Annotated in this window: 112 protein-coding genes and 1 tRNA gene (1 of these 113 cut by a window edge); 54 read left to right on the plus strand and 59 right to left on the minus strand. The window is 56.0% G+C overall.

The window, feature by feature from the left end; all coding sequences use genetic code 11:
- Positions 1-292: 292 nt before the first annotated feature.
- From yajD to hypA, 7 genes are all read right to left on the minus strand, one after another.
- The gene (gene yajD / locus AAE045_RS17270; protein ID WP_202308346.1) at positions 293-637 is read right to left on the minus strand and encodes an HNH nuclease YajD; all 345 of its coding nucleotides are present in this window, start codon (positions 635-637) and stop codon (positions 293-295) included.
- 51 nt (positions 638-688) lie between these two features.
- Positions 689-2,773 (minus strand): formate hydrogenlyase transcriptional activator FlhA, encoded by a 2,085-nt coding sequence (flhA, locus tag AAE045_RS17275; protein ID WP_455548784.1) that lies wholly within the window; start codon positions 2,771-2,773, stop codon positions 689-691.
- A 170-nt stretch (positions 2,774-2,943) separates the two neighbouring features.
- A complete protein-coding gene (hypE, locus tag AAE045_RS17280) occupies positions 2,944-3,954 on the minus strand; it encodes a hydrogenase expression/formation protein HypE (protein WP_455548785.1) in 1,011 nt (336 codons plus the stop codon).
- Positions 3,955-4,082: 128 nt separating this feature from the next.
- A complete protein-coding gene (gene hypD, locus AAE045_RS17285; protein ID WP_455548786.1) occupies positions 4,083-5,189 on the minus strand; it encodes a hydrogenase formation protein HypD in 1,107 nt (368 codons plus the stop codon).
- On the minus strand, positions 5,189-5,449 hold the full coding sequence (locus tag AAE045_RS17290) for a HypC/HybG/HupF family hydrogenase formation chaperone (protein ID WP_271127554.1): 261 nt from the start codon (positions 5,447-5,449) through the stop codon (positions 5,189-5,191). The genes hypD and AAE045_RS17290 overlap by 1 nt, the downstream gene beginning before the upstream one ends.
- The gene (gene hypB / locus AAE045_RS17295) at positions 5,440-6,303 is read right to left on the minus strand and encodes a hydrogenase nickel incorporation protein HypB (RefSeq protein WP_455548787.1); all 864 of its coding nucleotides are present in this window, start codon (positions 6,301-6,303) and stop codon (positions 5,440-5,442) included. The genes AAE045_RS17290 and hypB overlap by 10 nt, the downstream gene beginning before the upstream one ends.
- The gene (gene hypA, locus AAE045_RS17300; RefSeq protein WP_271132264.1) at positions 6,296-6,655 is read right to left on the minus strand and encodes a hydrogenase maturation nickel metallochaperone HypA; all 360 of its coding nucleotides are present in this window, start codon (positions 6,653-6,655) and stop codon (positions 6,296-6,298) included. The genes hypB and hypA overlap by 8 nt, the downstream gene beginning before the upstream one ends.
- A gap of 270 nt (positions 6,656-6,925) precedes the next feature.
- Here hypA and hycA point away from each other — a divergent pair, with 270 nt between their 5' ends.
- From hycA to AAE045_RS17365, 13 genes are all read left to right on the plus strand, one after another.
- A complete protein-coding gene (gene hycA, locus AAE045_RS17305) occupies positions 6,926-7,381 on the plus strand; it encodes a formate hydrogenlyase regulator HycA (RefSeq protein WP_455548788.1) in 456 nt (151 codons plus the stop codon).
- A gap of 76 nt (positions 7,382-7,457) precedes the next feature.
- Positions 7,458-8,063 carry a 4Fe-4S dicluster domain-containing protein gene (locus AAE045_RS17310; RefSeq protein WP_455548789.1) on the plus strand — a complete coding sequence of 202 codons (606 nt, stop codon included), beginning with the start codon at positions 7,458-7,460 and terminating at the stop codon, positions 8,061-8,063.
- Positions 8,060-9,868, plus strand: coding sequence for a formate hydrogenlyase subunit 3 (gene hycC, locus AAE045_RS17315; RefSeq protein ID WP_455548790.1), 1,809 nt, complete (start codon positions 8,060-8,062; stop codon positions 9,866-9,868). Before AAE045_RS17310 ends, hycC begins: the two co-directional genes overlap by 4 nt.
- Positions 9,869-9,877: 9 nt before the next feature.
- Positions 9,878-10,804, plus strand: a complete 927-nt coding sequence (locus AAE045_RS17320) for a respiratory chain complex I subunit 1 family protein (RefSeq protein ID WP_455548791.1) — start codon at positions 9,878-9,880, stop codon at positions 10,802-10,804.
- Between the two features lie 15 nt (positions 10,805-10,819).
- Positions 10,820-12,529, plus strand: a complete 1,710-nt coding sequence (locus AAE045_RS17325; RefSeq protein WP_455548792.1) for a hydrogenase large subunit — start codon at positions 10,820-10,822, stop codon at positions 12,527-12,529.
- 135 nt (positions 12,530-12,664) lie between these two features.
- On the plus strand, positions 12,665-13,207 hold the full coding sequence (locus tag AAE045_RS17330) for a formate hydrogenlyase complex iron-sulfur subunit (protein ID WP_202305685.1): 543 nt from the start codon (positions 12,665-12,667) through the stop codon (positions 13,205-13,207).
- Positions 13,207-13,971, plus strand: a complete 765-nt coding sequence (locus AAE045_RS17335; RefSeq protein ID WP_455548793.1) for an NADH-quinone oxidoreductase subunit B family protein — start codon at positions 13,207-13,209, stop codon at positions 13,969-13,971. Before AAE045_RS17330 ends, AAE045_RS17335 begins: the two co-directional genes overlap by 1 nt.
- Positions 13,971-14,381, plus strand: coding sequence for a formate hydrogenlyase maturation HycH family protein (locus AAE045_RS17340; RefSeq protein ID WP_202305695.1), 411 nt, complete (start codon positions 13,971-13,973; stop codon positions 14,379-14,381). The genes AAE045_RS17335 and AAE045_RS17340 overlap by 1 nt, the downstream gene beginning before the upstream one ends.
- Positions 14,374-14,847, plus strand: a complete 474-nt coding sequence (hycI, locus tag AAE045_RS17345) for a hydrogenase maturation peptidase HycI (protein WP_455548794.1) — start codon at positions 14,374-14,376, stop codon at positions 14,845-14,847. The genes AAE045_RS17340 and hycI overlap by 8 nt, the downstream gene beginning before the upstream one ends.
- A gap of 252 nt (positions 14,848-15,099) precedes the next feature.
- Positions 15,100-15,645, plus strand: coding sequence for an electron transport protein HydN (hydN, locus tag AAE045_RS17350; protein WP_202305672.1), 546 nt, complete (start codon positions 15,100-15,102; stop codon positions 15,643-15,645).
- A gap of 36 nt (positions 15,646-15,681) precedes the next feature.
- Complete coding sequence (fdhF, locus tag AAE045_RS17355; RefSeq protein ID WP_455548795.1) at positions 15,682-17,838, plus strand: formate dehydrogenase subunit alpha; 2,157 nt, start codon at positions 15,682-15,684, stop codon at positions 17,836-17,838.
- 94 nt (positions 17,839-17,932) lie between these two features.
- Complete coding sequence (gene hypF / locus AAE045_RS17360; protein ID WP_455548796.1) at positions 17,933-20,170, plus strand: carbamoyltransferase HypF; 2,238 nt, start codon at positions 17,933-17,935, stop codon at positions 20,168-20,170.
- A 4-nt stretch (positions 20,171-20,174) separates the two neighbouring features.
- On the plus strand, positions 20,175-21,197 hold the full coding sequence (locus AAE045_RS17365) for a HoxN/HupN/NixA family nickel/cobalt transporter (RefSeq protein WP_455548797.1): 1,023 nt from the start codon (positions 20,175-20,177) through the stop codon (positions 21,195-21,197).
- Positions 21,198-21,409: 212 nt separating this feature from the next.
- Here the strand turns inward: AAE045_RS17365 and avtA are convergent, their stop codons facing one another.
- Both avtA and AAE045_RS17375 read right to left on the minus strand, forming a co-directional pair.
- A complete protein-coding gene (avtA, locus tag AAE045_RS17370; RefSeq protein WP_455548798.1) occupies positions 21,410-22,663 on the minus strand; it encodes a valine--pyruvate transaminase in 1,254 nt (417 codons plus the stop codon).
- Positions 22,664-22,875: 212 nt separating this feature from the next.
- Positions 22,876-24,894 (minus strand): alpha-amylase, encoded by a 2,019-nt coding sequence (locus AAE045_RS17375; protein WP_455548799.1) that lies wholly within the window; start codon positions 24,892-24,894, stop codon positions 22,876-22,878.
- A 313-nt stretch (positions 24,895-25,207) separates the two neighbouring features.
- Here AAE045_RS17375 and AAE045_RS17380 point away from each other — a divergent pair, with 313 nt between their 5' ends.
- Positions 25,208-26,050 (plus strand): protein bax, encoded by an 843-nt coding sequence (locus AAE045_RS17380; RefSeq protein WP_455548800.1) that lies wholly within the window; start codon positions 25,208-25,210, stop codon positions 26,048-26,050.
- A 75-nt stretch (positions 26,051-26,125) separates the two neighbouring features.
- On the opposite strand, the gene xylR is transcribed toward AAE045_RS17380, so the two are convergent.
- The 4 genes from xylR to xylF all read right to left on the minus strand — a co-directional run bounded on the left by xylR (position 26,126) and on the right by xylF (position 31,149).
- Positions 26,126-27,304: a D-xylose utilization transcriptional activator XylR gene (gene xylR, locus AAE045_RS17385; RefSeq protein WP_455548801.1), complete on the minus strand. Its 1,179-nt coding sequence runs from the start codon at positions 27,302-27,304 to the stop codon at positions 26,126-26,128.
- A 94-nt stretch (positions 27,305-27,398) separates the two neighbouring features.
- Entirely contained in the window at positions 27,399-28,580 is a 1,182-nt protein-coding gene (gene xylH, locus AAE045_RS17390) for a xylose ABC transporter permease XylH (RefSeq protein WP_455548802.1), read from the minus strand.
- Positions 28,558-30,099 carry a xylose ABC transporter ATP-binding protein gene (locus tag AAE045_RS17395; protein WP_455548803.1) on the minus strand — a complete coding sequence of 514 codons (1,542 nt, stop codon included), beginning with the start codon at positions 30,097-30,099 and terminating at the stop codon, positions 28,558-28,560. Before AAE045_RS17395 ends, xylH begins: the two co-directional genes overlap by 23 nt.
- Positions 30,100-30,156: 57 nt before the next feature.
- Positions 30,157-31,149, minus strand: a complete 993-nt coding sequence (xylF, locus tag AAE045_RS17400) for a D-xylose ABC transporter substrate-binding protein (RefSeq protein ID WP_455548804.1) — start codon at positions 31,147-31,149, stop codon at positions 30,157-30,159.
- A 378-nt stretch (positions 31,150-31,527) separates the two neighbouring features.
- Here xylF and xylA point away from each other — a divergent pair, with 378 nt between their 5' ends.
- The 4 genes from xylA to AAE045_RS17420 all read left to right on the plus strand — a co-directional run bounded on the left by xylA (position 31,528) and on the right by AAE045_RS17420 (position 36,011).
- Positions 31,528-32,850: a xylose isomerase gene (gene xylA / locus AAE045_RS17405; protein ID WP_202305659.1), complete on the plus strand. Its 1,323-nt coding sequence runs from the start codon at positions 31,528-31,530 to the stop codon at positions 32,848-32,850.
- A gap of 58 nt (positions 32,851-32,908) precedes the next feature.
- A complete protein-coding gene (xylB, locus tag AAE045_RS17410) occupies positions 32,909-34,363 on the plus strand; it encodes a xylulokinase (protein ID WP_455548805.1) in 1,455 nt (484 codons plus the stop codon).
- A 188-nt stretch (positions 34,364-34,551) separates the two neighbouring features.
- Entirely contained in the window at positions 34,552-35,094 is a 543-nt protein-coding gene (locus AAE045_RS17415) for an isochorismatase family protein (protein ID WP_455548806.1), read from the plus strand.
- Positions 35,091-36,011, plus strand: a complete 921-nt coding sequence (locus AAE045_RS17420; RefSeq protein ID WP_455548807.1) for a GlxA family transcriptional regulator — start codon at positions 35,091-35,093, stop codon at positions 36,009-36,011. Before AAE045_RS17415 ends, AAE045_RS17420 begins: the two co-directional genes overlap by 4 nt.
- On the opposite strand, the gene AAE045_RS17425 is transcribed toward AAE045_RS17420, so the two are convergent.
- Positions 36,008-37,003 (minus strand): acyltransferase, encoded by a 996-nt coding sequence (locus AAE045_RS17425; protein WP_455548808.1) that lies wholly within the window; start codon positions 37,001-37,003, stop codon positions 36,008-36,010. The two genes, AAE045_RS17420 and AAE045_RS17425, sit on opposite strands and share 4 nt — an antisense overlap.
- 269 nt (positions 37,004-37,272) lie before the next feature.
- On the opposite strand from AAE045_RS17425, the gene AAE045_RS17430 reads away from it, so the two are divergent.
- From AAE045_RS17430 to AAE045_RS17450, 5 genes are all read left to right on the plus strand, one after another.
- Complete coding sequence (locus AAE045_RS17430; protein WP_455548899.1) at positions 37,273-37,455, plus strand: YsaB family lipoprotein; 183 nt, start codon at positions 37,273-37,275, stop codon at positions 37,453-37,455.
- Positions 37,456-37,573: 118 nt separating this feature from the next.
- Complete coding sequence (gene glyQ, locus AAE045_RS17435; RefSeq protein ID WP_202305652.1) at positions 37,574-38,485, plus strand: glycine--tRNA ligase subunit alpha; 912 nt, start codon at positions 37,574-37,576, stop codon at positions 38,483-38,485.
- 9 nt (positions 38,486-38,494) lie between these two features.
- Positions 38,495-40,564, plus strand: coding sequence for a glycine--tRNA ligase subunit beta (glyS, locus tag AAE045_RS17440; protein WP_455548809.1), 2,070 nt, complete (start codon positions 38,495-38,497; stop codon positions 40,562-40,564).
- Between the two features lie 966 nt (positions 40,565-41,530).
- Positions 41,531-41,950, plus strand: coding sequence for a winged helix-turn-helix domain-containing protein (locus AAE045_RS17445; protein ID WP_455548810.1), 420 nt, complete (start codon positions 41,531-41,533; stop codon positions 41,948-41,950).
- Positions 41,947-42,522: a helix-turn-helix domain-containing protein gene (locus AAE045_RS17450; protein ID WP_455548811.1), complete on the plus strand. Its 576-nt coding sequence runs from the start codon at positions 41,947-41,949 to the stop codon at positions 42,520-42,522. The genes AAE045_RS17445 and AAE045_RS17450 overlap by 4 nt, the downstream gene beginning before the upstream one ends.
- A gap of 92 nt (positions 42,523-42,614) precedes the next feature.
- On the opposite strand, the gene AAE045_RS17455 is transcribed toward AAE045_RS17450, so the two are convergent.
- The 8 genes from AAE045_RS17455 to AAE045_RS17490 all read right to left on the minus strand — a co-directional run bounded on the left by AAE045_RS17455 (position 42,615) and on the right by AAE045_RS17490 (position 51,630).
- Positions 42,615-43,385 carry a LuxR C-terminal-related transcriptional regulator gene (locus AAE045_RS17455; RefSeq protein WP_455548812.1) on the minus strand — a complete coding sequence of 257 codons (771 nt, stop codon included), beginning with the start codon at positions 43,383-43,385 and terminating at the stop codon, positions 42,615-42,617.
- Between the two features lie 506 nt (positions 43,386-43,891).
- Positions 43,892-44,374 carry a hypothetical protein gene (locus AAE045_RS17460; RefSeq protein ID WP_455548813.1) on the minus strand — a complete coding sequence of 161 codons (483 nt, stop codon included), beginning with the start codon at positions 44,372-44,374 and terminating at the stop codon, positions 43,892-43,894.
- A 6-nt stretch (positions 44,375-44,380) separates the two neighbouring features.
- The gene (locus AAE045_RS17465; RefSeq protein ID WP_455548814.1) at positions 44,381-45,157 is read right to left on the minus strand and encodes a winged helix-turn-helix domain-containing protein; all 777 of its coding nucleotides are present in this window, start codon (positions 45,155-45,157) and stop codon (positions 44,381-44,383) included.
- Positions 45,158-45,520: 363 nt separating this feature from the next.
- Positions 45,521-46,807 (minus strand): c-type cytochrome, encoded by a 1,287-nt coding sequence (locus AAE045_RS17470; protein ID WP_455548815.1) that lies wholly within the window; start codon positions 46,805-46,807, stop codon positions 45,521-45,523.
- A gap of 15 nt (positions 46,808-46,822) precedes the next feature.
- A complete protein-coding gene (locus tag AAE045_RS17475; RefSeq protein WP_455548816.1) occupies positions 46,823-48,598 on the minus strand; it encodes a GMC family oxidoreductase in 1,776 nt (591 codons plus the stop codon).
- A gap of 2 nt (positions 48,599-48,600) precedes the next feature.
- Positions 48,601-49,326: a gluconate 2-dehydrogenase subunit 3 family protein gene (locus AAE045_RS17480; protein WP_455548817.1), complete on the minus strand. Its 726-nt coding sequence runs from the start codon at positions 49,324-49,326 to the stop codon at positions 48,601-48,603.
- 376 nt (positions 49,327-49,702) lie between these two features.
- Positions 49,703-49,990, minus strand: a complete 288-nt coding sequence (locus AAE045_RS17485; protein WP_455548818.1) for an HTH-type transcriptional regulator — start codon at positions 49,988-49,990, stop codon at positions 49,703-49,705.
- A gap of 260 nt (positions 49,991-50,250) precedes the next feature.
- Entirely contained in the window at positions 50,251-51,630 is a 1,380-nt protein-coding gene (locus tag AAE045_RS17490) for an aromatic acid/H+ symport family MFS transporter (RefSeq protein WP_455548819.1), read from the minus strand.
- Positions 51,631-52,030: 400 nt separating this feature from the next.
- Between AAE045_RS17490 and AAE045_RS17495 the strand changes: the two genes are divergently transcribed.
- From AAE045_RS17495 to cspE, 4 genes are all read left to right on the plus strand, one after another.
- Positions 52,031-52,741 carry a DUF3053 domain-containing protein gene (locus AAE045_RS17495; protein ID WP_455548820.1) on the plus strand — a complete coding sequence of 237 codons (711 nt, stop codon included), beginning with the start codon at positions 52,031-52,033 and terminating at the stop codon, positions 52,739-52,741.
- A gap of 152 nt (positions 52,742-52,893) precedes the next feature.
- The gene (locus AAE045_RS17500; protein WP_455548821.1) at positions 52,894-53,163 is read left to right on the plus strand and encodes a hypothetical protein; all 270 of its coding nucleotides are present in this window, start codon (positions 52,894-52,896) and stop codon (positions 53,161-53,163) included.
- Between the two features lie 14 nt (positions 53,164-53,177).
- Complete coding sequence (locus AAE045_RS17505; protein WP_455548822.1) at positions 53,178-53,516, plus strand: hypothetical protein; 339 nt, start codon at positions 53,178-53,180, stop codon at positions 53,514-53,516.
- Between the two features lie 246 nt (positions 53,517-53,762).
- Entirely contained in the window at positions 53,763-53,975 is a 213-nt protein-coding gene (cspE, locus tag AAE045_RS17510) for a transcription antiterminator/RNA stability regulator CspE (RefSeq protein WP_121264842.1), read from the plus strand.
- A gap of 81 nt (positions 53,976-54,056) precedes the next feature.
- Here the strand turns inward: cspE and yiiM are convergent, their stop codons facing one another.
- Positions 54,057-54,731 carry a 6-hydroxyaminopurine reductase gene (gene yiiM / locus AAE045_RS17515; protein WP_455548823.1) on the minus strand — a complete coding sequence of 225 codons (675 nt, stop codon included), beginning with the start codon at positions 54,729-54,731 and terminating at the stop codon, positions 54,057-54,059.
- A gap of 309 nt (positions 54,732-55,040) precedes the next feature.
- Here yiiM and AAE045_RS17520 point away from each other — a divergent pair, with 309 nt between their 5' ends.
- From AAE045_RS17520 to AAE045_RS17530, 3 genes are read left to right on the plus strand one after another with little or no spacing between them, the layout of a single operon-like run.
- Positions 55,041-56,018 (plus strand): TRAP transporter substrate-binding protein, encoded by a 978-nt coding sequence (locus AAE045_RS17520; RefSeq protein WP_455548824.1) that lies wholly within the window; start codon positions 55,041-55,043, stop codon positions 56,016-56,018.
- A 19-nt stretch (positions 56,019-56,037) separates the two neighbouring features.
- Positions 56,038-56,544, plus strand: a complete 507-nt coding sequence (locus tag AAE045_RS17525; RefSeq protein ID WP_455548825.1) for a TRAP transporter small permease — start codon at positions 56,038-56,040, stop codon at positions 56,542-56,544.
- Positions 56,537-57,844 carry a TRAP transporter large permease gene (locus tag AAE045_RS17530; RefSeq protein WP_455548826.1) on the plus strand — a complete coding sequence of 436 codons (1,308 nt, stop codon included), beginning with the start codon at positions 56,537-56,539 and terminating at the stop codon, positions 57,842-57,844. The genes AAE045_RS17525 and AAE045_RS17530 overlap by 8 nt, the downstream gene beginning before the upstream one ends.
- Before the next feature lie 107 nt (positions 57,845-57,951).
- On the opposite strand, the gene AAE045_RS17535 is transcribed toward AAE045_RS17530, so the two are convergent.
- Entirely contained in the window at positions 57,952-58,629 is a 678-nt protein-coding gene (locus AAE045_RS17535) for an oligogalacturonate-specific porin KdgM family protein (protein WP_455548827.1), read from the minus strand.
- Between the two features lie 467 nt (positions 58,630-59,096).
- Entirely contained in the window at positions 59,097-59,717 is a 621-nt protein-coding gene (gene sodA / locus AAE045_RS17540; RefSeq protein WP_202305627.1) for a superoxide dismutase [Mn], read from the minus strand.
- A 410-nt stretch (positions 59,718-60,127) separates the two neighbouring features.
- Between sodA and AAE045_RS17545 the strand changes: the two genes are divergently transcribed.
- Entirely contained in the window at positions 60,128-62,008 is a 1,881-nt protein-coding gene (locus AAE045_RS17545; protein WP_455548828.1) for a colicin-like pore-forming protein, read from the plus strand.
- A gap of 11 nt (positions 62,009-62,019) precedes the next feature.
- Here the strand turns inward: AAE045_RS17545 and AAE045_RS17550 are convergent, their stop codons facing one another.
- Positions 62,020-62,361 carry a colicin E1 family microcin immunity protein gene (locus AAE045_RS17550; RefSeq protein WP_455548829.1) on the minus strand — a complete coding sequence of 114 codons (342 nt, stop codon included), beginning with the start codon at positions 62,359-62,361 and terminating at the stop codon, positions 62,020-62,022.
- A gap of 387 nt (positions 62,362-62,748) precedes the next feature.
- On the opposite strand from AAE045_RS17550, the gene rhaT reads away from it, so the two are divergent.
- Positions 62,749-63,783, plus strand: a complete 1,035-nt coding sequence (gene rhaT, locus AAE045_RS17555) for an L-rhamnose/proton symporter RhaT (protein WP_455548830.1) — start codon at positions 62,749-62,751, stop codon at positions 63,781-63,783.
- Here the strand turns inward: rhaT and rhaR are convergent, their stop codons facing one another.
- Both rhaR and rhaS (AAE045_RS17565) read right to left on the minus strand, forming a co-directional pair.
- Entirely contained in the window at positions 63,784-64,617 is an 834-nt protein-coding gene (gene rhaR, locus AAE045_RS17560) for an HTH-type transcriptional activator RhaR (RefSeq protein WP_455548831.1), read from the minus strand.
- Between the two features lie 74 nt (positions 64,618-64,691).
- Positions 64,692-65,528: an HTH-type transcriptional activator RhaS gene (gene rhaS / locus AAE045_RS17565; protein ID WP_202305621.1), complete on the minus strand. Its 837-nt coding sequence runs from the start codon at positions 65,526-65,528 to the stop codon at positions 64,692-64,694.
- A gap of 303 nt (positions 65,529-65,831) precedes the next feature.
- On the opposite strand from rhaS (AAE045_RS17565), the gene rhaB reads away from it, so the two are divergent.
- The 9 genes from rhaB (at position 65,832) to rhaM (ending at position 75,864) form a co-directional block, all read left to right on the plus strand.
- Positions 65,832-67,304 (plus strand): rhamnulokinase, encoded by a 1,473-nt coding sequence (gene rhaB / locus AAE045_RS17570; RefSeq protein ID WP_455548832.1) that lies wholly within the window; start codon positions 65,832-65,834, stop codon positions 67,302-67,304.
- Positions 67,301-68,560 carry an L-rhamnose isomerase gene (locus AAE045_RS17575; RefSeq protein WP_202305617.1) on the plus strand — a complete coding sequence of 420 codons (1,260 nt, stop codon included), beginning with the start codon at positions 67,301-67,303 and terminating at the stop codon, positions 68,558-68,560. Before rhaB ends, AAE045_RS17575 begins: the two co-directional genes overlap by 4 nt.
- Positions 68,561-68,659: 99 nt before the next feature.
- Complete coding sequence (rhaD, locus tag AAE045_RS17580; RefSeq protein ID WP_202305616.1) at positions 68,660-69,484, plus strand: rhamnulose-1-phosphate aldolase; 825 nt, start codon at positions 68,660-68,662, stop codon at positions 69,482-69,484.
- 183 nt (positions 69,485-69,667) lie between these two features.
- Complete coding sequence (rhaS, locus tag AAE045_RS17585; RefSeq protein WP_455548833.1) at positions 69,668-70,660, plus strand: rhamnose ABC transporter substrate-binding protein; 993 nt, start codon at positions 69,668-69,670, stop codon at positions 70,658-70,660.
- A gap of 109 nt (positions 70,661-70,769) precedes the next feature.
- A complete protein-coding gene (locus tag AAE045_RS17590) occupies positions 70,770-72,281 on the plus strand; it encodes a sugar ABC transporter ATP-binding protein (RefSeq protein ID WP_202305614.1) in 1,512 nt (503 codons plus the stop codon).
- A gap of 1 nt (position 72,282) precedes the next feature.
- A complete protein-coding gene (locus AAE045_RS17595) occupies positions 72,283-73,287 on the plus strand; it encodes an ABC transporter permease (RefSeq protein ID WP_455548834.1) in 1,005 nt (334 codons plus the stop codon).
- The gene (locus tag AAE045_RS17600; protein ID WP_455548835.1) at positions 73,284-74,309 is read left to right on the plus strand and encodes an ABC transporter permease; all 1,026 of its coding nucleotides are present in this window, start codon (positions 73,284-73,286) and stop codon (positions 74,307-74,309) included. The genes AAE045_RS17595 and AAE045_RS17600 overlap by 4 nt, the downstream gene beginning before the upstream one ends.
- 95 nt (positions 74,310-74,404) lie before the next feature.
- Positions 74,405-75,553: a lactaldehyde reductase gene (gene fucO / locus AAE045_RS17605; RefSeq protein ID WP_202305611.1), complete on the plus strand. Its 1,149-nt coding sequence runs from the start codon at positions 74,405-74,407 to the stop codon at positions 75,551-75,553.
- Positions 75,550-75,864, plus strand: a complete 315-nt coding sequence (gene rhaM / locus AAE045_RS17610; RefSeq protein ID WP_271127508.1) for an L-rhamnose mutarotase — start codon at positions 75,550-75,552, stop codon at positions 75,862-75,864. The genes fucO and rhaM overlap by 4 nt, the downstream gene beginning before the upstream one ends.
- Positions 75,865-76,031: 167 nt before the next feature.
- Here the strand turns inward: rhaM and AAE045_RS17615 are convergent, their stop codons facing one another.
- The 15 genes from AAE045_RS17615 to fdhD form a co-directional block, all read right to left on the minus strand.
- Complete coding sequence (locus tag AAE045_RS17615; RefSeq protein WP_455548904.1) at positions 76,032-76,181, minus strand: hypothetical protein; 150 nt, start codon at positions 76,179-76,181, stop codon at positions 76,032-76,034.
- Positions 76,153-76,350 carry a RhuM family protein gene (gene rhuM / locus AAE045_RS17620; protein WP_455548836.1) on the minus strand — a complete coding sequence of 66 codons (198 nt, stop codon included), beginning with the start codon at positions 76,348-76,350 and terminating at the stop codon, positions 76,153-76,155. The genes AAE045_RS17615 and rhuM overlap by 29 nt, the downstream gene beginning before the upstream one ends.
- Positions 76,347-76,550 (minus strand): hypothetical protein, encoded by a 204-nt coding sequence (locus tag AAE045_RS17625; protein WP_455548837.1) that lies wholly within the window; start codon positions 76,548-76,550, stop codon positions 76,347-76,349. The genes rhuM and AAE045_RS17625 overlap by 4 nt, the downstream gene beginning before the upstream one ends.
- A 1,013-nt stretch (positions 76,551-77,563) precedes the next feature.
- The gene (locus tag AAE045_RS17630; protein WP_202305607.1) at positions 77,564-78,043 is read right to left on the minus strand and encodes an Hcp family type VI secretion system effector; all 480 of its coding nucleotides are present in this window, start codon (positions 78,041-78,043) and stop codon (positions 77,564-77,566) included.
- A gap of 499 nt (positions 78,044-78,542) precedes the next feature.
- Positions 78,543-79,235 (minus strand): hypothetical protein, encoded by a 693-nt coding sequence (locus AAE045_RS17635; protein ID WP_455548838.1) that lies wholly within the window; start codon positions 79,233-79,235, stop codon positions 78,543-78,545.
- 230 nt (positions 79,236-79,465) lie between these two features.
- Complete coding sequence (locus tag AAE045_RS17640; RefSeq protein ID WP_455548839.1) at positions 79,466-80,332, minus strand: aldo/keto reductase family oxidoreductase; 867 nt, start codon at positions 80,330-80,332, stop codon at positions 79,466-79,468.
- Between the two features lie 105 nt (positions 80,333-80,437).
- Positions 80,438-81,403, minus strand: a complete 966-nt coding sequence (locus tag AAE045_RS17645; RefSeq protein ID WP_455548840.1) for a chemotaxis protein — start codon at positions 81,401-81,403, stop codon at positions 80,438-80,440.
- A 159-nt stretch (positions 81,404-81,562) separates the two neighbouring features.
- On the minus strand, positions 81,563-82,120 hold the full coding sequence (locus AAE045_RS17650) for an AAA family ATPase (RefSeq protein WP_455548841.1): 558 nt from the start codon (positions 82,118-82,120) through the stop codon (positions 81,563-81,565).
- Complete coding sequence (locus AAE045_RS17655; RefSeq protein ID WP_202305601.1) at positions 82,117-82,554, minus strand: PTS sugar transporter subunit IIA; 438 nt, start codon at positions 82,552-82,554, stop codon at positions 82,117-82,119. Before AAE045_RS17655 ends, AAE045_RS17650 begins: the two co-directional genes overlap by 4 nt.
- A gap of 9 nt (positions 82,555-82,563) precedes the next feature.
- Positions 82,564-82,833, minus strand: a complete 270-nt coding sequence (locus AAE045_RS17660; protein WP_455548842.1) for a hypothetical protein — start codon at positions 82,831-82,833, stop codon at positions 82,564-82,566.
- A gap of 69 nt (positions 82,834-82,902) precedes the next feature.
- Positions 82,903-83,745 carry a class II fructose-bisphosphate aldolase gene (locus tag AAE045_RS17665; RefSeq protein ID WP_455548843.1) on the minus strand — a complete coding sequence of 281 codons (843 nt, stop codon included), beginning with the start codon at positions 83,743-83,745 and terminating at the stop codon, positions 82,903-82,905.
- Complete coding sequence (locus AAE045_RS17670; protein ID WP_202305598.1) at positions 83,732-85,099, minus strand: PTS sugar transporter subunit IIC; 1,368 nt, start codon at positions 85,097-85,099, stop codon at positions 83,732-83,734. The genes AAE045_RS17665 and AAE045_RS17670 overlap by 14 nt, the downstream gene beginning before the upstream one ends.
- Positions 85,092-85,406 carry a PTS sugar transporter subunit IIB gene (locus tag AAE045_RS17675; protein WP_159772735.1) on the minus strand — a complete coding sequence of 105 codons (315 nt, stop codon included), beginning with the start codon at positions 85,404-85,406 and terminating at the stop codon, positions 85,092-85,094. The genes AAE045_RS17670 and AAE045_RS17675 overlap by 8 nt, the downstream gene beginning before the upstream one ends.
- 11 nt (positions 85,407-85,417) lie before the next feature.
- Positions 85,418-86,398 (minus strand): 6-phosphofructokinase, encoded by a 981-nt coding sequence (locus AAE045_RS17680; protein ID WP_455548844.1) that lies wholly within the window; start codon positions 86,396-86,398, stop codon positions 85,418-85,420.
- Positions 86,399-86,786: 388 nt separating this feature from the next.
- Positions 86,787-87,611: a formate dehydrogenase accessory sulfurtransferase FdhD gene (fdhD, locus tag AAE045_RS17685; protein ID WP_455548845.1), complete on the minus strand. Its 825-nt coding sequence runs from the start codon at positions 87,609-87,611 to the stop codon at positions 86,787-86,789.
- A gap of 171 nt (positions 87,612-87,782) precedes the next feature.
- Between fdhD and fdnG the strand changes: the two genes are divergently transcribed.
- From fdnG to AAE045_RS17710, 5 genes are all read left to right on the plus strand, one after another.
- Positions 87,783-90,833, plus strand: coding sequence for a formate dehydrogenase-N subunit alpha (gene fdnG, locus AAE045_RS17690; RefSeq protein WP_455548846.1), 3,051 nt, complete (start codon positions 87,783-87,785; stop codon positions 90,831-90,833).
- 12 nt (positions 90,834-90,845) lie between these two features.
- Positions 90,846-91,751 carry a formate dehydrogenase subunit beta gene (gene fdxH / locus AAE045_RS17695; protein ID WP_202305593.1) on the plus strand — a complete coding sequence of 302 codons (906 nt, stop codon included), beginning with the start codon at positions 90,846-90,848 and terminating at the stop codon, positions 91,749-91,751.
- A complete protein-coding gene (gene fdoI / locus AAE045_RS17700) occupies positions 91,748-92,383 on the plus strand; it encodes a formate dehydrogenase cytochrome b556 subunit (protein ID WP_202305592.1) in 636 nt (211 codons plus the stop codon). Before fdxH ends, fdoI begins: the two co-directional genes overlap by 4 nt.
- Positions 92,380-93,309 carry a formate dehydrogenase accessory protein FdhE gene (fdhE, locus tag AAE045_RS17705; RefSeq protein WP_202305591.1) on the plus strand — a complete coding sequence of 310 codons (930 nt, stop codon included), beginning with the start codon at positions 92,380-92,382 and terminating at the stop codon, positions 93,307-93,309. The genes fdoI and fdhE overlap by 4 nt, the downstream gene beginning before the upstream one ends.
- A gap of 100 nt (positions 93,310-93,409) precedes the next feature.
- Positions 93,410-94,330, plus strand: a complete 921-nt coding sequence (locus AAE045_RS17710; protein WP_455548847.1) for an alpha/beta hydrolase — start codon at positions 93,410-93,412, stop codon at positions 94,328-94,330.
- 96 nt (positions 94,331-94,426) lie between these two features.
- Here the strand turns inward: AAE045_RS17710 and AAE045_RS17715 are convergent, their stop codons facing one another.
- A complete protein-coding gene (locus AAE045_RS17715; protein WP_455548848.1) occupies positions 94,427-94,648 on the minus strand; it encodes a YgdI/YgdR family lipoprotein in 222 nt (73 codons plus the stop codon).
- Positions 94,649-94,951: 303 nt separating this feature from the next.
- Between AAE045_RS17715 and AAE045_RS17720 the strand changes: the two genes are divergently transcribed.
- A complete protein-coding gene (locus AAE045_RS17720; RefSeq protein ID WP_455548849.1) occupies positions 94,952-95,293 on the plus strand; it encodes a DUF805 domain-containing protein in 342 nt (113 codons plus the stop codon).
- Positions 95,294-95,347: 54 nt separating this feature from the next.
- On the opposite strand, the gene yicI is transcribed toward AAE045_RS17720, so the two are convergent.
- Together yicI and AAE045_RS17730 are read right to left on the minus strand one after the other, a co-directional pair.
- Positions 95,348-97,672, minus strand: coding sequence for an alpha-xylosidase (gene yicI, locus AAE045_RS17725; RefSeq protein WP_455548850.1), 2,325 nt, complete (start codon positions 97,670-97,672; stop codon positions 95,348-95,350).
- Positions 97,672-99,078, minus strand: coding sequence for an MFS transporter (locus AAE045_RS17730; RefSeq protein WP_455426364.1), 1,407 nt, complete (start codon positions 99,076-99,078; stop codon positions 97,672-97,674). The genes yicI and AAE045_RS17730 overlap by 1 nt, the downstream gene beginning before the upstream one ends.
- A gap of 291 nt (positions 99,079-99,369) precedes the next feature.
- Between AAE045_RS17730 and AAE045_RS17735 the strand changes: the two genes are divergently transcribed.
- Positions 99,370-99,464 (plus strand) — tRNA-Sec (locus tag AAE045_RS17735).
- Between the two features lie 45 nt (positions 99,465-99,509).
- Positions 99,510-100,349, plus strand: coding sequence for a DUF2971 domain-containing protein (locus tag AAE045_RS17740; RefSeq protein WP_455548851.1), 840 nt, complete (start codon positions 99,510-99,512; stop codon positions 100,347-100,349).
- A 14-nt stretch (positions 100,350-100,363) separates the two neighbouring features.
- Here AAE045_RS17740 and AAE045_RS17745 read toward each other — a convergent pair whose 3' ends face one another.
- A complete protein-coding gene (locus AAE045_RS17745) occupies positions 100,364-100,561 on the minus strand; it encodes a toxin-antitoxin system HicB family antitoxin (RefSeq protein WP_455548852.1) in 198 nt (65 codons plus the stop codon).
- A 131-nt stretch (positions 100,562-100,692) separates the two neighbouring features.
- Between AAE045_RS17745 and AAE045_RS17750 the strand changes: the two genes are divergently transcribed.
- Complete coding sequence (locus AAE045_RS17750) at positions 100,693-101,214, plus strand: hypothetical protein (protein ID WP_455548853.1); 522 nt, start codon at positions 100,693-100,695, stop codon at positions 101,212-101,214.
- 78 nt (positions 101,215-101,292) lie between these two features.
- Here AAE045_RS17750 and AAE045_RS17755 read toward each other — a convergent pair whose 3' ends face one another.
- Positions 101,293-101,748 (minus strand): YbjP/YqhG family protein, encoded by a 456-nt coding sequence (locus AAE045_RS17755; protein ID WP_455548854.1) that lies wholly within the window; start codon positions 101,746-101,748, stop codon positions 101,293-101,295.
- On the minus strand, positions 101,748-102,116 hold the full coding sequence (locus tag AAE045_RS17760) for a hypothetical protein (protein WP_202306218.1): 369 nt from the start codon (positions 102,114-102,116) through the stop codon (positions 101,748-101,750). Before AAE045_RS17760 ends, AAE045_RS17755 begins: the two co-directional genes overlap by 1 nt.
- 244 nt (positions 102,117-102,360) lie before the next feature.
- Between AAE045_RS17760 and AAE045_RS17765 the strand changes: the two genes are divergently transcribed.
- Positions 102,361-102,516 carry a toxin-antitoxin system HicB family antitoxin gene (locus tag AAE045_RS17765; protein ID WP_455548900.1) on the plus strand — a complete coding sequence of 52 codons (156 nt, stop codon included), beginning with the start codon at positions 102,361-102,363 and terminating at the stop codon, positions 102,514-102,516.
- 111 nt (positions 102,517-102,627) lie between these two features.
- Here the strand turns inward: AAE045_RS17765 and AAE045_RS17770 are convergent, their stop codons facing one another.
- From AAE045_RS17770 to AAE045_RS17780, 3 genes are all read right to left on the minus strand, one after another.
- Positions 102,628-103,203, minus strand: coding sequence for a PIN domain-containing protein (locus tag AAE045_RS17770; protein ID WP_455548855.1), 576 nt, complete (start codon positions 103,201-103,203; stop codon positions 102,628-102,630).
- Positions 103,203-103,661, minus strand: coding sequence for a helix-turn-helix domain-containing protein (locus tag AAE045_RS17775; protein ID WP_455548856.1), 459 nt, complete (start codon positions 103,659-103,661; stop codon positions 103,203-103,205). The genes AAE045_RS17770 and AAE045_RS17775 overlap by 1 nt, the downstream gene beginning before the upstream one ends.
- A 101-nt stretch (positions 103,662-103,762) precedes the next feature.
- Entirely contained in the window at positions 103,763-104,380 is a 618-nt protein-coding gene (locus tag AAE045_RS17780; RefSeq protein WP_202306222.1) for a hypothetical protein, read from the minus strand.
- Positions 104,381-104,551: 171 nt separating this feature from the next.
- Here AAE045_RS17780 and AAE045_RS17785 point away from each other — a divergent pair, with 171 nt between their 5' ends.
- Positions 104,552-104,848: a hypothetical protein gene (locus AAE045_RS17785; RefSeq protein WP_455548857.1), complete on the plus strand. Its 297-nt coding sequence runs from the start codon at positions 104,552-104,554 to the stop codon at positions 104,846-104,848.
- Between the two features lie 489 nt (positions 104,849-105,337).
- The gene (locus AAE045_RS17790) at positions 105,338-105,427 is read left to right on the plus strand and encodes a type I toxin-antitoxin system toxin TisB (protein WP_271127473.1); all 90 of its coding nucleotides are present in this window, start codon (positions 105,338-105,340) and stop codon (positions 105,425-105,427) included.
- Positions 105,428-105,491: 64 nt separating this feature from the next.
- Here the strand turns inward: AAE045_RS17790 and AAE045_RS17795 are convergent, their stop codons facing one another.
- Entirely contained in the window at positions 105,492-105,839 is a 348-nt protein-coding gene (locus tag AAE045_RS17795) for a DUF6404 family protein (protein WP_455548858.1), read from the minus strand.
- A 255-nt stretch (positions 105,840-106,094) separates the two neighbouring features.
- On the opposite strand from AAE045_RS17795, the gene emrD reads away from it, so the two are divergent.
- A complete protein-coding gene (emrD, locus tag AAE045_RS17800; RefSeq protein ID WP_455548859.1) occupies positions 106,095-107,279 on the plus strand; it encodes a multidrug efflux MFS transporter EmrD in 1,185 nt (394 codons plus the stop codon).
- Positions 107,280-107,357: 78 nt separating this feature from the next.
- On the opposite strand, the gene AAE045_RS17805 is transcribed toward emrD, so the two are convergent.
- The 6 genes from AAE045_RS17805 to AAE045_RS17830 all read right to left on the minus strand — a co-directional run.
- Positions 107,358-108,080: an amino acid ABC transporter ATP-binding protein gene (locus AAE045_RS17805; protein ID WP_202306455.1), complete on the minus strand. Its 723-nt coding sequence runs from the start codon at positions 108,078-108,080 to the stop codon at positions 107,358-107,360.
- Complete coding sequence (locus AAE045_RS17810) at positions 108,067-108,831, minus strand: amino acid ABC transporter permease (RefSeq protein WP_202306228.1); 765 nt, start codon at positions 108,829-108,831, stop codon at positions 108,067-108,069. The genes AAE045_RS17805 and AAE045_RS17810 overlap by 14 nt, the downstream gene beginning before the upstream one ends.
- Positions 108,832-108,874: 43 nt before the next feature.
- The gene (locus AAE045_RS17815; RefSeq protein ID WP_202306230.1) at positions 108,875-109,645 is read right to left on the minus strand and encodes a basic amino acid ABC transporter substrate-binding protein; all 771 of its coding nucleotides are present in this window, start codon (positions 109,643-109,645) and stop codon (positions 108,875-108,877) included.
- A gap of 102 nt (positions 109,646-109,747) precedes the next feature.
- Positions 109,748-110,680, minus strand: a complete 933-nt coding sequence (locus AAE045_RS17820; RefSeq protein WP_455548860.1) for a glycoside hydrolase family 5 protein — start codon at positions 110,678-110,680, stop codon at positions 109,748-109,750.
- A 136-nt stretch (positions 110,681-110,816) separates the two neighbouring features.
- On the minus strand, positions 110,817-112,139 hold the full coding sequence (locus tag AAE045_RS17825) for a 6-phospho-alpha-glucosidase (protein WP_455548861.1): 1,323 nt from the start codon (positions 112,137-112,139) through the stop codon (positions 110,817-110,819).
- Positions 112,136-113,188, minus strand: partial view of an alpha-glucoside-specific PTS transporter subunit IIBC gene (locus tag AAE045_RS17830; RefSeq protein ID WP_271127469.1) — the 3' portion only. The gene runs 570 nt beyond the window's last position; the window shows 1,053 of its 1,623 coding nt (coding positions 571-1,623); its start codon lies beyond the right edge, outside the window; the stop codon is at positions 112,136-112,138. Before AAE045_RS17830 ends, AAE045_RS17825 begins: the two co-directional genes overlap by 4 nt.

The raw sequence follows: 113,188 nt of genomic DNA on the forward strand, positions 1-113,188 counted from the left end.
AATAAACCTATGCCTTAGCCAGAAGTCAGGACATTTGTGTCTTGCAACAAAAAGGCCTTTTCTGCTTTGCGTTGACAGGTAAAGGGATCGAGACAATTTCAATAAATATAGTCACTTAATATAAAGAGAGTCTATATGAAAAAAGTCTTCCTGTTACTGTCCGCCCTGGCTTAGCGATGCGCTGGTCAGTGACTGCGGGAATATGATATTGCGGCGCTGCATAGCCAGTATCGGCGAAGGTTATTAACTCCTCGCGTGGGCCTTGCACCCACGCGTTTTGCTGGCAGGAAACTCACTTCTTATTCAGCATCGCCTTTAAATCGGCAAAAGGATTATAGGTCGCTTCGCCAACGTCCTTCTGGGCGTCTTCCCCGGCCACCACTCTTGAACCGTACTGATCGGCTTCGGTGTATTTCGAGTGCTCGTGATCGTGGCAGTACAGGCACAGCAGCTCCCAGTTGCTGCCGTCTTCCGGGTTGTTGGTGTGGTCGTGGTCCATATGGTGGACGGTCAGCTCGCGCAGGTTGGAGTAAACGAACTCGCGGGAGCAGCGCCCGCAGACCCACGGGAAGAGCTTCAGCGCTTTTTCGCGGTAGCCGCTTTCGAGGCGCGTATAGTTTTTAGGGATAATGGCCATGTCAGCACGTGTCCTGGAATAAAAGTTAGGGTATCTCCCGCCAGTGTCCGGCTAAATGCCCTCTTTATCAATCCCCAGGCGCTTCATGCGGGAAAGAAGCGTGGTGCGTTTCAGGCCTAAACGCTGCGCCGCACCGCGCGGGCCAGCCACCACGCCGTTGGTTTCTTTCAGCACGCGCAGAATGCGCTGCGCCTCATCTTCCCCTTCGCGCACTTCAGCGCTCGCCGCCAGCGGCACGGTTTTCTCTTCCGGCGGACGGTAATCCATTTCCGGCAGGGACAGGTGCAGCACGTTGCCCCGCGTCAGCAGCACGGCGCGCTCAATGACGTTTTCCAGCTCGCGTACGTTGCCCGGCCAGTCCATACGGGAGAGCGCGCGCAGCGTTTCGGCTGGAATGCTGTCGATGCTGCGGTTCATACGGTGGGCGATTTTAAAGGTGAAGGATTTCACCAGCAGCGGGATATCTTCCGGGCGTTCCCGCAGCGGCGGCAGGGTAATCGGGAAGACGTTCAGGCGATAGTAGAGGTCGCTGCGGAACTCGCGGTCCGCCACCATCTCTTTGAGATTGCGGTTGGTGGCGGCAATCAGCCGGACGTCCACCTGCTGGATTTTGTTGCTGCCCAGCCGCTCAAACTCCTGCTCCTGCAACACGCGCAGCAGCTTAGGCTGCAGCTCCAGCGGCATATCGCCCACTTCGTCAAGGAACAGCGAGCTTTTATCCGCCAGCTCAAAGCGCCCGATACGCTGGGTGTTGGCCCCGGTAAACGCGCCGCGCTCGTGGCCGAAGAGATCGCTTTCCAGCAGCCCGGCGGGCATCGCCGCGCAGTTAATTTTCACCATTCGGCGGCCGTTACGGTCGCTCAGGTTATGAATGGCCCGGGCTATCAGCTCTTTACCCGTGCCGGTTTCCCCGAGGATCAGCACCGTGCTGTCGCTTCTGGCGACCATCTCCACCTGCTTGAGCACGTTCGACATCACTTCGCTGCGGCCGATTATCTCGCCGAAGTCGCTGGCAACGTTGTTGATCTGCTCGGTGAGGTAGAGGTTCTCGTCCACCAGGTTCTCTTTTAAACGGTTGATCTCCTGATAGGCCAGCGCGTTATCTACCGCAATGGCGATACGTTCGGCTATCTGGCGCAGCAGCTTGAGGTTCGCCGGGGTGAACACGCCCGCCTCGCACTGCGCAAGCTTAAGCACCCCCAGCATATTATTGCCGAACTTCAGCGGCAGCAGGCACAGCGTCTGGATCTGGTTGCCCCACATCTCGAACAGCATGCGTTCATAGGGGGCCAGCTGGTCGCCCTGATGCAGGTTAAGCAGCAGCATTTCACCGCTTTTAAACACTCTTTCGGTGAGCGTGCCGGTTTCCGCGACGTCGCTCTGGTCGTGGATAGGCGACTGCTCGTCCACGTAATGCGTAGAGTAGATGGTCAGGCGATCTTTGCGGTTGCCGCGCAGCACGATGCTGATCGAATCGATCGAGAAGTAGTAGTGGATCTCCCTGGCGATTTCGCCAATTAGCTCGTCGAGATCTAACTTAGACAGCACGGCGTTGGTCACCGCCACCAGAATGCGGAAGTCGTCGCGCTCCCGGCACAGCAGGTTGTAGTCCTGGTTTGAGCTCAGGCGGGTCTGAATTTGCTCCGCCACCAGGCCGACGATCTGCGCCAGGGTATGCAGGCGCTCCAGCTCTTTGTCCGTCCAGCTGGCATCGCCGTTGCGGATAAACTCGCAGCCGCCGAAGATTCGTCCTTCCGCCGCCAGCGGCAGCAGGCAGTAGCGGCCAAACGGCGCGTACAGGTCAAGCGCCATCACCTGCGGCCAGGTCTCGCTGAACTCTTGCTGAGTACAAATAAGCGCTTCCGGGCGCGACAGCACCCGACGCACCGGGCCGTTCGCCAGCACCATTTCATCTTCGTAGTGCAGCCCGTGGCCCTGCTTGTCCATGCCATAAAACCCCACGCGCTGATGCATCGGGTGGTAAAGCAGCACGTTCACCCGGTCGGCAAGCGCCCCCTGTTTGACCAGCTGCGTCAGACAGTAAGCGAGGGCCGGGAGGTCGGGCTGTTGCAGCAGGGAACGCGTGATGTCGAATAACCCTTGCTGACCGAGATCGCTCATCGGTGTATATGGCATCTTTGTTTATCCAGAAGATGATGGCTGAAAGAAGTTCGTAGGGCGGATAAGCCTGCGCCATCCGCGAAATTAACGGCCCGGTGGATGACGCTTACGCTTATCCACCCTACAGCTGCCGCGTTCGTTGCGGCATTTGTATTATAAATATTGCTTAAGAATACTGGTTTGCGTCAACAAATGCGCGGGAGCGGCTCGGAATGCGGCAGGTCGAGCGTACGCTTTACGCCGTACAAGCCCGCAACGCGAACGCCTTTGCGTTCAACCACCTCACCAATCACCGCTGCATTTTGCCCCAGCGGATTCGCCTGTAAAGCGGCCAGAACGCTTTCTGCGGCGTGTCTCGCAACCGCGATAACAAGCTTGCCTTCATTAGCAAAATTTAACGCATCCAGGCCCAGCAGCTCGCAAACGCCGCGCACCGCCGGGTTCATCGGCAGCTGGCTTTCGGTAATTTCCATCCCGCAGCCGCTGGACGCGGCAAATTCGTGCAGGACGGCATTTACGCCGCCGCGCGTCGCGTCGCGTAAGGCTTTAACGCCTGGTATGTTCACCAGCGGCGCAATCAGCGGCGTCAGCACCGCGCAGTCGCTTTCGAGGTCGCCTTCCAGCCCTAGCGATTCGCGCAGGTTAAGAATAGTCGCTCCGTGGTCGCCCAGCGTTCCGCTGACGATCAGCACGTCACCGGCACTAATCTGCCGGGCGCCCCAGTTCAGACCTGCCGGGATAGCGCCAATCCCAGCCGTATTGATAAAAATCTTATCCGCCGCGCCGCGCTGCACCACTTTCGTGTCGCCGGTGACGACAGCGACACCCGCCGCCTTTGCCGTTGCCGCCATGCTTCCCACGACGCGTTCGAGCGTCTCTACCGGCAGCCCTTCCTCAAGGATAAAGCCGCAGGAGAGCCAGCGCGGCGTGGCGCCGCTGACCGCCACATCGTTCACCGTGCCGCAAACGGCAATTTTGCCGATATCCCCGCCGGGGAAGAACAGCGGATCGATAACGTAGCTGTCGGTGGAGAACGCCAGCCGGTCGCCGCTGGCGGTGAGTTCGGCCAGCGGCAGGCGGGCCTGATCTTCCTGCTCCGCCAGCCACGGGTTGTCAAACGCGCGCATAAAGAGGTCGGCGATGAGCTTTTGCATGGCCAGCCCGCCGCTGCCGTGGGCTAATTCGATGGTTTTCATAACTTTGCCTTTGTCGGATGACGCTTCGCTTATCCGACCTACGTTTGGTTTTAATTCGGGCTTAACTTTGCCTTTGTCGGATGGCGCTTTGCTTATCCGACCTACGTTTGGTGTTCATATTGAATGGGCTACGCGCGATACTGATACCACGCGGCGCAGGCCCCTTCGGAGGAGACCATCAGCGCGCCAAAGGCGTTCTGTGGATTGCAGGCTTCGCCGAACATCGGGCACTGGTGGGGCTTGCAGCGCCCGGTCAGCACGTCGCCGCAGCGCGCTCTCGGGTCGTCGTAGACCTGCTGTGGCGCGGGTCTGAAATGCTCCTCCGCGTCAAACTGCCGATACCCTTCCGTTAGCCGCACGCCGGATTCGCTAATCGTTCCCAGCCCGCGCCATTCCGAATCGCCCTGCACGGCAAACACTTCCGCTATCGCCTTCTGGGCAAGCAAATTCCCCTCGTCCGGCACCACGCGTTTGTACTGGTTGGCAACGCAACTACGCTGCGCGATTTTCTGCTCCACCAGCATCACCACGCCCTGCAATAAATCCAGCGGTTCAAAGCCCGCCACCACCAGCGGACGCTGATACCGCGTGGCGATAAAATCGTAGGCTTCAGTGCCAATCACCATGCTGACGTGGCCCGGCGCCAGAAACGCGTCGATGCCGTTATCCGGCTGTTCGAGCAGGCTGCGCAGGGTCGGGATCAGGGTGATGTGCTGGCAGAAGAAGTAAAAATTGTCGATGCCCTGCGCCTTCGCCTGCTGCAGCAGGATCGCCGAGGCGGGCATGGTGGTTTCAAAGCCCAGGCCGAAGAACACGACTTTGCGATCGGGATTTGCCTTCGCCAGCCCGAGCGCATCCAGCGGCGAGTAGACCACCCGCACATCCGCCCCGCGCGCTTTCGCCTGCATCAGCGAACCGTTTTTACCCGGCACGCGCATCGCATCGCCAAAGGTGCAGAAAATCACTTCTTTATGGCTGGCGATTTCAATACAGGTGTCGATGCGCCCCATCGGCAGCACGCAGACCGGGCAGCCGGGGCCGTGGATAAATTCGATATTTTCCGGCAGCAGCCGATCCAGCCCGAACTTAAAGATGGCGTGGGTATGGCCGCCGCAGACTTCCATAATGCGCAGTGGTCGCTCAGCGGTGTAGGCCAGCAGCGGAGCACGCTCACGCAGTACGTCAATCAGCTGCATCACCTTTTCCGGCGCGCGGTATTCATCGACAAAACGCATCAGCCGCGCTCCTCGCCGAACAGCAGGCCGCCCACGTCCGGCTCGACTTCGTACATGTTTTGCAGCGCATCCAGCGTGTCGCGGGCTTCGGCCTCGTCGATAATGCTCATCGCAAAGCCGACGTGGACCAGCACCCACTGGCCGATCTGCGCGTCGCCCACCAGCATAAGGTTCACGTCGCGCCTGATGCCGCAGACGTCCACTTTTGCGCTGCCATCGGGCAGACGCTCAACAATCTGGCCGGGAATGCCTATGCACATCGCTGCGCCTCCAGCCAGTCCAGCCACGGCTGCATGCCTTCGCCGCTGGTCGCCGAAACCAGCATGATTTCTATGTTCGGGTTTACCTGGCGGGCATAGTCGAGGCACTTCCCGACGTCGAATTGTAAGTACGGCAGCAGGTCGATTTTGTTAAGCAGCATCAGCGAGGCCGCCGCAAACATATGCGGATACTTCAGCGGCTTGTCTTCGCCTTCGGTGACCGACAGCACGGCGACCTTGTGACGCTCGCCAAGGTCGAAGCTCGCCGGGCAGACCAGGTTGCCGACGTTCTCGATAAACAGGATGCCGTTGCGTTCGAGCGGCAGGCGCTGCATGGCGTCGCGGATCATCTGCGCGTCAAGATGGCAGCCTTTGCCGGTGTTCACCTGGATGGCGGGCGTGCCGGTAGCGCGAATGCGGGCCGCGTCGTTCACGGTTTGCTGATCGCCTTCGATGACCGCGCACGGCACGTTGCCATGCAGGCGTTTTAAAGTTTCGGTCAGCAGAGTGGTTTTGCCGGAGCCGGGGCTTGAGACCAGGTTCAGCACCAGCTGCTGCTGCTTCGCAAACTGCTCACGGTTGTAGACGGCAAGCTGGTTGTTTTTATCCAGCACGTTGAGCTCAATTTCCAGCATGCGGCGCTGGGTCATGCCCGGCGCGTGGGTGCCAGCGGCCCCGTGCCCATAGTGCAGATCGCCCTGTTCATCGGCGGTTGGCGCGAACTTCACGCCGGTAATTTGCATGGCCGGACGGGATGCCGGTGCGAACGGCGCGCTGCGAAATCCGGAGTGCGGATTGCGTTCGTCGCCTTCTATATAGAGGTTGCCTTCGGCGCAACCGCAGGTGCTACACATGGTTTGTCTCCTCAACTTCCAGACGCTTGATCTGCACGCCGTCATCCGCCACTACGCGTAGGTTGCTGCCAGCACAAAGCGGGCAGCGCCGCACCAGCGAGGACAAAAGCTGAACGTGCTGCTGACAGTCGTGACACCAGCATTCGGCTTCCTGCTGGTGAATATGCAGCTCGCAGCCTTCGGCCACCGTTTCGCGGGCCACCAGCTCAAAGCAGAACTCGAGCGCGCTTTGCTCCACGCAGGAGAAAGCGCCCACTTCCAGCCAGACGCCGGTGACGCGGGTAACGCCGTGCTGAAGAGCCTGAGCTTCGATGAGTTCTATTGCGCGCTGGCAGAGGGTGATTTCGTGCATGTTGCCTCCGGGGTATCTGGCGGAGGTAATGCAAGGAGAGTGCCAGAATTTTTACCCTCACCCTGGAAGGGAGAAGGGATTACCGCTTTCTCCCTTGCCCCTCTGGGGAGAGGGCCGGGGTGCGGGGAATGTCAACGTCCGTCAAACGTGACGAAATGACATGTCATCGTCGCTCGCATTAACACCATTATCCTTTAAAAACATGTCTTTATAAAACTGGCACGAAACGTGCTCTGTGGGGGTAACAGTAAAAACAGAGTGACTTAAAAAATGAACATTTGGGAACTGAGCGAGAAAGCCGAATACATCGCCGACAAGCACCAGCGCCTGCTTGCGCAGTGGCAGCACTACGGCAACACCCTGATTCAGGGCATCACCCTCTCTAAAGCTAAGCTGCACCACGCCGTGGGCTGCAACCCGGACGACGACGTGCGCTTCTTCCTGTTTGACCACTTCGTCATTCACATCGCGCTGGCCGAAGGCTTCAACAGCCACACCATCGAATACTACGTCGAGAAGCGTGACGGCAGCGACAAGATCCTGATTGCACAGGCCATTCTCGACGACGATGGCCGCGTGGACGGCAGCATCAGCAACCGCAACCGTGAGCAGGTGCTGGAGCATTATCTGGAAAAAATCCGTCCGGTTTACGACAGCCTGTACCGCGCCGTGCATGACGACGCGCCGCTGTCGCTGCTGCCGCTCCAGCAAAAGGCGCTGGCGTGATCTCCGTTGAGTGTCGAAATACTGTCGAAATGGCAGTCGTCGGCACAGTTTCGTCAAAAATGATGAGGAAGAGTGGGTGAATCGTTTTGTCATCGCTGACTCAAAGCTCTGCATCGGCTGCCACACCTGTGAAGCCGCCTGCGCAGAGACGCACCGCCTGCATGGCCTACAGTCCATGCCGCGCCTGAAGGTCATGCGCAACGCCGCCGAATCGGCACCGCAGATGTGTCACCAGTGCGAAGACGCGCCCTGCGCCGGGGTTTGTCCGGCCAACGCCATTACCCGCGTCGAGGGCGCAGTCCAGCTCAATGAAAGCCTGTGCGTCAGCTGCAAGCTCTGCGGCATCGCCTGTCCGTTTGGCGCCATCGAATTTTCCGGCAGCCGCCCGATTCATATCCCGGCCAACGCCAACAGCCCGAAAGCCCCGCCTGCGCCGCCCGCTCCGGCTCGCGTCAGTACGCTGCTCGACTGGGTGCCGGGCGTCCGCGCCATCGCCGTGAAGTGCGATCTGTGCAGCTTCGACGCCGACGGCCCGGCCTGCGTGCGCACCTGCCCGACCAAAGCCCTGCGCGTGGTGGATAACAACGATATTGCCGCCTCCAGCAAGCGTAAACGCGAGCTGGCAATGGGGGCGTCGCTGGGCGATCTGACTCTGTTTACTCAACCCGGGGCGGAAAAATGAGTGCATTACTGTTGATTCACTGGGCGCTGCTGGGCTTTGCGGCGAGCGCCATACTGGCCGCCGTGACCAGCTTCCATAAGCCCTTGAGCGGGTTTATCGCCGGGTTCGGCGGCGCGATTAGCTCGGCGCTGACGCTGGCTGCTGGTTGCCAGGCGCTGACCGGCTTTAGCGGCGAGGCGCAAATCTGGCACTGGCAGCTTCAGCTCAACGCCTTTAACGGCATCTGGCTGCTCACCGTTGGCCTGTCCGGCCTGTTTATCTCGCTGTTTAATATCGACTGGCACCGCCACCGGACCGTGCGCGCCAACGGCTTTCTTCTCAACCTGGTGCTGGCCGCCGCGGTCGCCGCGCTGGTTGCGGATAACTTCGTGATGCTGGTGGCGATGGCGGAAATTGTCGCCCTGGCCGGCTACTTCCTGACCGGCTGCCAGAAATCCGGGCAGCTGTGGTTTGCGCTGGGCCGCCTCGGCACCGTGCTGCTGGCCGTCGCCTGCTGGCTGATGTGGAAACAGTACGGCACGCTGGATTTTGGCGAGCTGCACGGTTTGCTGAACGGCACGCAAATCAGCTCCGTCGTTTGGGTGCTCGCCCTGCTGGGCTTTGGCCTGCTGGCGGGCATTATCCCGCTGCACGGCTGGGTGCCGCAGGCGCACGCCAACGCTTCTGCGCCAGCCGCCGCGCTGTTCTCCGCCGTGGTGCTGAAAATCGGCCTTTACGGCATCATGAGCTTCTCGCTTATCAGCAACACCCTGCCGCTGTGGTGGGGCGTGGTGGTGGTTGTGCTCGGCATGATCACCGCTTTCATCGGCGGCCTGTACGCGCTGATGGAGCACAATATCAACCGCCTGCTGGCTTACCACACGCTGGAAAATATCGGCATTATTCTGCTCGGCCTCGGCTGCGGCCTGATGGGGCTGGCGCTGCATAACCCGGCTATCGCCGCGCTCGGCTTCATCGGCGGGCTGTACCACCTAATCAACCACAGCCTGTTCAAAACGACGCTGTTCTTGGGCGCGGGCGCGGTCTGGTTCCGCACCGGGCATCTGGATATCGAAAAGCTCGGCGGGATTGGCAGGCGCATGCCGCTGATTTCCATCGCCATGCTGGTTGGCCTGATGGCGATGGCCGCCCTGCCGCCGCTGAACGGCTTTGCCGGTGAGTGGCTGATTTACCAGTCGTTCTTCAGGCTGGGCACCCTGCCGCTGTTTATCACCCGCTTTATCGGGCCGCTGCTGGCCGTAGGGCTGGCGATTACCGGCGCGCTGGCGGTGATGTGCATGGCGAAGGTCTATGGCGTCACTTTCCTGGGCGCGCCGCGTACTCCGGAAGCGGAAAACGCAACCTCCGCGCCGTGGCTGATGAACCTCAGCGTTGCCGCGCTGGCGCTGTGCTGCGTGGCCGGAGGCGTGGCCGCACCCTGGTTTATCCCGCTGCTGCAACATGCTATTCCGCTGCCTCTGCAAACGGCGAATACCACCGTTTCACAGCCGATGATCACGCTGCTGCTGATTGCCTGCCCGCTGCTGCCGTTCATTCTGATGGTGGTGTTTCGCGGCGACCGCCTGCCAAACCGTTCTCGCGGCACGGCCTGGGTCTGCGGCTACGACCACGAACAGGCAATGGTCATCACCGCCGGCGGTTTTGCACAGCCGGTGAAAGCCGCCTTTGCCCCGCTTATCAGGCTGCGCAAAACGCTGAACCCGGTGAAATGGCTGCCCGGCTGGCAGTGCGACCGCCTCGCCAGAACGTTCCGCAACCTGGCCTTTATCGAGCTGGCCGTGCTGCTGGTTGCGGCTGTCGCTTAAGGAGCTGAGATGAATACCTTTTTCTTTCCGTTAGTTCAGGCGCTGGTGCTGTTTGCCATTGCGCCGCTGCTGTCCGGCATCACCCGCGTCACCCGCGCCCGCATGCATAACCGCCGTGGGCCAGGGGTGTTTCAGGAATACCGCGATCTCTTCAAGCTGTTCAGCCGCCAGAGCGTGGCCCCCGCCGCATCCGGCTGGGTGTTCCGCCTGATGCCGTTTGTGATGGTGGGCGTGATGCTGACCATCGCCACCGCGCTGCCGGTGGTGACCGTCTGGTCGCCGCTGCCCGCGCTGGGCGATCTCATTACGCTTATCTACCTGTTCGCCATCGCCCGCTTCTTCTTCGCCATTGCCGGGCTGGATACCGGCAGCCCGTTCACCGCCATCGGCGCGAGCCGTGAGGCGATGCTGGGCGTGCTGGTCGAGCCGATTCTGCTGCTCGGCCTGTGGGTCGCGGCACAGGTGGCAGGCAGCACCCACATCAGCAATATCACCTCGACGATTTACCACTGGCCCGTCGCGCAAAGCCTGACGCTGGTGCTGGCCTTTGCCGCCTGCGCCTTCGCCACCTTTATCGAAATGGGCAAGCTGCCGTTCGACCTGGCCGAAGCGGAGCAGGAGCTGCAGGAAGGCCCGCTGACCGAATACAGCGGCGCCGGTTTTGCGGTGCTGAAGTGGGGCATCTCCCTCAAGCAGCTCGTGGTGCTGCAAATGTTTGTCGGCGTGTTCCTGCCGTGGGGCCAGATGACCACCTTTAGCTGGATTGACCTGATTATCGCCCTGCTGCTAGCGGCGCTGAAGCTGTTCGCGGGCGTAATGATTATCGCGCTGTTCGAAAACAGCATGGCGCGCCTGCGCATGCTGGAAACCTCGCGCATTACCTGGGCCGGTTTTGGCTTTGCCTTTTTAGCCTTCGTCTCCTTGCTGGCGGCGTGATTAAGAGAATCTCACATGTCTGAAGAAAAGATTGGCCAACATTATCTCGCCGCGCTGCACAAGCAGTTCCCCCATGCGGTTATCGACGAGGCGTGGCAGACCAAAGATCAAATCACCGTAAACGTGAAGCTGAATATGCTGCCGGAAGTGGTGGAGTGGCTCTATTACAACCAGGGCGGCTGGCTCTCCGTGCTGTTCGGCAACGACGAACGCCAGCTGTGCGGCAGCTACGCGGTTTACTACGTGCTGTCGATGGAATCCGGCGTGAAGTGCTGGATCACCGTGCGCGTGGAGGTGGATGCCGATAAGCCGGAATTCCCGTCCGTAACGCCGCGCGTGCCTGCCGCCGTATGGGGCGAGCGCGAAGTGCGTGATATGTACGGCCTGCAGCCTGTGGGCCTGCCGGACGAGCGCCGTCTGGTGCTGCCGGACGACTGGCCGGACGATCTCTATCCGCTGCGCAAAGACAGCATGGACTACCGCCAGCGCCCGGCCCCGACCACGGACCAGGAAACCTACGAGTTCATCAACGAGCTGGGCAGCAAAAAGAACAACGTGGTGCCGATTGGCCCGCTGCACGTCACTTCTGACGAACCGGGCCACTTCCGCCTGTTCGTCGACGGCGAGAACATCATCGACGCCGATTACCGCCTGTTCTACGTCCACCGCGGCATGGAAAAGCTGGCGGAAACCCGCATGGGCTACAACGAAGTCACCTTCCTGTCCGACCGCGTGTGCGGCATCTGCGGCTTCGCCCACAGCACGGCGTACACCACGTCGGTAGAAAACGCGATGGGCATCGTGGTGCCGGAGCGCGCCCAGATGATCCGCGCCATTCTGCTGGAGGTGGAGCGTCTGCACAGCCACCTGCTGAACCTCGGCCTCGCCTGCCACTTCGTCGGCTTCGACTCCGGCTTTATGCAGTTCTTCCGCGTGCGCGAGATGTCGATGAAGATGGCGGAGATCCTCACCGGCGCGCGTAAAACCTACGGCCTGAACCTGATCGGCGGGATTCGCCGCGATCTGCTCAAGGACGACATGATCCAGACCCGCCAGCTCGCCCAGCAGATGCGCCGGGAAGTGAAAGACCTGGTGGATATTCTGCTCAGCACGCCAAACATCGAGCAGCGTACCGTAGGCATTGGCCGCCTCGACCCACAGATCGCCCGAGACTTCAGCAACGTAGGTCCGATGGTGCGCGCCAGCGGCCACGCCCGCGACACCCGCGCCGACCACCCGTTTGTGGGCTACGGCCTGCTGCCGATGGAAGTGCACAGCCTGGACGGCTGCGACGTGCTGTCGCGCCTGAAAGTCCGCATCAACGAGGTTTACACCGCGCTGAACATGATCGACTTCGGGCTGGATAACCTGCCGGGCGGCCCGCTTGCCGTAGAGGGCTTCACGTATATTCCGAACCGCTTTGCGCTGGGCTTCTCCGAGGCGCCGCGCGGCGACGATATCCACTGGAGCATGACCGGCGACAACCAGAAGCTCTACCGCTGGCGCTGCCGTGCGGCGACCTACGCCAACTGGCCAACCCTGCGCTACATGCTGCGCGGCAATACCGTTTCGGACGCGCCGCTGATCATCGGCAGCCTCGATCCTTGCTACTCCTGCACCGACCGCATGACGGTGGTGGACGTGCGCAAGCGCAAAACCCAGGTGGTGCCGTACAAAGAGCTGGAGCGCTACAGCATTGAACGCACCAATTCGCCGCTGAAATGATTTTGCTGCCTTCTTTCCCATTTTTGTCGGGTGGCGCGGTGCTTACCCGACCTACAAAACAGCCGGAACGTAGGTCGGATAAGCGTTGCGCCATCCGACACGACAAAAGGTGGAAGGCACAACCAAGGAACGTCCATGTTTAAGTTCATCAAAAAAGCCATTAAGGGCGGCGTGGCCACCGAGTCTTACCCGCTGCAGCCGATAGCCGTGGATGCGAATTTTCGCGGCAAGCCGGAGCACAACCCGCAGCAGTGCATCGGCTGCGCGGCGTGCGTTAACGCCTGCCCGTCCAACGCCCTGAGCGTGGAAACCGATCTGGTTAACGGACAGCTGGCCTGGCGCTTCAACCTCGGGCGCTGCATCTTCTGCGCACGCTGCGAAGAGGTCTGCCCAACCGCCGCCATCACCCTTTCCCAGCAGTACGAGCTGGCGGTGTGGAACAAAGCCGATTTCCTGCAGCAGGCGCGCTTCGACATCTGCAACTGCCGGGAATGCGGCAGGCCGTACGCGGTGCAAAAAGAGATTGATTACGCCATCGCGCTGCTTAAGCACAACGGTGACGAACGTGCCGAAGCGCACCGCGCCTCGTTTGAAACCTGCCCGGAGTGCAAGCGCCAGCAAAGCCTGACGTCGGCAGACCAGATTAACTTTAGCCGCCAGATGAGAGAGGCCAGCTAATGAGCAATTTATTAGGCCCACGCGACCACAACGGCATGCCGGTGCCGATGACGGTGGACGAATCCATCGCCAGCATGAAGGCGTCGCTGCTGAAAAACATCAGGCGTTCCGCGTATGTTTATCGCGTGGACTGCGGCGGCTGCAACGGCTGCGAAATTGAAATTTTCGCGACGCTTTCGCCGCTTTTCGACGCAGAACGTTTCGGAATCAAAGTGGTTCCGTCACCTCGCCACGCGGATATTCTGCTGTTCACCGGGGCCGTGACCCGCGCCATGCGCTCCCCTGCGCTGCGCGCCTGGGAATCCGCGCCTGACCCGAAAATCTGCATCTCTTACGGCGCCTGCGGCAACAGCGGCGGCATCTTCCACGACCTGTACTGCGTCTGGGGCGGCACCGACAAAATCGTGCCGGTGGACGTTTATATTCCGGGCTGCCCACCGACGCCTGCCGCAACGCTGTACGGTTTTGCGATGGCGCTCGGCCTGCTGGAGCAGAAAATCCACGCCCGCGACGCCAGCGAGCTCGACGCGCAGCCCGCGCAGATCCTGCATCCGGATATGGTGCAGCCGCTGCGCGTGCGCATCGACCGCGAAGCTCGCCGCCTGGCGGGCTACCGCTATGGCCGCCAGATTGCCGACAGCTATATGAACAACCTCACCGCAGGCGGCGACGCCGTGCAGCAGTGGCTGGCGAAAGAGGCCGACCCGCGCCTCAACGAAATTGTCGCCAATCTGGAAAGCCTGGTGCAGCAGGAGCGCGCGTGATGAGCGAATCGGTGGTGTTCTGTCAGCTCAGCCGCAAGTTTGTCGATGAGAACGACAACACTCCGGCCGACGCGCAGCAGGTGGTCTATTACAGCCTGGCCATTGGCCACCATCTGGGCGTAATCGACTGCCTGAAAGAGAACCTGGTCTGTCCGTTTGACGACTACCGGGCGTGGATTGCCACGCTCGAAGAGGGCGGCGAAGCGCGGCGGAAAATGGAAGGCGTGCCGCGCTATGGCGAAATCGTTATCGATCAAAGCCACGTCGTTTTACTTGCCAGAGCCTTAGACGCGGCGAAGCCCACCCAGACCCCGGCGCAGCAGCGCTGGAGCCAGGCGCTGCTCGATATGCTGCAGGCCATTCAACTTGAACCCGCCATCTACCTGATGGTCCGGAGGCGTTATGACTAATGTTTTACTTTGTGTCGGCAACAGCATGATGGGCGACGACGGCGCGGGCCCGCTGCTGGCGGAGCTGTGCCTGGCTACGCCGCAGGGCGACTGGGTGGTTATCGACGGCGGCACCGCGCCGGAAAATGACGTGGTGGCAATCCGGGAGCTGCGCCCGCAGCGCCTGCTGATCGTCGACGCCACGGACATGGGGCTGAATCCCGGAGAAATCCGCCTCGTCAACCCGGACGATATCGCCGAGATGTTCATGATGACCACCCACAACATGCCGCTGAACTACCTGGTCGATCAGCTGAAGGATGACATCGGCGAGGTGATCTTCCTGGGCATTCAGCCGGATATCGTCGGCTTCTACTACCCGATGACCGACGCGGTAAAAGAGGCCGTGAACACGGTCTACCAGCGCCTGGCAAACTGGCAGGGAGAAGGCGGATTCGAAAGGCTGGAAGTCCCGGTATTCGTTTAATTTTTTGTGGCTAGCCGGTGGATGACGCTTCGCTTATCCACCCTACGATCCGCACGAGTTGTGCGTCGGATAAACGAAGCGTCATCCGGCAACCACTCCCTGTCATTTCCGCAAAATGACATCGTCATAAGTGTCGATGTCACTGTCTTCTTTTCCCCATCCCAATAAAAATCTTTAAATAACAGTCAATTAAAACCTGGCACGCTTTATGTATAGCAAAGCCCACGATAACTCACCCACCCGGGGGCTTTGATGAACCGTTTCATCATTACCGATTCGAGCAAATGTATTGGCTGCCGCACCTGCGAAGTGGCCTGCGTCGTGTCCCACCAGCAGGATCAGGATTGCGCGACCATAACGCCACAGGCCTTCCTGCCGCGCATTCACGTCATTAAGGGCGTGAACGTTTCTACCGCCATGATGTGCCGCCAGTGTGAAGACGCGCCCTGCGCCAACGTCTGTCCTAACGGGGCCATCAGCCGCGAGCACGGTTTTGTGAACGTGATGCAGGAACGCTGCATCGGCTGCAAAACCTGCGTGGTCGCCTGCCCCTATGGCGCGATGGAGGTCGTCGTGCGTCCGGTTGTCCGCAACAGCGGCGCGGGCCTGAACGTGATGGCCGAAAAGGCCGAGGCCAACAAGTGCGACCTTTGCCACCACCAGGAAACCGGCCCGGCCTGTATTGCGGCCTGTCCGACCAACGCCATTATCTGCGTTGACCGCAACAAGCTTGAGCAGATGAGCGCTGAAAAGCGTCGTCGCGCCGCGCTTGATGCCAGCACATCCCTGCTTTTCTAAACTCGTGAATTTCAACTTTTAACAGGTCTGTTACTGATGAAAAAAATTACCAGCGTCTGCCCATACTGCGGCGCGGGCTGCAAGCTCAAGCTCGTTGTCAATAAAAACAAAATTGTCCGCGCCGAGGCCGCCCCAGGCGTCACCAACCAGAACGAACTCTGCCTGAAGGGCTATTACGGCTGGGATTTCCTGAATGACACTAAGCTGCTGACTCCGCGCCTGACCCAGCCGATGATCCGCTACGAAAAAGGCGGCAAGCTTCAGCCGGTAAGCTGGGAGGAGGCGATTAGCTACACCGCTAAACGCCTGAAGGCCATCAAAGAGCAGTACGGCCCGCGCGCCATCATGACCACCGGGTCGTCTCGCGGGACGGGCAACGAAACCAACTATGTGATGCAGAAATTCGCTCGCGGCGTGCTGAAAACCAATAACGTGGACTGCTGCGCGCGCGTCTGCCACGGGCCATCCGTAGCGGGTTTGCAGGTGACGCTGGGCAACGGCGCGATGAGCAACTCCATCGGCGACATCGAAAAATCGAAATGCCTGCTGGTGTTTGGCTACAACTGTGCCGATTCACACCCGATCGTGGCGCGAAGAGTCATTAAAGCGAAGGAAAACGGCGCGAAGATTATCGTCTGCGATCCGCGTCGTATCGAAACCGCCCGCATAGCCGATCAGCACCTCCAGCTGAAAAACGGCTGCAATATGGCGCTGGTTAACGCCTTTGCCCACGTGCTGCTGGAGGAGAATCTTTACGATAAAGAGTACGTGGCGAAGCATACCGAAGGGCTGGATGCCTACCGGGAAATCGTTAAAGGCTACGCGCCTGAAGACGTCGAGCATCTGACCGGCGTGCCCGCGCAGCAGGTGCGGCAGGCAATGCGCACCTTCGCCGCCGCGCCTTCCGCCACCATCATGTGGGGCATGGGCGTCACGCAGTTTGGCCAGGCGGTGGACGTGGTAAAAGGGCTGTCCAGCCTCGCGCTGCTGACCGGCAACCTGGGCCGTGAAAACGTCGGCGTCGGCCCGGTTCGCGGGCAGAACAACGTGCAGGGCGCGTGCGATATGGGCGTGCTGCCCAACCAGTTCCCCGGCTATCAGGACGTGGAGGACCCGCAGGTAAGAGCAAAATTCGCCGATGCCTGGGGCGTTAACGCGGACGATATGGACGATAAGGTCGGCGTACGCATCACCGAGGTGCCGCACCTGGCGCTGGAGGGCAAAATCAAAGCCTATTACATCATGGGTGAAGATCCGCTCCAGACGGAAGCGGACCTCGGCCTGGTGCGCAGCGGCTTCGAGGCGCTCGACTTCGTGGTGGTGCAGGACATCTTTATGACCAAAACCGCCGAAGTCGCCGACGTACTGCTGCCCGCCACCTCCTGGGGCGAGCACGGCGGCGTCTTTACCTGCGCCGACCGCGGCTTCCAGCGCTTTGAGAAGGCCATCGAGCCGAAATACAACGTTAAGCGCGACTGGGAAATCATCAGCCTGATCGCCAGCGAAATGGGCTACCCGATGCATTACGACAGCAACCAGCAGATCTGGGACGAGATGCGCGAGCTGTGCCCGCTGTTCTACGGCGTCACCTACGAAAAAATGGGCGACATGGGCCACGTGCAGTGGCCGTGCCCGACGCTCGACCATCCCGGCACGCCTTATCTCTATAAAGACAGCAGGTTCGACACCCCAACCGGCAAAGGCCAGCTGTTTGCCGCGCCTTGGCGCGCGCCTGCGGAAGTGCCGGATGCGGACTATCCGCTGGTGCTCTGTACCGTACGCGAAGTGGGCCATTACTCCTGCCGTTCCATGACCGGCAACTGCGCCGCCCTGCAAACCCTGGCGGACGAGCCCGGCTTCGTGCAGATGCACCCGGAAGACGCGACACGGCTGGGCATTAAAAACCAGCAGCTGGTGTGGGTCAGCTCGCGCCGCGGCAAAGTTATCAGCCGGGCGGACGTCAGCGAGCGCATCAACAAAGGCTCGGTGTATATGACCTACCAGTGGTGGATCGGCGCCTGCAACGAGCTGACGCAGGACAACCTGGATCCGGTATCCAAAACGCCGGAAACCAAATACTGCGCGGTAAACGTCAGCGGCATTGCCGACCAGCAGTGGGCAGAAAGCTACGCGCAGACGACCTACAGCGAGATGAAGGCGCGGCTGCGGCAGGCGGTGGAAGCCAGCGCTTAAAACGGTGGATGACGCTTCGCTTATCCCTCCTACAACCCGTAGGTCGGATAAGCGCCAGCGCCATCCGGCAATTTTTTAATTTGTGGAAGAGATTTTGGAATTTAACGGCGTAATCCTGCGTATTCGCGGCAAAGTCCAGGGCGTTGGCTTCCGGCCCTTCGTCTGGCAGCTTGCCCAGCGGCTTAACCTCTGCGGCGACGTCTGTAATGACGGTGCCGGGGTAGTCGTACGCCTGGCCACGGGTGTCGACGAGTTTATTGCCGGGCTGCACGCCCACTGCCCGCCGCTGGCCCGCATCGACGCCGTCGAACAAAGCGCAATGGTCTGGGATACGCTGCCTGCGGGTTTCACCATCCGCCAGAGCGACGGCTGCGCGATGGACACGCAGATTGTGCCGGACGCGGCGACCTGCCCGGAATGCCTGCGCGAGCTTAACGATCCGGCGGAGCGTCGATACCGCTATCCGTTTATTAACTGCACCCACTGCGGCCCGCGTTTCACCATTATCCACGGCATGCCTTATGACCGCCCGAAAACGGTGATGGCAGGCTTCCCGCTCTGTCCGGAGTGCGAAAAAGAGTACCGGGATCCGGCGGACCGCCGCTTCCACGCCCAGCCCGTTGCCTGCCCCGACTGCGGGCCGCAGATTAGCTGGCAGGCCGGTAAGCTGCATCTGGAGCGCGAGCCTGCGCTGCTCGCCGCCGTTATGGCGCTGAAGGCCGGAAAAATTGTCGCTATCAAGGGCCTCGGCGGCTTTCATCTGGCGGTAGACGCCCGCAACGATGCCGCCGTGGCACGCCTGCGCGAGCGCAAACGCCGTCCGGGTAAACCGCTGGCGGTGATAGTGCCGCAGGCAACGCCGTTACCTGACGAAGTCCGCTCGCAGCTCGACACGCCCGCGGCCCCGATTGTCCTGATGGACAAAACCCTGCTGCGCGGCCTGAGCGACGGCATCGCCCCGCACCTCACGGAAATCGGCGTGATGCTGCCGTCCAGCCCGCTACAGCACCTGCTGATGCAGGACTTCGGCGCGCCGCTGGTGATGACCTCCGGCAATCTGAACGGCAAGCCTCCCGCCCTGACCAACGAACAGGCGCTCTGCGATCTCGCCGGGATAGCCGACGGCTGGCTGCTGCACAATCGCGATATCGTGCAGCGCATGGATGATTCCGTTATCCGGGCCAGCGGAGAGATGCTGCGCCGCGCCCGTGGCTTCGTGCCGGACGCCCTGCCGCTGCCGCCTGGCTTTATTGATCTGCCGCCGATTCTGGCCACGGGCGCGGACATGAAAAATACCTTCTGCCTGCTGCGTGGAAATCAGGCCGTGCTTAGCCAGCATCTGGGAGATTTGTCGGAGGAAGGCGTTGAGGAGCAGTGGCTGCGGGCGCGTAAGCTGATGTGCGAGGCCTACGACTTTACGCCGCAGCATATCGCAACCGACGCCCACCCCGGCTACCGCAGCGCCCTGCTGGGACGCGAAATGGGGCTGCCCGTCAGTGAAGTCCTGCATCATCACGCCCACGCCGCTGCCTGCCTTGCGGAGCACGCGTGGCCGCTGGACGGCGGCGAGGTAATTGCCCTGACGCTCGACGGCATCGGCTTCGGCGAAAATAACGAGCTGTGGGGCGGCGAATGCCTGCGGGTCAGCTATCAGCGCTGTGAGCGCCTGGGCGGGCTGCCAGCGGTGGCGCTGCCGGGCGGCGATCTTGCCGCGCATCAGCCGTGGCGCAACCTCCTCGCCCATTGTCTGGCCTATGTGCCGGACTGGCGACAGCGTTCCGAAACCGCCGCCGTTCGTCAGCAGGCGTGGCAGCCGCTCTCCAGAGCGGTTGGACGCAGAATCAACTCGCCGCTGGCCTCTTCGGCGGGACGGCTGTTCGATGCCGCCGCCTGCGCGCTGAACTGTGCGCCGGAGGTGCAAAGCTATGAAGGGGAAGCGGCCTGCCGTTTTGAAGCCCTGGCGGCTCAAAGCCTCTCCTGCACGCATCCGGTCACTCTGCCGCTGAAGGACGGCCAGCCCGACCTGCGGACTTTCTGGCGGCAGTGGCTGGCCTGGCATGAACCTGCCCCGGCCCGCGCCTGGGCATTCCACGATGCGCTGGCTAAAGGCTTTGCCGATCTGGCGAGGCTGCACGCGGAGCGGCTGCGTATCACGACGATTGTTTTCAGCGGTGGCGTCCTGCATAACCGCCTGATGCGCGAGCGGTTTGCGCACCATCTCGCAGATTTCACTCTGCTTTTCCCGACACGGTTGCCCGCGGGCGACGGTGCCCTTTCTCTGGGGCAGGCTGTTGTTGTGGCCTCCCGTCTGTTAACTGCATCAAAAGGATAACAAGATGTTTGTACGAGTTTTGCGAGACAACCCACGAGCCGCCGTCCTGCTGGCGGGGCTGGTCGTCGCTAACCTTGCCGCCTGGGCCTGGGCGCTGGTTTCGTTTCATCACAGCACGGCGCTGATGGCGGCAAGCCTGCTTGCCTGGTGCTACGGCCTGCGCCACGCCGTGGACGCAGACCATATCGCGGCGATTGATAACGTGACCCGCAAAATGATGCAGCAGGGAAAACGCCCGTTTGGCATCGGGGCCTGGTTCTCGCTGGGCCACTCGAGCATCGTGATTCTGGCCTCCATCGCCATAGCCGCCACCGCCGCGGCGTTCCAGAGCAGGATGGGCTGGTTCCATGACGTGGGCGGCGTGATTGGCACGGCGGTCTCCGCCTGCTTCCTGCTGGCGATGGCGCTGGTGAACCTGGTTATTTTACGCGGCGTCTGGCGCAGCTTCCGCCAGCTGAAAAACGGCGAGCCGCAGACGGTGGACGCGACCGATTTTAACGGCGGCGGCGTCATGAGCTGGCTGTTCCGCTCCATTTTCCGCCTGATCGGCAAAAGCTGGCATATGTATTTTGTCGGCTTCCTGTTTGGCTTAGGCTTTGATACCGCAACGGAAATTGGCGTGCTGGGCATCTCCGCCGCCAGCGCGTCGAGCGGTATGTCCATCTGGTCGATTCTGGTCTTCCCGGCGCTGTTTGCCAGCGGCATGGCGCTGGTCGATACGCTCGATAACGTGATTATGGTTGGCGCCTACGGCTGGGCGTTTAACAAACCGCAGCGCAAGCTCTACTACAACATGACCATCACCGGCACTTCGGTGGTCGTGGCACTGTTTATCGGCGGCCTGGAGGCGCTGGGGCTGCTGGCGGATAAGTTCGATCTGAATACGGGTGCCTGGCAGTGGGTCATCGCCCTGAACGAAAACCTCGGCAACGCGGGCTTTGTGGTCGTCGGGCTGTTTATCGCCTGCTGGGGAATTTCGATGCTCAACTACCGCTGGAAGGGGTACGACTCTTTGGTCGTGCGCTAAAACTTTGGTGGATGACGCTGGCGCTTATCCACCCTACAAATGCTTTGGTTGTGCGCTAAATCTTTGGTGGATGGCGCTGGCGCTTATCCACCCTAAAACCAGACGCGGAGTTTGTAGGTCGAATAAGTGCAGCGTCATCCACCCTACAAGCCAGACGCGGAGTTTGTAGGTCGGATAAGCGCAGCGTCATCCGACACCGCGTCGTTTAACTTTTATTTTGCTTCGGCCCAGGCTCGCTCTATCTCTTCGGCCAGGATCTTCACGCCCGCTTCGATTTTCTCCGGCTCCGGCACGTAGTTCATGCGCATACACTGATGCGTGTGCGGCCACGGCTTGTCCAGGCCCGGGAAGAAATAATCTCCCGGCACCATCAGCACGCCGCGTTTTTTCAGGCGCTGATAAAGCAGTTCGGTGGTGATCGGCAGGTCTTTAAACCACAGCCAGAGGAATATTGCGCCCTCCGGCTTGTGGATCAGGCAGCGATCTTCTGACAAATAGCGGCGAATAACCCCGATTGTCTGCTGAACGCGCTCGTAATAGAACGGTTTGATTACCGTTTCAGACAGATGCAGCAGGTCGTTACGCTTGATCATCTCAGCGGCCATGGCTGGCCCGATCCCGCCGGGGGCAAGGCTGATAATGCCGTTCATGTTTTTAATGGCGGAGATGATTTTGTCGTTGGCGATGATGATTCCGCAGCGGCTGCCCGGCAGGCCCAGCTTCGAGAGGCTCATGCACAGCACGATGTTCGGATTCCACAGCGGACGCGCTTCGCTAAAGATAATGCCCGGGAACGGCACGCCGTAGGCGTTATCGATAACCAGCGGGATACCGTGCTGGTGCGCCAGCACGTCGAGCTTCATCAGCTCTTCGTCAGTAATGACGTTACCCGTTGGGTTGGTCGGCCGCGAAACGCAAATCATGCCGGTATCTTCGCCGATTTGCAGGTGTTCGAAGTCGACGTGGTATTTAAACTGGCCGTCCGGCAGCAGTTCTATGTTTGGGCGGGTAGAGACAAACAGCTCTTCTTCGAGGCCCGCATCGGCATAGCCGATGTATTCCGGCGCCAGCGGGAAAAGCACTTTTTTAGTGCTGCCGTCCGCGTGGCGACCGGCAAACAGATTAAATAAGTAGAAAAATGCGCTCTGACTGCCGTTTGTCAGTGCAATATTCTGCGGCTCGATATCCCAGCCTAATTCGTTACGCAGCATGCCGGCCAGCGCGTCCAGCAGCTCACTTTTCCCCTGCGGACCGTCGTAATTACAGAGCGCATCGGTCATTTTCCCGCTCGCCAGCATTTCGGCCAGCAGATTCTGAAAATAATCGTTCATCGCGGGGATCTGCGCCGGGTTACCGCCGCCGAGCATGATCGCGCCGGGCGTCCGTAAACCGTCGTTGAGGTCCTCCATCAGGCGCGTAATGCCTGAATGGCGGGTAAATTTGTCGCCGAAAAGTGAAAACGTCATAACGTGGGTCTGTCGCTTGCTGTCAGAAAGAGGCTAACCATAACGCCGCAGATGCCATGGTGCAAACGCATTAAGGATAGCCCGGCCCTGGCAATATGCTGCCCTTACGCAGATGGATAGCATTTAATGCTGTGGTGAAGATCGCGCCGGATGACGCTTTGCTTATCCGGCCTACGGGTGTGGTTTGCCGGATGGCGCTTTGCTTATCCGGCCTACTGGTTCCCGGCCCAGACCACCATCACCCTGTCATCTGCCGTCCGGCGGCTGAATCCGTATCCTTCTTGCATGCTTAAGGTTGTTTGCTTTCCTGCACCAATAGCTGGGTGGCGCGCGCGGAACTGGCTGATTTTCTGCCAGTGCGCCAGGGTGGCGGCGTTTTGACCCCAGTTCATCCCGGAGCGCGTTCCCTGCAGCGGGTCGGAGCCGGTCGGGCCGAACGGGCGCTCCGTCTCATCGCCGTAGAAGATCTGCACCGCGCCCGGGGCCAGCAATAATAATTCGGCGGCGCGCTGACCGCCTTCGCGGAACAGACGGGTATCGTGCGAGGATAAGTAGCTCAGCACGTTAAAGCTCTGCAACTTTTCCGCCATCTGCTGCCAGGTCAGATCCATATTCGCCAGGCAGTCCGTCGCTTTTGCCGCCTGCTCCTGGTAGTCAAAATTGATCATCGCGTCGAAGCCGCTGCTGTAGTAGTCGCTCTTCATGACCCCGTGTCCCCAGGCCTCCCCGGTCATCCAGAATGGCGTATCGTCCATTTTCTTGTCAGGGTTAGCCTTCTTCCACGCCGCCAGCGCTTCCTCGGACTGCGCTTTGAGCTGCTTCCATGCCGCTTTCTCTACGTGCTTAGCCGTATCGACACGGAAACCGTCAATACCGTATTCCCGCACCCACTGGCTTAACCAATGGGTCATATAATCACGCACCCTGTACCCGGCGATCTCTTTCGCGTTGGTATCCGGCTTGTGGCGGTAAAATACCGGCAGCCCGGCTACCCCGGTGGATTCAGTTTTCAGGTCGGGCAGGAACGCCAGCGACATGGTGAGATCGTCAAAGCCGGGGTTGTCGTAGTCGCCGATATCGGTGCGGATCCAGTTTTTGCCCCACCAGCTGTCCCAGGCGGCCTTGTCGCTGAAGTTGATGTAATCGTTAAATGTGTGCCAGCTCTGCCCCGGGCCTGGCTTCCAGTCAGTCCACCGCTTGCCGAGCGTTTTGGTCACCTCGTCGCCCTTGAGGTACAGCGCGCCAAACTGATATTCCTGCATATCCGCGAGCGTCGCGTAGCCGGTATGGTTCATGACGATATCGAACAGGATGCGGATGCCGCGCCTGTGCGCCTCGTCCACCAGCCTGCGCAGATCGTCCTCGCTGCCCATGTTGGCGTCGAGCTTCGTCCAGTCCATGGTGTAGTAGCCGTGATAGGCGTAGTGCGGGAAGTCCCCTTTGGTGCCGCCGCCCACCCAGCCGTGGATCTGCTCCAGCGGCGAGCTTATCCACAGCGCGTTAACGCCGAGGTTTTGCAGATAGTCCAGCCTGCTGGTCAGCCCCGCCAGATCGCCGCCGTGGAAGGTGGCAATCTCTTGCATACCGTCTTTATGGCGGCCATAGCTGTTGTCGTTGGCGGGGTTGCCGTTCTCAAAGCGGTCGGTCAGCACGAAGTAAACTGTCGCGTTGTGCCAGCTGAACGCGGCGGTTTTCTGCGGAGCGGCGCTTTCCAGCAGCAGCAGGCCGTTGCTGTTCGCCGCAGGCATCAGCGTAATTTTCCCATCTTTGACCGTTGCGGTCTGTCCGCTGTAGAAGTCCCGCACTTCGCTGGCTTCCGGAAAGGTTTTGCTCACGTCCACCGTAAGCGGTTTGCCGTCCCATTTCGGGCACTGGCGGGTGACATCAACCGGCGCGGCGGTGGCTGCGCTTTTCACGCTCAGCATCAGCGTAGGCGTGCCGCTGCGGGTGTCGATTTGCACCTGATACTCGCCGTCGCGGAACAATTTCCACTCCGGCGGCGCGCCTTCACAGGGCTTCAGAGACAGCATCTGGTTGAGTTTTATGGTTTCGGCGGGCTGCCAGCACGTCTGGTCAAGTTTCAGATTCAAAGGCAGCGTACCCTTCGCGAGCTTTGACTGGCTGACAAACAGGCCGGGGCTTTGTTCATCAAACGCCGAAAGACCCGTTGCCGACCAGTTTGCCAGCGCCAGACCAGGGAACAGTAAAAGCAACAGAGGAATTTTTTTCATTATTTTTGCCCTTGAGCGTCTTTTAAACAGTCTGGCATTGTTTTTAAAAAGGATATTCATCCTTTGGCCGGGATGAGAGGGAGGAGAACGCCGGGTGAGTGATGGCGATAACATTTTGCTGAAATATGCGATAACTCCCGCAAATAACGCTACTTTTCGCCGTCATAAGAAGTTCGTACGTGACATCGTTTCAGATTCGTACTATTTCTTTTGATGCCCTGGCAGGTTATTTTTGCTAATATTCGCGTTTAATTTGTTCGAATCCTTTGACAATTAAGGCACCAGACACGCAGCGATCCGCCCAGGAGATCTAATGATATCAACCCCAATCCGACGATTTGGGGCTGCGATACTCATGCTACTCACCTTCAGTTTTTCAGCTGGGGTTATAGCAAGTAGCCATGAGCCAAAATCGCATAAAGCCCATTCTACAAAGAGCAGTAAAGTAGTTAGCAGCAAGACGGCAAGTAATAAGTTGGCAAGTAGTAAGAAAGAGTATTCTCGCAATAGTGAACTGGCATCTCTCCCTGATTTGCGAAAATACCCTTCCGGAACACCCAGGAAAAAGGCGTTTCTCCGGACGGTCATGCCATACATTACCAGTCAAAATGCAGCAATCACCGCTGACCGTAACTGGCTGGTTTCCAAGCAGTACGAGCAGCGCTGGTCGCCATCCGAGCGCACGCGCCTGAAAGGCATCACCAAACGCTATAAAATCGCGTGGAACGGCAACACCAACCGTGTGCCGTGGAATACGCTGATGGAAAAAGTCGACATCATTCCTACCAAAATGGTGGCGACCATGGCGGCGGCAGAGAGCGGCTGGGGCACCTCTAAGCTTGCCCGTAACAACAACAACCTGTTCGGCATGAAGTGCAGCAAACGCCACTGCAACAGCGGTTCTGGCAAGGTGAAAGGTTACCAGCACTTCGATTCAGTACAGGAAGGCGTGACCGCTTACGTGGAAAACCTGAATACGCACCCGGCCTACAAGTCATTCCGTAAATCTCGTGCGCAGCTGCGTAAAGCGGATCAGGAAGTGACGGCCAGCAATATGATTCATAAGCTGAAAGGGTATTCCACCCGCGGCAGCAGCTATAATAATTTCCTGTTTGCGATGTATCAGAGCAACCAGCGTTTAATGGTCGCCAACTAATTTGTTAATTCATCGTTAACTGATTGTATTTAATTAAACGCCTTCTTCGGAAGGCGTTTTTTTATGTTTATAACCCTAAACTAAAATCTCGCTAAAACGTTCCCGATGCTCTTTTGGCGTCGCGTCATACTCTTTTTTAAAGACCGAATAGAAATATTGCAGCGACGGATAGCCGCACATCTGTGAAATTTCGTTTATCGACAAGGAAGTAGAAATCAGTAAGCTGCGCGCCTTTTCTAATTTCTCTGCGTGAATGACCGCATGAATCGTTTCCCCCACCTCTTCTTTAAAACGCTTCTCCAGATTCGATCGTGAAATGCCCACCGCATCCAGCACCTGCTCAACCTTAATGCCTTTGCAGGCGTGGTTACGGATGTAGTGCATCGCCTGAATGACCGCCGGGTCGTGCAGCGAACGGTAGTCGGTCGAGCGGCGTTCCACCACGCGCACCGGCGGCACCAGCACGCGCTGAAGCTGAAGCTCTTCGTTATCCAGCAGGCGATGCAGCAGTTTGGCAGCCTGATAGCCCATCTGCCTCGTCCCCTGCGCCACGGACGACAGGGCGACCCTGGAGAGATAGCGCGTCAGCTCTTCGTTATCAATGCCAATCACGCAGAGCTTCTCCGGCACCGGAATATGCAGATGTTCACAGACCTGCAGCAGATGGCGGGCGCGGGCGTCCGTCACGGCGATGATGCCCGTCTGCGGCGGCAGGGTCTGCACCCAGTCCGCCAGGCGATTCTGCGCGTGCTGCCAGTTCTCCGGCGCGGTTTCTATGCCCTGGTAAACCACGCCGCGGTACTTCTCTTCCGCCACCAGCTGGCGAAACGCATGTTCCCGCTCCACCGCCCAGCGCTTGTTGCTGGAGCCGGGCAGCCCGTAGAACGCAAAGCGGTTCACGCCCTTTTCCTTCAGATGCAAAAAGGCGCTCTGCACCAGCGCGAAGTTGTCGGTCGCGATGTAGTGCACCGGCGGATAGTTTTCCGCCAGGTGATAGGAGCCGCCGACGCCCACAATCGGCACATCCGCCCCCTGAAGTAAGCTTTCGATCTCCTCGTCGTCAAAATCCGCAATTACGCCGTCGCCTAAACATTCCCTGATGTTGTCGATACGCGCGCGAAAATCCTCTTCGATAAAGATGTCCCATTCTGATTGAGACGCCTGCAAATATTCACCCACGCCCTCTACCACCTGACGGTCGTAGGCTTTGTTGGCATTGAATAACAACGTAATGCGATGACGCTTCTCAAACATGCTAAAGATTCCTGAAATTACCCGGTATTTGAATACCATAGCAAGGGACAAAACCGGGGTTTCGTTCCCCGGCATTGTGATCGCCTGCACATTCTCACGCCCGGCGCTTGGTGGCGGAATCCATCCACACCGCCAGCAGTAAAATGGCCCCCTTAACGATGTACTGCCAGAAGGTCGGCACGTCCATCATACTCATGCCGTTATCCAGCGAAGCCATAATAAAGGCCCCCATGACGGCCCCGGCGACGCTGCCGATGCCCCCGGCAAGGCTGGTGCCGCCGATGACGCAGGCGGCGATGGCATCCAGTTCGGCGATATTCCCGGCAGAAGGCGAACCGGCCCCCAGGCGCGAGCTGAGGATCAGCCCGGCGATGGCCACCATCAGGCCGTTGATCGCGAACACCGCCAGCTTGGTGCGCTCGACGTTAATCCCGGAAAGCCGCGCCGCTTCGATGTTGCCGCCAATGGCATAGATGCGGCGGCCAAAGGCGGTGCGGGTAGCCATAAACATCCCCGCCAGCAGCAGCAGGGTTAAAATGAGCACCGGCGTGGGGACGCCACGGTAGTCGTTGAGCAGCCATATCGCCCCCAGCACAATCACAGCCGTGATGGCCTGCCGCCCCACGACGCCGGTGGAGGCTGGCGTGACCAGCCCCAGCGCCTGACGGCGCATTCGCAGCCGCCACTGCCAGCCGACAAAAGCCACCAGCGCCAGCACGCCTGCGCCAAAGCCGATGCCGTCCGGCAGGTAGCTCTGGCCGATTTGCGACATGGCCGCGCTCGTCGGCGAAACCGTGGTGCCGTTGGTAATGCCGATTAATACGCCGCGAAACGCCAGCATGCCCGCAAGAGTGACGATAAACGACGGCACCTTGCGATAGGCAACCCACCAGCCGTTCCACGCCCCCAGCACCAGGCCGAGCGCGAGCGTAACCACAATGGTTAACGGCAGCGGCCAGCCCAGCCAGACGTCAAAGATTGCCGCCACGCCCCCCAGCAGCCCCATCATCGAGCCGACGGAGAGATCGATTTCCGCCGAGATAATCACGAACACCATGCCCACCGCCAGAATGCCGGTAATAGCCGTCTGGCGCAGCAGGTTAGAGACGTTACGCGCGCTCAGATAGGCGCCGTCGGTGGTCCAGGTAAAGAACAGCACGATGGCCACAATCGCGGCAATCATCACAAACACCTGCAGGTTCATCGCCTTCAGGCCGGCAAACGGGGTCGCCAGCGGGGCCGCCAGTTTGATTTCAGACGGGTTGCTTTTCGACATGGTGGTCACTCCTCAGTGCGGCTTCCATAACCTGTTCCTGGGTCAGGTTGCTGTTGATCAAATCGGCTTTGATACGTCCCTCGTGCATCACCAGCACCCGGTCGCTCAGCCCCAGCACCTCGGGCAGCTCAGAGGAGATGACAATCACCGCTATGCCCTGCTGCACGAGCTGGTTTATCAGCTTGTAGATTTCGTATTTGGCCCCGATATCAATGCCGCGCGTGGGCTCGTCGAGGATAAGAATGCGCGGGTTGAGCAGCAGGCAGCGGGCGAGAATGGCCTTTTGCTGGTTGCCGCCGCTCAGGCGACCGATGGCCAGCTCCGGCGAGGAGGTTTTCACCTTCAGCCGCTGAATAGACTGCAGGATGCAGTTTTGTTCGGCGGCGTCGTCCAGGCTTGATAACGCGCCGGAAAACTGCCCCAGCGAGGCCAGCGTGATGTTCTGCCCCACCGCCATCACCGGCACGATGCCGTCTCTTTTGCGGTCTTCCGGCACCATGGCGATACCGTGTGCGATAGCCTGCTGGCAGCGGCTGATTTTTACCGGCCTGTTGTCGATGTAGATCTGCCCCTCCGACCTGCCCGGCCAGACGCCGAACAGGCACTGGACCGCCTCGGTGCGCCCTGCCCCGACCAGCCCGGCAATGCCCAGAATCTCCCCTTTACGCAGGGAAAACGACACGTCGTTCACCCGTTTGATCTGCCGGTTAACCGGGTGCCAGGCGGTGAGATGTTCAACGCGCAGGATCTCCTCGCCGGTCTGGTGCGGCTCGCTGGGATAGAGGGCCGTCAGCTCACGGCCCACCATCATGGTAATAATGTCATCCTCGCTCATCTGGGCCGCATCCCGCGTGCCGATCGGCTGCCCGTCGCGGATCACGCAGATGGTGTCGGAGATCGCTTTCACCTCGTTGAGCTTGTGGGAGATGTAGATACAGGCGATGCCGTGATCCTGAAGATCGCGAATAATCCTCAGTAAAATGGCCGTTTCCTGTTCGGTGAGCGAGGCCGTTGGCTCATCCAGAATCAGCAGCCGCACCTGTTTATTCAGCGCCTTGGCGATTTCCACCAGTTGCTGCTGCCCGAGCCCCAGCTCGCCCACTCGCGTGTCAGGGGAAATATTCAGGCTCACCTGCGCAAGCAGCTTCTGGCAGCGCAGGGTCATGCTTTCGTAGTCCAGCACGCCAAAGCGGGTGATTTCAGCGCCGAGAAAAATGTTCTCAAGGATAGTGAGGTGCTTCACCAGCGCCAGCTCCTGGTGGATGATGGCGATACCCTTGCGTTCGGTATCGCGAATGTGGGCGGCCTGGAGCTTTTCTCCCGCAAACCAGATTTCACCCTCGTAGCTGCCGTAGGGGTAAATGCCGCACAGCACTTTCATCAGCGTGGATTTCCCGGAGCCGTTCTCTCCGCACAGGGACATCACTTCCCCGGCGTTGAGCGACAGGCTGACGTTATCCACCGCCTTCACCACGCCAAAAGCCTTGGTGATATTTTTCATTTCCAGCAAGTAAGGCATAACCCTTCCCCCGTCTGGCTAAAGGTTGCCGCCCGCAGCGTGCCGCGGGCGAAAAGGTTACAGCTCGCTCTTCTTGTGGAAGCCGTCCGCCACCACGGTGCTGTCGATATTGGCCTTATCGACTTCGACTGGCGTTAACAGGCGGGAAGGGACATCTTTCAGGCCGTTATTAAGCTTGGCGTCCGAAGCCGGGGTTTTACCATCGCCCAGCTCAACGGCAATTTCCGCTGCGGTATTCGCCAGTTTGGTGATCGGTTTATAAACCGTCATGGTTTGCGTACCCGCCATAATGCGCTTCACCCCCGCCAGATCCGCATCCTGACCGGAAATAGCCACTTTGCCCGCCAGCCCTTGCGCGCTAAGAGCCTGAATAGCCCCGCCTGCGGTGGCGTCGTTTGAGGCGACGACGGCATCAATTTTGTTGTTGTTCGCCGTCAGGGCGTTTTCCATAATTTTCAGCGCGTTTTCCGGCAGCCAGCCGTCCGCCCACTGATCGCCCACCACTTTTATTTTCCCGCTATCAATATAGGGTTTTAAGACTTTCATCTGCCCGGCGCGGAAAAGTTTGGCGTTATTATCAACCGGCGAGCCGCCCATTAAGAAATAATTACCGGAAGGCACTTTATCAACAATGCTTTGCGCCTGAAGCTCGCCGACTTTCTCATTGTCAAAAGAGATGTAATAGTCAATATCCGCATTATTAATCATGCGATCGTAAGCTAATACTTTTATGCCTTCACGTTTCGCCTCGGCGACCACGTTACTTAATACCTGTCCGTTGTAAGGAATAATGACCAGCACATCCACGCCGCGGTTGATCATGTTTTCAATTTGCGACATCTGGGTCTCTTCGTTGCCGTTGGCAGACTGGACAAACACCTTCGCCCCCAGCGATTCCGCTTTCTTCACGAAGATATCGCGGTCTTTCTGCCAGCGCTCAAGGCGCAGGTCATCAATGGCCATACCGATTTTAACTTCTTTGGCGATGCCGCTCACGCTGGTGAGTACCAGCGATGCACATAGTGTCAGTAAGAGGTTCTTAATCTTCATATTATTGTTACCTGTAGGGTGGTGATTATTCGGATTAAAGAAGGATGAACGGGTGCAGACGCAGGGAATTGTTGACGCTGTTTGAATAATCATCAATTACAGATTTTTATTTTCCCATTACGCTTTTTGGTTTAATTGTCAATTTATGATGGGGATCTTCTTTTAAATTAGCCCGCTCATTGTTTCTCATAATTTATGGAATAGGCCTCGAATGATTTCGCAGATTATTTTTCAGCGTTTTTTGCGAGGTGGCGCACGTTTGGGTATTCTCTAAAGCGCAGTGTGAAATAACGTAATTGAGCATCCGCCGCGGAAAATCCAGGATAAACGGACATTCCATTCGCCCGGTCGCTCGTTTTCCTGATTACGGAGTTCATTATGCAAGCCTATTTCGACCAGTTAGATAAAGTTCGCTTTGAAGGCCCTAAATCCACCAATCCGCTGGCGTTCCGCCACTACAACCCTGATGAGCTGGTGCTGGGCAAGCGCATGGAGGAGCATCTGCGCTTCGCCGCCTGCTACTGGCACACCTTCTGCTGGAACGGGGCAGATATGTTCGGCGTTGGCGCGTTCGAGCGCCCGTGGCAGCAGGCCGGTGACGCGCTGGCGCTGGCAAAACGTAAGGCCGACGTCGCCTTCGAATTTTTCCACAAGCTGAACGTGCCCTACTACTGCTTCCACGATGTCGACGTCTCGCCGGAAGGGGCCTCCTTAAAAGAGTATCTGAACAACTTCGCGCAGATGACTGAACTGCTGGCGCAAAAGCAGCAGGAGACGGGCGTTAAGCTGCTGTGGGGCACGGCAAACTGCTTCACCAACCCGCGCTACGGCGCAGGGGCCGCCACCAACCCGGACCCGGAAGTGTTCTCCTGGGCGGCCTCTCAGGTTGTGGCAGCCATGAACGCTACGCACCAGCTGGGCGGTGAAAACTACGTGCTGTGGGGCGGGCGTGAAGGCTACGAATCCCTGCTGAACACCGACCTGCGCCAGGAGCGTGAGCAAATCGGCCGCTTCATGCAGATGGTGGTTGAGCACAAACATAAAATCGGCTTCCGCGGCACGCTGCTCATCGAGCCAAAACCGCAGGAGCCGACCAAGCACCAGTATGACTACGACGTCGCCACGGTTTACGGCTTCCTGAAGCAGTTCGGCCTGGAAAAAGAGATCAAGGTAAACATCGAAGCTAACCACGCCACGCTTGCGGGCCACTCTTTCCACCATGAAATCGCCAGCGCCATCGCTCTGGGCATCTTCGGCTCCGTGGATGCCAACCGCGGCGACCCGCAGCTGGGCTGGGATACCGACCAGTTCCCGAACAGCGTGGAAGAAAATGCTTTGGTGATGTACGAAATCCTCAAGGCGGGCGGCTTTGCCACCGGCGGGCTGAACTTCGACGCCAAGGTTCGTCGTCAGAGCACCGACAAATACGATCTGTTCTACGGCCATATCGGTGCCATGGACGTCATGGCGCTGTCGCTGAAAATCGCGGCCCGCATGATAGAAGACGGCGAGCTGGATAAACGCGTGGCAAAACGCTACGCGGGCTGGAATGGTGAACTGGGCCAGCAAATTCTGAAGGGACAGATGTCGCTGGCGCAGATTGCGCAGTACGCTGAGCAGCACAACCTGGCACCGCAGCACCAGAGCGGCCATCAGGAGCTGCTGGAAAACCTGGTTAATCACTATCTGTTCGATAAGTAAGTTTATCCACCCCGTCTGCGCCACGAGCACCGTGGCGCTGCAATAAGGAACTGCCACTATGTACATCGGAATCGACCTTGGTACCTCGGGCGTAAAAGCGATTTTGCTCGGCGAGAACGGCGAGGTGCTGGCATCCCGCACGGAGCCTTTGAGCGTCTCTCGTCCGCATCCCCTGTGGTCGGAACAGGATCCTGAGTCCTGGTGGCAGGCAACGGACCGGGCGATGAAAGCGCTCGGTGAGCAGCACTCTTTGCAGGGCGTAAAAGCCATGGGCCTTGCCGGGCAGATGCATGGCGCCACATTACTGGACAGCAAACAACAGGTTTTACGCCCCGCGATTTTATGGAACGACGGCCGCAGCGGCGAAGAGTGCGCGCTGCTGGAAGCCAACGTTGAAGGCTCCCGCGAGCTCACCGGCAACCTGATGATGCCGGGCTTCACCGCGCCAAAACTGCTGTGGGTGGAACGCCACGAGCCGGAAATTTTCTCGCAAATTAACAAAGTCCTGCTGCCAAAGGATTATCTGCGCCTGCGCATGACGGGCGAGTTCGCAAGCGACATGTCCGACGCGGCGGGTACGATGTGGCTGGACGTGGCAAAGCGCGACTGGAGCGACACGATGCTCGATGCCTGTCGCCTTAGCCGCCAGCATATGCCGCAGCTTTTCGAAGGCAGCGAGATTACCGGCGTGCTGAAGGCAGACGTTGCCGGAGCCTGGAAGATGCCCGCCGTGCCGGTAGTGGCGGGCGGCGGCGATAACGCGGCGGGTGCCGTCGGCGTGGGCATGGTCGATGCGGGCCAGGCCATGCTGTCGCTGGGGACGTCCGGCGTTTACTTTGCGGTCAGCGACGGCTTCCGCAGCAAACCGGAAAGCGCGGTTCACAGTTTCTGCCACGCCTTGCCAAACCGCTGGCACCTGATGTCGGTCATGCTCAGCGCGGCCTCCTGTCTGGACTGGGCAGCCAGATTAACCGGGCTGGGCAGCGTTCCCGCTTTGCTTGCCGCGGCGGAACAGGCCAATGAGGATGCTGGCGTGGTGTGGTTCCTGCCGTACCTCTCCGGGGAACGCACCCCGCACAACAACCCGCAGGCGAAGGGCGTGTTCTTTGGCCTGAGCCATCAGCACGGCCCGGCGGAGTTAGCCCGCGCGGTGCTTGAAGGCGTGGGCTATGCGCTGGCAGACGGTATGGACGTGGTGCACTCCTGCGGCATTACGCCGAAGAGCATAACGCTTATCGGCGGTGGCGCGCGCAGCCCCTACTGGCGGCAAATGCTGGCGGATATCAGCGGGCAAACGCTGGATTACCGCACCGGCGGCGACGTCGGTCCGGCGCTGGGCGCAGCGCGGCTGGCACAGATTGCGATGTCACCGGGGCAGCCGCTGCAATCGTTGCTGCCGCAGCTTCCGCTGGAGCAGCAGCACCAGCCGGATATGGCGCGCCACCAGAAATATGCCGGGCGTCGCCAGGTGTTTAACCAGATTTATCAGCAGCTGCTGCCGCTGATGTCCTGAGTTGTTTCACACGGTGGATAGCGCCTGCGCTTATCCACCCGTTTGCAGGTCGGCTAAGCGCAGCGTCATCCGACCTGAATCCGACGAATACAAGTCCCAAACCACCCTTATCCTGTCCGTTTTTGGTATTAGCAGCCGCCTCATCCCTTGCCACAATGGCTTCATACCCACCGATGAGGAGTCCGAAAATGTCCCGTTCCGCTTTGATCAACATTGATACCCAGCAGTCCTTTTTTCATCGCGACTACTGGCAGGAAGATGACGTTCCCGCCTTTCAGCAGGCGATAACCCGGCTGATTGCGGGCTGCCAGGACCTGCGCCTGCCGGTGGTGGATATCTTTCACGTTGATGACCAGGGGCCTTTCTCGCTGGCTTCCGGCCACGTTCAGGCGATGCCTTTTTTACACCATACGGCTGACGTGACCTTCCAGAAGCACGTGCATAACGCCTTCACGGATACCGGCCTCGACCACTGGCTGCGCACAAGGGATATCAGTCACCTGATTATCTGCGGCATTCGCACCGAGCAGTGCTGTGAAACCACCACCCGCGTTGCGTCAGATCTCGGCTACCGGGTTTCTTTTGTCAGCGAGGCGATGCTCACCTTCCCGATGCGCTGGAAAGGCGTTACGCTGGATGCCGCGACCCTGCGCCACCGTACCGAAACGGTGCTGGCGGGGCGCTTTGCCGAAGTTCAAACCGTCGCCGAGTGCCTGGAGTCTTTATCGTGAGTAATGGGGTCTGGTTCGTGGTGCTGCCCGGTGTTTTATCGCTGGATCTGACCGGCCCGGCGGAGACGCTGGTGCTGGCGGGGGATGCGTTCCACCTGCGCTTCATCGGCCCGGACCCGCAGGTCGCCACCTCTATCGGCCTTAACTTCGGCGGCATTGAACCGCTGCCGGAGAGCCTGCCCCCCGGCAGCCTGCTGGTGCTGCCGGGCGTCAGCGATTCTAATCATTTTTTCGATACCCCGCAGGCGGAAGCCGTGCGCCGCTGGCTCACCCGCCTGCAGCCGCAGATCCACAGCCAGCAGATCAACCTGATGTGCGTCTGCTCCGGTGCGCTGCTCGCCGCCAGGGCCGGGCTGCTCACCGGCATACAGTGCACCACCCATCATGACGTGCTGGCAAGACTGCGCGCCGCAGCGCCTGCCGCCCAGGTTAAGGACAACCGGATTTTCATTGAGGACAGGGGCATCTGGACGAGCGCCGGGATCACCTCCGGTATCGACCTGTCGCTGCACCTGATTAACCGTTACTGCGGGCCAAAAGCGGCGCTCGACGTCGCCCGGGAGATGGTGGTCTGGTTCCGCCGCTCGGGGGACGACCCGCAGCTTTCACCGTGGCTGCGCTACCGTAACCATATTCATCCCGCGGTGCATCGCGCTCAGGATTTGCTGTCGGCCTCGCCGGAGTCAGCCTGGGGGGTGGAGGAGATTGCCGGGCGGGTTCACGTCAGTTCGCGGCATTTATCGCGGCTTTTCCAGCAGCATCTGGGGATATCGGTACGGGATTATCTGGAGCAGCTGCGGCTGGCGGTCGCCGAGCAGCGTTTGCTACAGGGGCAGCGTCTGGAGCAGGCGGCGGTGGCGGCAGGGTTTTCTTCTCCCCGCCAGCTCCACCGCGCCCGCGCCCGCAATATCGTTTAGCTCACCAGCCTTCTGGTATCGAGACGCTGTAGTCCCATTGAAAGCAGCAGGCTGCCCGCGAGCGTGGCCCCGAAGATCCACAGAATATCCAGCACCGGCCAGGCCGTAACCTGGTAGCCGTGGGTGCGCAGGAAGTGGATGATCAGCGCGTGGAAGCCGTATATTCCCAGCGAATAGCGTGAAATCAGCGCAAGTCCGGGCACAGCTCCGGCATTAAGACAGTTTTTAACCACCACGAACAGGCTGACCGCCGCGATAAACACCAGCGGGCCGCAGTAGACGTAGAAGGTGTCGGCGAAATTGCCGTTTATTTCCAGCTGCTTATGTGTCCCCAGTGAAATGGACATCACGCACAGCGCGAACAATCCCGCTGCCAGCCCGCTAATCCAGCCTTTTTGCGTATCCAGCATCCCCACCGCCCGGCCAAGCAGACCGTAAAGTACGTAATAGAAGGTATCGCCGCGAATGTAGAGGTTGATGGGCAGCCACTTCATGTTGCCAATCGTCTGCGGCACGGTGTTCGGGTTGGCGATTACGCCCAGCAAAACCATCAGCCCCAGCACGACCATCGCGCTGGTCTTTTTCACCTGGATTAGCGGTGAAAGCAGGTAAATGACGATTATCGCGAAGAAGAACCACAGGTGGTAGAAGACCGGTTTCTGGAACAGATAGCGTAGCGAAAGCCCGACGCTGATCGGCGTGAAGAGCTTCATGTAGATGAGCGCAATCACGCTGTAAAACAGCAGGCACAGGCCAATACGCACAAAGTGGCGCTGCTGCGCGCTGCGCTCACCGAAAAACAGGTAGCCGGAAATCATAAAGAACAGCGGCACGCTGACGCGCGAGGCGGAGTTCAGCACGTTCGATAAATCCCAACTAAATGGAGTGACCACGTTCGCATTGGTAATGTACCAGCTGGTGGTGTGAATCATCACCACCATCATGCAGGCGATGCCGCGAAGATTATCAATCCAGTTAATTTTTTGCTGCATTCGTTCCTCTGTACCATCATTAAATGGTTTTTTCTGAGTTTAGTCTCGCTGCCTTGCCAACTGCTGGCCAGGTTTGCAGAATGCAGGCTGGCAATAAATAGTCAATAACAACAATAAGTTTAACGTACTGATAGTGAATGATGATGCCTGAAAATAAAAATAGCTGCCGGGCCGCCGCCCTGATGGTGCTGCTGCTCAGCGCCTGTAGCACGAAAGAAAGCCATCAATATGCCCAGAAAGCCCATCAGCCCGTTGTGCAAAGCAGCGCGATGGTGGATACCTGCAGGCAGGAAGCGGCGTACCGCTACAATACGCGCGAACAGCGGATCAGCCTGCGGAATATCAGGCAGTATCAGGGAAGCTATGAGATAAAAGGCAGTACCGTTCGTCAGGAAGCCTTTACCTGCTCTTTTGATGAAAATGGTCAATTCTTACACCTTTCGACGGCATAAAGCCGCAACCGTTGGCAAACAGCCCCGATTTGCGCGCGTATTCAGGCTGTATATCTTGCGGTCAACGGGTATACTGGCCGCTTCACTTTAAACCCACTCGAACGCGTGCGAAATCAACATGCAAAAGTTTGATACCAAGACCTTTCAAGGCCTGATCCTGACCTTACAGGATTACTGGGCCCGCCAGGGCTGCACCATTGTTCAACCTTTGGACATGGAAGTTGGCGCCGGCACCTCTCACCCTATGACCTGCCTGCGGGCTTTAGGTCCTGAGCCGATGGCGACTGCTTATGTGCAGCCATCACGTCGTCCAACCGACGGCCGCTACGGTGAGAACCCGAACCGCTTACAGCACTATTATCAGTTCCAGGTGGTGATTAAGCCGTCTCCGGACAATATTCAGGAGCTGTACCTCGGTTCTCTTAAAGAGCTGGGTATGGACCCAACCATCCACGATATTCGCTTCGTTGAAGACAACTGGGAAAACCCGACGCTGGGTGCCTGGGGTCTGGGCTGGGAAGTGTGGCTCAACGGCATGGAAGTGACGCAGTTCACCTACTTCCAGCAGGTTGGCGGCCTGGAGTGTAAGCCGGTTACCGGCGAAATCACCTACGGCTTAGAGCGTCTGGCCATGTACATCCAGGGCGTGGACAGCGTTTACGATCTGGTCTGGAGCGACGGCCCGCTGGGTAAAACCACCTACGGCGACGTGTTCCACCAGAACGAAGTTGAGCAATCAACCTATAACTTCGAACACGCCGACGTGGATTTCCTGTTCTCCTGCTTCGAGCAGTATGAGAAAGAAGCCCAGCACCTGCTGGCGCTGGAAAACCCGCTGCCGCTGCCTGCTTACGAACGCATTCTGAAAGCCGCTCACAGCTTTAACCTGCTGGATGCGCGTAAAGCCATCTCGGTAACCGAGCGTCAGCGCTACATTCTGCGTATTCGTACGCTGACCAAAGCCGTGGCCGAAGCCTACTACGCTTCCCGTGAAGCGCTTGGCTTCCCGATGTGCAATAAGAAAAACTAAGAGGCAGGCATGTCTGAAAAAACTTTTCTGGTGGAGATCGGCACTGAAGAGCTGCCACCAAAAGCCCTGCGCAGCCTGGCGGAATCCTTTGCTGCGAACGTAACGGCGGAGCTGGATGCGGCTAACGTCGCCCACGGCGAAGTGAAATGGTTTGCGGCTCCGCGTCGTCTGGCGCTGAAAATCGCTAACCTGGCCGCTTCCCAGCCGGATCGCGAAGTTGAAAAGCGTGGCCCGGCCATTTCCGCTGCGTTTGATGCCGAAGGCAAGCCGAGCAAGGCCGCTGAAGGCTGGGCTCGCGGCTGCGGCATCACCGTCGATCGGGCCGAGCGTCTGGCAACGGACAAAGGCGAATGGCTGATGTACCGCGCGCACGTCAAAGGCGAAAGCGTTCAGGCGCTGCTGCCGGCGATGATTACCACCGCGCTGGGCAAGCTGCCCATTCCAAAACTGATGCGTTGGGGCGATAACACGACTCAGTTCGTGCGTCCGGTTCACACCGTGACCCTGCTGCTGGGCGAAGAAGTTATCCCGGCAACTATCCTCGGCATCGCATCCGATCGCGTAATTCGCGGCCACCGCTTTATGGGCGAGCCTGAATTCACCATCGATAACGCTGACCAGTATCCGCAGATCCTGCTGGAGCGCGGCAAAGTCATCGCCGACTACGAACAGCGTAAAGCGGTTATCAAACAGGGTGCTGAAGAAGCGGCACGCAAAATCGGTGGCAATGCCGATCTGAGCGAAAGCCTGCTGGAAGAAGTGACCTCGCTGGTCGAATGGCCTGTTGTGCTGACGGCAAAATTTGAAGAGAAATTCCTCGCCGTGCCTGCGGAAGCGCTGGTTCACACCATGAAGGGTGACCAGAAGTACTTCCCGGTATACGCCAACGACGGCAAGCTGCTGCCAAACTTTATCTTCGTGGCCAACATCGAGTCGAAAGACCCGGTGCAGATTATCTCTGGTAACGAGAAGGTTGTGCGCCCACGCCTGGCGGATGCGGAGTTCTTCTTTAATTCCGACCGTAAGAAGCGTCTGGAAGATAACCTGCCGCGTCTGGAAACCGTTCTGTTCCAGAAAGAGCTCGGTACGCTGCGCGACAAGACCAACCGCATCGAAGCCCTTTCCGGCTGGATTGCCGGACAGATTGGCGCTGACGTGAACCACGCAACCCGCGCGGGCCTGCTGTCCAAGTGCGACCTGATGACCAATATGGTCTTCGAGTTCACCGACACTCAGGGCGTGATGGGCATGCACTACGCGCGTCACGACGGCGAAGCGGAAGACGTAGCCGTTGCGCTGAACGAACAGTATCAGCCGCGCTTCGCGGGTGACGAGCTGCCGTCCAACCTGGTTGCCTGCGCCGTGGCTATCGCCGATAAGATGGACACCCTCGCGGGTATCTTCGGCATCGGTCAGCATCCGAAAGGCGACAAAGACCCGTTTGCTCTGCGTCGTGCCGCCCTCGGCGTGCTGCGCATCATCGTTGAGAAGAACCTGCCGCTGGATCTGCAGACCCTGACCGAAGAGGCCGTGCGCCTGTACGGCAGCAAGCTGACCAACGAGAAGGTGGTAGATGAGGTTATCGACTTTATGCTGGGCCGTTTCCGCGCCTGGTATCAGGAAGAGGGCCACAGCGTGGATACCATCCAGGCCGTGCTGGCCCGTCGTCCAACCAAACCAGCCGATTTCGATGCCCGCATGAAGGCCGTCTCCCACTTCCGTACTCTGGAAGCAGCAGCAGCCCTGGCAGCCGCCAACAAGCGTGTGTCCAACATCCTGGCGAAGTCCGACGAACAGCTGAACGACATGGTTCACGCCTCCGTCCTGAAAGAAGCCGAAGAGATCCGCCTGGCCACCAACCTGGTTGTGCTGCGCGATAAGCTGCAGCCATTCTTCGCAGAAGGCCGCTATCAGGAAGCCCTGGAAGAGCTGGCCAACCTACGCGAGCCGGTTGATGAGTTCTTCGAGAAGGTCATGGTTAACGCAGAAGATAAAGACCTGCGTATCAACCGCCTGACCCTGCTCTCCAAGCTGCGCGAGCTTTTCCTGCAGGTAGCGGATATTTCCCTGCTGCAGTAGCTTAAGCCAGCTGATTAAAAACCCGCTCCGGCGGGTTTTTTTATGCCTGTCCGGTTGTGCTTTATAGAGCAGGGAACGCCCGACGCGTAGAGCCGCAAATTATGGGCTCCCCGCCGGCATTAAAAATATAATAAAAAAATAATTTTTTATTAAAGGCCTGCCAGACGCCGCCAGACGGGCCAGGCCTTCAACATGACGCTCGCTTTTGAATATTTTTATGTCGTCAGACAAGCTTTGGGATGGATTATTATTTTTTATTATCAACGAGCGGAACCGTTTTAAGAAAGATCAGGAAAAATCAGGGCTTCTGATTAAGGCCGTTTAACAGCGAGGTATCGACCGTCTGCCGCCGCCCGGCAAAAGCACCGTGGGAGGTAAAAACAGCATCGCCGCCAATTTTTTAAGTTAATGAATTATAAGATTAATTTATCGATACTTACATTACGGCAGCATAAATTTCCCGCTATCTCATTTATCCTGGAATTGTCCGAAATTTTAATCAACGGCTGATTACATCACTTTAACTTTCTCTCCTGGCGCCCCTGCCCTATCCTTCATCCATCGTCAGCCTGACGGGCCTGTCGCTATTTTAATTCGTATATCGTCTTTGCCTCTCACCTGTTAAACAAATGTTAAGAAAACAGGCCGATCATTTATAAGCAGTTTATAAAACCGGATAAGCGACAAAATAAGGCATGGAAAATTTGATGATTTCAGTCACGATGCAATAAACTGAAATGCAAGCAAATCAGCAAACACTAACGCCACAATTTTATAATTTCATGGTGTTTTAAACCAACTATATATAACTTTCTGGTTGTTAAAACCACAAAAGCAAGTTCAGGTTATTACGTTGCCCGGAAGCCATCTTACAACATAGAATAGTCCTTTAAATTTCAGGGATGAATAGCTTCATGGACATGTTTCTGGCCAGGGCATTCAGAATATGCCGACAGGAGCAAAAGTATGGAGGAAGGCATACTATTTGGTTACTGTATTAACGATGTTGTCCTCATTGATATTTCCCGACAGCGGATTTTTCGCCTTGATGGTCGTAGCAGTAAAATACCCTGTGTCCCCGTACGCGATACGATGATGCGGCTGCTGTTATATATGCTGACCTCCACGCAAGGGCATATCCTCACTAATAATGAAATATTATTGCATGTCTGGGATCGTCATCAGTTAAGTTCGTCAAGCCAGCGGCTTTGGCAGGTAATGAAAGCCCTGAAGAAAAAGCTTGATGCGTTGGGCGTTCCAGATGAATTTATTATGCGAATTGAGCCACACGGATATTACGTTAACCAGTCAATAGTCTCGCCGCTATATTTACGGCGCAACAGCATTAACACAGAACTATTTCAGGGAAGCGGCAGCGAAATATGATCACTCTTTTTTCGGATGACAGCTATTTTTCTCTAGGCACGGAGGCGGGCCTTTCGTCGTTGGGTTATAATGTTCGTGTAATTGACCCAATGACGACCGGCATTAATGAAAGTGACATCACCTTTTCAGAGAATGATATTGCTTTGGTTTCAGTCAGCGATACGAAGGCCGCTGAGAATGTCCTGCAAAAGGTTTTGAAATGCCGCATCAGCTGCATTTACTTTATCGATGCGGCGGTAGGCAGATATAACCACCTGATGTGGGCATACGGCATTATCCCTAAGAATATTGCGTTGCACCATCTGCCCAGAATGATTAAAACACTGCATGTCAGCGAGGCCTCCTGGCTCAGGGGGCTTACGCTGCGGGAGATGCAGGTGATGAACGGCCTGCTGGACGGCAAGAATAACTATGTCATCTCCTGCGAGATGAAAATATCAGAGAAGACCGTCAGCGCACATAAAAATAATGCGCTGCAAAAATTAGGGCTGACAAAGCTGAACTCCCGGGCCATAGAGATTTATGGCCAGTATCGGATGGTGCTACGCCACCGGCTATTCGGCTCGCAATAACCAGCGAGCAGCGTTCCCCGGTAATTCGGTAACCGTTCCGCCTGGTAACTATTACTCCGACAGTTCGCCGGTGGCAGTGAAACTGATGCCTGCTAATCCTGCATTGCAGTATGGCTGCCATTTACTTTGCCGGACGAAAAAATAATCTGAGCGACATTGACCTGTGGTCCTGAAGTCATGAACTCATCTCCGACCTCCTCCCGCGAGGTCGGCATTATTTCCGGCCCCAGATTTGAGATTAAATACCGGGTAACCGCCACAAACTGGCTGTAATGCTCAATACCCAGCTTCTTCATTGCGCTATTTTTATGGTAGGCGATGGTTTTTAAGTTGCGCACCATTTTTGAAGCAACTTCCCTCAGCGAATATCCCTGAGCTAAATAATAGATAATCAGCTTCTCGCTGCGTGACAGCTTACAAATATCATTTGCTACCGCAATACTTCTCTCACTTCCGATATGACATGATGCATCCGGTTCAGTAAGAGCATTAAACTGCGTTTGCCACTCCTTTAGCGGCATTTTGATATTAAAGATTTTTTTTACGGCCATGCGTCTCAGCTCGATATTCAGATACTTCACGTCCTGTTCCAGGATGGCAAAAACACTTAATTCCGGATGGGTTTCATGCAGTAAGTGCAGCAAGCTCATTCCCCCGGAGAGGGTTTCAGGGTGGAAGGGTAAATAAACTATCAGCAAATCTACCGGCTGGTGGCAGAGGTTTTGCTGACACTGTGCATAACTGTCGGACTGCCACGCAATCGAGAAAGTTTCCCTGCCGATGAGCGACTGCAGGGCAGCCTGCACCATGCTGCAGGATGACACTATCGCCACGGGTGAACGGCCCCTGGTCATATTTTTCATTAGTTAAGTCCCTTTACTGACAGACTGCACCCGCGCGTTCGCAATGCACTCTGGCTGGCTTTTGCCGGACGGCGGCGTCAGGCTTTTTCACAAAGCGACCGCCAGTTTCGCTGACTCCATGCGAAGGTTCAGACAGGCTTGCTGCCCGCAAAAATAGCCAGTGCGCAGAGAGGTAAGCGTCTTCTTAATTCTCTGCGTAGAGGCGACCAGGGTTAGAGTATCCGGGTTATTCTATGGGAGAAGTCCCCCTCCGACAATGCAACAGCCTGCAGCTGCAATGCAGAATATAAAATCTTAATCTCTAATAAAGTAAGATAATCAGGCTACTTATTAACTTACAAGCAGCATGCAATACTAATAATTGATGGCTGAACTTAGCGTTTGTGCCTGACAGCGCTGCATCAGCATATTAAAAGCTAAATTATTCCTGAAACTGGATGAATTAACTGGGAATTTACTACAGCCGTCTCTGCCCCTCTGCTCCGCTGAAGAAACCTGGGCGCAGGTCAGCCGTGTCTGTCGGTAAGACGGCAATAAAAAATCGGCAAATAAGAGTTGCTGACGATAAAGGCGGACGGCGAAACGCGGTACAGCGTGATATGGCCATTTTTTTTCGCACTCGTCATATATTCCGGGAAGAGGGGTTTGAGCGCCGCTTCGTCAACTTCGTTGCCCGCCAGGGCCGAGGGCGACTGCTGGATGATGGAGTACTCGTTGCCTTTACGGGTGAATGAAAACTGATAATAAACCCGCACTTTTTGTTTTGCGCCGGAGGCGGTCGTCAGCTCGCCGTCCAGAAAGCTGCTGCCCTGCTGGCCCGAAAAGTTAAGGTATATCCGATTTCTGATGGTGGACCGGTCGTTCACGCCGGTGAACTCGCCCTGGCAGGAAAAATGGGTGCTCTTGTACTGATGCAGCGAAAGTAAGCCGATATATATCCCCAACAGCAAATTGAAAATGATAATCGCGATTAGAGCCTTTTTCCTCATCAGTAGCTATCCTTTTATAAATGTATATATGCTGCAATCAGACGAACCATCTGTGATGGCCTTATTGCACGCCAGAACCGAACTCGCAGCGCTATATTCATTCAGCGTAATATATAAATAGGGCTTAACGCGGCACTGGGCCTCGAGATTTTGGCTAACGGCATTAATATCAAACGGGACGCTGGTTTTATTAATATAATAATGGCAGCCATTTCTGGTAGCCAGCCAGCTGAATTCATTTTTATACTTTGTAGGGGATATTTCGAAGCCAAATTTATTGCCCATCGTGAAAATGATGCCCAGCAGGGCAATAGCAAACAGAAACGGCAGGACGAAAATCAGGTTTTCACCAAGGAAACGCTCAAGCTTTTTCAACGCGGGCGTGCAGAAAGCATCGGCTCTGGCTGTAGGGGGTTCAATAAGGCCTTGTTCACCCACCGTCACCAGCTCAACGTTCAGGCTTTCGTTAAGCTGGAAGCCCTGTCTTGGCACGGTAACGACTACCCCTTCGGTGGCCATATCCAGGGTACGGAAATGCTTCCGCAGCAGGGCGATATTTTGATATAACGCATTTACCGTTACTTTGTTTCCCTGGTCACCCCATACGTAGCTGTAAAAATCCCGCTGCATCACAACCTGCGGCCTTTGCTCTAAAAGCAGCTGCAGACAGCGGCTCGTCGGCACATTCAGGGCAAGCGTCTGGAGAAAGGGGGTTCTGACAATGAGCTTATTTGAGTCCGGCCAGAATTCAATTCTGTCATTCAAAAGATAATAGTGCTGCATGACTTAATGTGCTGCGAATAAAACATCGGAAGAGTACATCATGATTAGGGCTAAACTTCCAACTTATTGTCGTTTTAAAATATTACGATTCGAAATAAAACGGTTATTGGTTCTTATTCACCAGCGCGCGCAGCGGCAAGTAGACCTGGATTGTTCTGAAAGCTTATGAAATACAATATCTTTTCCGGCCAGTTATTATGTGAAATATAAAGCCAATTTACTTACATAAAAGTAACAGTCAAATATGTATGTTTAATATTTGCAGGCGTCATCTCCGTCATTCCCCTTTTTTGCTGTCGCAACGACAAGGGTCGGCACCCTCTTTCTGAACAGAAGGGTGCCGACCCGGCTACTTAAAAATCATTACTGTGCTTTAGTGACGCCTTTATCCTCAACCTTCGGCAGATTTTTGCGGATGTCTTTGACCTGCCCGGCGGTGACCGCTGGCGCATTGTTGCCCCAGCCGCTGCGCACGAAGGTCAGCAGATTCGCCATCTGTTGGTCATCCAGACGCCAGGCGAAATCAGGCATTGCCAGACCCGTGGTCGCGTCTTTGGTGACCGGCGTAGTGCCGCCACGCAGCACTACGCTTATCAGCGATGACGGATCGTTGCTCAGCACCACGGAGTTATGCGCCAGCGCAGGGTAGGTTTTGGCATAGCCCTGACCGTCGATACGGTGGCAGGCGGCGCAGTTATCCATATACTCCTGCGCGCCGGGCCTGCTCATATCCCCTTTCGTCAGGGCAGCTGCGGTCGCGGTGTCTGCCTTCGGCGCTACGGCTTTCGGATCCGAGGACTTAAGCGACTTGAGATAAACCGCTATCGCTTTCAGATCCCCTTCGCTCAGATGCTGGGTGCTGTCCACCACCACGTCGCTCATCGACCCAAAGGCCGCGCTGCTGTCGGTATGCCCGGTTTTCAGAAACTGAACGATCTCCTGTTCGGACCATTTGCCCAGCCCTTCCCGGGCGTTGCCGGTCAGATCCGGCGCGTGCCAGTCCTCCAGCGTGCCGCCCGTCAGCCAGGCGTCATCATGCTGATCGAGCGCTTTTTCCTGGAAGCCAATGCCGCGAGGGGTGTGGCAGGAGCCGCAGTGCCCCAGCCCCTGCACCAGATAAGCCCCGCGGTTCCACTGTTCGCTCTGCCCTTTGTCGGGCTGGAATACGTTGTCATCGTGAAACACCATATTCCACATCGACAGCGGCCAGCGCATGCTCAGCGGCCAGGGAATATCCGTGTCTTTATTCGCCTGGTTTACCGGCTTCACCTGATGCATGAAGTAGTCATACAGCGAATGCATATCCGCATCGGATATTTTAGAGAAAGAGGTGTAGGGCATTGCCGGATACAGGTTATGCCCGTCTTTTGCCACGCCGCCGCGCACCGCTTTCACAAAATCATCGTAGCTGTATTCGCCGGTGCCGGTCTGTTTGTCCGGGGTGATATTCGTCGAGTAAACGGCCCCTACCGGAGTGGACATTTTCAGTCCGCCAGCAAAAGGTTTCCCGCTGGCCGCCGTGTGGCAGGCGATACAGTCCCCGGCCGCCGCCAGCTCTTGCCCGCTGGTTGTCGGTTCGCTGTGCGCCGCCGCGCTGCAAAGCGTGGCAAGCGCCAGCAGGGAGAGCCGTGTTTTCCATTGAAGTTTCATTTGCATCCCTCCCTGTCAGGCCTGAACCAGCGGCCCAGGATTAGCTAAATACTGCGTGCGAATCGCGTTAGCGGCAAACAGCGCGGTGGCACCGACAATCCCCGTTGGGTTGTAGGCCAGGTTTTGCGGGAAGCAGCAGGCGCCCAGAACAAAGACGTTCGGCACGTCCCAGCTCTGCAAATATTTGTTCACCACGCTGGTTTTTGGGTTATCGCCCATCACCGCACCGCCCGTGGTGTGCGTGGACTGATAGGGCCGCACGTCGTAGTGCGCGTCCTTGCCCATAAAGCCCATTCGGTAGTGGGGAGGGTTAATTTTTTTGACGATCTCTTCCGCTTTGCTGCCGGTGAAGTGGGTCATTTTCAGCTCGTTTGGCTGCCAGTCGAAGGTCATGCGCAGCAGAGGCTGACCGTGCAGATCCTGGTAGGTGGGATCGAGGTCCAGGTAGCACTGCTTGTACGGCATTACGGAGCCGGAAGCTCCCACGCTCATGGTGTGCAGGTAGCTCTCCTTGATTGCTTTTTTCCAGCCGGAGCCCCACTGCGGCGCCTCTTTCGGGATATTCATCTGCTGAATCGGGCGTCCGCCCGTCGTGGTCGCGGAAATGGTTGAGCCGCCGATAAAGCCAAGCTGCGAATGATCGAAGTTTTCCGCGTTGAACTCGTCGATATACATACCAGTTGTGCCGGTAGCGGCAAACGGGTTGAAGTAGGTGTCTTTATCAAAATAGAGAGAGATACCGCCGTTCATCTGGTAGGCATAGTTGCGCCCCACCACGCCTTCACCGCTGACCGGATCGTAAGGCTTACCGATTTTAGACAGCAGCAGCAGGCGCACGTTGTGCAGCTGGAAGGCGCTCAGCACGACCAGGCCTGCCGGCTGTTCGACTTCCTGCCCGTTGGCATCGATATAGGTCACGCCGGTGGCTTTGGTGCCCGTAGAGTCGGTGTTAACGCGCAGAACATGCGACTGGGTGCGCAACTCGAAATTATCGTGTCGCTTAAGAGCGGGAATGACGCAGGACTGCGGCGACGCTTTGGATGAGTTAAAGCAGCCGAAGCGTTCGCAGAAGCCGCAGTAGTTACAGACCCCAAGCTGCACGCCGTAAGGGTTGGTCCAGGGTTCGCTACAGTTAGCGGCAGGCACCGGGAAGGGGTGATAGCCCAGCTCTTTCGCCGCCTTGCTGAACAGCATACCGGCGTACTGCTGCTTCAGCGCTTTGGTGGGATAGGGATTCTGGCGCTCGGCTTCAAAGGGGTTTCCCCCCTCAAGCTTTTTGCCCTGCACGTTGCCCGCCTGGCCCGCCGTGCCGCAGATTTTCTCGAACTTATCGAAGTAAGGCTCCATCTCTTCGTAGCTGAACGGGTAGTCCTGCACCGTCATGTCCGCCGGAATAAAATCCGCACCGTATTTTTCGATTACCGTGCTGCGCATTTTGAGGTCGGCCTCCAGCGGACGCCACAGCATGCCGTTCCAGTGCACGCCCGCACCGCCCACGCCGTTGCCGGGCAGGAACGAACCAAAACGGCGATACGGCAGCGCGGTTTGCGACTGGGTATGGCGAACGGTGACCGTCTCTTTGGACGCGTCCTGGAACAGCTTCAGGCGGATGCCGTAGGTCAGCTCATCGGCAATACGAGGATAGGCAAAATCGGGATAGGTATCGCGAGCTTCGCCGCGCTCCAGCGCAAGGATTTTCAGGCCGGTGTCGGCCAGCTCCATCGCCATCAGCGATCCGGTCCAGCCGAAACCAACGATCACAACATCAACGGGGTCTTTTTTAATCGCCACGGTTATACGCTCCTCTTCCCTGAAATACTGACCGGCCCAAGCGGATACGGTTTATCAGGATTATCCATGACCTGCTGGTAGTCGGCGCGAGCGCCAGGGAAACCAATCATTTTCCACGATGCCAGCGTCTGGTTGCCGCCGTGCATCGGGTCGGCAAGATAGCCCTCTTTGGTGTTCTCCAGCATCTGGGTGAAGAACAGGCCGCCCGGCACTTCGTCAAAGCTCAGCTTGCCGCCATCGAGCTGATGCAGGATGTCGTCCTGCTGCTGATGGCTAAGCTCGGCGAAGCTTTTCTGGTACGTTTTTTTGCACCAGGCGTTGACCGCCCTGATGCCGCGCCGCCAGGTTTCCCGTGGAACCAGGCTCGACTGATAGCCAAGCTCAGGTTCGGCGCTGGCGAAAGGCCCGTGCATGTACCACAGGTGGCCGTAGCCGTAGGGGAGCTCCATCTGTTTATCGATGTAGACCGGCACGCCTTCGCTCACCGCGCCGGGGCCGTGTTCATCTTCCGGAATCAGGCGGTCGGTCGCGGCGAGGACGAAGGCCCACTCTTCGTTATTAAAGAAAGTGGGTACGTAGTGAGCGCTTACGCCTTCGGTCTTCGCGGCTGCGGCAACGCTGCTCTGCGAAACCAGGCTGCTACCGACCGCCGCCAGCGGGATCAGGGAGAGGGTTTGTTGTAAAAAACGACGTCTGGAGGGGAGTTCCTCGTTGTCATGCTTGCTCATAAAACTTTCCTGTCGGCTGGTACCAAATGGGTAACCCTAATTAGTTACCCGGCTAATAATTATCTTGTTATACAAGAGAAATTAGCCTTTTTTGGGACGAAAGCAATGCAGAAAAGTGCGGATTAAAAAGCGGATGGGAGAACGTTATCGGTAACATTCAGGCAACAAAACAGACCTAAAAACATGATTTATATATAATATATCCCGAAGGCGAACTGTAAATATATGTTGATATTTTGTAAATTAAATACGTCTAAAATTGATCTGGATCAGGGCGGGGATGGCGTTGCGGGGGAGCAAAAACGACAAACCCCGCATCACTTAGCGGGGTTTCGGGTAAGGCAAGCCGGGTAAAACTCAGGTACAAATTACAAACTTATTCCATCAACTGCTTGCTGAGCGTTGGGTTCGCCTGAATCAGGCGCATCAACTTCAGCTCGGTACTGGAGGGTCTGATTCGTTTTGATTCCCACTCCTGCACCATCGTCACGCTGACACCCATCACGCGAGCAAAATCGTCTATTTTAAGACCGGTACTTTTGCGCAGCTGCTCGAATTCAGAAAAAGCGTTGGGCTTCTGTCTGGCGGAAATCATTGGATCGTTTTTAAAGACTATCTGCTCAAGGCTGCTGAGCAGTTCAAACATTGGATCTTTATATTCCATTGACAACTCCTCATAAATCACACATTGACCTCGTGAAGGGTAAGAAGCCTTTTAAGCGTAGCCTGAAAAAAAGCGTGCTGATGATTCAGAGGGAAACTATTTTTGCGTGTGGCGCTGATTATGCGCTTCAGCTGCAAGGTTAAGCGGCGTAAGAGGTTGAAAAGCAGGCCCACAGCGGGCCTTAGTATAAATTTGTAAATGGTTATGCAATTCGCGTTCCGCGCTGGGCTTAAGCCAGACGCGGGACGCGGCGTCAGCCGTTATGCTTTTTGCGTGATGTCATTCAGTTCGCGACCGTCGTCCTCTTTCACGATCGGGGTACGCGAACCGGCCCATGATTTTACCAGCAGCGCGGCGGCTGACAGCACTGCCGGGATAGCCAGCAGCATAAAGATGGTCTTAAACGACAGCTCCGCCTGCATCAAAAATGCCCCGCTGAAGGCACCGAGAATCCCCCCAAAGCGCCCAAGCCCCAGCATCCAGGCTACGCCGGTTGCGCGCCCCTGCGTCGGGTAGAAGCCGGCCGCCAGCGCAGGCATCGAAGATTGTGCGCCGTTCATGATGGTCCCGGCGATAAACACCATCACGCCCATCAGCACCAGGCTGGATGTCGAGAAGCCCACCAGGCAGACGAACAGCCCTGTAAGCAGATAGCCCACCGCCACAACCTTATTCGGATTCAGCTTATCCATCAGCGCGCCGATAATCAGCACCCCGATCCCACCGCCCAGCGGGAACAGCGCGGTAATGATCGACGCCTGGCTAAGGGTCGCGCCCGTTTCGCGGATCAGCAGCGGCAGCCAGCTGGTCAGGAGGTAGAAAATCAGCAGGCCCATGAAGTAGGTCAGGCACAGCATCAGCGTCCCCACCAGATAACGCGGCGAGAAAATAACCCCCAGCGCGGTTTTATCTTTAATATGCCCTCCCACTTCGTTAAGCACGAAATGGGTATTGTTACCCGCCGGAAGGGGCGCAATGCGTTTGAGAATAGCGGCGATATCCTGCTGCGGTTTCTTTTTCACCACCATGTAGCGCGCGGACTCTGGCAGCCAGAAAATCAGCACCACGGAGAGGATAAGCGGCATCACGCCGCCCAGAATCAGCACGCTTTGCCAGCCGAGGTGCGGGATCATCCACGCGGAGATAAAGCCCCCCATGGAAGAGCCAATCGGGAAGCCGACAAACATCAGGTTAACGAGCAGCGCCCGCTTACGTTCGGGAGCATATTCGGACATCAGCGTCGCCGCGTTGGGCATTGCCGCACCAAGGCCCAGCCCGGTGAGAAAACGCAGCAGCGCGAGCATCGTCAGATTAGTGGCAAAGGCGGTCAGCAGGCTGAAGCCGCCGAAAACCACAATCGACAGCACCAGCACCTTTTTACGCCCGATGCGGTCGGCCATCGGCCCGGCGGTCAGCGCCCCCACGGCCAGCCCGACCAGCGCGGCGCTCATCACCGGACCAAGATCGGACTTTTGCACGCCCCACTCCTGCACCAGATCGGAGGCAATAAAGCCAATAATCGCGGTGTCGAAGCCGTCCAGCGCTACGGTAATAAAGCACAGAACAAGAATCAGCCACTGGTACTTCGAGAAGCGGCTTTGGTTGATAAACGTCTGAATATCTGTTGTTGAATTTGTCATAAGTCATGCCCTGGCGGATAACAGAGATGTTCGATTATCGAACAATAATTCGTTAATCGTTCGTTAAATCAAACCATCAAGCAGGCCTGCCGACAACCGTCAGCCGGGTCTTAGTGTGCGATTATCGTCCGGCATACCGCCAGGCTAAGTCACTGATTAAAATTAATTCTTAAATATTAACGGGCTGTGGTTAATCGTCCGACGAAGGGCGCACTTTGAATTTGTGAGAGGGTTAACAATTGAGCAACATACATATTAGGAATTTCTCATTGTAAACAGGGATTTTGTCTGAAGAGATTGTTGTGAAAGGGTATCTTGCGGACACGGCATGGACTATCCTTAGCACCATTATCGGGTACGCATTTGCGCATTTGTATTGTTTGGGTGAAGGAGTAGAAAAATGGCGACAGGTAAATCCTGCTCTCGCTGGATTGCGTCGTTCGCGGCGTTAGTGATGGTGATCGGCCTGAGCGGTTGCTTTGATAAAGAAGGCGATCAGCGTAAGGCATTTATCGATTTTCTGCAGAATACGGTGATGCGCAGCGGTGAACGTCTGCCGACGCTGACCGCGGATCAGAAAAAACAGTTTGGCCCGCTGGTCTCTGACTACGCCATTCTTTACGGCTTCTCACAGCAGATTAGCCAGGCAATGGACGAAGGCATGAAGCCGGTCGTCGACAGCGTGAACAGCATTCGCGTACCGCAGGACTACATGACCCAGCGTGACGCACTGCGCCAGGCTAACGGTTCCCTGAACGTGCTCGGCCAGCAGGTGCAGAACGCTAAAATGCAGGCGGATGGCGCTCACTCGGCGCTGAAACAGCCTGATGAACTGAAAACCGTTTATGACCAGGTTTATCAGAAGGTTGTCACCACACCGGCAAACGCCATGGCGCCGCTGATCCCGGCAGCCCAGACCTTTACCCAGCAGCTGGTACAGGTCGGTGATTTCATTCAGCAGCAGGGTACCCAGGTCGGCTTCACCGCCGGTGGCATCCAGTTCCCGACCTCCCAGCAGGCCAGCCAGTACAACTCGTTGATCGGCCCGCTGGCATCGCAGCATCAGGCATTTATGCAGGCTTATTCAAGCGCGCAAAATAGCATGCAGTGATGTCAATTCCCCGCCTTCGGGCGGGGAGTTACCCTTATCGAAATTCAGAATTTCCCCCTCTTCTTTCAACGTGTATAAATTTGCCCTAAATTTGACTCCCCCTCCTGCTGTTCATAAACTCTCCAGTACCACGAATTAATGAGACGGCCATCATGTCAAACACCATGTCGCAAAAAGCGGCCCGGGAAGGGTTAGGCAACCCTGAACTTTTTGAGGGCGGCGTTTATGTCACCAAAAATGGTGTCGCGGAGCTGTTCGTTCAGACAGCCCGGGAGCGCCAGGTTGAGGAAGCCGAGCGGTCGCGTGAACGCCAGAATAACGCTTTGCTGAAGCTCATCATGAAAGCTAAGCAGGAAGCGGAAGAAGGCAATACGATGTCCCCTGAAGATGCTTTACAGCGGCTTCGCGCTGCCAGAGAGTGAAAGGAGAAAATGACGTGAAGGATCATGCCATTACGTTAACGGACACGGCGTTCAAAAGCCTGCAGGACATCGAATTCTTTAAATCACAGTTTATTGGCCCTGACGCCGCGGCGATTTTTATCGATTCCCTTCTCAGTCGTTCAATCTCTGCAATTTCGGACGATCCACAGCGGTACAGATTTAACGGTTTTCTGGCAGATAAAGGCATTCGAATTCGCGAATGGCTGGACGTAGATAAAGAATACCGATGCTTTTATCATTACAGTAAGTCCAATAAAATCAGCATATTACTTTATGCGAGTATGAAAGAAGATTTCGAATCTGCTTTGTATCGCCATAGCGTGATTTACTAAGGCAAAATCGCCCCCGCTTAGCCCTCCCGCCCTCCAGCCCTGTGGACGGCTGAAATAGTACTTGTCAGCGGCTGGTTAAATGTGCGTTAATGCCTTCATCGGTTTGACGTACAGACCTTTCAAGCAAAGCAGTCCTCCAGAAGTTATCGTAGATACCTTTCAAAGTGAGTTTCTCCTTACCGCTTCAAAAATCTGTAAAGCATACCAATACGCCGTAAGGCAAACTCTATTTAAAAGGTAATATCAATGTCTGCTAAAATGACTGGTCTGGTTAAGTGGTTCAACTCTGACAAAGGCTTCGGCTTCATCACTCCTGACGATGGCTCTAAAGATGTGTTCGTACACTTCTCTGCTATCCAGAACGATGGCTACAAGTCCCTGGACGAAGGCCAGAAAGTATCTTTCACCATCGAAAGTGGTGCTAAAGGTCCAGCAGCTGGTAACGTAACCAGCCTGTAATTGCTACTTAAGCAATAAAAATTCTAAAACCCGCCTTCTGGCGGGTTTTTTCGTTTCTGGGACTGGCGTTTTCGCTAAGCGCTACTTGCCCACCAACCGCCGCGAGTTATCCTCAATCCTTCCGGAAAGACGTCGCTTCTGCATGGTGCGCGTCCAGCTTGTTGAAAGCCCGGCCGCCGACAGCAGGCGATGAAACTGTTCGTCATCAAAAGGCATGTGCCAGGCGATAGCAATGGCCTCGGCAACGCTCACGTCGCTTACGCGGGAAACCAGCTCAAGCGGAGACTCCGTGGATGTCCTGCCCGCCATCACCACCCGATACAGCCAGCCGCAATAGCCTGAAGCCTGCATTCGCGATGCCATATCGCTGACGCCAAAATGATAATTCAGCTTAAAGCAGGGCGAGCGTGGCTGCGTCACCTGGATCAGCGCGTCGCCCCAGCGGTAAATATCCCCGATAAAAACGTCCTGCTCCGTCATTCCTGCGGTTGAGAAGTTCTCGCCAAATGCCGGTGCCGTAAACAGCTCTGCCTGCTCGGGAAACTCCTGCGCCCAGTGGGCATAGTGCTCGCGGGGATAGTGGCACAGCGCGCGGTCAGGGCCGCCGTGGATAACTTTTTCAGCCTGCTGATCGCCCTCCAGCCCCAGCTCGGTCAGTTTTAGTTCACCGTCGACCTGATATTTGCCGATAGCGCTCGGCCTGCTGCCTTCATATTCACGAATTTTGCCGATATAAACCTGTAGCGGATAGTGCATCTGCTCCTCCTTGAATGCCGATAGCGGTCATAGCAGTGTGATAGCTCAGGCTCGCCTCAAGCCGGGAAATATGCAACCTCTTTTAAACTATCAAGCAGTGATTCAGTGCTATTTAACCATAACTAAAAGCCCACCCTGCGCAATAAACAGCCTTACCGAACCTGGGTGAAAGAGTATTGAATTTGTGAACCGGCATTTTGAAATGTTGTTATCACTGCCACCTTTGCCTTTGCGGTGGCAAAAGCTCAAAGGTTTATCGGGCCCATCTGCCGTAGCTTCCTCGTGAAACTAACTCATGATGAGGCCCGTATGAAAATAATAAGGACAGTCCTACTTTTTTTGTTTTCGTTTACCTTTCTTCCCCCGACTACCTCCGCAGCCACCGTTTTACGTCTCGCCTACGCCGAAAACAGCCAGCCGGTTAAAGACGCGCTGCGCTTTTTAGGCAGCCAGATTGAAGCAAATACCGCCGGGGAGGTGAAGGTGGTCTATTTCCCGGACGGACAGCTCGGCGGCGAGCGCGAGCTGGTTGAGCTCACGCAGGCGGGCGTGGTGGACATCACCAAAGTCTCGTCTGGCCTAATGGAGAGCTTCTCGCCGCTGTACGGCGTGTTTTCCCTGCCCTATCTCTTTGCCAATAAAGAAGAGTATTACCGGGTGATGGATAACGAGAAGGTGATGGGGCCGGTTTATCAGTCCACCGCCGCGCAGGGGTTTGTCGGCGTCGGCTGGTACGATTCTGGCGCGCGCAGCTTTTATATGAGCAAAGCCCCCGTTCGCCGCATCGAGGATTTGCAGGGCAAGAAAATCCGTGTGATGCAGAGCGAGACGGCAATCCGCACGCTGAAGCTGCTCGGCGCTTCCCCCATCGCCATGAGCCAGGCCGAGGTTTATACCTCTCTGCAGCAGGGCATTCTTGACGGCGCGGAAAATAATGAGTTTGCGCTCACCATCGCCCGTCACGGCGAGGTCGCCCACTTTTACACCTACGATATGCACACCCGCATTCCCGACATTTTGCTGATGAGCTCGCTGGCCGTCGAAAAGCTCACGCCCGGCCAGCAAAAAGCGGTCGACGAGGCGGTCAAAGCCTCCATCGAATTTGAAAAGGCCGCCTGGGATGCCGAAATAGAGAAAACGAAGCGGGAGGCGGTCGACAAATTTAACGTCGAGTTTTTCGACATCGACAAAAGGCCGTTCCAGCAGGCCGTGCAGCCCATTTATGCAGAACTGAAAAACTCGCCGCAGCTGGACGCGCTGTATCAAACCATTCAGGCCGCAAAGTAAATTCATCAGGGATAAAACCATGGACAAGATACGAAAAGGACTCGACAGGCTGCTGGAAGTGGCCTGCTGCTTATTACTGACGATGATGGTGGTCGTCTCCTGCTGGCAGGTTGTCAGCCGCTATGTGGTGGGGGTACCCAGCACCGTTACCGAAGAGCTGCTGCGCTTCTCGCTGGTCTGGCTCTCCATGCTGGGCATGGCCTACGTCGCCGGAAAACAGCAGCACATCAGCCTGACTATTCTGGTCGATAAAGTTCCGCCCAGCGTGCGGGCATGGTGGACAGTTTGCCTGCAGCTGGTGTTTATCGCCTTCTCGGCTTGGGTGCTGATCATCGGCGGCCTAAAGATATCCTCGATATCTATGCTGCAAATCTCCCCCGCGCTGGGCATTCCGATGGGGAAAATCTATTACGCCCTGCCCGTCTCCGGCGTGCTAATTATCGGCTACGGCGCGCTCAACATAATGCAAACCCTGCGTTCCCTCTCATCCCCGGCGGCGCTTACCGTGGAGAATCACCATGATTGATCCAGTCTTAGCTTCCTGCATGCTGATTGCGGTTTTTGTTATCCTGCTGGCGATGAGCGCCCCGATTGGCCTGTGCATTGTTATCGCCTCATGCAGCACCATGATGCTGGTGCTGCCCTTTGAAATTTCAATGTTTGCCACGGCCCAGAAGATGTTTTCAAGCCTGGACAGCTTCGCCCTGCTGGCGGTGCCGTTCTTCGTGCTCTCCGGGGTGATGATGAACAGCGGCGGCATTGCTGGCCGGCTGGTCAACTTCGCGAAACTGTTTACCGGGCGCCTGCCGGGCTCGCTTTCCTACACCAATATCATCGGCAATATGATGTTTGGGGCGATTTCCGGCTCGGCCATCGCCGCGTCCACCTCCATCGGAGGCGTAATGGTGCCGATGAGCGCCAAAGAGGGCTACAGCCGCAGCTTTGCCTCTGCGGTCAATATCGCCTCCGCGCCGACCGGGATGCTCATCCCACCGACCACCGCCTTTATCCTCTATGCCTTAGCCAGCGGCGGCACCTCTATCGCCGCGCTTTTTGCCGGCGGCATGGTAGCGGGTACGCTCTGGGGCCTGGGCTGCATGGCGGTGACCTGGGTGGTGGCAAAACGCCATAACTACCGGGTCTTTTTCGCCCTGCAAAAAGGCGTCGCGCTGAAGGTAACGGCTGAAGCGGTGCCCAGCCTGCTGCTGATCGTGATTATTGTCGGCGGTATAGTGCAGGGGATCTTCACCGCTATCGAGGCCTCGGCCATTGCGGTGATCTATACGCTTTTTCTCACGATGGTGTTCTACAGGACCCTGAAATTCAGAGATATGCCCGCCATCCTTATCCAGACGGTGATCATGACTGGCGTCATTATGTTTCTGCTGGCCACCTCGTCCGCCATGTCATTTTCGATGGCGATCACGAATATTCCCGGCGCGCTGAGCAATATGATTCTCGGCATATCGGAGAATAAAATGGTGATCCTGCTGGTCATTACCGCCTTCCTGTTAATCATCGGCGCGTTTATGGATATTGGCCCGGCCATCCTCATCTTCACGCCGATATTATTGCCTATCATGACAAAGCTGGGTGTCGATCCCGTTCACTTCGGCATTATTATGATTTACAACCTGGCTATCGGCACCATTACCCCACCGGTGGGCAGCGGGTTATATGTTGGTGCCAGCGTGGGTAAGGTAAAAGTCGAGGAAGTGATCAAACCGCTTATGCCATTTTATGCGGCGATTATCGGCGTATTATTGCTGATCACCTTTGTTCCTGACATTCCTCTTTTCCTGCCTCGCCTGTTAGGCGTGATGTAAGCAAAAAAATCCGGTTGTTTTACAACAACCGGATAATTTTTCAAGGATTACGAATATTACTGCCAGTTATTCAACGGTGGGGTTACAGCTCTTTTTACCCTGCGGGATTAAAACGTATAGCCAAGCCCAACGCGGAAGCGAGTCTGGCGATCGTCACTGCCGCTGTTAACGGCGACGTTGCCAACTTCAACAAACGGCGACCAGGCGTCAATTAAATAAGCGGTTCTGAAATTGTACTCATAGTTATCTTTTCCGCCGTCGTAGAGATTATATTTATCGGCCTTCTTGTAAATACCCTCAACTGACCAGTCAAAATTACGCCATTTATAACCTGCCCAGACGTCCATGCGATTAATGGTGTCATCTTCGCGGGTATCCGTTTCTGACGAGCGGCGGATATACTCGAAGCGATAGCGCGCCCCTACCCACCATGCATCGCTCAGCGTCCAGTGCGCCCGCAGATAGGGCTTATAGACCGAGTAGCCGCTGCCCGTTTCCAGCACCGCACCCGGCTGCCAGGCGACGTCGCCCACCTTAAACTGATAGCTGGCCGTATATTCGTTGCCCTGGGTTTCCAGATCGTTAAAGGCTTTATTGGTATCATCACCGCCGGACTTTGAAATGGCCTCAATCGCAAAGCCAAAGCCGCTGGCAAAACGATGTGAAATATAAGCTCGGTCATAGTTCGCTTTACTGTCATCCAGATATTCATGACGCACATCGACATACACTGCGTGAGCGCTGGTTACCGCAAGAGGTAATAAAAGAAAAAGACACTTTTTCATAATAATTTCCATATTAGATAAATTGGCAATGAGCAAAATTGAGGTCCCTCACCGCTAAAATATCCGTACAGAAACGCCATTTCAATATGGTGACTGAACTTAAATGAAAAGTTGAACGCCGATCAAAAAGCCGTTAAAAATCTCCGGCATTAATATTTTTCAAATGAATGACTGCTTACTATAAATAGAGTATTTATATATAAATATGACTATGCGACACCTTAACAGCCTGAATTAAAAGGTTTTAATAAAACCATAAACGAAGATGAGTTGATATCAGCCAAAACGTCGCAATACTTAAATTCAACGATTATTTATTATTATGTGAAAGTTAAGGCGTCATTCTTTGTAATATTGCCACCGTTCGTCTTTGACTGTCTTTAGTATTAAGGTATTTTGCTTATTAACAGAAACAAAAAAGCCTTCACGACATTACGTGAAGGCTTAATAATCAGTTTAAGGCAGAATTACTTTTTAGCAGCGAAACGCGCGGCTGCTTCGTCCCAGTTCACCACGTTCCAGAACGCTTTGATGTAGTCAGGACGTTTGTTCTGATACTTCAGGTAGTAAGCGTGTTCCCACACGTCCAGGCCCACGATTGGGAAGCCGGATGCGCCGGAAACGGCTTCGCCCATCAGCGGGCTGTCCTGGTTTGCGGTAGACACCACGGCCAGCTTGTCACCTTTCAGTACCAGCCACGCCCAGCCGGAGCCGAAACGGGTAGCAGCTGCTTTTTCAAACTCTTCTTTGAATTTGTCCACGCTGCCGAAATCGCGCTCGATAGCCGCTTTCAGGTCGCCCTGCAGGGTGGTACCGGTTTTCAGGCCTTTCCAGAAGAAGCTGTGGTTAGCGTGGCCGCCCGCGTTGTTACGCAGCGGGGTTTTCTTGTCGGCTGGCAGCTGGTCAAGCTTAGCGATCAGCTCTTCAACCGGCAGGCTTGCGAATTCTGGCAGGGACTCCAGCGCTGCGTTAGCGTTGTTCACGTACGCCTGGTGGTGTTTGCTGTGATGGATTTCCATCGTTTCTTTATCGAAGTGTGGTTCCAGGGCGTCGTAAGCGTAAGGCAGGGATGGCAGTGTATAACTCATGTTCATCTTCTCCACTAGTGTTTGGCGGCGCAGATGCTGTTAACGCCGCGTAATCAGTTGGTTCATTATAGTTAATTAAATGATATTGAAAATGTTTATCAATGCCGTGGTTTTAATATGGTTATAACTTTTCGTCATGAGGGTGAAAAACAGAGGCTTGTCAGGGTGATAGCAGATGGGCCGCCTGCGCATTCGTTCCCGCCAGTTAACCCCTCACAATGTTAGCTTTTCCAGGTGCCACATCGCCGCTTTTCATCGAGAAAAGTCACTTTGTGATCGGCGTGGAACATTGAATAAGAATCAATATCATTTACTTGACAGTTTTGCATAATTTTAATTATCGTCTTGTGGCTGTACGCATAACCAGTAAACACATGCTTTTAAAGGATTCATTTTAAAAAGGAGAAGTTATGTCTAAGCCAGTTCGAATTTCAAATCCCGGCGCAGAATCACTTGGTTTCTTACCTAATGGCGAAGAAGTTATGGCCATATACATTGACGCGCGCCCACCTACCATCGAAATTTTTAATCATCGCGCACCAGCCTGGAGCTCATTTGGCAATAAAACATCCTGGGGTAGCAGTGATTGGGTTGATGACTCCCCTACAAGGCAAGACAAAATTGAACGCGACCAGGAAATAACTACTATTAAAACGGATATTGATGCACAGTTAAAAAATATTCTTCTTAGAAGTGAAACCACAAAGCAACATTTAGCCAGGGCTATAACTAATAAGGCCAATGCCGAGAAAATGTTTCGTGAGGCTCATATCAATAGAGTGGCTAAAAATGAATTATTAGGTCACCAGATCAAAGTAGCACTTGCTGATCTGAATGAGTATGCACTAAAAACAGAATTAGCTGGATACGTTGCATTTAACATTCATGGGGAAGCCCAGAAAATTTTTGCAGATGCTGATTCACTAAGAATAAACTCTCGTGAATCAAAGGAATTGATTAACAAAGCGAAAAATAAAGAAAAAGAAGCAAAAAATGCAGATGCGATCGCTTCAAGCATGTCAGCCGAATACGAAAATAGAAAAGCAGGCTTTGATAAACTTTTATCGAATATCGAAACTGAAGGCGATTCTAATCTGGCCCTGCTTACAACTCAGCATTATCGATTAACTGAAAAATTGGCACGAAACGAAGAAGCAATTCATAAAGCGAATATGAAACTATCTAATACAGTAAATGATCTTCTTCAATCTAAAAATCAGTTACGCAACGCAGAGAAAAATTTAAGTAATCTTCAAAGCACCATAGAAGGAAGAACGATTGTCTCACCAGAGAAAAACCCGATCAAAATTTCTTCGAAGCACAAAGTATTCGTTAAAGATCCAATGTTCTCAGGAAGAATTGATATAGTCACCGAAGCAGAAATTAATAAACGTTTTAATCTTGACTATCTTCTTTCGCATTCTGCTCTCGACTATAAAATAAATATCCTGAACGATCGTGATGCAGTAAAAAGCGATGATTACGAGGGAGACAGAGCAATTTATAAGTTGGAAGTCGCCGAGTGGGAAAAATTACGCACCAGACTTTTAACCGCTCGCAATCAAATTAACACTGCGCAAAATGTTGTTAATGCAGCCAAAGGCAAAGTTCAGCAGAAATCTTCAGAAAATGATATTGCACATCATGAAATTAATAGAATCAATGAAGAAATCATTCAAACACGTAAAAATCTTAAAGAAATAGACGATAAAATTAGTTTAGAAAAACTTAAAAACGAAGACATAATACAAATTAAAGACGCGATGAAAATATCTTCTGATTTTTTCAAGGAAATATATTCAAATTATGGCGACTTACAGAGCAAGATTGCTCAAGAGCTTGCAGCATCTGCAAAAGGAAAGAAAATCCGTAATTTTCATGATGCAATTAAGTCATTTGAGAAATTTAAATCTAACTTAAATAAGAAATACAGTATATCTGATCGCAAAGCTATTTCTAATGCTCTTGAGTCCGTCAAGAGAAGTGAATTATCCAGAAATGTAACTATGTTTAGCAAAAGCTTTGGGTTAACGAGTACCGCTATAGATTTTTATGACATAACAATGGAGATGAAAACTGCAATTGAAACCGATAATTGGCGTCCTTTCTTTGTGAAGATTGAGTCTCAGCTAGCAAATATCGCTGCTGGCAGGCTAACCGCATGGGTGTTCTCCCTGCTTCTGGGTACGCCGCTTGGGATCCTGGGTTTTGCCGTGATTATGGCAGCAGTTAGTGCACTGGTTAACGATAAGCTGCTCCAAAAAATTAATAGTACTATCGGGCTGAATTAACTAGCCAGACTCTAGCCTGCATGACTGAATCTCTTGATTAAGCTGTAGATGAGATAGATGGCTGAAAACAAGATCGCGAAGGTAAAACACACAAGGTAGTACATTGCATAAAGCCCGCTCTTGGCTGCTGTTTCTTTGAATAATCCCCGTTTCCAGAATTCTTTATGCGTAAAGGTTAAAGCAAGGCTTTCCAACAACAAGCGGGAAAAAGGGAACAGGAACATATTGATGATTGAAAAAAAAGCAATAGTTTCAACCGTCGGTGACCCGCCCCCGCTTGACCAGGCGAATATGAAAATAGCTGTCAACAATGCAGCTAATAAGAGGTTTTTGAAATAATAAAGCTTTGTCATATTCGCCTTCCTTCCCTGTTGCTTTCTCCCTTTGCCTCTGATGAACATTAAAAAGCTCAGAAGCGAGAATGATAATCACTCAATCACCTAACCTACATTTTTTCCTAAACAATAGTAAGCAATTTTTGCGTAGCCCAGCACGCGGATCTGTCCCTGCGTTTAGACGAAATGATCTGGTGCCACTGCGCTTTCTCGCTCTATTGCAGAAACACGTCATGATATAAGCAAACTGTGACCCCCATCCCCGTTACCCCCTGAATTTTGCCAGCTTTGCTCCCCGCGCGGCAGCCTTTAGAAGGTTAGCCTGGCGCTCACTCTTTAGACTGAATGCCACTGGGGTAGCGAGCGGTAGCCCCTGCGTTTTCCAGTTAAAACAGAGGGATAATAATGAGTAACGCGATCGCAATGGGGATACTCTGGCATCTGGTCGGCGCGGCAAGCGCGGCCTGCTTTTATGCCCCTTTCAAGAAAGTACAGCGCTGGTCCTGGGAGACCATGTGGGCGGTGGGCGGCTTCGTGTCGTGGATTGTTTTACCCTGGGCCGTCAGCGCAACCCTGCTGCCGGATTTCTGGTCGTACTATGGCTCCTTCGGGGCTTCAACGCTGCTGCCGGTGTTCCTGTTTGGCGCAATGTGGGGCATCGGCAACATTAACTACGGCCTGACGATGCGCTACCTGGGGATGTCGATGGGCATTGGCATTGCGATTGGCATAACGCTTATCGTCGGTACCCTGATGACGCCAATTATTGCCGGAAAATTCGACGTGCTGGTTGGCACACCGGGTGGACGTATGACGCTGCTGGGCGTGCTGGTTGCGGTTATCGGCGTGGCGATTGTCACCCGCGCAGGCCAGCTAAAAGAGCGCCAGATGGGTATTAAAGCCGAAGAATTTAACCTCAAAAAAGGGCTGGTGCTGGCCGTCATGTGCGGCATTTTCTCCGCGGGCATGTCCTTTGCGATGGACGCCGCAAAACCGATGCATGAAGCCGCCGCCGCGCTGGGCGTTGACCCGCTCTACGTTGCGCTGCCGAGCTATGTGGTAATTATGGGAGGCGGAGCGGTTATTAACCTCGGCTTCTGCTTCATACGTCTGGCAAAAGTGAAGCATCTGTCGATAAAAGCCGACTTCTCTATCGCCAGACCGCTAATTATCGCCAACGTGCTGTTCGCCGCCCTCGGCGGGCTGATGTGGTACCTGCAGTTCTTCTTCTATGCATGGGGACACGCCAAAATTCCGGCGCAGTATGACTATATGAGCTGGATGCTGCACATGAGCTTCTACGTGCTTTGCGGCGGGCTGGTTGGTCTTATCATGAAAGAGTGGAAATCCGCAGGCCGCCGTCCGGTGGGCGTGCTGAGCGTAGGCTGCGTGGTGATTATCCTGGCTGCCAACATCGTTGGCCTCGGCATGGCAAACTGATCACACGGCTGCGGTATACCGTTGGCGCCACATCCGTGGCGTCAATCCTGTCTCTTTAGTGAACACCACCGAAAAGTAGTTACTGTCCTCAAAGCCGCAGCGCGTGGCGATATCGCCGATCAGCATCTCGCTGTGGCGCAGTAAATCCTGCGCCTGGCAGATCCGTAGCTGACGCAAATACTGGCTGACCGACATGCCAGTTTGCTGGCGAAAGAGCTGCCGCAGATTGCGCTCCGTCACCTGCTGCTGCTGGCAAAACTGCTGTAAATCGAACGGCGTTTCCAGGCTTTTTCCCAGCGCGCCCATCAGCAGATCCAGCGTTTCACCGCTGTCCGGTCCCGCTGCGTCCTGCGGCTGATAGCGGTGCCTGCGCAGCATGATGCAAAGCTGCAAAAACAGGCTTTCCGTCAGCCAAAGGGACAGCGCATCCGGCTTCGGGCTTTCATGCTCCAGCTGGGCGATAAGCGGCCGGGCCTGGGCCATACCCTGGCTGCTGAGCCGCCAGCGCACGTCGTTGCTGTGCAGCAGTTCTCCCCAGTCGACGTTAAGCTTCAGCCGTTCAGGGCAGTAGATAATGTTATGCAGGACCAGATCGTTGACCGACTCGTAGCTGTGCCGGTCCTCGGCGCGGATGTAAAACAGGTCACCGCAGGTGATGCGATAGGAGCGATCGTTAAGGATATGCAGCCCGTTTCCGCGCCACACCAGCACCAGCTCGCAAAAATCATGGGTATGCTCCGCGAAGACGTTTTGCGGATAGCGGTCCGCCACCGCCACGGGCTGGGCGGGGGATGTAAAAAAATCGGCTTTCTTAAGCATTAAATGACCAGCCACCGCGCACCCTCAAAACCAGAACAATCAGAAATTATTGGATTTTTCGGCGTAAAAAACGGTGACTGTCTTCGCGATTACTGAAGTTGGGTATCCCGCCCCTGGCGAATTTCGCGTGGGGACCAGGCGAACTCGCGTTTGAACAGGGTTGAGAAGTGGTTGCTGTCGCCGAAGCCGCACTGGAAGGCGATATCCGTGACGCTCTCTTCGCCGTGGCGCAGCAGGTGACGCGCTTTCATCAGGCGTAAACGGTTCAGGTAGCGCTGCGGCGTCATGCCGGTTTGCTGTTTCAGCTGGCGGTGCAGCGTGCGCAGGGAAAGGGTGAACTGCGAGGCGAGCTGCTCCCAGCATACCTCTTCGGCAAAATGCTCTTCCAGCCACGCCATCAGCTGATTGAGCCGCCCTTCGGAGTTTGTCGCACCTTCCGCCATGCTGCCCTTACGCAGCAGCACCAGCAGCTGCATAAAGAGGATTTCCCGGTTGGCGACGGCGTGGGTATCCGCGCTTTCCCCTATATTTTCAAACTGTTCGATAAGCCCACGCACCTGCTGCAAAACGGGCTGATTCACGCGCCAGTGGGACGGATAGAGGCCATCCTGTTCCTGCGGCAGCAGCTTATCCAGCCCGGAAAGAAAGCAAAACGCATCCGGCGCGCGGTAAAGAATGTTGGTCAGGCAGAGGTTTTCCGTGTGCTCGTAAAGATGGCGGTCGTGATCGCGCACGAAGCAGACCGATCCGCCGCTCAGCGTGTAGGGCTGGCCGTTGAAGACGTGCGTCCCGGTGCCGTGCTCGACAATCACAATTTCGCAGAAGTCGTGGTGGTGTTCCGGAAACGCAGCCTGCGGCAAACGCGGCTCAATCGCCACCGACGCGGCACCTGAAGGGAAGAAGTCAAAGCCATGCAGTATTGTCATTCTCACGCCCACCACGCTGATAAACCGATGCCTGATAGTAGATAACCCTTCTCATCAGCACCTTAAATTTTCGACGCGAAATCCGCTAAAAGCTGCACGTTTTTTAAGAAACGACGGGAAAGATCGGGAAGTGTGGATAGCGTCACAGGCCGCATGAGAGCGGTGCAAGCGCGATTCTGTGACATCACTCACGTTCATCTTTGCATCTTTGCCAGCGGGCCATTCGCGCTGTCAGTAATGAGAAGGTGGGCGCGGGCGTTCCTTTCTAAAGTGGGGGCAACTCTTTTGTAAGGACCCCCGACCATGACTGTACGCCATAGCGTTGCGGTTGACCTGGGCGCTTCAAGCGGCCGCGTCATGCTGGCCCGCTTCGAAAGCGGCACCCGCCACATCTGCCTGCGAGAAATTCACCGTTTCAGCAACTGTCTGAAACAGGTAGAGGAAACCACCGCCTGGGATTTGGACGCGCTGGAAGGCGAGATCCGCACCGGCCTGCAAAAGGCGTGCGACGAAGGCATTCGCATCGACAGCATCGGCATCGACACCTGGGGCGTGGATTTCGTGCTGATTGACCGCGACGGCAACCGCGTCGGCCTGCCCGTCTCTTACCGCGACAGCCGCACCGACGGCGTGATGGACAGGGCGCTGGGCGAATTAGGCCGCGAAGAGATCTATCGCCGCACCGGCATCCAGTTTCTGCCCTTCAATACCCTTTACCAGCTGCGCGCTCTTAGCGAACGGCAGCCGGAGCTGCTCGATAAGGTCGAACACGCGCTGCTGATCCCCGACTACTTCTGCTACCGCCTGACCGGCGCGCTGAACTGGGAGTACACCAACGCCACCACCACTCAGCTGGTGAACATCAACAGCGACAGCTGGGATGAAACCCTGCTCGCCTGGGCCGGCGTTCCGCAAAAATGGTTCGGCACCCCGACCCATCCCGGCAACGTTATCGGCCAGTGGATCTGCCGCGAAGGCAATAAAATCCCGGTCGTCTCCGTTGCCACGCACGACACCGCCAGCGCGGTCATCGGCGCGCCGCTGAAAGACAAAGACGCGGCCTATCTCTCTTCCGGCACCTGGTCGCTGATGGGCATGGAGAGCAAAACGCCGTACGCCACGCCGAAGGCGCTGGCCGCTAACATCACCAACGAAGGCGGAGCGGAAGGCCGCTACCGCGTGCTGAAAAATATTATGGGGCTGTGGCTGCTCCAGCGCGTGACCCGCGAGCTGAAAATAACCGACCTGCCGGACCTGATTGCCCGCGCCCAGCTTATCCCGGCCTGTAAGTTCGTAATTAACCCGAACGACGACCGCTTCATCAACCCGGAAAGCATGAGCCGCGAAATCCAGGCCGCCTGCCGGGAGAGCCACCAGCCGGTGCCGCTCGACAACAGCGAGCTGGCGCGCTGCATTTTCGACAGCCTGGCGCTGCTGTACGCGCAAATTCTCAAAGAGCTGGCCGATCTGCGCGGCCGCCCGGTGAGCTGCCTGCACATCGTCGGCGGCGGCAGCCAGAACGCCCTGCTCAACCAGCTCTGTGCCGACGCCTGCGGCGTGCCGGTGCTCGCCGGGCCGGTAGAGGCCTCCACCCTCGGCAACGTCGGCTGTCAGCTGATGGCGCTGGACGAAATTACCGACGTCGATGACTTCCGCAAAGTCGTCGCCGCTAACTACGAACTCACCCCCTTTTCCCCTCAAACAGACAGCGAAATTGCCCGCTACGTGGCGCAGTTTCAGCACAACCGTCAAACCTGTAAGGAGTTTTGCGCATGACCACCACTATCGATCGGGCCTGGGAACTGGCTAAGCAGCGCTTTGCCGCCGTGGGCGTAGATGTTGAAGCCGCGCTGCATCAGCTCGACCGCCTGCCGGTTTCAATGCACTGCTGGCAGGGCGACGACGTTGCCGGATTTGAAAACCCGGAGGGCACGCTGAGCGGCGGTATCCAGGCCACCGGTAACTATCCGGGCAAGGCGCGCAACGCGGCTGAACTGCGTGCCGATCTGGAGCAGGCGCTGAGTCTGATCCCAGGGCCGAAGCGCCTGAACCTGCACGCGATCTACCTGGAATCCGACACCCCGGTTTCCCGCGACAAAATCAAACCAGAACACTTTAAAAACTGGGTGGAATGGGCAAAAGCCAACAGGCTGGGGCTGGATTTCAACCCGTCCTGCTTCTCCCACCCGCTGAGCGCGGACGGCTTCACCCTCTCCCACGCCGACGACAATATCCGCCAGTTCTGGATTGACCACGTGAAGGCCAGCCGCAAAGTCTCCGCTTACTTTGGCGAACAGCTCGGCACGCCGTCGGTGATGAACATCTGGATCCCGGACGGCATGAAAGACATCACCGTTGACCGCCTGGCCCCGCGCCAGCGCCTGCTGGAAGCCCTTGATGAAGTCATCAGCGAGAAGCTGAACCCGGCGCACCACATCGACGCGGTAGAGAGCAAATTGTTCGGCATCGGTGCGGAAAGCTACACCGTCGGCTCCAACGAGTTTTACTTCGGCTACGCCACCAGCCGCCAGACCGCGCTGTGCCTGGATGCTGGCCACTTCCACCCGACCGAAGTTATCTCCGACAAGATCTCCAGCGCCATGCTCTACGTGCCGCGCCTGCTGCTGCACGTCAGCCGTCCTGTGCGCTGGGACAGCGACCACGTGGTGCTGCTGGATGACGAAACCCAGGCCATCGCCAGCGAAATCATCCGCCACGACCTGTTCGACCGGGTGCATATCGGCCTCGATTTCTTCGACGCGTCCATCAACCGCATCGCGGCGTGGGTTATCGGCACCCGCAACATGAAGAAGGCCCTGCTGCGCGCGCTGCTGGAGCCAACCGAAACCCTGCGCCAGCTTGAAAAAGAGGGCGACTACACCGCGCGTCTGGCGCTGCTGGAAGAGCAGAAGTGCCTGCCGTGGCAGGCGGTCTGGGAGATGTACTGCCAGCGCAACGACACGCCAGCGGACGCGCAGTGGCTGAACACGGTTCGCCATTACGAAAAAGAGACGCTGAGCAAGCGCGCTTAAGAGAGTCGGTGGATGGCGCTGCGCTTATCCACCTTGTAACTAATTATCGTAGGGCGGATAAGCGTCAGCGTCATCCGCCAGTTCAGACAGGAAAATACTATGCAGAACATCCTTAACGCCTGGTTTGTTGAAGGCATGATCAAAGCGACCAGCGACGCCTGGCTGAAGGGCTGGGACGAGCGCAACGGCGGCAACATCACCATGCGTCTTGACGAGGCGGACATTGCACCGTTCACGGACGACTTCCACGCCGCACCGCGCTACATCAAGCTGAGCCAGCAGATGCCGGATCTTGCCAACACACCGTTTATCGTCACCGGCTCCGGCAAGTTCTTCCGCAACGTGCAGCTCGACCCGGCGGCAAATATCGGCGTGGTAAAAGTGGACAACAAGGGCACCGGCTACCACATTTTGTGGGGGCTGGAAAACGAAGCGGTGCCGACCTCGGAGCTGGCGTCGCACTTCCAGTCGCACTGCGTGCGCAAGAAGGTTACCGATGGAAAAGATCGCGTGATCATGCACTGCCACGCCACCAACCTGATTGCCCTGACCTACGTGCTGGAAAACGACACCGACGTCATCACCCGTAAGCTGTGGGAAGGCAGCACCGAATGTCTGGTGGTCTTCCCGGACGGCGTGGGTATTCTGCCGTGGATGGTGCCGGGCACCGACGAGATCGGCGACGCCACCGCGGGCCAGATGCAGAAACACTCGCTGGTGCTGTGGCCGTTCCACGGCGTTTTCGGCAGCGGCCCGACGTTCGACGAGGCCTTTGGGCTGATCGACACCGCCGAGAAGTCGGCAGAGGTGCTGGTGAAAGTGATTTCGATGGGCGGCATGAAACAGACCATCTCTCGCGATGAGCTTATCGCACTAGGTAAACGTTTTGGCGTCACGCCGCTGGCAAGTGCTTTAGAGCTTTAAGTCTGTAAACGGTGGATGGCGCTGCGCTTATCCACCCTACAAAAATGAACACTGGATGACGCTGCGCTTATTCACCCTGCATTTTCTTTGTAGGTCGGATAAGCGCAGCGTCATCCGACAAAAAGTACCGTGAATAAAAATAAAAAACACCTGCAAACTGTCCCTACCCGTGGAGTATAAGCTATGAAAATTAAAGCAATAGTAGGCTGTACACTCACCGTTGCCGCACTGGCGTTGTCCGGTTCTGCCCTTGCCGAAGTGAAGATCGCGCTGGTTGCGAAATCCCTCGGCAACGGTTTCTTTGAAGCAGCGAACGTGGGGGCGCAGGAGGCCGCCAAAGAGCTGGGGGATGTGAAGGTCATTTACACCGGCCCGACGACCACTACCGCAGAAGCACAGATTGAAGTACTCAACGGCCTGATCGCTCAGGGCGTTGACGCCATCGCCATTTCCGCCAACGATCCGGACGCCCTTGTCCCGGTGCTGAAAAAAGCCATGCAGCGCGGCATCAAAGTCGTCTCCTGGGATTCCGGGGTGGCGAAAGAGGGCCGTCAGATCCACCTTAATCCCTCCAATAACGCGCTGATTGGCGAAACCAACGTCAGGCTCGCCGCCGATGCGCTGAAGGCGATGAACATTGAAAAAGGCGACGTGGCGGTATTAAGCGCGACGCCGACCTCCACCAACCAGAACATCTGGATTGCGGAGATGAAAAAGGTGCTGCCGAAGTATCCGTCCGTCAACCTGGTGACCGTGGCCTACGGCGACGACCTGTCTGACAAGAGCTACCGCGAAACCGTCGGCCTGCTGAAATCTTATCCTGATCTGAAAGTCATCGTTTCCCCGTCTTCGGTGGGCATCGTTGCCGCCGCGCAGGCGGTGAAGGACCAGGGAAAAATCGGCAAGGTTTACGTAACCGGCCTCGGCCTGCCGTCTGAAATGGCGGGCGCGGTGAAATCCGGCGCGTCAAAAAGCTTCGCCATCTGGAACCCTATCGACCTGGGCTACGCGGCGACCTACCTGGCGGATGACTTAGTCAAAGGCAGCGCCACCAAAACCGAAGCCAGCATGGGCAAGCTGGGCAAAGTTAAGCTCGACGCCGACGGCAGCGGCGCGATGGCCGAACCCTTTGTTTACGACGCCAGCAACATCGATAAATTCTCCAAAATCTTCTGATTGTGTTCGGCGGGTAGCCCTTCGCTTACCCGCCCTGCACGGCTCAATGTAGGGTGGATAAGCGCCAGCGCCATCCACCATTTTGTGCATTCTGGATGGGGAATTTACGATGACAGTTACCACACCGCTGCTGTCACTCAGGGGGATAACCAAACTGTTCCCCGGCGTGCGCGCCCTTGAAAACGTTCATCTCGACCTGTGGCCGGGCAAAGTCACCGCGCTTATCGGTGAGAACGGCGCGGGCAAATCAACCCTGGTCAAAGTGATGACCGGAATTTACCAGCCCGAAGAGGGCGAGCTGCTCTATAAAGCGATCCCGATTACGCTGCCCAACCCGGAGTCGGCGCACAAGGTCGGCATCACCGCGATCCATCAGGAAACCGTGCTCTTCGACGAGCTGACGGTCACCGAAAACATTTTTGTCGGCCACTATCTGTATCGCGGCCTGTTTAAGAAGCTCGACTGGCCCGCCATGCACCGGCAGGCGCGGGATCTCCTCGCCCGCCTTGAAGTGCAGATAGACCCCCGCGCCACGCTGAAAACCCTGAGCATCGCCCAGCGCCATATGGTGGCGATTGCCCGCGCGCTGTCGTTCGACGCCCAGGTGGTGATTCTGGATGAGCCAACCGCCGCCCTTTCGCAGCATGAAATCGTTGAGTTCTACCAGATCGTCGGACGCCTGAAGCGCGAAGGCAAAGCCATCCTGTTTATCTCGCACAAGTTCGACGAAATTTTTGCGATTGCCGACCACTACACCATCCTGCGCGACGGCGTATATATCGGCTCCGGGCAAATCAGCGACATCAGCGAAGAGCGCATGGTGACGATGATGGTCGGGCGTGAGATCAGCCACGCGTACCCGAAAACGTCCTGCGAGCCGGGCGAAACGGTGCTGGAGGTGAAAGATCTCTGTCACCCAACGGAGTTCGCGCACATCAATTTCACCCTGCGCAAAGGCGAGATCCTCGGTTTCTACGGCCTGGTCGGCGCCGGGCGTACGGAGCTGATGCAGGCGCTGTCCGGCGTGTCACGCCCGAGCCACGGCGAAATCCGCCTCAACGGGCAGCCGAGGCAGTTCAGCCAGCCCGCGGACGCCATCAGGGCCGGAATTGTCTGCGTGCCGGAAGAGCGCCAGAAGCAGGGGGCGATTATCGGGCTGCCCATCAGCCAGAACATCAGCCTGCCGCAGCTTTCCCGCCTCAACCCGAACGGCGTGCTCAACGACGCCCGGGAATGGGCGCTGGCGGATGAATATGCGAAGCGGCTCCAGGTCAAAGCCTCAAGCTGGCGGCAGCCGGTCGAAACCCTGTCCGGCGGCAACCAGCAGAAGGTGGTGATCGGCAAATGGCTGGCGACCAGACCTGCGGTCATCATTCTGGACGAGCCAACCAAGGGCATTGATATCGGCTCGAAGGCGGCGGTGCACCAGTTTATGTCCGAGCTGGTCGGCCAGGGGCTGGCGGTGATCATGGTGTCGTCGGAGCTGCCGGAGGTGATGGGCATGGCCGACCGGATTATCGTCATGCACGAAGGGCTGATGGTGGCGGAGTACAGGGCCGGTGAGGCGAGCGCGGAGACTATCGTCAGCGCCGCCAGCGGCGTGGGCGAGGAGGCGGCATAACATGTGGCAGACCCTGCTTAAACATCGTGAGGCCCTGCTCGCCGGGGTCATCGTGCTGATGGTGCTGGCGATTGGCAGCCGCGCGCCGTCGTTCCTCGCGCCGTCCAACCTGGTGGAGATGTTCAACGACACGTCCATTCTGATTATTCTCGCGCTCGGCCAGATGATGGTGCTGCTCACCAGGGGCATCGACCTGTCGATGGCGGCCAACCTGGCGCTGACCGGCATGTGCGTCGCCCTGCTCAACTTCCATCATCCTGAGATCCCCGTCGCCGTGCTGCTGGTTATCGCCACCCTGCTCGGCCTGCTGATGGGCATCATCAACGGGCTGCTGGTCTGGAAGCTCGGCATCCCGGCGATTGTCGTGACGCTCGGCACCATGAGCATCTTCCGGGGGATTATCTTCCTGTTGACCAACGGCGGCTGGATAAACGCCCACCAGATGAGCGCCGGTTTCCTGGCGCTGCCGCGCACCGCCGTGCTGGGGATGCCGCTGCTGAGCTGGTGCGCCGTGGCGGCCCTGCTGCTGGTCGGTTACTTCCTGCGCTACAGCCGCACCGGGCGCGCGATGTACACCGCCGGAGGCAACGCCACCGCCGCGTACTACACGGGCATCAACGCCGGAAAAATGCAGTTCATCAGCTTCAGCCTGAGCGGCGCGCTGGCGGGATTCTGCGGCTATCTGTGGATTTCGCGCTTTGCCGTTGCGTATGTTGACGTGGCTAACGGTTTTGAACTGCAAATCGTAGCAGCCTGCGTGATTGGCGGCATCAGCACCATGGGCGGCACTGGCCGCGTGCTGGGCTGCCTGTTCGGCGCACTGTTCCTCGGCGTGATCAACAACGCGCTGCCGGTGATCGGCGTCTCGCCGTTCTGGCAGATGGCGATTTCCGGGGCGGTAATTGTGATTGCGGTGCTGCTCAACGAGCGCGGCAACAAGCGTAAAGGCAGGCTGATTCTGCGCGACGTCGCGCTTTCCCGACAAAAAGAGGCGGTGAAACCATGAATAAAACGCTGATCTCTGAGCAGGCGGCCCCCGTCGCCCGTCCCGACTCGCGCCTTAAAAAGCTGCTGTGCTGGGAAACGTTCCTGCTGGCGGTGACGCTGGCGGTATTTGTGGCGAACGCGCTGGCTTCTCCCTATTTCCTGAACGTCTGGAACCTGTCGGACGCCACCTTCAACTTCACCGAGAAAGCGATCATCGTGCTGCCGATGGCCATGCTGATTATCGCCCGGGAGATTGACCTGTCCGTCGCTTCCACTATTGCGCTCAGCTCCACGGCAATGGGCTTCTGCGCCCAGGCGGGCATGGATACGCCGCTGCTGGTCTGCGTAGGGCTGGGCGTCGGGCTGCTTTGCGGCCTGTTCAACGGCTGGCTGGTGACGCGCTTTAACCTGTCGTCCATCGTCATCACCATCGGCACCATGAGCCTGTACCGCGGCATCACCTACATTCTGCTCGGCGACCAGGCGCTGAACACCTGGCCTGAGAGCTTCGCATGGTTCGGGCAGGGCTACGTGTGGGGCGCGCTGTCGTTTGAGTTCACGCTGTTTATCGTGCTGGCGGGCGCGTTCGCTTTCCTGCTGCACAAAACCAACTTTGGCCGCCGCACTTACGCCATCGGCAATAACCCGACCGGCGCGTGGTATTCCGGCATCAACGTCAAACGGCACAACATGATCCTCTTCGTGCTGGTCGGCGTGATGGCCGGGCTTGCGGCGGTGCTGCTGACCTCAAGGTTAGGCAGCACCAGGCCAACGATTGCCATGGGCTGGGAGCTTGCCGTGGTGACCATGGCGGTGCTGGGCGGCGTCAATATTCTTGGCGGCTCCGGCAGCATCACCGGGGTGGTTATCGCCGCCTTCCTGATGGGGCTGGTGACCTTCGGCCTGAGCCTGCTCAACGTGCCGGGCATCGTGATGTCGATTATCGTCGGCCTGATGCTGATCGTGGTGATTTCCCTGCCGATTCTTACCCGGCGCTTCATACAACGTAGGGTGGATAAGCGCAGCGTCATCCACCACTAAATTTTCGGCGGGTGACGCATTGCTTACCCGTCCTACGCTTACCCTGGAGGGGAGCGAACAAGAATTCAAAAACTGCAATATTAAGGAAAATAACAATGAGCTTTATGTTGGCCTTACCAAAAATCAGCCTTCACGGCGCGGGCGCAATCGGCGATATGGTTAAGCTGGTTGCGGGTAAAAACTGGGGCAAAGCGCTGGTCGTCACCGACGGTCAGCTGGTGAAAATGGGGCTGCTCGACAGCCTGTTCACCGCGCTGGACGCTCATCAGCTCTCTTACGAGCTGTTTGACGAGGTCTTTCCGAACCCGACCGAGGAGCTGGTGCAGAAGGGGTTTGCCGCGTACCGGGCGGCAGACTGTGACTACATCATCGCCTTCGGCGGCGGCAGCCCAATCGACACGGCCAAAGCGGTGAAGATCCTGACCGCCAACCCCGGCCCGTCTACCGCTTATTCCGGCGTAGGCAAAGTGGTTAACGCGGGCGTGCCGCTGGTGGCGATTAACACCACGGCAGGAACGGCGGCGGAGATGACCAGCAACGCGGTGATCATCGACTCGCAGCGCCAGGTGAAAGAGGTCATTATCGACTCAAACATCATCCCCGATATCGCCGTGGACGACGCGAGCGTGATGCTGGATATTCCGGCCAGCGTCACCGCCGCAACGGGCATGGATGCATTAACCCACGCGGTTGAAGCCTATGTTTCGGTCGGCGCGCACCCGCTCACCGACGCCAACGCGCTGGAGGCAATTCGATTAATCAGCACCTGGCTGCCGAAGGCCGTGGATGACGGACATAACCTTGAAGCGCGCGAGATGATGGCTTACGGGCAGTACCTGGCGGGGATGGCGTTCAACAGCGCGGGCCTTGGCCTGGTGCACGCGCTGGCGCATCAGCCCGGCGCCACGCACAACCTGCCCCACGGCGTCTGCAACGCCATCCTGCTGCCGATTATCGAAGCCTTTAACCGCCCGCAGGCCGTTGCGCGCTTTGCGCAGGTCGCCTCAGCCATGGGCGTGAACATCCACGGGATGAATGAGGATCAGGCAAGCCACAAAGCGATCGAGGCGATCCGCGCCCTTTCCGCCCGCGTCGGTATTCCGTCCGGCTTCAGCCAGCTCGGCGTGAAGTCGTCGGACATTGAAGGCTGGTTAGATAAAGCCCTCGCCGACCCGTGCGCGCCGTGTAACCCACGCACCGCCACCCGTGAAGAGGTGCGCGAGCTCTATCTGGAGGCTTTATGATACGCAAAGCATTTGTGATGCAGGTAAACCCCGATGCCCATGAAGAATATCAGCGCCGCCATACGCCGATTTGGCCGGAGCTGGAGGCGGTACTTAAACAGCACGGTGCTCATCACTACGCTATTTATCTTGATGCCGAACGCCATCTGCTTTTTGCAACGGTAGAGATAGAGTCGGAAGCCCGCTGGAACGCCGTCGCCCAGACCGAAGTCTGCCAGCGCTGGTGGCAGCACATGAGCGAAATTATGCCGAGCAACCCGGACAACAGCCCGGTGAGCGCGGAATTAAAAGAAGTGTTTTATTTAGAGTAATGATTTGAACCTGTAGGCCGGATAAGCCCTGGCGCTATCCGGCAAATCGCTGTAAACGGTGGATGGCGCTGTCGCTTATCCACCCTACGCCTTCCACCTCAGTTGTAGGCCGGATAAGCCTTAGCGTCATCCGGCAAATCGATGTAATCGGTGGATGGTTTTATTGGCTATCCGCTTTTGTTGGCATTTCTTTTTTTGCTCAAACGTTTTTCCAGTTGCTCTAACTGCTGCAGTTCGGCTTTGTCCGCTTCCAGGGCATCGGACGCTTTTCGGTTACTGTTAAACTCTTCATTTGGGGTCTTTAAGGCGCTCGTCATCCATAGCGAAGCCTTTAAACATATACTCATTCAGAATACGGGTCGCCCACTGACGGAACTGGGTTGCGCGCGGAGAGCGAACCCGATAACCAACAGCAATAATCAAAGGCAATGAATAATGCGCGATTTTACGCTGAACTTCACGCCCTCCCTCACTTTGAACTGTCAAGTAATCCTTGATAGTTGCCTCGCTGTTAGCTCCCCTTCGGAAAAAATGTTCTTCACATGCAGACTAATATTCTGTTTAGTCGTTTGATAAAGCTCAGCTATTTCCAGCTGCGTAAGCCAAATCTGTCCGCCAAACTCACGTAAAACGAACTGGACCTTTCCATCTTCCGTGGTGTAAAGAATGAGATCGTTGTCAGACATTTTGGCCATCCTTGATTAGCGGAAAAGGGAGGTGAAGATTACGGCTATTTTTTGTTGTTGTGCAATCGCTGGCAAGACTGGCGGCAGATTTTTTTGTGAATTGCGCAAAGGTACGAAAAGAATAGTTGCATTGGAGGTAACTACAGGACAGATCCTCCCCCCTTAAGAACTTGTAGGCCGGATAAGCCCTGGCGCCATCCGGCAAATCGGTGTAATCGGTGGATGACGCTATCGCTTATCCACCCTACTTTCCTTTTACATCCGCCGACAATCGGTGAGCCGTTTTCATCTTCAAGCCATAAATGTGCGGGAGTCGACATTTAATATCCTTATTAAGGAGAGTGTAAGAGTAGGTTTTTGACTATTGGGTTATTACCACTTCACATAACGGGCATATATAAGCGCTACGAATATGAAGAACAGACCTATAGGCCAGACTGGACTGTCAGGAAAGAAATACCCCTGCACTAATGCAAATATGATTGTGATCGCAGAAGGAACATAGGGCGAAATCATGGATCTAAAAAGTCGTCTGAAAAACCTTTTTATAATATTCATCATGGCTATCGAATCACATTGGTGATACTAACTGTCCATCATCCTTTAAGCGAACCCTGCATACAAAATCGTTACCACTTCACGTAACGGGCAAAGATATAAATAACGAATATCGAAAACAAACCAACGGGTCAAATGGGACTCTTCGGGAAAAAATATTGTTGTAGAACAGCGAAAACGATCACGCACAGCGGTGGGCCATAAAGCGAAAATAATTGCTGTCAAAGCCACAGCGCCATTTTTTTAATGTATATCATCCCTGGCTACCTTATCATCCTGTCATCTGATGCCGTTTGGGCTTCAAATGCGCCAGCACGTTGAAATACAGGTTCAATCAGAATTGTAGGCCGGATAAGCCTTAGCGCCATCCGGCAAATCTGGTGTAACCGGTGGATGACGCTGTCGCTTATCCACCCTACGATTCGGACAAGTTGTAGGCCGGATAAGCCTTAGCGTCAGCTGGTGCAGCGATCGTTCCACGTGTCGCGATAAATAATGTTGCCTTCCGTATACTTCCAGGAGATCGCCTCGTAGCGTAACTCGAGCGTTTCCAGGTGAGTGCTGCTCAGGCCGTTGGGGGAAAGATACGGCGAAACCGTCGTCAGCTTGACGTTTTCCAGGATGATATTGAAATATTCAGACTCCACGCCAGCTTCAACGATGCGGTACATTTTAATAATGGCTTTTTTCAGCCTGCGGCCTTCACAGACGGCGCGATATAGCACGGGGGTGGTCTGGTCGAATTCTTTTACTATCACGACAGGCCGGTGAACGCGCGTACCGGTGAGTTTGCCCCAGTTCGGGTCAACGGGAATGGTCACCCCATGGGAAAATGATTTTAATTCGATGGAGCCTGAACGCAGCGGCATTAAGCATCCGCCGACAATGGGTGAACCGTTTTCATCTTCAAGCCATAAATGTGCGGGAGTCGACATATAATATCCTTATTAATGAGAGCGTAAGAGTAGGTTTTTGACTATTGGGTTATTACCACTTCACATAACGACCAAAGATAACCAGCATAAATACAAGGAAAACGGGTACAGGCCATAAAGGACCATTGGGGTAAAATTGTACCAGGGTTACTGCAAACAAAAGTGTTAACAATGCAGGTGCATACATAGAAAATAATGATTTCAAGATTCGTTTTAAAATTCTTTGTATAATATTCATCATAGTTATCGAATCATCCTGCAATATTGGCTGTCCATAATATTTTGAGCGAGCCTTACATACAAAATCGTTACCACTTCACGTAACGAACAAAGATATACACCATGAATATAAAGAACACGCCTACGGGCCAGATTGGGCCATCAGGAAAAAATTGCACCAACACGACTGCAAACACGAGTGTTAGCACTGCAGGGCAGTAGGGATAAATAAGTGATTTAAACAGTCGCCTGAAAAACCTTTTAATAATATTCATCATGGTTATCGAATCATCCTGGTAATGATATCTGCAATGTCGCTGTCCGATGCCCATTGCACCTTAAGCGCACCAGATCGCTCAAACACTGGCTCGACCAGGAAGTACATCATTTCAAGCTCTTGGGCATACAAAGCAGCATAGTAGGAAGGAGAAATATAATTAAGGCGATTTGCGCTATCGGCCGCTTTCTGAACTACACCATATAAACCAGCTGCAGATACCACCGTATTCGCAGTGCGTCCCGCTAAGGAGCTAATCTTAAGGCTTAGATTCATACCAACTGCGATCGAGGTGGCCACTGCCAACACGAAACCGTGCCTGGTGAGAGAGTTGGCCGCAATATGCACATTCACCGCCATCAGCATCTGTTTGATATGCTCTAATTGATCGGATGTTTTATATCGGAATAATTCTTCAAAATAGATCTTAAGCATGTCATAAACCACACCGCCATGTTGAAACAGGTGACCGACGCCCTTAGCAAATCGGATATCCTCCGTTTTCTGCTGCTGGCAGACATCATAGTATTCATCCGTAAAGCAGGAGGTGTAATACAGGGCTCGTTTTGCACCCGATCCTATAATATCAATTTGATTTGCTATCGCTTTTCCTACGCCTGTTAAAGCGTGGTCGAGCTTCAGGGCGAGGATATTGTTAGCCTGTAAATAGCTTATGACGTCGTTTTTATAATACATAGCTGCTCCCTGCTATTTATTAACTTCCGACAAATGTAAGCGATTTATGCGGGAGGGTAAATAACCGATTTAAAATACGTTTTACGGTTACAAATAATATGTTCTCGTAATAAAACTATGGCGGCGCACCCCACAATTCTAATTAATTGTAGGCCGGATAAGCCCTGGCGCCATCCGGCAAATAAGGTGTAAGCGGTGGAATGCGCTGCCGCGTATCCACCTTACTTTTCCTATCCAGCAATTCCTTCGAGCTTCGCCATCACTTCCGAAGACAGTTTCATCTCCGCGACGGCCAGGTTTTCATGCAGGTGGGCAACCGACGAGGTGCCGGGGATCAGCAGAATGTTAGGGGAACGCTGCAGCAGCCAGGCCAGCGCCAGCTGCATTGGGGTGACGTTAAGCTCTTTGGCAACGTCCGACAGAATCGACGACTGCAAAGGTGAGAAGCCACCCAGCGGGAAGTACGGCACGTAGGCGATGCCGTCTTTTGCAAGGTCATCAATCAGCGCGTCATCGTTACGGTTCGCCAGGTTATAGAGGTTCTGCACGCAGACGATTGGGCAAATTTTGCGGCCTTCGGCGATCTGCGTTGGCGTCACGTGGCTCAGGCCGATGTGGCGCACCAGGCCCTGCTGCTGCAGTTTTGCCAGCGCTTCCAGCGGTTCCGCAATGGAACCTTCCGCCGGTTTGTGCGGGTCGAACATCGCGCGCAGGTTCACTACGTCGATTTGCTCAAGGCCAAGGTTACGCAGGTTGTCATGCACCGCGCTGGTCAGCGCTTCGGCAGAGAAAGCGGGCAGCCAGTCGCCTTTGTCGCTGCGGCGCGCACCAATTTTGGTCACGATAACCAGGTTGTCCGGGTAAGGTGCCAGCGCTTCGCGGATCAGCTTGTTGGTGACGTGCGGACCGTAAAAATCGCTGGTATCAATGTGGTTCACGCCCGCCTCAACGGCCGCTCTTAATACCGCCAGCGCTCCGTCATGATCGCGCGCAGGGCCAAACACGCCGGGGCCGGCAAGCTGCATTGCGCCGTAGCCGAGACGGTGAACTTTGCGATCGCCAAGGGTGAACGAACCTGATTTTTCGATGGAAGCCATGATGTCTCTCTTATGGGTAGGGATGATTAACAATGCACCCGAGCCGGAGAAAAAACCATAGTTGTTAATGCCCTTTCCGGGAAGAGAGGGCATTCAGAAAAAGACTTACAGCGCCGCATCCTCCAGCGCTTTATGGATCACCGCCGAAAGCTCCTGCACGTCAAACTTCGCGACGTAGCCGTTGGCCCCGACTTTCCGCACATGATCTTCGTTGGCGCTGCCGGAAAGCGACGAGTGGATGATGACCGGAATGCTTTTCAGAACGGCATCCGTTTTAATATTTCTCGTCAGGGTAAAACCGTCCATTTCCGGCATTTCGATGTCGGTGAGCACCATGCCAATCCTGTCGGTGACCGGCACGCCGTCCGCTTTCGCCGCCGCCGCGATCGCCTGAATATTTTCCCAGGCGGTAAGGCCCGTAGGGTGCATGATCGCCGGAATGCCCATGCCTTTCAGCCCCTGCTCCAGCATGGAGCGGGCTACCTTTGAATCTTCCGCCACAATCGCCACCGCCCCGGGCTTCAGGGTGTAGGTTTTCTCTTCTATCGCGGACACATCAACGTTACGGCCGGACGGCAGGATGTCATACAGGATCTGTTCAACGTCCAGCACCAGCGCCAGCTCGCCCTTGTAATCTTCGCCGTCCAGCGAGGCGATGCTGGTGATATTGCGGCTGCTGACGCCCGCTTCGGCAGCGTGAACCTGGCTCCAGTCCAGGCGAATAATGTTTTCAACTGATTCCACGGCGAACGCCTGCGTGCTGCGGGCGTACTCGGTGATCAGCAGCAGGTTGAGGCCGGTTTCGGCCACGCAGCCGGTGACGGCGGGCAGATCGATAACCGGGATGATCTGGTCGCGGATATTGGCCATGCCCATCAGCGGTGACGCCATGCCCGCGGCCCGGTTAATCTTCGGCATCGGCACTATCTCGCGCAGCTTGAAGACGTTGATGCCGTACAGCTCAGATTTATCGGCGTGCTGCCCTTTGCCCAGGCGGAACAGCAGCAACTCGAATTTGTTGGATAACGCAAGGTTAGCCCTTTCATCAATATCTTTTTGAAAACTATCCACTTTTACCTCGAATAATCGCCCGACGGAGGGGCATCACGCTGCGTTTCAACGTCCTGGTTAAGTTATCGGCAGAAAGGAAAAAAAGTGGAGTGATATTGGCTTATTGATGGTATTAGCGGGGCGCTGCGGCCCTCCGCGCAAATGAGAGGGCCGTTTCGCTTAGTTCTCCAGCTCCTTTCCCAGCCAGGCAACCAGCGCCGCGCTGTCTATCGGCTTCCCCTGATCCACGCTATAGACCGGCCCCAGCGCCATAGGCCGTGCGCTGTCGGCCAGCCGCAGCAGCTCCGGCAAATACTCTTCACCGGGGTGGCCGTTACGCCTGACGTCCAGCCTTTGCGCATAGCGCGCCGCCGCAAGATTACCGGGAATGCTGTTCCAGACTTCCAGCACGCGGGTAATACCCGCCTGCTCAAGATAGCGGACGAGCGACGCCTTCGGCTGGAAGCCAAACCAGGCGTCGATCAGAAACACGCACTGCCGGGGGCTGTCCGCCACTATCGACCAGATAACCTCGTAGGCCGCGCAGCCCAGCCGCCGGTTGAACGGCCTGTCGATCTCATCAAACTGCGCCATAAACGGCTCTTTGATCCCGTCGATGGTCAAAACCGGCAAAGCAAAGTGTTCTGACAGCAGACGCGCAACGGTGCTTTTCCCGGATGCGGGAACGCCGTTCACAAGTACCACCGTTTTGCCCTGTGTTCGCGTAGTCTGGCTCATAATATTGCGATCGCCTCCTCTTTGTTCTTTGCCTGACGCAGCTTCGTCATCACGTCGTCATCGCCCAGCAGGTTCACAATGGCGCGAATGCCTTCCTCTATATGGCCATTACTGTCCCTCGCGGCAAACATGATGACGATATCGGCCCTGTCGCTGTCGGCAAAGGCGATCGGCTCCGCCAGCAGCAGCAGGCTGAAGCAGTTCTTCAGCACCCCGCACTCCGGCCTGGCATGGGGCATGGCGACCCCTTCCTCAAAGACGTAATAGGCACCGTGCTCCAGCGTATTAGCGATTACCGCCTGGTGATAGGACGGCAAAATATAGCCGTTCTCAACCAGTGGACGTGCCGCCATTTCAATAACTTTTTGCCAGTCCTTTTCACGTACGCCGACCTGGATTGCCTGCGCCTCGATCAATAACTCCTTAATAGCCATAGTGGCTCCTTAAATAGTTCTGCGGATGATATTGCGCAGCTCGTCTATTTTGACAAATAAAGGATCAATATGCTGACGGTGCGTTTTACTCTTCGCAAAGACCTGTAACGCCTGGTTATAGCGCAGCATTAATGTTTTTTGCGCTTCGCTATTCAGGGGATCTGCCGATAATGTATTTTCCAGAGCCGTTAATTCAGCCGCAAGCTGCGCCGCCTGAATATCATATTTTTCCGTATCTGTATTATCCGGCTTAAACAGTCTTTTTAATGATTCAAACATAGCTATCTCCCGCCCCGATGATTGCCGGGCAACCAGGGTTACAGTGAAGAGTAAAGATTAACGCGGTCGTTATTTAAATAATGCGATCTTTTCGATTAATACCGCAGCCACCGCGTCGTTAGCCGGAATCAAAAATTTGCGCACGCTGTCGTTCACTTTGCCTTTGCCGAACGTCTGCTGGCAGTGACCGACCCACTGAACGTTCATCTCTGTGCCGACGTTCACTTTGTCGATTCCCCCCGCCACGGCGCGGCGCATGTCCTCATCGCTGACCCCCGTCCCGCCGTGCAGTACCAGCGGGGTTCTGGTGACTTCGCTGATGTCCGCCAGGCGCTGATGCTGGATTTTGGCCTTGCCGGTGTACAGGCCGTGCACGGTGCCCACGGAGACCGCCAGCATATCGACCTTCGTTTCATCAACAAAGTGCCGGGCATCTTCCGTGGTGGTAAAACAAATATCTTCCGCCGCCACTGCCTTACCGTCTTCCGAACCGCCAATTGCGCCTAATTCTGCTTCAACAGACACATTGCGCGGGCGGGCAATTTCGATAACTTTTCGCGTATTGGCGATATTCTCTGCCATGTCCAGATGCGAGCCGTCATACATCACCGAGCTGAACCCGGCGTCGATGGCCGTTTTAATAGATTCAATATCCGAACAGTGATCCAGATGCAGGCAGGTCGGAATATGCTGGCTTTCCGCTAAAGAACAAACTGAATCGACCAGCAAACGATAGCCTAAATATTCCGCCGTGCCGGTTGAGATCTGAATCATTAATGGGCTGTTCGTCGCCTTTGCCGCTTTAAAAAAGGCGGGCAGCATTTCCAGACAATGTAAATTGAAGGAACCAACCGCTTTAAAACCGCGTGCTTTTGCCACCTGCAATAAATCAGGGAAGTTATACAGACTCATGTGCTTTTTCCTCTTGAGGTTTGGTTGATTTGCCATTCACGAACCAGGCGATGAGCGCCACGAACAGAATAAACAGGCCGACAAACGTCCAGTTATTCTGGAAGACGTGCCCCAGAATCAGGCCGCTGCTGATCACGTCGGAGTCGCTGAAGGTCACGCCGGTAAAGCCGTAGCTTTCCAGCATCGGCACCAGAATGGCCGGCAGGAAGGTGATGAACAGGCCGTGCACCACGCCGCCGATCACCGCGCCGCGCCTGCCGCCCATCGCGTTACCGAAGATGCCAGCCGTGCCGCCCGCAAAGAAGTTGGTCAGCAGACCGGGCAGGATCATCGCCAGGCCAAACATCGGGAAGACAATCATGCCGATGATGGAGCCCGCCGTGGTGGCCAGGAAGCCGACGATGACCGCGTTCGGGGCATACGGGAAAAGAACCGGGCAGTCCAGCGCGGGTTTAGCGTCGGGCACAATGCGCATCGCAATGCCGCGAAACGCGGGAACCAGTTCGTTAAGCAGCAGGCGCACGCCGCTGTAAAGCACGAACACCCCGGCAACAAACTGAATCGACTGCATAAATGCGAACATCAGGTAGTTCACGCCGTTGGAATACTGGCTGATGTACTCCGGCCCGGCCGCCAGCGCGGGGATGAGATACATCGGGATCATCACCACGGCCATAGAGAGATAGGTGTCCTGCAGGAATTTGAAGTTATCCGGCAGCACCAGGTCTTCGGTGGATTTCGACCCTTTGCCCACCACCTTCGCCACCGCCGCCTGCACCAGGTAGCCAATGGTGCAGAAGTGGCCGAGGGCAACGTCGTCAGAGCCCGTAATGCGGCGAACCACAGGCTGAGCAAGCGCGGGCATCAGCACCGCCATAATCCCGCCGAAAATCCCGCCGGTCAGGATCAGCGGCGCCCCTGTCAGCCCCGATTTGTAGCCGATAACCGCGCCGATGGTTGCCATCCACAGCAGCGCCTGGCCGGTAAGAAAGATGTATTTAAACGGCGTGATACGGGCAATGATGATGTTGACGATGAAAATCACCATCAGCGTGAGCGCCACTTCGGAACCCAGCTCGCGGTTTGCCAGCCCCGCAATTGCCGCCACGTCGGTGATGTAGCCCTTCATGCCGAAGCCGTGGGTGAAGATATCGTTCAGGAAGGTCAGGGTATCAACGATAATATTGATGCCCGCCATCATGATTAAAAAGCCGAGCAGCGTTTTAAACGTGCCTTCCGCCACTTTGCCCTTCGATTTCTTCTGCAGCAAAAGACCGAGCATGGCGATAAAGGCGATCAGAATCGATGCCTGTCCCAGCAGGTCCTTAACAATAAAGTTAATGATGCTATTCATTTTCGAGTACCTTCACATTGCGTTCTTTTAAAAAGGCGACAATTTTCTGCTCGATTTCGTCTTTGTCCGTTAAGCGGTGCAGCACGATAACGCGTTTAATTTCCTCTTCGCTGGCGTCCGCCGTTAAAATATCGGCGAAGGTTTTTTGCGTGAGAATAATATCGGATTTAAAGGCCCCCGCTTCGGAGACGGTGGTGTGTTCAATCTCGGCAGGGATTTCTAATTTTTTAAGCACCGCCTTCGCCGTCATTTCAATGGCGAAACTGGAACCTAAACCGCAGCCACATACGCATAGAATTTTAAGCATTGATTCACTCCTCAAATAATATCGAGTTGCCTGGCTAATTTATAATGGTGCCCTTCGGTGTCGACGAGGCGCTTTTGCATACTGATTAAATCAATTGGGATCGGTTTATTACTCGAATTAATAATGACTGCTTTATTTCTCATGCCTGACCGGATACAGCGCACGACCTCTCCGGCCATAATAGTGCCCTGATAAATCTCTTCGCAGGTCGGGTCACCGTTACGCAGGCTGTAGCCGATTATCGACTTACGGATGCGCACGCCGATTTTCGGTTCAAGCTGCTTAATCATGGTATCAATCGCCCCCTGAAAGCCGGGGGAGTACTCTTTGGTGTAGCCTTCAGAGCAGAGGATCACGACGCTGTTTTGCGATTCAAGCCTGGCGGTAATTTTCCCGGCCAGCTCGCTCAGCGTCTGCTGGCATTCAGGGATCAGCGCGAAATCAGCGTTGCTTTTAATCGCCGACTGCAGCGTCAGCTCGCCGCAGTAGCCGCCCAGAAGCTCGACCATAAATACGCGTCCCGGCAGCGCCCGCCCGGTATTACGCAGCTTGGCGACCTCTTTAATAATCTGTTCGCAGGCGGTAGAAAAACCAATCGTGTAATCGCTGCCGTAAACGTCATTATCGATGGTCATGCCGACGCCGAAGCAGTTCACACCGTACTCGCTAAGGTGATGAAGAAACTGTAGCGAGCCGTCGCCGCCTGCCATAATAAGCACATCAATATGCAGGGCTTTAAGCTGCTTCGCGATGGTTTCATATTCCGGGGCCGTCAATTTACGGCTGGTTCTTCCCGAAGACATAATCGGAATGGCGGCGATGGAAAAGTCCACTAAATCACGCGGGGAAATAGCCTGATGTTTATTTTGCAACAGGCCGGGAATACCCCCATTGAATAAAATGATTTCTGCCCGGGCTAATCTGGAGATCTGGAATACAAAGTTATTTATTCCTGTTACATCCCCGCCGCTAATTACCATGCCGATTCTCATGACCCTTACCCCGTTTAATTTCCCTGCAATCATTTTTCCTTTTAAACAAGCCCTCGATTTGCAATGAGTGTCACAAAAATGCGATTCATCTGGCGGCCATGAATATTGACAGAGGGGTTTAAAGGTCATTTATTGTGATGAATATCACGTTGTAAAAAACAGCGGACCGACGCTAATATCGTGAAAAAATATTATATTTCAATGAGGTGAGTAGATTTCAGAAAGGGATTTAATGAATGGCAAAATTCATGGGATAACGGATAAAAAGCAGATATCAAAACTGTGACTATCCACGCATTTTTATGCGGGAAATCGGAGAAGGAAAAGCCGGAATCGGGTTTCTTAAAGCATCCAGCCAGCATCTGAAAGATGCTGGCGATTCTCAACGTTAGCGCAGCCGCTCAGGGTGCGTATAAACCGTCGCACGGCCAGGCTTGCTGAAGCCCACCAGCGTCAAATTGCAGCGTTGGGCCACTTCGACGGCGAGCGTGGTGGCGGCTGAAACCGCGAAGAGGATCTCGACCCCGCACTGGGCGGATTTTTGTACCATCTCGTAGCTTGCACGGCTGGAGACTAACGCCGCGCCGCTGCGCCAGTTCTGGCGGGCGCGAGTGCCGAGCAGCTTGTCGAGCGCCACGTGGCGGCCAATATCTTCTTTGCCATCCTGAATTTCACCCTGCTCGTTGAGCCACAGCGCCACGTGCGTGCAGCCCGTCAGCTCGCCGATGGGCTGGTACTCGCGCATTTTACCCAGCGCCGCGTCCAGCAGGTTCAGACTGAACGTCTGGGTAAAGGGCAGTGGGATAATCGGGCGGCCTATATCATTAAGCTGTTCCACGCCACAGACGCCGCAGCCGGTACGCCCGGCAAGGGATCGGCGGCGCTCTTTGAGGCCCATAAAGCGGCGGCTGGAGAGTTCGATTTGTACTTCGATGCCGCTGCAGCCCGGCACGGTGTCGATGCCAAAAATTTCCGAAGGGGATTCAATAATGCCCTCGGAGAGAGAGAAGCCCAGCGCAAACTGCTCCAGGTCTTTCGGCGAGGCCATCATTACCACGTGAGAAATGCCGTTGTAGACCAGCGCGACGGGCACCTCCTCGGCAATCCAGTCGCTTTTGGCAACCTCGAGCGAGCCCCGCGTCCACAGATCCACCGCGCTTAATCCTGCGATTTCTGTCACATTTTTTTCGTGATTTACGTCAGTTTTATTCACTTTCTATTAACCGGATGAGAACAGCCTTAATACCAATGTGGTATTCTGGACATACTACCCCTTCAGGAAGAAGGGTAATAACCAGTTTAGCGGTTCCGATTGTGAACCTTTGCGGCTTACACCGCAAAAATAAACCTATAAGTCATGTGAAAAATGTCGAAAGGAGTATCCATGCAGGTCAGCAGAAGGCAGTTCTTTAAGATCTGTGCTGGCGGTATGGCAGGCACCACGGCAGCGGCGCTGGGCTTTGCCCCGGGCGTTGCGCTTGCGGAAACCCGGCAGTACAAGCTGCTGCGCACCCGCGAAACCCGTAATACCTGCACATACTGTTCCGTTGGTTGTGGGCTATTAATGTACAGCCTGGGCGACGGGGCAAAAAATGCCAAAGCATCCATCTTCCATATTGAAGGCGACCCGGATCACCCGGTCAACCGCGGTGCGCTCTGCCCGAAAGGCGCAGGCCTGGTGGATTTCATCCACAGCGAAAGCCGCCTCAAGTTCCCCTCTTACCGCGCGCCCGGCTCGGATAAATGGCAGCAAATCAGCTGGAAAACGGCCTTCGACCGCATCGCGAAGCTGATGAAAGAAGACCGCGACGCCAACTTTATTGAGCAGAACGACCAGGGCGCCACCGTCAACCGCTGGCTCTCTACCGGCATGCTGTGCGCATCCGCCTCCAGTAACGAAACCGGCTATTTAACCCAGAAATTTACCCGCGCCCTCGGCATGCTTGCCGTGGATAACCAGGCGCGCGTCTGACACGGACCAACGGTAGCAAGTCTTGCTCCAACATTTGGTCGCGGTGCGATGACCAACCACTGGGTTGATATTAAAAACGCCGATCTCGTGATTGTGATGGGTGGCAACGCCGCAGAAGCGCACCCGGTCGGGTTCCGCTGGGCGATGGAAGCCAAAATTCACAACGGCGCGAAGCTGCTCGTTATCGATCCGCGCTTCACGCGAACCGCTTCGGTGGCGGATTTCTATACCCCGATTCGTTCCGGTACCGACATTGCCTTCCTGTCCGGCGTGCTGCTGTACCTGATCGCCAATAATAAATTCAACCGCGAGTACGTTGAGGCCTACACCAACGCCAACCTGATTGTGCGTGAGGATTACAGCTTCGACGACGGCCTGTTCTCCGGCTACGACGTGGAAAACCGCAAATACGACAAAACCAGCTGGAACTACGAGCTGGATGAGAAAGGCTTCGCTAAGCGCGACCTGACGCTCAGCCATCCCCGCTGCGTGTGGAACCTGCTCAAAGAGCACGTCTCGCGCTATACGCCGGACGTGGTGTCGAACATCTGCGGCACGCCGAAAGACGACTTCATCAAGGTGTGCGAATACATTGCCGCCACCAGCGTGAAGAACAAAACGGCGTCGTTCCTCTATGCGCTGGGCTGGACGCAGCACTCCGTGGGCGCGCAGAACATCCGCACCATGGCGATGATCCAGCTGCTGCTCGGCAACATGGGTATGGCGGGCGGCGGCGTGAACGCCCTGCGCGGCCACTCCAACATCCAGGGGCTGACCGACCTGGGCCTGCTGTCACAGAGCCTGCCGGGCTACATGACGCTGCCGAACGAAAAGCAGCCCGACCTGCAGACCTACCTTGCCGCCAACACGCCGAAGCCGCTGCTGGAAGGCCAGGTGAACTACTGGGGCAACTACCCGAAATTCTTCGTCTCGATGATGAAGGCCTTCTTCGGCGACAGGGCCACGGCGGAAAACAGCTGGGGCTACGACTGGCTGCCGAAGTGGGATAAGGGCTACGACGTGCTGCAGTACTTCGAGATGATGAACCAGGGCAAGGTCAACGGCTATCTGTGCCAGGGCTTTAACCCGGTGGCGTCCTTCCCGAACAAAAACAAGGTGATTGCGTCCCTGTCGAAGCTGAAGTTCCTCGTCACCATCGACCCGCTGAACACCGAAACCTCCAACTTCTGGCAGAACCACGGCGAGATGAACGACGTCGATCCGTCGAAAATCCAGACCGAGGTGTTCCGCCTGCCGTCTACCTGCTTCGCCGAAGAGAACGGCTCCATCGTCAACTCCGGCCGCTGGCTGCAGTGGCACTGGAAGGGCGCGGACGCGCCGGGGGAAGCGCTGAACGACGGCGAAATCCTCGCGGGGATCTTCACCCGCCTGCGCCACATGTACCTGCGCGACGGCGGCAAGCTGCCGGAGCCGGTGGTCAACATGAGCTGGAACTACCTGACGCCGGACAACCCGGCGCCGGAAGAAGTGGCCATGGAGAGCAACGGCAAGGCGCTGCAGGATGTTGTCGACCCGGCAACGGGCGCGGTGCTGGTGAAAAAAGGCCAGCAGCTCAGCTCGTTCGCCCAGCTGCGCGACGACGGCACAACGTCCAGCGGCTGCTGGATTTTCGCCGGGAGCTGGACGCCGGAGGGCAACCAGATGGCGCGCCGCGACAACGCCGATCCGTCCGGCCTGGGCAACACCCTGGCGTGGGCCTGGGCGTGGCCGCTCAACCGCCGCATTCTTTATAACCGCGCCTCCGCAGATCCGCAGGGCAAACCCTGGGATGAAAAACGCCGCCTGATCTCCTGGGACGGCGCGAAGTGGGGCGGCGCGGACATTGCCGACTACAGCACCGCCGCGCCGGGCACGGACGTCGGGCCGTTTATCATGCAGCCGGAGGGCTTAGGGCGCCTGTTTGCCATCGACAAAATGGCGGAAGGGCCGTTCCCCGAGCACTACGAGCCGTTTGAAACGCCGCTGGGCACCAACCCGCTGCACCCGAACGTCGTCTCTAACCCGGCCGCCCGCGTGTTCAAGGGCGACCTGGAAACGATGGGCAAGCATGATAAGTTCCCGTACGTCGGCACCACCTATCGCCTGACGGAACACTTCCACTACTGGACCAAGCACGCGCTGCTGAACGCCATCGCGCAGCCGGAGCAGTTTATCGAGATTGGCGAGAAGCTCGCGAACAAGCTCGGGATTGTTCAGGGCGATACGGTGAAGGTCTCCTCCAACCGCGGCTATATCAAGGCCAAAGCGGTGGTGACCAAGCGTATCCGCACGCTGGATGTGAACGGACAGAAGGTGGACACCATCGGCATCCCAATTCACTGGGGTTACGAAGGCGTGGCGAAAAAAGGCTTCCTCGCCAACACGCTGACGCCGTTTGTCGGTGATGCCAACACGCAAACGCCAGAGTTTAAGGCGTTCCTGGTCAACGTGGAAAAGGTGTAACGGAGACGAACTATGGCTTATCAATCTCAGGACATTATCCGTCGTTCCGCCACCAACGGCTTCACGCCCGCGCCCCAGGCGCGGGATCACCAGCAGGAGGTGGCGAAGCTCATCGACGTCACCACCTGCATCGGCTGCAAGGCCTGCCAGGTGGCGTGTTCGGAGTGGAACGACATCCGCGATGAGGTGGGGCACAACGTCGGGGTGTATGACAACCCGGCGGATCTGACCGCCAAATCCTGGACCGTAATGCGCTTCTCGGAAGTGGAGCAAAACGACAAGCTGGAGTGGCTTATCCGCAAGGACGGCTGCATGCACTGCGCGGATCCCGGCTGCCTGAAGGCGTGCCCGTCGGAAGGGGCGATCATCCAGTATGCCAACGGCATCGTCGACTTCCAGTCTGAGCAGTGCATCGGCTGCGGCTACTGCATTGCAGGCTGCCCGTTCGACGTGCCGCGCCTGAACCCGGAGGACAACCGCGTCTACAAATGCACCCTGTGCGTGGACCGCGTTGTCGTCGGCCAGGAGCCTGCGTGCGTGAAAACCTGCCCGACCGGCGCGATTCATTTCGGTTCGAAAGACGACATGAAAGTGCTGGCCGGCGAGCGGGTCGCGGAGCTGAAAACCCGTGGCTACGACAACGCCGGGCTGTACGATCCGGCGGGGGTTGGCGGCACCCACGTGATGTACGTGCTGCATCATGCGGACAAGCCGACGCTCTACCACGGCCTGCCGGAGGATCCGTCCATCAGCCCAACGGTGAAATTCTGGAAAGGCGTCTGGAAGCCGCTGGCCGCCATCGGCTTTGCGGCGACCTTTGCCGCCAGCGTGTTCCACTATGTGGGGGTCGGCCCGAACCGTGCCGAAATCGATGATGACAACCTGCATCATGACGATGACGAGGTGCGCAAGCCATGAAAAAACAAGTGACTATCCAGCGCTACAGCGCCCCTGAGCGTATTAACCACTGGGTCACCGCCTTCTGCTTCGTGCTGGCGGCGGTGAGCGGGCTGGGGTTCTTCTTCCCCTCCTTCAACTGGCTGATGCACATTCTGGGCACGCCGCAGCTGGCGCGCATCCTGCACCCGTTCGTGGGCGTGGTGATGTTTGCCTCGTTTATCATCATGTTTTTCCGCTACTGGCACCACAATCTAATCAATCGGGATGATATCTTTTGGGCGAAGAATATTCGTAAGATCGTCGTCAACGAGGAGGTGGGCGACACCGGGCGGTATAATTTCGGCCAGAAATGCGTGTTCTGGGCGGCGATTATCCTGCTGGTGCTGCTGCTGGCGAGCGGCGTGGTTATCTGGCGTCCTTACTTCGCGCCCGCTTTCTCCATCCCGGTGATTCGCGCCGCCCTGATGGTGCATTCATTTGCCGCAGTAGCGTTAATTGTGGTTATTATGGTGCACATCTACGCCGCACTTTGGGTGAAAGGCACGATTACCGCGATGGTCGAAGGCTGGGTCACCACGACCTGGGCCAGAAAACACCATCCGAAATGGTACCGTGAAGTTCGCGAGAAACAGGAAAAACGATCGGAATGAGTATTCGCATAGTCCCGCAAGATCAGCTGGATAAGAGCGAGAAACGTACGGCGGAAGTGATTCCGCCGTTATTGTTCCCCAGGCTGAAAAATCTCTACAACCGCCGCGCAGAACGCCTGCGCGAGCTGGCGACCAATAATCCGCTGGGTGATTTCCTGCGCTTTGCCGCGCTTATCGCCCACGCGCAGGAAGTGGTGCTGTACGACCACCCGCTGCAGATGGATTTAACCGCGCTGATCCAAAAATCAGCCGAGACGGGCAAGCCGCCGCTGGATATTCACGTCCTGCCGCGCGACCCGCACTGGCAGCTGCTGCTGAATTCGTTAATCGCCGAGCTGAAGCCGGAGATGGACGGCCAGGCGCTGGCGGTGATCGAAAATCTGGAGAAGGCTTCATCGCAGGAGCTGGAAGAGATGGCGACGTCGCTGTTCAACGCCGACTTTGCGCAGGTTTCCAGCGATAAGGCCCCGTTTATCTGGGCGGCGCTGTCGCTCTACTGGGCGCAGATGGCAACCCTCATCCCCGGCAAAGCGAAAGCGGAATACGGCGAACAGCGCCAGTTTTGCCCGGTTTGCGGCTCCATGCCGGTGTCGAGCGTGGTGCAGATCGGCACCACCAGCGGCCTGCGCTACCTGCACTGCAACCTGTGCGAAACCGAGTGGCACGTGGTGCGCGTGAAATGCAGCAACTGCGAGCAGACCCGCGATTTGAACTACTGGTCGCTGGACAGCGAACAGTCGGCCATCAAAGCGGAAAGCTGCGGCGACTGCGGCACCTACCTGAAGCTGCTGTATCAGGAAAAAGATGCCAAAGTGGAGGCCGTGGCGGACGACCTGGCCTCGCTGGTGCTGGACGCGCGCATGGAGCAGGAAGGCTTCGCCCGCAGCAGCATCAACCCTTTCCTGTTCCCGGGGGAAGGCGAGTAAGTTCGTGGGCGGATGAGCGTCGTGCCATCCGCCAGATCAGGTTTAAAACGGTGGATGACGCGTGCGTTTATCCACCCTACCCGCCAGTCAGGATCGCCTTATGTCTTTAGAACCCGCCATCGAGGCGCTGGTTGATGAGTTTATCGCCGCCGGTCGCCCCTCTTCACGCCAGCAAACTATCGCCGAACGCCGCGCCGGGTATCTCGCCAGCACGGCCTTAGCCGGTGAAACGGAAACCCGCGTAGACGTTAAAGACATCAGGCTTGATGGCATGACGCTACGCGTATTCTCCCCGCTTAACGCGTCCGGCGAGCTTCCCGCGGTTGTCTATTACCACGGCGGATGCTTCGTCAGCGGCAGCTTTGCCACCCATGACAACCAGCTGCGCCAGCTTTGCTATTACAGCGGCTGCCGGGTGATTGCCGTACAGTATCGCCTGGCGCCGGAGCACAGGTATCCGGCAGCGCATGATGACGCCGAGCGTGCGGCGAATGCCGTCTGGAACAATGCAGCGCTTCTGGAAGTGAACCGCGAAGGCATTTCGCTTGCGGGCGACAGCGCCGGGGGCCATATCGCCCTGGTCACCGCGCTGCGGCTGAAGGGCACCGGGAAATGGCAGCCCGCGCGGCTGGTGCTGATATACCCGATGCTGGACGCCACGGCGGAGTCCGTCAGCTATCAGGAAAATGGCTACGACTACATCATCACCCGCGATACGCTGCTTTCGGGCTACGAAGCCTATATGGCGGATCTCGAGCCAATGGATGCGGAAGCCAGTCCGCTGTACCGCGAAGATTTCAGCGGCCTGCCGCCGGTGCATATTATTACGGCCGAGTACGATCCGCTGCGCAACGAAGGCGAAGTGCTGCATGAATGCCTGATGGAGCACGGCGTGGAATCCACCTGTCAGCGCTATCTCGGCGTGATCCACGGTTTCTTCCAGCTCGGTGGAATAAGCCCGGCGGCGCGAAGCGCGATGCAGGATATTGCGTGGCGGGTGAAATGCCAGATGAAGGGCTGAAAAGCGATAGCGTCATTCAGCAGTGGCGTACGTTTTGCCGGATGACGCTGCGCTTATCCGGCCTACGAAAGAAGTGCGTCGTAAGCCAAAATGGTCTTAATCTTTTTTAATCATCTGCGAGATCTGGTCGTTGTTGATCTCGTGCTCGATGCCCTGCTGGTCGGTATAGCGGGTCAGGCCGGTGTCTTTGTCCACTTCCGGCTTGCCGTGGGTGACGATCATTTCGCCGGTTTTGGTAGACACGACATAGTCGCTGGAACAGGCGGTAACGGACAGCGCAACGCCAGCCAGCAGCGCGACAGAAAGCAGTTTTTTCATAACGATAAATCCCCTTTAAAAGATTGCGGGATTATACGCCTTTAAAGCACAACCGGGTATGAACGTGTGTTGCGAGAGGTGAGTAAGTACGCAAAATATAAAATTTTATAAACGCCATATTCTGATCCCCAGCAGAGATATAAATTCTACTGATAAAAATATAATTTATCGTACTCAGAATCTTAAAACCGGTCCTGTACGGACAAAATTATAATATAGTACAAAATATAAGATAACGCGTCAGACACGCCAACAAGTAACCCAATAGTCAACCTATATTATCTCGAAGGGAATGCAAAAAACATGGAATGTTATATTAATTGCTTAGTTAATTTCTTTAATGGAAAAGGCCGGGCCAGACGGAAAGAATACTGGATATTCAGCTTAGTTAACTACCTGATTTTTATCATGCTGTTTTTATTGATTGAAGATAAAGCCATAGCCTTGATCTTTAATACCATCATGTTCATCCCCTCTATAACCGTATCTTGCCGACGTATGCATGATACTGACCGTTCGGCCTGGTGGATGTTAATCGGCATAATTCCGATCCTTGGAACGATTATATTAATAATCTTCTTCTGCCTTTCTGGCACTCGCGGAAGAAACCGTTACGGGAATGATCCCAAACTCGAATATCGCTAAAAGACAGCGGTTGATTTAGCCCCCTCACCTGGTGAGTGAAGGGGCTATAAAGAGCTACAGTTCGATCACCATCCGCGAACCGGCAGAATCCGGCGTAATGACCACGCCCTGCTCGCCCGTCTGGCTCTTGCCCTGCTGTACGCCCTGCACTTTGCCGATGTTACGCAGGCACAGCGTCCACGCTTTTGCCTGGCCTTCGCCCTGCACCGTCAGCGCGTTACCTTCGCGTTTCACCCGCAGCGTGAAGATGACTTTGCCGTCCGCCGCCGGAACTTCGCACAGCGCCTCACGGCCATCTTCCAGGCTAAACAGCTGGAAGGCGGTGCCTTCGTGCCAGGCGTAGTCCGGCTTCTGGTCGTTGTTGCCCAGCGCCAGCAGCGTGTTGTCGCGCACGTAGACCGGCAGGCTCTGGAAGCCGTGCTGCTCTTTGTGCCAGCGGCTGCCCTGCGCCTCGACGTTGCTGAACAGGTGCGTCCAGCGCCCTTCCGGCAGGTAGAACTGCACGTCCCCCGCCTCGCTGAATACCGGCGCCACCATCACCGACTCGCCCAGCATGTACTGGCGGTCCAGATAGTCGCAGCCCGGATCGTCCGGGAACTCCAGCATCATCGCACGCATCATCGGCGTACCTGTTTCAGCAGCGTGGGCCGCCTGACGGTACAGATACGGCATCATGCGGGACTTCCACTGCGTGAAGTGACGCACCACGTCGCAGGCTTCATCGTCGTACGCCCACGGCACGCGGTAGGATTTGCTGCCGTGCAGGCGGCTGTGGCTGGAAAGCAGCCCGAACGCGCACCAGCGCTTGTAGACGTGGGCGGGCGCGGTGTTTTCGAAGCCGCCGATGTCGTGGCTCCAGAACCCGAAGCCGGACATGCCGAGCGACAGCCCGCCGCGCAGGCTTTCCGCCATGGATTCATAGTTGGCGTAGCAGTCGCCCCCCCAGTGAACCGGGAACTGCTGCGCGCCCACGGAGGCCGAGCGGGCAAATAATACGGCCTCTTCTTCACCCAGCTCCTGCTTCAGTACGTTCCACACCAGTTCGTTGTAGATGAACGCATAATGGTTGTGCATTTTCTGCGGATCGCTGCCGTCGTGCCACACCACGTCCGTCGGGATGCGCTCGCCGAAGTCGGTTTTAAAGCAGTCCACGCCCATGCGCACAAGGCGCTTCAGGTGCCCGGCATACCACTCGCAGGCCTGCGGGTTGGTGAAGTCGACAATCGCCTGCCCCGGCTGCCATTTATCCCACTGCCACACCGCGCCGTTCGGACGTTTCAGCAGGTAGCCTTTCTCCATCCCTTCGCGGAACAGCGGCGATTTCTGGCCGATGTAGGGGTTTATCCACACGCAGATTTTCAGGCCGCGCGCCTTCAGGCGTTTGAGCATTCCCTCCGGGTCCGGGAAGGTCACCGGGTCCCACTCGAAGTCGCACCACTGGAAGGCCTTCATCCAGAAGCAGTCGAAGTGGAAGACGTGCAGCGGCAGGTTGCGCTCCGCCATGCCGTCGATGAAGCTGTTGACCGTCGCCTCGTCGTAGTTGGTGGTGAACGAGGTGGTGAGCCACAGGCCGAACGACCAGGCCGGCGGCAGCGCCGGACGGCCGGTGAAGCGGGTGTAGCGGTCCAGCACCGCTTTCGGCGTCGGGCCGTCGATCACGAAATATTCGAGATACTCCCCTTCGACGCTGAACTGTACCTTAGAGACTTTTTCTGAGCCCACCTCGAAGGAGACGCATTCCGGATGGTTCACCAGCACGCCGTAGCCGCGGTTGGTGAGGTAGAACGGGATGTTTTTGTAGGATTGTTCGGTGCTGGTGCCGCCGTCGCGGTTCCAGGTTTCCACCGTCTGGCCGTTTTTCACCAGCGCGGTAAAGCGCTCCCCCAGGCCGTACACCGCTTCGCCCACGCCCAGGTCCAGGCGTTCAAACACGTGCGTGCGGCCCGTATTCGCATCCTGCACGTAGCCGTTGTTCTTGAACGCGCTGCCGGTGATGCGCACGCCGTCGCGCAGGAAATCCAGCGCCCACTCGCTGCCTTTGGTGACGCGCACGGTCAGGCTGCCGCTTTTCAGCTCCGCGAACTTCTCGTTGTTCTGCATCTCGACTTTTACGTCTTGCAGCACGTTCAGCGGGTAGTGCGGGCCGTTGCTCACCGCGCCCTGGAAGTGCTCGATACGCACCCCGACAATGCCCTCCTGCGGGGAGAAGAAGCGCAGGGTGAACAGCGGGGTATCAAGCTGGTTGCCGCGTTCGCTGACGTCTTTCGTCCCGGCGTAGACCACCATCTCGTTACCGTTTTGCTCCACGTCGAACACCTGAATCGGGTGAATCAACGCAAGCCCAGGCTGGATCAGCCAGTTACCGTCACTAATTTTCATTACTTCATGTTCTCCTGCTGTAATTCCCGGGAAACCGATGTGTTTTCAAAATCCTGCTGGTTGCGACGCACGCCTGCCGCCAGTTCGCCGAGGATCTTCGTCAGGAACGGGGTCTTAAGGGTGTAGAAGCGTTTGGCGACCACGGCGCTGATCAGGTAGCAGACCGCCGGGAAGAGGGTGAACAGCGCGATGATGATGGTGATGGTGGCGCTGTTTTGCGTGGCGGCACCGGCATCGTATCCGCCGCCTGCCAGCATCCAGCCGATCAGCGCCCCGCCGATGGCCAGGCCGAGCTTAAGCACGAACAGCGTGCCCGCAAAGCTTATACCGGTGAGGCGCTTGCCGTTGGTCCACTCGCCGTAGTCCACGGTGTCGGACATCATGACCCACTGGATTGGCGTCACCAGCTGGTGCAGCACGCCAATCACGAAGATGAAGACGAACATGGTGACCACCGAGCTCATCGGCACGAAGAACATCGCGAAGCTGAGCACCGCAAGCGCAGCGTTGGTCCACCAGAAGACGCTGACCTTGCACTTCCAGTCGGTGAGCGGCTTAGCGGCGGCGCTGCCGATAAGGTTGCCGACGCAGTAGGTGGTGAGGAAGGCGGTGAACATCAGCGGGGAGCCGAGGATCCAGGTGACGTAGTACATCATCGCCCCGCCGCGGATGCAGACCGCCATAATATTGAGGATGGTGAGCAGGCCGACAATGCGCCACTGGTCGTTGTGCCAGATATCGCGCAGATCTTCCCGGGCCGAGGTGCTGACCGGCGGCGCCTCCACCCGCTCTCTGGTGGTAAAGAAGCAGACCGCCAGCATGATGAACGCCACCACGGAGAGCACCGCAATCCCGCCCTGGAAGCCAAAAGCTTTATCGTCTCCGCCAATGAATTTCACCAGCGGCATCATCAGCACCGTAGAGAGCATGCCGCCCGCCGTCGCCAGCACGAAGCGCCAGGACTGCAGGGAGATGCGCTGCGATGGGTCATTTGTGATGACGCCGCCCAGCGCGCAGTAGGGGATGTTGACCACGGTGTACATCAGGGTCAGCAGCGTGTAGGTGACGGCCGCGTAAATCATTTTGCCGTGCAGGCCGAAGTCCGGCGTGCTGTAGGCGAACACGCAGACGATGCCGAACGGAATGGCGCCAAAGAAGATCCACGGACGGAATTTCCCCCAGCGGCTGCGGGTGCGGTCGGCAATCAGCCCCATGCAGGGGTCGGAGATGGCGTCCAGCGCGCGGGCCAGCAGGAACATGGTGCCGACGAACCCGGCGGGAATGCCGAAGATGTCGGTGTAAAAGAACATCATGTACATCATGACGTTATCGAAAATGATATGGCTGGCGGCGTCGCCCAGGCCATAGCCAAACTTTTCCTTCGCGGAGAGTACCTGACTTGTCATCTCTACAGCCCCTGTCCTTACGGCAGCGAAAATTCTATGTCTGACGTTGTAAAGCATTGAGGGCGAGCGGTGAATTCTGTTTTCTGGTTATCAGATTACGATTCTTGATAACTGTGAGCCGGGTCGCTCTCTTAGCAAGCTAACCGTAGGGAGCTGGTGGATAAGTGAGCGGATCTGCTTAATTTTAGTAACGAAAATGAGGGGAAGAGAGGGTAAAAGACAAAAGCATTGTTTGGAGGATCCGGGAAACCCGGTATAATGCGCACCGCCTCCATGTAGCAATGAAGGCTGGGAAGATCGTCGTCTCCGGTGAGGCGGCTGGACTTCAAATCCAGTTGGTGCCGCCAGCGGCGCCGGGCAGGTTCAACTCCTGTGATCTTCCGCCAAGTTTTTTATTTAATGTGAAGGCGAGTTAATACAAGAGGCTGGTAATGTTTAAATATTTCCCACCCGAGCGTATTGATGTTTTAGAACGCAATCTAATTTGCTTTAGTAAGCCAGACCATCTTAATGACCCTTATGAGCTTTCCGCTACATATAATTTAGATCCATTTATGGATGAGCTAACTAATAATTTAAGCACTGTTAATTTAATCGATCACCTTACACCAGAGTTTAAAGGTTTGTTATCTTTATTAAAGGAATCTGAGCAAGCAAAAATCATAGCCCAATCTCAATTTATACTTCCACAGTTACTCAAAGTTAACAAAGAATTTATATTACAATTTACGCAATCAAAATTTGACGACATTAAGTCTGAGATATGCAAATCAATAAGAATTTTATGCCTTACGGAGAAACCCGATAACTTATTGATGTGGACGCATTACGCAGATTCGCATAAAGGTTTTGTAATTGAATTTGATACTCAAAGTTCTTTTTTCAATCAGCGACGTAGTGATAAAGATGAGTTTGGCTATTTAAGAAAAGTGAAGTATGTGGAAAAAATCCCAGAATTAGCCCCTCTGACTAGTAAAAGCATAGAGTACTGGACAACTAAAAGTGTTGAATGGAAATATGAACATGAATGGAGAATGTTCCTAACAGAAGGTACTGCATCAACTTCAATTACAAAACAAGATATTAAGTATGACTTATACACCCTTCCAAGTGAAGCCATACTAAGTATAATAATAGGTTCTAAATCAACATCTAAATTTGAGAATGAAATGAAAAATATATTACAAAAAAACTTACGCTATAAACACATAGCTGTTAAAAAAGCCAGAAAATCAAATGAAAACTTTCAGGTTATTATCGATCATTTATAAATAGATTTAAAAAATTATCTATTTCTTTTTTTTATCATTGCAAGGTGCTTCAACTCCTTCCTTCCCAGCGTTTTAAACCAATTCCCAAGCGTCATCCCAGCATCCTTCGCTGCAACTTCAAATTGGGCTTTCAGTTCAGGTGTGATCCTCATCTGAAATGCTGGAGATTTCCCTGATTTTGGCGGTCTTACATCCCTTTTAACCGTTGACATGTCCATCCCTCAAAGTTATTGTTGAGTTGTCAAATGACACCCTACCATAGAGTCATTTGAAAGAAAACGCCCCCGAAAGGTATAGCGAGTACCAGACGAGGGCTGACCACAACGTTAAAGGACATAACGCCATGGCTATTCAACATAATATCACATCCCCAGCCTCTGAAATCACCACCAATCCGTCACAAATCGAGCCGGCTCGCATTGCGCTGTTAAAAACCCCGCTTAGCGTCAGCATGGATTTATTCCAGGTGCTCGACTTCTGCCAACGGCATATCGATGAGCTGATTGATTGCCACGACCATACCGGGCGTATGGCGCTGTACGGCCGCCTGTATGCCGGGCTGGAGGTATTGAAGGTTGTGCTGAAAGCGCCGCTGCCAGCGCATTTGATCGAGCGCCTGACTGTGGATGTGAAGACGGACGATGAGTATCACTGCCCGCTTTCCACGGATTCCGAAACGCTGCGGGCGTACTGCGCGGCGCTCACCATGCTCTTAATGCAGGGGGATCAGTCATTCGATCAGGAAGAGCATATCTCCGGATTATTGTTCGAACTGCTGGATGTGCTGGTCGAGGATTTGAAAGCGCCGCGATTCGTTCGTGTTTCGACAGGGCTGGCGATGATTGGCGGTGAGGTAATTCACTAGGTTTTGTAGTGCGGATAAGCCTGCGTCATCCGCCTTCTACTTCAAAAAAACGGTGGATGGCGCTGCCGCTTATCCACCCTACCTGGCTCCGGCATCAAAGATTTTATGCTCGAAGTTATCGGTGATATCCCTGACCCGATAAATCTTCCATTCGTTTTGTTCCTCGCGCAGATAAGCTTTCAGATGGATATTATTTCCATCCTCAACGCCTAGCCAGACATCCACCGCTTCACCTCCCATAACAGGCTGAGCTTCACCGACTTTTAACGCTGATCTCCATTGCGGATCGTAGTCTTGCGTATAGGTGAAGTAATCAGAATTAACTATTTCCTGTTCAGGAATTTTCGAGATATCAGCTAGTCGTTTGAGCGTGTCCGCCGCTACGTAATGTTGCATCTCTGCTGAGTCTAAATTTTTATGAGGCCCTGAAAGATACCAGCGATAAAAATGCTCTGTTTGTTCAGATGCCTGATTGTGGGGATTGGCGTTGCAGGCTGTAAGAATAAAAGCAGCAATAAGAATGAGTACGCGCATCAATGCATCCTGTAAATTTTGTAGGGTGGATTGGTTCTTCTGTAACCAGGGCCTGGGTACATGGTGCGTTGTCTGAAGTCAGATATCCAGGTTGTTCCATCGAACATCGCCATATGCCCGCTCGGGTTGCCACCCGGATATGGTTGAATAACTACTACATCCCCAGCCCATAATGTCGAACCCGGTGGTACTTCTCTAAAACCAGCGCTAATTAATGAAGAACCATAATCTTTTGCATGTGTCGTTCGTGCAAGCGTGACTCCTCCGGCTTCAATCGCTTCTCGCGTGTATTGTGCACAATGGCTACTTGAGGTGCCTCCGGCCCTGGTCCTTAAATGTTGAATGGCGACATCTTTATTCCAGCTCATCGAACCTCCTTGATTAACTTCACTTTTCTTTTTATTTAGTTAACCATACTTCTTTTTTATTTTTTGAAACATAAATCACTATTATTGAAAATATAAGCAATTTGGATAGTTAGAAAAAAATCATTTATGTAAAGAATGAAAAATAAAAAACGTTACGTTTAATCATTATTCGTTGTGATGCCAAAGCCAATTAATCATTTAATTAATATCAATACACGGACTTTATAGGTATACATATAAAGGGATTGAGCCTTATAAATCCTATAGCGGAAAAATCTCTGCCCGCCTGTCACCGGAAGACCATGCAGCGCTGGAACGTATTGCGCAGGCAAGCGGGGAGAGTATCAACCAGCTCCTGAATCAGGGCGCGAAGATGCTCATTAAACAGCGTGAGTCCTGATCTCAACTCGACCCAGGTTTTGTAGGGCGGATAAGCCTGCGTCATCCGCCTTCTACTTCAAAAAAACGGTGGATGGCGCTGCCGCTTATCCACAATAGAAATAACGCTAATTTAAATAACGCGACGATAGCCCTCTATCGCCCTGACCGTCATGGGCAATCCCTGTTTTAACAGCATCTCGAGAAATTCCTCTACTGTCATCGGCGGATGTCTGAGCGACTGCCGTTGCCTTCTTACGGCCTCGAGGGAAAGAGCATGATTGAGGTCAAAGAGATCGGAGATAAACTCGTCGGGGTGCATAGCTTCAATCTTTAATGAAGCCAGCGTTTCACCTGTAAAGTCTTTGTGATTTAGCGTGACAATCACTTCCGCTTTGGCTCGTATTGCCGCAGCCAGGACGTGCCTGTCATCAGCATCTGGCAGCGTGAGCCCGTCAATCAAAGTCTCGTATCCGCTGACATTCGCGTCAGGTAAAGCCATATTCATTAACTCAACGGTACGCCGCAGCGCCTCTGGCTTTATATCAGCCCGGTTGGCTAATAAATTTCTGCACCATTCATCATGGATGCGTTCGCTCCATTTCGGCTGGTACAAGCCAACAATCCCAAGATGCATCAGCAAATCCCTCAGCCTGGCGGGATAAAGCACACATGCATCCAGGATTACCGGATAGGGTGAATGCCTCATTAATACATCCCTGTTTCCTGCGCCTGGTCTGCCAGCGCCTGCATGGCATCAAGGCTTTCATGTTCACGTTTGTTTTTATACTCCATCAGGTCGGCAAACAATACCCTGCGATGCCGCCCTGTTTTGTGAAACGGCAGCTTGCCCTCTTCGAGCAATTTAACCATGTGCGGGCGCGAAACATTCAGCAGATTGGCGGCTTCCTGCGTTGTCAGCTCCGCATGAACCGGCACTATCTGTACGGCATTACCAACCGCCAGTTCTCCCAGTACATCCAGCAGCATTGTCAGCGCACTCGTCGGCAGCTCAATGGTATGGTTTTTGTCATCCTCTCCGAGGATTGAGATTCGCTGAGCATCGAGTTTTGTCGAAAGCCAGGCAGCGAGTTCCCGCTGGCCACGCTGAGCCAGTTCACTCTCGCGGGTATCGGGTAGGTTGAGCCTGGTTAAAGTTGTGGTCATATCGATGACTCCTGGTAAAATCAATTAAGCCAAGAGTAATCGAAATAAACGAAACCAACAACATTCGAAATAAACGAAATTCAGTAGAACAGCCTCTTCCCTCACATAGGCGGCACCAGCCCATCCTTTCCGGCGGAAATCCCGCGGGCGATCGCGTTGCCTTTGTCGTCTTTCATTGCGAAGAGCACGACTTTGGTGCCTGGTTTTAATATCGATTTATCGGCTGGAGTTATCAGCACCACCGGGACGTCGTCCGGAACGGCGATCGTTTTTTCTTTATCGTGGTATTTCACCGTCATCGTGCGGCCGTTGCTGTTGACCAGCTTGCCGACCGTGCCGTTAGTCATGGTGTTGACCTGGCCATTGGCGGATTCAAACGGATTGAAGCCTTCCCCGGAGCCGCGCAGGCCTGGGGCGAACACGTGTACTTCCAGCGCTTTTAACGTGCCATCGGCCTGGGGCACGGCGGCGGTGCCGATAAAACTGTCCGGCTTGATGTCGCTCATCTTCGCCTTGCTGACGCTGTTCACCTTCGTTTTGTCCGTCAGCCCCACGCTGAGCTTTTCGCCCTGCCGCGTGGTGAGCTGCAGGGTATTGTCGTTCACATTCTCAATCGTGCCGCGAACCGGGGTGATGACGTTATCCGGCGTGGCAGCCATCGCCCCAAAGCTCAGGGCCAGCGCACCCAGCAGCAGAGCGGGTAAACGGTGCTTTATCATGTTTCTCTCCAGCGTTTAGTCGGTTAATTAGCAGGCTTATTAAGCGTAGAAAGACTGGTAAAAAGCGGCGGGAAAGAGTGTGTTTAAACGTTTCGTTGAGGAGAGATCGAGCACAGCCTGAGGCCGTTTATTCGTGATACGCTGCGGGCAAACTTTCACAGGTGATGAAAAATGGCTTATAAACTCGCGCTCTTGTTACTGGCCCCACTGGTTCTGGCTGGCTGCTCGTCGCTGGATAGCTCCGCCGGTAGCGGCCAGCGTTCTTTGAACTCGCGTGCCGATGAGGGTTTTATCCGCTCGCCGTATCCTGATCCTTATTACAACAAAGAGTATCTGAGTGACGACCAGCGTCGCGAGATCAGCGAGCAGCTCCGTGCGCAAAGGCTTGAGGCGCGAGGCCGCCGGGATAACAGCACCGACAGCGGCGACGGTTTTGGGCAGGCGATCCCCAACGGCTATTTTGACTGAGTACGACAGGCTTCTTCAGCCGCAGCTGCACGCCCTTCATTTCTGATTCATCCCCTTCCTGCTGGCCTGAAAAACAAAAAACCCCGCTGGTGAGGCGGGGTCGTTTGTTTTTACTGCATTGAGCGCGTATGGGACGGAACTGCTTCGCACATCGTAATATACCAACGTTCAAAATATACGATGAATTTTCAGGCGGTGCAAACAGTTGCTGTCATTTTGAGCAGTGATGATTTTCGTCTTGCGATACAAGCCGCAAACTCACCATAACACTGTTTATATACACAGTGCATTTCGCTATGATTAGTGCGTTGATAATGATGTGCTCTGAGGCCGCAATTCGCCGCGGAATACAAGCCCTGGCTGAAACGGGTGGTGCCGTCAGTGCCTTAACCTCAGGGGAGCACATCGTAATTTACCAACAAAGTCAGCCAGCTACAGGCAGCGGAAAGGCACGTCGGCTGAAAGTGCTCCTTACCAAAGGAGACGCGTATGAGATGGATGGAACTGATTATTCAGGTTCTGAAGCTCATTGTTGCGTTACTGCAACTGCTTGAAGAAGTCATGAAGTACGCGAAGTAGTTCATGTTCAGGCCGCACCTAAGGGAGGCGGGCAGCCGCCTCCCTTTAATAAATCGCTTCGCAGTCAGACATCTTTCCAGCGCGGCAATTTATAGCGCCAGCGTCCCAGGGCGTAATAACTCGTCATTGTCAGTCCATACATCAGCCCGGCACAGCCCGATCTCCCAACTACAGTTTCTAAACTGTCACCCTGGACTCGCCAGACGAACAGCCACATAAGTATTCCCCATGTCACGCCAAACTGAATGGTATGACCAATAAACAGGCCCCATAGTGAACAAAAGTGGGGAGGGGGAATATTTCGACCAGCTCGCCAAAGCCAACGGGTATAAGGCGGGAGATAATTGCTTTTCCACATGCCGGTTTGGGCAAGCATGTCGAGCGCTCTTTGCCTTTTTGCTTCAATCTCCATTTGTTTAACCTCATGGCGAATACTTTTAACCCTGCTAACAATAAGGCCACAGGAGAACTTGTGCGAGAGTTATCGCGCAAAATGGCAACAAACATTGCCGCGCCGTCTTTACATCAGGCCAGTTTGTGCCGCCTGGGAAAACGCTACGTCATCTTGCCTCGCGCTTTATCTGTGGTAGATTCCTCTCGATTTTCATACTGCGTCAGTGACATTCACTGGTGACTGTTCTTTGCCACCCATAACCATGCTGAGACGATGAGAAAGTTAGCCAATATTCACCTGCTGATGATGCTTATTCTGCTGGTCGCCGTCGGGCAGATGACCCAGACCATCTATATTCCGTCGATCCCCGATATGGCCCACGAGCTGGGCGTGTGCGACGGGGCTATCCAGCGGGTGATGGCGGCGTATCTGCTGACGTACGGCATTTCCCAGCTGTTCTACGGGCCGATTTCAGACCGCATCGGGCGTCGCCCCGTCATCCTGGCCGGGATGGGCATTTTTATCCTCGCTACGGTCTGGGCGCTGTTCACCACTAATTTATCCGCCCTGGTGTATGCCAGCGCGCTGCAGGGGATGGGCACCGGCGTGGCCGGGGTGATGGCCCGCACCATGCCGCGCGATCTCTATGAGGGGTCGTCGCTGCGCCAGGCGAACAGCCTGCTGAATATGGGCATCCTGGTCAGCCCGCTGATTGCGCCGGTGCTTGGCGGCATGCTTGATTCGGTGTGGGGCTGGCGCGCCTGCTATGGTTTCCTGCTGCTGCTGTGCGTGATTGTGGCGTTCTGCATGCTGCGCTGGCTGCCGGAAACCCGCCCGGTTCAGGCGCAGCCGCAGCGGCTCAGGGCCAGCTATAAGGCGCTGCTCGGCAGCGGTTCGTTCAACTGCTATCTGCTGATGCTGGTCGGCGGGCTGGCGGGCGTGGCGGTCTTCGAAGCCTGTTCCGGCGTGCTGATGGGCGGCGTGCTGGGGCTGAACGGCGTGGTGGTGAGCATTCTGTTTATTCTGCCTATTCCGGCGGCGTTCTTCGGCTCCTGGTACGCGGGGCGTCAGAACGGGCGGTTTTCGGCGCTGATGTGGCAGGCGGTGCTGAGCTGCCTGTTCGCGGGGATTTTAATGTGGCTGCCGGGCTGGTTCGGCGTGATGAACATCTGGACGCTGATTGTCCCCGCCGCGCTGTTCTTCTTCGGCGCGGGGATGCTGTTCCCGCTGGCAACCAGCGGCGCCATGGAGCCTTTCCCGTTCCTGGCCGGTACCGCAGGGGCGCTGGTTGGCGGCCTGCAAAACATTGGTTCCGGGGCGATGGCGTGGTTCTCCGCGCTGCTGCCGCAAACCGGGCAGTTCAGCCTGGGGATGCTGATGACGGCGATGGGCGTGCTGATTTTGCTGTGCTGGCTGCCGCTGTCGCATAAGTTTCAGCAGCACGGTGAGGCGGTTTAAAGATTCTGGTGGATGAGGCAGGCTTATCCACCCTACAACCGATCGGGCGGATGGCGCGAGCGTCACCCGCCCGTGTTCTTAAAGCACCTTACTCAAAAACTCTTTGGTACGCGGGTTGGTCGGCGCGCTGAACAGCTGCGACGGCGGCCCCTGCTCCTGGATCACGCCCTGGTCGATAAACACCACGCGGTCCGCCACTTCCCGGGCGAAGCCCATTTCGTGGGTCACGATCACCATCGTCATGCCCTCCAGCGCCAGCTGTTTCATCACCGCCAGCACTTCCCCCACCAGCTCCGGGTCGAGCGCCGAGGTTGGCTCATCGAATAAGATGATCGAGGGTTCCATTGCCAGCGCGCGGGCAATCGCCACGCGCTGCTGCTGGCCGCCGGACAGGCTCGAAGGCCAGGCGTCGATTTTGTCTATCAGCCCCACCTTTTGCAGCAGTTTTTCCGCGCGCGAGACGGCATCTGCCCTCGACAGCCCTTTAAGGGACATCGGTGCCATAATCAGGTTCTCCAGCACCGTCATGTGCGGGAACAGGTTAAAGCGCTGGAAGACCATACCGATAGTTTCGCGCAGCGTATTGAGGTTGGTTTTTGGGTCGTGGACCGCAAAACCGTTCACCATAACTTCGCCGCCGTCCGGCTTTTCCAGCGCGTTCAGGCAGCGCAGGAAGGTACTTTTACCGGAGCCGGACGGGCCGATGACGCAGACCACTTCCTGCGGCGCTATATCGCAGGAGATGCCGCGCAGCACGTGGGTTTTGCCAAATTGTTTCTGCAGGTCGTTAACGTGAATCACTTTTGCCAAACCTCTTTTCCATGTGTTGCACCATCAGCGACAGAATAAACGTCAGCACCCAGTAGACCAGCGAGATGGTCAGGTACGGCTCCCAGTAGGTCGCATAGGCGCCGGAAACGGTACGCGCGGCGTAGGCCAGGTCGGCCAGGCCGATTGCCGAAGCCAGCGAGGAGTCTTTGACAATGGCAATGGCATTGTTGCCCAGCGGCGGCAGGATGCGGCGGAACGCCTGCGGCAGGATCACCTTGCGCATTGTTTTGCCCCAGCCCATGCCCAGCGCGCGGGAGGCTTCCATCTGGCCCTTATCGATAGACTGGATGCCAGCACGGAAGATCTCAGAAACATAAGCCCCGGCGTTCAGGGTTATCGCCACCACGCACGACAGGAACGCGCCGTATTCAGAGCGCAGCTCGCGGGCGAAATCGACGGACATCAGGCCGCTGGTGACCAGCATGCCGTCGCGCGGGTTGATGAACAGCGGCACCAGCGCAAAGTGAACCACCATGATCTGCACAAACAGCGGCGTACCGCGGAAGGCGCTGACGTAAACGCGCACCGGCCACTGCACCGCATAGCGCAGCACGTGTTTCCACGGGCCGTCTTCGGCGTGCGCCATTCGGCCCAGGCCGAGCAATAGCCCCCAGGTGGTGCCTAAAATTACGCAGATGATGGTGCATTTGATGGTCATGATCGCGCCCTGCATAAATAGCGGCGCGTATTCTGAGATTATCTCCCAGCGAAATCCGGTCATACCTGTCCTTGTTGGGGCCGAAACGGCCCCGAGTCATGCAAATTTATTCAGCGGGGAGGGTTGGAACGTTGCTGTCAAACCACGTGGTGTAGATCTTCGCATAGGTGCCGTCAGCGACGATTTTCTTCAGCCCTGCGTTGATTTTTTCGCGCAGCTCGGCGTTATCCTTCGCCACGGCGATACCGAAATACTGGCGCTCAAATTTGGTGTCCGAAACGGTTTTCAGCTGCTTTTCCGGGTGGGATTTGATGTAGTACTTGATCACGCCCACGTCGCCCACGGCGGCGTCGATACCGTCTTCCGCCAGTTCCTGCAGCATCAGCGGCGTGTTATCAAAACGCTTGATGTCGGTGCTGTTTTTGCCCAGCGTATCGGAAACCACAATGTCGCCCGCGCTGGAGTTCACCACGCCTACTTTCTTACCTTTCAGCGAGTTAACCGAATCTACTTTCGAATCTGTTGGCACCACGATGGACTGTTCAGCGGGGAAATAAGGCGCAGAGAAATCGACCATGGCCTTACGCTTGTCGGTGATGGTGATGCCGGAAATGATGATGTCGCGGTCGCCGGAGTTCAGGGTGGCGAAGATACCTTCCCACGGGGTGTTAACCAGCTTGATATCAAACCCTTCGGCTTTGGCGATGGCCTTGATGATGTCGATGTCGAAGCCTTCCAGCTGCTTCTGGCTGTTTTCAAATTCAAACGGGCGGTAGGTGCCGCCGGAGCCGACAACGTAGGTCTGCTGGGCCGCGTATGCGCCGGTGGCGAGGGTGGCAACCATGCACCCGGCGAGAAGAACTGATTTTGCTAACATCCTGATCATGTGGCGCTCCGATATATTATGTATTTATGCAGTTTATTTGCATAAAACTACATAATTTGACGGAGCGCGGCAACCTAAAGTTAGCGAAACGACTCAGTTAGTGCACTGAGGCCTGAGGATCGCGTCCAGCAGCGGCTGCATTTCAGGGCGCCAGGCCCCCTCTTCGCCATCATAAAATTTGCCGTCGCCGTTTACCGCAAACGGCAGGTGGGCCTTTTGCAGCTCGCAGGCGGTAAAGGTGGCGAAGGCAATTTGCTGCTTTGTAGGGCCGCTTTTGACCACTTCACCCACCGACCACGCGCCAACCCAGCTGCTGTGCCCGGTTTTTTGCTGCCAGTGAAGCACATTATTAATTCGCGTGCGGATCGCCGCTTTCTCAGCAGGCGTGCCCGTCGTCCAGCCGCGCTTCCCCTTCACCGCCACCGGCCCGTACGGGAAAAGGTGCCAGTTGGCCATCACGGGAGCCGTCGCGGAGTCCGGCCATTTCAGGCTGTCGGGCTGGGTATAGGCCTGAGGGGAGATCAGCACCATGCGCTGCGGGCTGATTTTGTGAATCGCTTTGCCGGCCTTTTCATACAGCGCGTTGAGCTGGGCGTGGCTTAGCTTATCCGACGGTTCGTAAAGGATATCGAAGCCGAGCTGCGGGAAGCGCTGGGCAAAGTAGCGGGCCGTCGTCGTCCACCAAGCCACAACCTGCGCGTCGCTTTCGCTGCCAGCCTGATAGCTGACGATCGGCACAACGTTGTACTTCTGGCAGGCCTCAACGATTTTTTGCAGATGCACCAGCCGCTGGTGCATGGCTTCCCCCGTCACGCGGATGCGCACGTGTCCGAAGCCGCGCTGCTGATAATCCCTCACCGCCAGCGGATCGAATTCGCGAATGCCGCGCTCGGTGCGCGCCCAGTCGACAATTATTCCCGTCCCCAGCTGGCTGGCGTAGGTTTGCGGTGCGGGCGCGGGCGGCGTGGTGGCCATCGCGCTGGCGCTCAGGGACAGCAGAGCAGCAATCAGAATCGGCTTGTGCATGGCCTGTAACTTTATGATGAGAGGGGAAAACCTAATATTTAGCACGCTTTACCCAAAGGGGGGAGCGCGGAGTGAAATAAAACGTAGCCGGTGAGAATGAAAAAACGGTGCCCGCCGGGGCACCGTTACAGAGGATTTACTTCAGCTCGGGCCAGTATTCCCGGTTTGCCTCTACCAAATCATCCAATATCGCTTTCGCGACGGACGCGCTCGGCACGGTTTTCGACAGCGTTATCGCCTGCCACAGCTTCTGATACGAACGATGCTCCCAGGCATCCACCACCAGTTTTTCTACCGCCACCTGCTGGCTCATCAGGCCTTTCTGGAACTGCGGAATATTGCCGACCACCAGCGGTTCCGGCCCGTTTTTGCCGACCAGGCATGGGATCTCGACCATCGCTTCCGGATCGAAGTTATTGATGGCCCCGTTGTTCGGCACAATCAGCAGCATGCGCTCCTGGGTGTTAAACGCGATGGCGGTGGCCAGGTCGACGATGTACGACGCGTGCTCGTCAATTTCCAGCTCGCCCGCGGAGGATTTCCCGGCCTGGATAATGGCGTTGCAGGAGCCGAAGACGTTTTTCTCACGGTGATCCATAACCTCGTTGGCGCGGGTGCGTTCGGGGTTGGAATGCTGCACCACGTAGTCCGGGAACAGATAGTATTTCAGGTAGGTGTTCGGGAACGTATCAGGATCAAGCGCCCACACGTCTTTCGCTTTCGCAAAGGTGTCGTTCCAGCTCGCTTCCGTGCCGTGCTCGTCAGATGGCGGAACATAACCAAATTTCGCCACGTGTTCGCGGATTTTTGGCATAAGATCGTTGCCCTGTAAATCCTCAATCGACGTCCACCAGCCGAAGTGGTTAAGGCCGTAGTAGCGCACGCGCATCTCTTTGCGGTCTTTCAGGCCGACAATCTGCGCCATGCGGCTTTCGATGCCGATAGGCATATCGCAGATGTTGAGGATTTTCGCCTGCGGACGCAGGCGGCGGGTCGCCTCCGCCACGATAGCCGCCGGGTTGGAGTAGTTGAGCATCCAGGCGTTCGGCGAATATTTTTCCATGTAGTCGACGATTTCCAGCACGCCGCCGATGGAGCGCATGCCGTAGGCGATCCCGCCCGGCCCGCAGGTTTCCTGGCCTACAACGCCGTGGCGCAGCGGGATTTTTTCATCTTTTTCACGCATCGGGTATTTGCCCACGCGGATATGCGCCATCACGAAATCTACGTCGGTAAACGCCGCCTTCGGGTCCGTGGTGTAGCTGAATTCAATGTCCGGCGCCTGCTCCCTGAGAATGACTTTGCACGCTTCGGCGATGGTCTCCTGACGCGAACCGTCGTTGTCATAGAACTTCAGGGCGCGCAGCGGGAAGCGGTCCTGGTTTGCCAGCAACATCAGTACGATACCCGGGGTAAAGGTGCTGCCGCCGCCTGCTACAACTACAGAGAATTTTTTCATGATACTGCCTCCGTCATGGATTTAAGTTCGGTCGAAGATGTGTCTTTCATCAGGCTTTCAATCTGGTCGCGGACCTGCGGGACGTTCAGCCCGACGATGACCTGAATACCGTTGCCGCGCCGCACCACGCCGTGGGCGCCCAGCGCTTTGAAAATGTCGTCGCCGTGGGTCAGCGCCATGTCCGCAAGGGTGATGCGCAGGCGGGTCGCGCAGTTGTTCACGCTAAGGATGTTGCCGGTGCCGCCGAGCGCTTCAAGGAAGCCTGCGGCCTGGCCCTGGCTGGTTTCTTTGCTGGCCGCGGCGGTGGTCAGCCCGCGTGAGGCCCTGTAGTCCGCCTTGCTGTAGAGCTTGATTTCACTCTCTTCACGGCCCGGCGTTTTCAGGTTGAAGCGCAGGATCAGCGTGCGGAATACCGCGAAGTAGATGCCGGTGAAGATGACGCCGATGCCAATCTGCGTGAACATCATCGACGCGTGGTTGTGGAACATGGGGATCCAGTTTTGCGGCAGGAACTGGTCGAGCAGGCCGCCGCCCATGTTGCCCACCACGCCGCACATGTACATCACCGTGGCCATGGTCGCGGCAAGGAAAGCGTGTACCGCAAAGAGCACGGGGGAGATGAACAGGAAGGTAAACTCGAGCGGCTCGGTGATCCCCACCAGCATCGCCGTGAGCGTTGCCGGGATCAGCAGCCCGGCCACTTTGACGCGGTTTTCCGGCGCGGCTGTAGCATAGAGCGCAAGTGCAATGCCAAGGCAGCCGAAGACTTTTGAGTTGCCGTGCAGGGCAAAGCCGCCTTCCGGGAACAGGGTTTTCAGCGGCAGCGTGCTCTGGCTGAACTCCTGCAAATGCTGCGCCCAGTAAACCTGAATGCCGCCTTCCACGACCGCCGGGCCGAAGATAAACGGACCGTAGATGAAGTGGTGCAGGCCGGTCGGGATCAGGATGCGTTCGAGGAAGGTATAAATCCACACGCCGAGCGCCCCGGCACCGCGCAGAAACTCCTGGAGCGATTCAATGCCCATCTGCACTTTTGGCCAGCCGAACAG

The organism is Dryocola clanedunensis, from assembly GCF_038405435.1.
In the GTDB taxonomy this organism is placed as follows: Bacteria; Pseudomonadota; Gammaproteobacteria; order Enterobacterales; family Enterobacteriaceae; genus Dryocola; species Dryocola clanedunensis_A.

Bases quoted from the DNA above. Each gene is read 5' to 3' on its own strand.
- AAE045_RS17530 (WP_455548826.1), top strand. From the start codon at position 56,537: ATGATTGATCCAGTCTTAGCTTCCTGCATGCTGATTGCGGTTTTTGTT.
- AAE045_RS17710 (WP_455548847.1), top strand. From the start codon at position 93,410: ATGTCTTTAGAACCCGCCATCGAGGCGCTGGTTGATGAGTTTATCGCC.
- yajD (WP_202308346.1), bottom strand. From the start codon at position 637: ATGGCCATTATCCCTAAAAACTATACGCGCCTCGAAAGCGGCTACCGC.
- fdxH (WP_202305593.1), top strand. From the start codon at position 90,846: ATGGCTTATCAATCTCAGGACATTATCCGTCGTTCCGCCACCAACGGC.
- rhaB (WP_455548832.1), top strand. From the start codon at position 65,832: ATGACTGTACGCCATAGCGTTGCGGTTGACCTGGGCGCTTCAAGCGGC.
- AAE045_RS17720 (WP_455548849.1), top strand. From the start codon at position 94,952: ATGGAATGTTATATTAATTGCTTAGTTAATTTCTTTAATGGAAAAGGC.
- hypE (WP_455548785.1), bottom strand. From the start codon at position 3,954: ATGAAAACCATCGAATTAGCCCACGGCAGCGGCGGGCTGGCCATGCAA.
- rhaS (WP_202305621.1), bottom strand. From the start codon at position 65,528: ATGACAATACTGCATGGCTTTGACTTCTTCCCTTCAGGTGCCGCGTCG.
- hypD (WP_455548786.1), bottom strand. From the start codon at position 5,189: ATGCGTTTTGTCGATGAATACCGCGCGCCGGAAAAGGTGATGCAGCTG.
- AAE045_RS17640 (WP_455548839.1), bottom strand. From the start codon at position 80,332: ATGGCTTCCATCGAAAAATCAGGTTCGTTCACCCTTGGCGATCGCAAA.
- AAE045_RS17740 (WP_455548851.1), top strand. From the start codon at position 99,510: ATGTTTAAATATTTCCCACCCGAGCGTATTGATGTTTTAGAACGCAAT.
- glyS (WP_455548809.1), top strand. From the start codon at position 38,495: ATGTCTGAAAAAACTTTTCTGGTGGAGATCGGCACTGAAGAGCTGCCA.
- AAE045_RS17535 (WP_455548827.1), bottom strand. From the start codon at position 58,629: ATGAAAAAGTGTCTTTTTCTTTTATTACCTCTTGCGGTAACCAGCGCT.
- AAE045_RS17415 (WP_455548806.1), top strand. From the start codon at position 34,552: ATGTCCCGTTCCGCTTTGATCAACATTGATACCCAGCAGTCCTTTTTT.
- AAE045_RS17490 (WP_455548819.1), bottom strand. From the start codon at position 51,630: ATGACAAATTCAACAACAGATATTCAGACGTTTATCAACCAAAGCCGC.
- AAE045_RS17770 (WP_455548855.1), bottom strand. From the start codon at position 103,203: ATGAGGCATTCACCCTATCCGGTAATCCTGGATGCATGTGTGCTTTAT.
- AAE045_RS17380 (WP_455548800.1), top strand. From the start codon at position 25,208: ATGATATCAACCCCAATCCGACGATTTGGGGCTGCGATACTCATGCTA.
- AAE045_RS17675 (WP_159772735.1), bottom strand. From the start codon at position 85,406: ATGCTTAAAATTCTATGCGTATGTGGCTGCGGTTTAGGTTCCAGTTTC.
- AAE045_RS17455 (WP_455548812.1), bottom strand. From the start codon at position 43,385: ATGAAAAATATGACCAGGGGCCGTTCACCCGTGGCGATAGTGTCATCC.
- AAE045_RS17395 (WP_455548803.1), bottom strand. From the start codon at position 30,099: ATGCCTTACTTGCTGGAAATGAAAAATATCACCAAGGCTTTTGGCGTG.
- fucO (WP_202305611.1), top strand. From the start codon at position 74,405: ATGAGCTTTATGTTGGCCTTACCAAAAATCAGCCTTCACGGCGCGGGC.
- AAE045_RS17760 (WP_202306218.1), bottom strand. From the start codon at position 102,116: ATGAGCTGGAATAAAGATGTCGCCATTCAACATTTAAGGACCAGGGCC.
- emrD (WP_455548859.1), top strand. From the start codon at position 106,095: ATGAGAAAGTTAGCCAATATTCACCTGCTGATGATGCTTATTCTGCTG.
- fdhE (WP_202305591.1), top strand. From the start codon at position 92,380: ATGAGTATTCGCATAGTCCCGCAAGATCAGCTGGATAAGAGCGAGAAA.
- AAE045_RS17470 (WP_455548815.1), bottom strand. From the start codon at position 46,807: ATGAAACTTCAATGGAAAACACGGCTCTCCCTGCTGGCGCTTGCCACG.
- AAE045_RS17670 (WP_202305598.1), bottom strand. From the start codon at position 85,099: ATGAATAGCATCATTAACTTTATTGTTAAGGACCTGCTGGGACAGGCA.
- AAE045_RS17495 (WP_455548820.1), top strand. From the start codon at position 52,031: ATGGCGACAGGTAAATCCTGCTCTCGCTGGATTGCGTCGTTCGCGGCG.
- AAE045_RS17815 (WP_202306230.1), bottom strand. From the start codon at position 109,645: ATGTTAGCAAAATCAGTTCTTCTCGCCGGGTGCATGGTTGCCACCCTC.
- hycI (WP_455548794.1), top strand. From the start codon at position 14,374: ATGACTAATGTTTTACTTTGTGTCGGCAACAGCATGATGGGCGACGAC.
- rhaM (WP_271127508.1), top strand. From the start codon at position 75,550: ATGATACGCAAAGCATTTGTGATGCAGGTAAACCCCGATGCCCATGAA.
- hycC (WP_455548790.1), top strand. From the start codon at position 8,060: ATGAGTGCATTACTGTTGATTCACTGGGCGCTGCTGGGCTTTGCGGCG.
- AAE045_RS17460 (WP_455548813.1), bottom strand. From the start codon at position 44,374: ATGAGGAAAAAGGCTCTAATCGCGATTATCATTTTCAATTTGCTGTTG.
- fdoI (WP_202305592.1), top strand. From the start codon at position 91,748: ATGAAAAAACAAGTGACTATCCAGCGCTACAGCGCCCCTGAGCGTATT.
- fdhF (WP_455548795.1), top strand. From the start codon at position 15,682: ATGAAAAAAATTACCAGCGTCTGCCCATACTGCGGCGCGGGCTGCAAG.
- hypA (WP_271132264.1), bottom strand. From the start codon at position 6,655: ATGCACGAAATCACCCTCTGCCAGCGCGCAATAGAACTCATCGAAGCT.
- avtA (WP_455548798.1), bottom strand. From the start codon at position 22,663: ATGACGTTTTCACTTTTCGGCGACAAATTTACCCGCCATTCAGGCATT.
- AAE045_RS17600 (WP_455548835.1), top strand. From the start codon at position 73,284: ATGAATAAAACGCTGATCTCTGAGCAGGCGGCCCCCGTCGCCCGTCCC.
- xylB (WP_455548805.1), top strand. From the start codon at position 32,909: ATGTACATCGGAATCGACCTTGGTACCTCGGGCGTAAAAGCGATTTTG.
- rhaS (WP_455548833.1), top strand. From the start codon at position 69,668: ATGAAAATTAAAGCAATAGTAGGCTGTACACTCACCGTTGCCGCACTG.
- AAE045_RS17430 (WP_455548899.1), top strand. From the start codon at position 37,273: ATGGTGGATACCTGCAGGCAGGAAGCGGCGTACCGCTACAATACGCGC.
- AAE045_RS17500 (WP_455548821.1), top strand. From the start codon at position 52,894: ATGTCAAACACCATGTCGCAAAAAGCGGCCCGGGAAGGGTTAGGCAAC.
- AAE045_RS17330 (WP_202305685.1), top strand. From the start codon at position 12,665: ATGTTTAAGTTCATCAAAAAAGCCATTAAGGGCGGCGTGGCCACCGAG.
- AAE045_RS17340 (WP_202305695.1), top strand. From the start codon at position 13,971: ATGAGCGAATCGGTGGTGTTCTGTCAGCTCAGCCGCAAGTTTGTCGAT.
- AAE045_RS17575 (WP_202305617.1), top strand. From the start codon at position 67,301: ATGACCACCACTATCGATCGGGCCTGGGAACTGGCTAAGCAGCGCTTT.
- flhA (WP_455548784.1), bottom strand. From the start codon at position 2,773: ATGCCATATACACCGATGAGCGATCTCGGTCAGCAAGGGTTATTCGAC.
- AAE045_RS17290 (WP_271127554.1), bottom strand. From the start codon at position 5,449: ATGTGCATAGGCATTCCCGGCCAGATTGTTGAGCGTCTGCCCGATGGC.
- AAE045_RS17545 (WP_455548828.1), top strand. From the start codon at position 60,128: ATGTCTAAGCCAGTTCGAATTTCAAATCCCGGCGCAGAATCACTTGGT.
- AAE045_RS17680 (WP_455548844.1), bottom strand. From the start codon at position 86,398: ATGAGAATCGGCATGGTAATTAGCGGCGGGGATGTAACAGGAATAAAT.
- hypB (WP_455548787.1), bottom strand. From the start codon at position 6,303: ATGTGTAGCACCTGCGGTTGCGCCGAAGGCAACCTCTATATAGAAGGC.
- rhaT (WP_455548830.1), top strand. From the start codon at position 62,749: ATGAGTAACGCGATCGCAATGGGGATACTCTGGCATCTGGTCGGCGCG.
- AAE045_RS17660 (WP_455548842.1), bottom strand. From the start codon at position 82,833: ATGTTTGAATCATTAAAAAGACTGTTTAAGCCGGATAATACAGATACG.
- AAE045_RS17790 (WP_271127473.1), top strand. From the start codon at position 105,338: ATGAGATGGATGGAACTGATTATTCAGGTTCTGAAGCTCATTGTTGCG.
- AAE045_RS17730 (WP_455426364.1), bottom strand. From the start codon at position 99,078: ATGACAAGTCAGGTACTCTCCGCGAAGGAAAAGTTTGGCTATGGCCTG.
- yicI (WP_455548850.1), bottom strand. From the start codon at position 97,672: ATGAAAATTAGTGACGGTAACTGGCTGATCCAGCCTGGGCTTGCGTTG.
- AAE045_RS17715 (WP_455548848.1), bottom strand. From the start codon at position 94,648: ATGAAAAAACTGCTTTCTGTCGCGCTGCTGGCTGGCGTTGCGCTGTCC.
- AAE045_RS17665 (WP_455548843.1), bottom strand. From the start codon at position 83,745: ATGAGTCTGTATAACTTCCCTGATTTATTGCAGGTGGCAAAAGCACGC.
- AAE045_RS17365 (WP_455548797.1), top strand. From the start codon at position 20,175: ATGTTTGTACGAGTTTTGCGAGACAACCCACGAGCCGCCGTCCTGCTG.
- AAE045_RS17820 (WP_455548860.1), bottom strand. From the start codon at position 110,680: ATGCACAAGCCGATTCTGATTGCTGCTCTGCTGTCCCTGAGCGCCAGC.
- xylH (WP_455548802.1), bottom strand. From the start codon at position 28,580: ATGTCGAAAAGCAACCCGTCTGAAATCAAACTGGCGGCCCCGCTGGCG.
- AAE045_RS17825 (WP_455548861.1), bottom strand. From the start codon at position 112,139: ATGAAAAAATTCTCTGTAGTTGTAGCAGGCGGCGGCAGCACCTTTACC.
- AAE045_RS17615 (WP_455548904.1), bottom strand. From the start codon at position 76,181: ATGACGAGCGCCTTAAAGACCCCAAATGAAGAGTTTAACAGTAACCGA.
- AAE045_RS17465 (WP_455548814.1), bottom strand. From the start codon at position 45,157: ATGCAGCACTATTATCTTTTGAATGACAGAATTGAATTCTGGCCGGAC.
- AAE045_RS17590 (WP_202305614.1), top strand. From the start codon at position 70,770: ATGACAGTTACCACACCGCTGCTGTCACTCAGGGGGATAACCAAACTG.
- AAE045_RS17595 (WP_455548834.1), top strand. From the start codon at position 72,283: ATGTGGCAGACCCTGCTTAAACATCGTGAGGCCCTGCTCGCCGGGGTC.
- AAE045_RS17650 (WP_455548841.1), bottom strand. From the start codon at position 82,120: ATGAGCCAGACTACGCGAACACAGGGCAAAACGGTGGTACTTGTGAAC.
- AAE045_RS17810 (WP_202306228.1), bottom strand. From the start codon at position 108,831: ATGACCGGATTTCGCTGGGAGATAATCTCAGAATACGCGCCGCTATTT.
- AAE045_RS17750 (WP_455548853.1), top strand. From the start codon at position 100,693: ATGGCTATTCAACATAATATCACATCCCCAGCCTCTGAAATCACCACC.
- AAE045_RS17780 (WP_202306222.1), bottom strand. From the start codon at position 104,380: ATGATAAAGCACCGTTTACCCGCTCTGCTGCTGGGTGCGCTGGCCCTG.
- AAE045_RS17775 (WP_455548856.1), bottom strand. From the start codon at position 103,661: ATGACCACAACTTTAACCAGGCTCAACCTACCCGATACCCGCGAGAGT.
- AAE045_RS17745 (WP_455548852.1), bottom strand. From the start codon at position 100,561: ATGTCAACGGTTAAAAGGGATGTAAGACCGCCAAAATCAGGGAAATCT.
- AAE045_RS17335 (WP_455548793.1), top strand. From the start codon at position 13,207: ATGAGCAATTTATTAGGCCCACGCGACCACAACGGCATGCCGGTGCCG.
- hycA (WP_455548788.1), top strand. From the start codon at position 6,926: ATGAACATTTGGGAACTGAGCGAGAAAGCCGAATACATCGCCGACAAG.
- AAE045_RS17445 (WP_455548810.1), top strand. From the start codon at position 41,531: ATGGAGGAAGGCATACTATTTGGTTACTGTATTAACGATGTTGTCCTC.
- AAE045_RS17655 (WP_202305601.1), bottom strand. From the start codon at position 82,554: ATGGCTATTAAGGAGTTATTGATCGAGGCGCAGGCAATCCAGGTCGGC.
- xylF (WP_455548804.1), bottom strand. From the start codon at position 31,149: ATGAAGATTAAGAACCTCTTACTGACACTATGTGCATCGCTGGTACTC.
- sodA (WP_202305627.1), bottom strand. From the start codon at position 59,717: ATGAGTTATACACTGCCATCCCTGCCTTACGCTTACGACGCCCTGGAA.
- AAE045_RS17480 (WP_455548817.1), bottom strand. From the start codon at position 49,326: ATGAGCAAGCATGACAACGAGGAACTCCCCTCCAGACGTCGTTTTTTA.
- rhaD (WP_202305616.1), top strand. From the start codon at position 68,660: ATGCAGAACATCCTTAACGCCTGGTTTGTTGAAGGCATGATCAAAGCG.
- AAE045_RS17525 (WP_455548825.1), top strand. From the start codon at position 56,038: ATGGACAAGATACGAAAAGGACTCGACAGGCTGCTGGAAGTGGCCTGC.
- AAE045_RS17520 (WP_455548824.1), top strand. From the start codon at position 55,041: ATGAAAATAATAAGGACAGTCCTACTTTTTTTGTTTTCGTTTACCTTT.
- AAE045_RS17320 (WP_455548791.1), top strand. From the start codon at position 9,878: ATGAATACCTTTTTCTTTCCGTTAGTTCAGGCGCTGGTGCTGTTTGCC.
- AAE045_RS17325 (WP_455548792.1), top strand. From the start codon at position 10,820: ATGTCTGAAGAAAAGATTGGCCAACATTATCTCGCCGCGCTGCACAAG.
- AAE045_RS17425 (WP_455548808.1), bottom strand. From the start codon at position 37,003: ATGCAGCAAAAAATTAACTGGATTGATAATCTTCGCGGCATCGCCTGC.
- AAE045_RS17755 (WP_455548854.1), bottom strand. From the start codon at position 101,748: ATGCGCGTACTCATTCTTATTGCTGCTTTTATTCTTACAGCCTGCAAC.
- AAE045_RS17450 (WP_455548811.1), top strand. From the start codon at position 41,947: ATGATCACTCTTTTTTCGGATGACAGCTATTTTTCTCTAGGCACGGAG.
- AAE045_RS17550 (WP_455548829.1), bottom strand. From the start codon at position 62,361: ATGACAAAGCTTTATTATTTCAAAAACCTCTTATTAGCTGCATTGTTG.
- AAE045_RS17630 (WP_202305607.1), bottom strand. From the start codon at position 78,043: ATGTCGACTCCCGCACATTTATGGCTTGAAGATGAAAACGGTTCACCC.
- yiiM (WP_455548823.1), bottom strand. From the start codon at position 54,731: ATGCACTATCCGCTACAGGTTTATATCGGCAAAATTCGTGAATATGAA.
- AAE045_RS17625 (WP_455548837.1), bottom strand. From the start codon at position 76,550: ATGTCTGACAACGATCTCATTCTTTACACCACGGAAGATGGAAAGGTC.
- cspE (WP_121264842.1), top strand. From the start codon at position 53,763: ATGTCTGCTAAAATGACTGGTCTGGTTAAGTGGTTCAACTCTGACAAA.
- xylA (WP_202305659.1), top strand. From the start codon at position 31,528: ATGCAAGCCTATTTCGACCAGTTAGATAAAGTTCGCTTTGAAGGCCCT.
- hydN (WP_202305672.1), top strand. From the start codon at position 15,100: ATGAACCGTTTCATCATTACCGATTCGAGCAAATGTATTGGCTGCCGC.
- AAE045_RS17635 (WP_455548838.1), bottom strand. From the start codon at position 79,235: ATGTATTATAAAAACGACGTCATAAGCTATTTACAGGCTAACAATATC.
- AAE045_RS17785 (WP_455548857.1), top strand. From the start codon at position 104,552: ATGGCTTATAAACTCGCGCTCTTGTTACTGGCCCCACTGGTTCTGGCT.
- AAE045_RS17485 (WP_455548818.1), bottom strand. From the start codon at position 49,990: ATGGAATATAAAGATCCAATGTTTGAACTGCTCAGCAGCCTTGAGCAG.
- AAE045_RS17795 (WP_455548858.1), bottom strand. From the start codon at position 105,839: ATGGAGATTGAAGCAAAAAGGCAAAGAGCGCTCGACATGCTTGCCCAA.
- glyQ (WP_202305652.1), top strand. From the start codon at position 37,574: ATGCAAAAGTTTGATACCAAGACCTTTCAAGGCCTGATCCTGACCTTA.
- AAE045_RS17375 (WP_455548799.1), bottom strand. From the start codon at position 24,894: ATGAAAAAAATTCCTCTGTTGCTTTTACTGTTCCCTGGTCTGGCGCTG.
- xylR (WP_455548801.1), bottom strand. From the start codon at position 27,304: ATGTTTGAGAAGCGTCATCGCATTACGTTGTTATTCAATGCCAACAAA.